The following is a 109025-nucleotide window of genomic DNA, read 5'->3' as shown; positions in this document are numbered from 1 at the left end:
GCCCCAGCATCGCGCGTACCCGGGGATAAACGCGGTCGGGGCGGGATTCCAGCTCGGGATCCGCGTCCCAGCCGAGTTGAAAGTCGATGCGCCACAGATCGTCGGGCTGCTTGTGCAGCAGCACGGATTGGCCGGGGTGGAAGGGCGGGTCGAACCAGAAGCGGCGCTCGGTTGGGAAACCCGCCTGCATGGTGACATCGGCGATCAGGAAGCGGTCCTGGAACACCTGCCCCGTGAAGGGCAGGTTCAGCGCGCGGCGGATGGTGGACCGCGCGCCGTCGCAGGCCAGCAGCCAGTCGGTGTCGAGGCGATAGGTGGCATCGGGCGCCATCACCGTCAGCGTCGCGCCATCCTCACGCGGGACGGTGCCGGCGGCGCGATGCTTCCAGCGCAGATCGACCAGGCCGGTCGCGGCGCAAGCCTCCACCAGCCAGGCCTCGGCGTAGTATTGCTGCAGGTTGATGAAGGCCGGGTGCTCATGGCCTTCTTCGGGCAGCAGGTCGAAGGCGAAGACCTCGCGGTCGTGGAAGAAGACGCGGCCCTGGCGCCAGGTGATGCCCTTGGCCAGCATCTGTTTGCCGAGGCCGAGGCGCGAAAAAATCTCCAGCGTGCGCTTGGCGAAGCAGATGGCGCGCGAACCGACCGAGACGGTGTTGTCGTCGTCCAGCACCACGGATGCGATGCCGCGCCGGGCCAGGTCCAGCGCCATGGTCAGCCCGACCAGCCCGCCGCCGACGATGGTGACGCGCGCGTGGTCGGTGCCATACGGCGCCGGGGGCACGACGTAGCGGGGCGCCGACCAGGCCATTAGCGGCTGATCTCGGCGTCCTTCGTCTCGCCGTGTTCCAGGGCCCGCCACATCTCGATGTCGCGCTCGGCGGTCCAGATGCGGGGATGGTCCAGGCCCTTCGCCTCGTCGAAGGCGCGGGTCACGTTGAACGGCATGCAGTGTTCGAAGATGACCCATTGGCCATAGGCCGGGCGCATCGCATCCATCGTCGCGCGGTAGATGTCGCCCAAGGCCCAGCCCTTGGCGACGCCGGCTTTGACACTGGCGAAAAGGTCGGTGACGAAGGCCTCGGTGCCGGCCAGGGCCGCTTCGCAATCGGCTTCGGTCAGCAGCGCGGCACCACGCCCGGGGACCATCCGGCGGGGCTTCAGCGCGCGCAGCGCGGCGATGGTCGCGGGCCAGTCGGTGAAATGCGCGTCGCCGCAATAGGGGGTGGCACCGAATTCCACCGTGTCGCCGGCGAAGAGCACACGCTCCTGCGGCAGCCAGACGACGGTGTCACCGGCGGTATGGGCGCGGCCGATCTGGATCACCTGCGCCTCACGCTGGCCGAGCCAGAGCGTCATGCGCTTGCCAAACGTCTGGGTCGGCCAGGTCAGGCCGGGGATGCTCTCGCGCCCGCGGAACAGGCGCGGGAAGCGGCCGATCTCACTGTCCATATCCTGCTGGCCGCGTTCCACGATCAAGGCGCGCGTGGCATCCGATGCGATGATGCCGTGCGGCGCATAGCCCGAGGCACCGAGCACCCGCACCGCGTGGTAATGCGTCAGGATCACGTCACGGATCGGCTTGTCGGTCACGGCGGCAGTGCGGCGGATCACGTCGGCCGCCATCAGCGGCGTCGCCTGCGCGTCGATCACATAGGCGCTGTCCGGACCGACCATGATGCCGGAGTTCGGATCGCCCTCGGCCGTATAGGCGTAGAGGCCCTCGGACAAGGTATCGAAGGAGACGTGCTTTTCGGCGAGGTCGTTCTGCGAGGCAAAGCCGCTCATGGCGCTGGTCCGTTTCCTGACGCCGGAAGGGTGGCGCCGGGCGCGGCTTGGGGGAAGGGGGATTGGTGGTCGGCGGGCTGGACCGCGACGATTTCGGCGGAACCTGGGGGCCGTCGACCGGGCGAAGCCGTTGACGCGGCTGTGCTTGGCCGCCGTGGCCCGGGGGCGCTAGGCTGGCGCGGAATTGGAGGATGCCGGGACCATGCTGCGACGCCTTGCCCTTGCCTGCGGATTGAGCCTGGCCCTGGCGGCACCTCTTGGCGCCCAGACCACGCCGGCCCCGCCGGTGCCCGCGACGCCCGCCCCCGCCCCGCAGGTGCAGGCGCCGCCAGGCACGGGCGACCCGTCCTTCAACCTGGTCAACCGGTCGCGGAACGTGATCAACGAGGTCTATGCCTCGCTCTCGACCGAGGATGCCTGGGGGCCGGACCGCCTCGGTGCCAGTACCGTGCCGGCTGGCGGCACCTTCCCGATCCGCCTGCCGCAAGGCGCCTGCGAGTATGACCTGCGCGTGGTCTACCAGGGGCGGCCGGCGGAGGAGCGGCGGCGGGTGAACCTGTGCACCGTGTCGGAAGTCGTCTTCACCGGCCAGGCGCCCACCGCCACGCCGGCGCCGGGTGGCAAGGGCGCCCAGGCCGCGGGGCCGACCGGCAACCCGTCGTTCAACGTGATCAACCGCACCGGGCAGATCATCCGCGAATTGTATGTCTCGGCGTCGTCGCGCACGGATTGGGGGCCGGATATCCTGGGCACCGAAGTGCTGCAGGTCGGTGCCCATTTCGAGGTACGGCTGCCCGAGGGCGAATGCCTCTATGACGTGCGGATCGTGTTCCAGAACGGCGCCAATACCGAACGCCGCAGCGTCAACACCTGCGACATCGCGAACATGATGTTCCCCTGAACAAGCGTCCCGGGACGCGGCGGCGGGGGGCGCGACACCCCCCGCGCCCTTTGGTCAGGCGGCTTTCGCGTCGCTGAGCGCCTTCCAGACGATTTCCGGCGTCGCCGGCATGTCGATGCTGCGGATGCCGTCGCCCGCCAGTGCATCGACCAGGGCGTTGATCACCGCGGGCGGCGATCCGACCGCACCGGCCTCGCCAGCACCCTTCACGCCCAGGGGGTTGGTCTCGCAGGGCACTTCGATCAGGTCGACCTCGATGTTCGGCAGGTCTTCCGCGCGCGGCAGCGCGTAATCCATGAAGGATGCGCTGAGCAACTGCCCCGAGTCCGGGTCATAGGCGGTGCGTTCGAAGAAGGCCTGGCCGATGCCCTGGGCGACGCCGCCATGCACCTGGCCGCGCACGATCAGCGGGTTCAGCGCATGGCCCACGTCATCGACGACGATATAGCGCGGGATGGCGATATGGCCGGTGTCGGGGTCCACCTCGACCTCCGCGACGTGGCAGCCGTTGGGGAAGGTGTGGGACGGGATTTCGGCGACCTCGGCGGCGTCGAGCAGGGTCGCCTCCTGGCCGGCCAGGACCTTTTTGCGCTGAGTGGCGGCCAGGGTCAGGATGTCGATGGTGCGGTCGGTGCCGACCACGCCAAAGCGCCCGCCGCTGAATTCGATGTCGATCACCGCGGCTTCCATCGCCTCGCTGGCCGCCTGGCGGCCCTTTTCGATGACCGTGGCGGTGGTCGCCATGATGGCCGTGCCTTCGGAATAGAGCGACCGCGCACCACCCGTGCCGCCGCCCGAGGGCGAGGCATCGCTATCGCCCTGGATGATGCGGATCTTTTCGTGGGGGATGCCGAGCTCGTGGGAGGTCAGCATGGTGTAGGCCGTTTCATGCCCCTGGCCGGTCGATTGCGTGCCGACGATGACATCGACGAAACCGTCATCGGCGAAACGCACCTCGGCGCGTTCGTTCGGCGCGCCGCCGGTCGCTTCCAGGTAATAGGCGAGGCCGATGCCGCGTTTTTTTCCGCGCCTCGCCGCCTCCGCCTGGCGGGCGGGAAAACCCTTCCAGTCGATGCGCTGGAGTGCTTCTTCCATCACGCGCAAGAATTCGCCGCTGTCGTAGCGCTGGTTCATCGCGGTGGTGAAGGGCATGGCCGTGGGGGGCACGATGTTGCGCCGGCGCAGGTCGATGCGGTCGATCTTCAACTCCCGCGCGGCGGTGTCGATCATGCGTTCGACCAGGTAGTTGCTCTCCGGCCGCCCGGCGCCGCGATAGGCATCCACCGGCACGGTATTGGTCAGAACGCCGATGACATGGGCGTGGATCGCCTTGAACCCATAGACCGAGGCCAGGACCTTGGTCCCCGCGCCGGTCGGGATGAAGGGCGCGAAGGTCGACAGATAGGCGCCCATGTTGGCGTAGTTCTTGGTCCGCAGGGCGAGGAACTTGCCGTCCTTGTCCAGCGCCAATTCGCCGAGGGTGATGTTGTCCCGTCCATGCGTGTCGGACAGGAAGGATTCCGTGCGGTCCGCCGTCCAGCGCACGGCGCGGCCAAGGTCGCGCGCCGCCATGCAGCACAGCGCGTATTCGGCATAGAGATACAGCTTCATGCCGAAGCCGCCGCCGACATCCGGCGTGATGACGCGGAAGCGGTCCGGAGGCAGCTTGAAGACGTCATTGGCCAGCAGGTTCTTCACCAGCCAGGAGCCCTGCGTGCCGACATGCAGGGTGAAGCGATCGTCCTTGTATTCGGCCAGCGCCGCGCGGCCTTCCATGCTGGCGACCACGACGCGGTTGTTCACCACGGTCAGGCGGGTGACATGGGCGGCCTCGGCGAAGGCGGCGTCGGTCGCGGCGCGGTCGCCGGCCTCCCAGTCGAAGCAGGTGTTGTTGGGCGCGGTGGACCAGATCTGGGGGGCGCCCGGCAGATGGGCGGTGGCGAGGTCGGTCGCGGCGGGGAGCTGGTCGTAGTCGACCTCGATCGCCTCGGCCGCGTCGCGCGCGGCTTCGGGGGTTTCGGCGACGATGAAGGCGACCGGGTCGCCGACGTGGCGCACGATGTCCTTTGCCAGCGCGCCGCGCTTGGTTTCGGACCGCGGGGTGCCGTCACGGTTCTTCAGCGGGACGGCGCAGGGGATTTCGCCCAAGCCCTGCGCATCCCAATCGGCCGAGGTATAGATCGCCAGCACGCCCGGCATCGCGCGGGCCGCCGTGGTGTCGATGCTGACGATCCGCGCATGGGCCTGCGGGCTGCGCAGCACATAGCCGACCGCCTGGCCGGGGGCGGCGATATCGGCGGTATAGCGCCCGTGGCCCAGGAGCAGGCGCGGGTCCTCGACGCGGCGGACGGATTGGCTGAGCCCGAACTTGGCCATGGTGGCATTCCCCTTTGGTCTTGTGCCTGGAAGATACGGCGCCGGCGGCGGTTTGGAAGGCCCTGGTTTCAGACGGCGGGCTTTCGCGCGAACCGCCCCTTCACCCATTCACGCGTGCTTTGGAACACCACGTAGAGCATCGGGATCATGAAAATCCCGACCAGCGACGCCCCCAGCATGCCCCCGAAGACCGCCGTCGAGACCGCCCGGCGCGACAGCATCGCCGCCCCGGTCGCCCAGACCAGCGGCACCAATCCCAGGATGAAGGCGATCGAGGTCATCATCACCGCGCGGAACCGCAGCTTGGCGCCCATCACCGCGGCCTCGCGGATCGGCAACCCGGCCTCACGCTGTTCCTTGGCGAATTCGATGATCAGGATGCCGTTCTTGGCGGCCAGCGCCACCAGCACGATCAGCCCGATCTGGGCATAGACATCGAGCGGCATCCCCGCGACCCAAAGGGCGATGAAGGCCCCAAGCCCGCCGACCGCCACCGACAGCAGCACCGGGATCGGGATGGTCCAGGATTCATACAGCGCGACCAGGAACAGGTAGGCGAAGAGCACCGCCAGCGCCAAAATCACGCCGGTCTGGCCCGACGCCAGCTTCTCCTGATACGCGGTGCCGGTCCATTCGAAGCCGTAGCCCTGCGGCAGCACGGTCCGGGACAGTTGCTCCATCGCCAGCAGCGCATCGCCCGAACTGACGCCCGGGCGTGCCGCGCCATTGATCGTGACCGAGCGGTAGTTGTTGTAGCGCGTGATCGTCTGCGGCCCCAGCACCGCGCGCACATCGGCGACCGCCCGCAGCGGCACCATGTCGCCGCGGCTGTTGCGCACATGGATGCGCCAGATGTCGTCCAGATCGTTGCGGTCTTCCGCCTCGGCCTGGATGTTCACCTGCCAGGTGCGGCCGAACAGGTTGAAGTCATTGACGTAGAAGCCACCCAGCGTGGATTGCAGCGCCGTGAAGATGTCGCTGATCCGGACGCCCAGCGCCTGCGCCTTGTCGCGGTCCACATCGAGGTAATAGGACGGCACGTTCGGCGCGAAGGTCGAGAAGACGGCCGCCAGGCGCGGGTCCTGGTTGGCCGGCACGACCAGGCCGAACATGGTCGCGCCCAATTCGATCGGGCTGCGGCCTTCGTAGTCCTGCAGCACGTATTCGAAGCCGCCGCCCGTGCCCAGGCCGATGATCGGCGGCAGGTTGAAGGCGAAGACATTGCCCGTCCGGATGCCCTGTACCGCGCCGAACAAACGCCCGATGCCCGCCTGCACCGTATCGGCGACGCCGGTGCGGTCGGCAAAAGGCTTCATCCGCGCCACGATGAAGGCAGAATTCGGCTGCGCCCCCCCGTCGATCAGGCTGAAGCCGACGATGCCCAGGGTGCCCTGCACGGCGGTATTGCTGCGCAGGATGCCTTCCACCTGCTCCACCACCGCTCGGGTGCGGCTGACGCTGGCGCCCGGGGGCATCTGCACCTGGACGAAGAAGGCGCCCTGGTCTTCCTGCGGCAGGAAGCCGGCGGGCGTGCGCGCGGCGATGGTCCAGATGCCGAAGGCGAAGCCCGCGGTCAGCAGCAGCGACAGCGACGACACGCGGACCAGCCGCGCGACGCCGCCGGCGAAGCGGTCCCGCGTCCAGTCGATGCTGCGCAACACGACGCCGATCGGCCCGCGCCGCGGCCCGTGATGCGGCCGCAGGATCAGCGCGCAAAGCGCGGGTGACAGGGTCAGTGCGTTCAGCGCCGAAATCAGCATCGCCGAGGCGATGGTCACGGCAAATTGGCGGAACAGCTCGCCCGACAGGCCCGGGATGAAGGCGACCGGCACGAAGACCGACAGCAGCACCAGGGTGATGGCGATGATCGGGCCGGTGATTTCGGCCATCGCCTTCTTGGTGGCATCGGCCGGTGAGAGTTCCGGATGTGCTTCCATCACCCGTTCGACGTTCTCGACCACCACGATCGCGTCGTCCACGACGATGCCGATGGACAGCACCATGGCCAGAAGGCTGACGGTATTGGCCGAATAGCCGATGATCAGCAGGATCGCGAAGGTGCCGATCAGGCTGACCGGCACGGCGATGGTCGGGATCACCGTGGCGCGCAGATTGCCCAGGAACAGGAAGACCACGATGACGACGAGGACGAAGGCCTCCAGCAAGGTCTTGGCGACCTCGAAGATGGTCTCGGTCACGAAGTCGGAGGTGTCGTAGAACACCGTGTAGTTGATGCCGGGCGGGAAGCGGCCGCGCAGTTCCTCCATCGCGGCCTTCATCGCGGTGGAGGCATTCACCGCATTCGCACCCGGCGACAGGTAGACGCCGATGGCGATGGCGGGTTGGCCGTTGAAGCGGTTTTCGGTGTCCATGCTGGCGGCACCGAGTTCCACCCGCGCGACGTCCCGTACCCGCAAGGTGCTGCCATCCGGATTGGCGCGGATCAGCACATTGCCGAATTCTTCCGGCGTGACGAGGCGTCCCTGGGTTTCCAGGTTGATCTGGAAGGTCTGGTCCTCGGTCGTCGGCCGCCCGCCCAGGCGCCCGACGGCAGCCTGGATGTTCTGCGCCTGGACCGCCGCGATCACGTCGGATGGCGTCAGGTTCAGCGAGATCAGGCGGTCCACCTCGAACCAGATGCGCATGGAATAATCCTGCGCGCCGAACAGGCTGACCTGGCCGACGCCGGGCACGCGGGCCAGGCGGTCGAGCATGTTGATCGTGACGTAGTTCGACAGGAACAGCGGGGTCTGTTCGCCCGATTCCGAATAGACGAACATGAACATCAGGATGGCCGAGGATTGCTTGCGCACCGTGACGCCGCTGCGCTGCACTTCCGACGGCAGGCGGGCCAATGCCGCCTGCACGCGGTTGTTCACATTGACCGTGGCGATGTCCGGGTTGGTGCCCAGCGCGAAGGAGACCGTCAGCGTGTAGCTGCCGTCATTGCCGCTGTTGGACTTCATGTAGAGCATGCGGTCCACGCCATTGACCGCGCTTTCGATCACCTGGCCGACCGTCTGTTCCACCACCAGCGCCGATGCCCCGGGGTAGCGGGCCGTCACGCTGACCTGCGGCGGCACGATGTCGGGGAACTGGCTGACCGGGATGCGCAGCATCGACAGCGCGCCGGCGATGGTGATGAGCACGGCCAGGACGATGGCCATGCGTGGCCGGTCGACGAAGATCGAGGAGAACATGCGCCCGGTCCTAGCCGCGCGGGCCGGGGGCGGGCGGCGTGGGTGCCGTCACCGGGGCCGCGTTCACCGGCTGTCCGGGGCGCACGCGCTGGATACCCTCGGCGATCACGCGATCGCCTGCCTGCAACCCTTGTTCGACCACCGCATCCTGCGGGGTGGAACGGCCGAGGCGGATGTTGCGGCGCTGGGCCTTGTTCTCCGCATCCACGACGAAGACGTAGCTGCCGCCCTGGTCCTGCAGCACCGCGGCGCGCGGGATCACGATGGCCTGGATCGGCGCCGCCCCTTCGACAAAGACCGCGACGAACTGGCCATCGACCAATTCGCGATCCAGCGCACCCTGTCGGATCGGGTTGGCGACCGAGGCGCGGACCAGGATGGTGTCGGTGTTGCGGTCGATCTGGTTGTCGACGAAATCGATCCGGCCGGTTTGATTGAACACGCGGCCGTTCGCCAGACGGATGCGGACGACCGTGGCGTCGGGCCCGCCGCGACTTTCATAGCGGTCACGCAGTTCCAACGCCTGGCGCTGGCTGACCGGGAAGGCGATCCGCATCGGATCCTGGCTGACGATGGTGGCCAGCGGGTCGCTGGCGGGCCCGACCGTATTGCCCGGAGCATAGGTGCTGCGGCCGATCTTGCCGGCGACGGGGGCGGTGATCTCGGTATAGCCCAGGTTGATTTCGGCCGTGCGCACGGCGGCGCGGGCGGCCAGCACGCCGGCGGCCGCGGCGCGTTCATTGGCCGTGGCGTCGTCCACGCGCGCCTGGGTGCCGGCGGCGGTCCGCAGCAAGGTGGTCGCGCGATCGAGCGAATTGCGGGCATTGACCTGGGTCGCCTCGGCCGAGGCGAGGTTGGCCTGCTGGCGGGCCAGTTCAGCCTCGAAGATCGGGCGTTCCATGCGGAACAGGACCTCGCCTTCGCGGACCTCCTGGCCCTCGGTGAACAGGCGGTGTTCCAGGAAGCCGGTGACGCGGGCGCGCAGGGCGACGCGGTCCACCGCCTCCACACGTCCGACGAATTCGATGCTTTCGGTGACCGGGCGCGGTGCCGCCACCACGACGCCGACGGCGGGCGGACCCTGCGGGCCAAACTGGGCGAAGGCGGGCAGGGGGGCGGCCAGACAGAAGAGCAAGCCGAGGGCTGCGCGCGGCGAGCGATACGGCATGTCGAAAATCCTCAAACGTCAGTTTGGCGGACACTCATCCCGCATGCTGCGCCGCGTCAAGCGGCGTTGTTGCGAGCCTCGTAGGCCTTGATCTGATCCATCAATGTGAGAGTCAGGCCGATTTCATCGACCCCCCGCAATAGACAATCCCGCGCGAAGCCAGGGATTTCGAAGGGAAATTCGGTGCCATCAGGACCGGTCAGTACCGATTTCTCCAGATCGACGGTGGCTGAGGCACCCGGCGGCGATTCCCGCAGGGCGATGACCTGCTCCGCCGGCAGCCGGATCGGCAGCAGCCCGTTCTTCAGGGCGTTCTGGAAGAAGATGTCGCCAAAGCCGTTCGCGACCACGCATCGGATGCCGCCGGCCAGCAGGGCATAGACCGCGGCTTCGCGGGATGAACCGACACCAAAGTTCGCCCCGGCGACCAGGATGGTCGCGAGATCATAGGGGGGCTGGTGCAGCACGAACGCCGGCTTGGTCGTGCCATCGGCGTCGAAGCGCAGATCGTGGAACAGCCAGCGCGGATACTGCTCATCGCGCGGCTTGCGCAGGAAGCGGGCCGGCAGGATCTGGTCGGTATCCACATTGTCGTGCGGAAAGGGCGCGAGGAGGCCGGTGTGGCTGAGGAAGGGTTCCATCAGAGCGTCCCCGCCGAGACCAGGCGGCCGGTGATGGCGGCGGCCGCCGCACTGGCCGGGCTGACCAGATGGGTTCGCGCCCCGCGCCCCTGCCGGCCGGGAAAGTTGCGGTTGGAGGTGCTGGCGCAGCGCTCACCGGAGGCGACCAGCTCACCATTGGTGCCGACGCACATGGAACAACCGCTTTCGCGCCATTCGGCCCCGGCGTCGGTAAAGATGCGGTCCAGCCCCTCGGCCTCGGCGGCGCGCTTGACGGCGCTGCTGCCGGGCGAAATCCGCATCGGCACGGTGACACGTCGGCCGCGCAACACCTCGGCCGCGGCGCGCAGGTCGGACAGGCGGCCATTGGTGCAGGAGCCGAGGAAGACCCGGTCCACACGGATATCGGCCAGCGCCTCACCCCCCACGAGCCCCATGTAGTCCAGGCTGCGTGCCCAGGCCGCGGCATGAGCGGGGTCGGGGGCATCGGTGGCGCGGGGGATGTGGGTGCCGAGGGGGATGGCTTCCTCCGGGCTGGTGCCCCAGGTGACCATGGGGCCGACGGCGTCGGCGTCGATCGTGACCTCCCGATCCCAGGCCGCGTCGGGGTCGGAATACAAGTCGGGCCAGGTCTGGTCGGTGCCGAGGAAGGCCGCGGTGATGGCATCGGGGGCGATGATGCCGCTGCGGGCACCGGCCTCGATCGCCAGGTTGCACAGGGTCAGGCGGCCTTCCATCGGCAGCGCCGATATGGCGGGGCCGGCGAATTCCATGGCATGGCCGAGCGCGCCGCCGGTGCCGATGCGGGCGATCAGGGCGAGGGCCAGGTCCTTGGCCGTCGCGTCGGGCCGCAGGGTGCCGCTGAACCAGACCCGCATCTGTTTGGGTGCGGACTGCCAGATGCATTGCGTCGCCAGCACATGCGCGACTTCCGATGCGCCGATGCCAAAGGCCAGCGCGCCCATCGCACCATGGGTGCTGGTATGGCTGTCGCCGCAGACCACGGTCATCCCGGGCCGGGTCAGCCCCATTTCGGGGGCCGCCACATGCACGATGCCCTGGCCCGGATCGGCCAGGCGAAAGGCGGTCGGGCCATAGGCGGCGGCGTTGGATTCGAAGGTTTCGATGATGCCGCGGACCTCCGGGTCGGCGACGTCGGTGACGCGGCGGCTGTCGGTCGGCGCGTAATGGTCGCCGAAGCCGAAGGTCAGGTCCGGCCGGCGCAGGGGCAAATTGCGCGCGCGCAGGATGTTGAAGGCGTGGAAGGAGCCTTCATGGAAGTAGTGCCGGTCCACGAACATCAGGCGCAGCCCGTCGTCGCGGCCGATGACCGTGTGGTTGTCGAGGATTTTCTGAAAGAGCGTGCGTCCCATGGGGCAACAATCGCGCCGTGGCCGCGCGGGGGCAAGGCTTGCCGGGTGGTTGGCCGCGCGCCAGGGTGCGGGGATGTGGTGGAAAACTCCCCCGCGCGATGTCGCGGTCAGCCTCTTTGCCCGCTTGCCCGCGGCGCTGGCCGCCCCGCGGCGCAGCGCCTGGGCGGATGTGAACCGCGCCGGGATGGAAATCGGCTCCTTCCTGGAGGGGCCGTGTTTCGACGCCGGCGGTGCCTTTTACCTGACCGACATCCCGCATGGCCGGGTGTTCCGGCTGGAGGGGCCGAACCGCTGGCATGTGCTGGCCGAGTACGACGGCTGGCCGAACGGGTTGGCGCTGTCGAACTCGGGCGATCTGCTGGTGGCCGATTACCGCCACGGGCTGCTGCGGCTGGACCCCGCCACGGGCGCCATCGCGCCCTTGCTGGAAACCGCGCTGACCGAGGGTTTTCGCGGGTTGAACGACGTCATCGTCGATGCCCAGGGTGCGGCGCTGTTCACCGATCAGGGGCAGACGGGTTTGACAGACCCGACCGGCCGGGTGTTCCGGCTGCACGCCGATGGGCGGCTGGACCGGCTGATCAACAATGGCCCAAGCCCGAACGGGTTGGTGCTGAACCGCGCGGGGACGCATTTGTACGTCGCCATGACCCGCGCCTGCGAGGTCTGGCGCCTGCCGCTGCGTGCCGATGCCATGGTCGCCAAGGCCAATTGCTTCGCCCGGGTTCCGGCCGGCACCTCGGGGCCGGACGGGATGGCGGTGGATGCGCATGACCGGCTGTTCGTCTGCAATCCGGGGCACGGCGTGGTTTGGGGGTTTAACGCGCAGGGAGTGCCGGTTTTGGCACTCGATTGCACAGAATTCGGGCGCCATCCGACCAATTGCTGCTTCGCGCCGGATGGGACGACGTTGTTGATCACGGAAAGCGGAACGGGATCGGTGCTGGCGGCGACAATTCCGCCGCCGTGACCGGTCCGGTTCAGCCCAGGCGCGTGCCGACAAGGGCGAGCGGGGTGAACTTCGCTTCCTTGTAGTTCTCGAAATAGATGAACTCGAAGGACATGCCTTCGACCAATGCCAATTCTTGCAGCAGGTTTTCCGGGTCGTAGTATTTGATCTGGCGCTGTACCACCGATTCGTCGATGACCAGCGTGCAGCGCGGGTCGAAGGCAGGTTCTTCGGGCGTCAGGCGCGACTTGGTGTACCAGGCGGATGGTGACGTCACGATTTCCATTCGGCTGCGGAGCATGATGGGAATGATGCAGATCTGCCCACCGGGGCGCAGCAACCGCCTTGCTTCGATCAGCGTGGCGAAGTCGGACATGCCTTCGAAATGCTGCCAGGCATTGTGCAAGAAAATGCCATCGAGCGACTGCCGGGGCAGGGGGATCGTGCGCGAGTTCGAACCGATACGGTTCTTCGTTCGGCCGGGCTGATAATTCATATCCTGCTGATAGCAGGACTTCGCACTGCCGCCGCGCACGGAAATATCGGAGAATGGCGAGGATGACGCTGCGGCGTTCAGATAAATGCCGGTGCCATTCACATTCACACTCTGAAGCGACAGAAAGTGCTCCATTTGCTTTGATCGAAGGTTCTTTTTGAATTGCGAGACATAGGAAGCATACCGACCTTCATAGTCAGATTTCTTGCAGAATTTTTCGAATTCCCGCAGGTCGATGGATTTTTCTGCTAGCGGAATCGTTCGCTGGTCGCGAATGACCTTGAGAAGATCTTCGAAGGTGCGACCGGCTTCCTGGTCACGCGCGCCGGCGGCCTTCTCAATGCGCAGCAGTGAGCACGATGAAAGCGCATTGTCGTCGAACTGTTCGATGACTGTTGCGACAGAATATTCGGAGCCGTCAGCGAAGACGGCCTTGACGTCCGCGGCGCTGCCATCGGCGGCAATTTCCGGCGCGGTGGCTGTCAGGAACCAGCCGCAATGGCGGTCGTCCGGGCGCCCGAGCTGCTTTGCCACGTCATCGCGGATCAGGCCGACGTCGGCGAGGATGATACGGCCGGATGGAAGCAGAACCTGTAGTTCCGTGGCCGGCGGCATGCACCAGCCACGCATCACGAGTTGGGATCCATGGGTCCGTATGGATGCTGCGGACACCGAGATGCGAATGTCGTTTGACTCGCTCACCGTTGACTCCTGATCAAATCTTACGTGCGCAGAGGGCAAATTTTCATATTCACGCCGAGGGGCGCTGTCCAGCCAGCATGTGTGATGATTGTCGAACGGAAATATGTATCCAAAGAAACGTGGTAATTTGTGATAATTTATAGAATATATCAATAAAAAGACATGGCGTAATTCTGTGCGGCTTGCCTCTTTTCATGACGGTAGATTATTTCGATGGACGATTGAAAATCGTCCGAAACCCTATCCTTGGTGACCGTACGCAAAACTTATGCCGGATGCGAGGGCGGCTTGACCTCCGCGTATCCGGAATGTCGTTCCACGATAGCGGCGCCGACCGGGGCGGGCCGCGCGTCGTTGGGCGGTGCCCGTTCGGCGTGCCGGAATCCGCATCAAAGTATCTTGATCACAACATGTGATCACACTAGCCTCGTGCGTACGTCCCCGGACGTTGCGGGCCTTGCCCACACCCAATGCCGCGCCGAAGGAACAGGCCATGCCCCAATGTCAGTCATCCCTCCCTCCAGGCCGGCGCGACATGTTGCGCCTTGGCGTCGGGGCAGCTGCCCTCGCGTCCCCCCATGTCTTCGCGCAATCGGCGCAGATGGAGGAGGAATTGGTCTTCGCCGGCGACCCCGGCATCACCCACCAACTGATCGAGCGCGAAATCTTCCCCGAATTCGCCCGCCGCTACGGCGTGAAGAAGCTCACCTACGTGCCGAGCCCGGCATCGGAGAATGTCGCGCGGCTGCGCACCCAGCGGGGACGCCCGACCATCGACGTCATCGCCTTCGCCGGTGCCACCATGTTCCAGGCGATGGGGGAGAACCTGGTCGCGCCACTCGATCTTCAGCGCCTTCCCAACGCCATCGCCATTCCCGAAGCGCGTCGCGCCGATGCACAGATGCTGCCCTATGCACTCAGCACGGTGGGGCTGCTGTACAACACCACGATCTTCCAGCAGCGGAATTTCGCGTCGCCGACCTCCTGGTGGGATCTGTGGGACACGAAATTCCGAGGCCACACCGGGCTGCTGACCATCAACAGCACCAGCACGGTCGCGACACTCGCCTTCCTGTCGCAGCAACTGTCCGGCGACTACATGAATTTCGATGCGGCACTGGCGCGGCTGCGCGGGTTGAAGGCGAATGTCTACGACTTCTTCCCTTCCAGCGGTCCGATGGACACGCTGGTGCAGCAGGGCGAGTTGTGGATGTGGTCGCATATCGGCTCCCGCGGCATCCAGTACATGAACGCGGGTTTCCCTGCGCGCTTCGTCATTCCGAAGGAAGGCCTGCCAGGCTACGAGGCCTGCCTTGGCGTGGTCGAGGGCGCACCGCATCCGCGCGTCGCCTATGCCTGGGTAAACCATCTTCTGTCGCTTGAAGTGCAGGAGATCTTTGCGACCAGGATCGGCATCACGCCGATGCATCCCGGCGTTGTCGTGCCCGAGGCGCTGCGTCCCTATTTGCCCCGCTACGACCAGGTCTGGATCCCGGATTGGCGCCGGCTGAGCGCGGCCTTGCCGACCATCGTCGCGCGCTGGAACCGTGAAGTCGAACGCTGAGCCGGAAACACCATCATGAACCAAGACAAGAAGATGAAGCTGGGCTTCTCCATGCGCGGCCTGGGTTACCACGGTAGCGCCTGGATGGACCCGGACGTGCCCGCGGATGGGCCGATCAGCGTGCCCTACTATGTGGACATGGCGCAGACGGCCGAACGCGGGTTGTTCGACATGATCTTCCTGGCCGACCAGACGGCGATCGACCTGGCCGATGTGCCGAAGGGCGCGTTTGGCCATGTGGCGGAGGGCGGGGAATTCGAACCGCTGACGCTGCTCGCCGCGCTGTCGATGGTGACGAAGCATATCGGGCTGGTGGCGACCGCCTCCACCACCTTTCACCACCCCTATCAATTGGCGCGGCAATTCGCGTCCATCGATCATCTCAGCGGCGGTCGCGCTGGGTGGAATGTTGTCACCTCCTCACGCGACGACGAGGCGCGCAACTTCGGCGACGACAAGATCCTGGAGAAGACAGCTCGTTATGAGCGCGCCCGCGAAGCGGTGGAAATCGCCTTCGGTCTATGGGAAAGCTGGGAAGAGGACGCCTTCCCCCGCGACAAGAAGACCGGCGTGTTCTTCGACCCCGCGAAAATGCACCCGATCAAGCACCGCGGCGAATATTTCAAGGTGCATGGCCCGCTGACAACGCCACGCTCGCCGCAGGGCCGCCCCTTGATCATCCAGGCGGGCGCATCGGATGACGGCATGGGCCTGGCGGCCGCCATCGCCGATGTCGTCTATGCGGCGCAGAACACGTTGGAAGACGCGCAGGCCTTCTATGCCAAGGTGAAGGCAAGAGTCGCCTCGATCGGCCGCGACCCCGACCATGTAAAAATCATGCCGGGCATCCTGCCGATCATCGGCGCCACGATGGAGGAAGCCCAGGCGCGCTATCGCCGGATGCAGGAGGAATTGGATCCGATCACCGGGATGGCCAATCTCAGCCGCTATTTTGGGGACCTCAGCATCCACGACCTCGACGGGCCGGTGCCGGAATTGCGCACGGACAGGCCGGTGATCAGCCGCGGCGCGATGCAATTGGCGATGGCACGGCGCAACAACTGGACCATCCGGCAGATGTACCAGTCCACGGCGATCGGCAATGCGCATCACGTCGTGGTCGGCACGCCGGCACATATCGTCGACGTGATGGAGACCTGGTTCTTCAACGGCGCGGCCGATGGTTTCAACGTGCTGCCGCACAAGTCGCCAGCGGGCATTCGCGAATTCGTCGCCGATATCGTGCCGGAGATGCAGCGGCGCGGCTTGTTCCGCACCGCCTACGAAGGCCGCACCATGCGCGAGAACCTGGGCCTGCCGCCGGTCGTCTCGCCCTGGGCGTCAGCGCACCAGGCGTAGCAGCCCGTCGCGATCCAGCCCCGCGATGCCCATGGCCTGGGCGTCGCGGGGCGTTGCGATGCCGCCGGTCAGCGTCGCCGCCAGGGCGTTGAGCGCGGCCGCCATGGGCGTCGCAACGCCGGCGATGGCGGCAAAGGCGAGGAAGGGCGTCAGCCCATGACCAAAATCCTCGCGATAATAGCGATGTTGCAGTGTGTCCGGCGCCTTGATGCGGCGGTTCGCCTCGCCACCGGCGATGGCCGCGACCAGATCGTCTTCCGGCGCATCGGCGGCGACGGTGCCGAGCTGCTTCATCTCCGCGATCAGATTGGGCAGGTCATGGCCGAAGGCGCGCGCGACGGCGCGGCGTTCCGCATCCAGCGCGCCCATGACGCGCGCGACGCCTGGCGTCATGCCATCGACGTAGAAGGTGAAATCGCCGCCCCGTGCCTCGACCCAGGCCGCGGCCATGATCGCGCCTGGCGGATGCAGGACCATGTTGACGTTGGCGAGGTCGCTGGCCAGCACATCGCCGGTATCGAACACGCCCGGAAACAGCGCACAGGCCAGTGCCAGCGCGTCCGCGCCGCCCGGTAGCGCGGCGGCGCGCAGGCGCCTGGCGCGCGAGGTCACCGTCACCTCATGCGGCGCGTATTTGCGCGCGACATAGGCGAGGGTCGAGAACTCGACGATCGGCGGCGCGCCCGCGCCCCAGGCGGTGCGGAATTCCAGCGCGCCACCGGTATGACCGGGGTTGAGGATGACCGGCCGCGTAGCGCCCCAACCCAACCCCGCCATCTGCCGCGCCACGCCGGCATGGGCGAAGGTGGGCAGGGCGACGATGGCGGCCTCGGCATCGCGCATGGCGATGGCGAGGTCGTTGGTGACCAGGGCAGGGCGCAGGGTGCCGGTGCCGAGGACGCCCGCGTGCCCGATACCCAGCGTGGCGAAGGGCGCGACCGTTTCGGCGGAGCGGCCGTAGAGGGTGACGTCATGGCCAGCGAGATGCAATTCCACCACGACGGCCGCGCCGCCGGCGCCAGCACCGATGACAAGCAGCCGCATGCTCAGCCGCCCAGGGTCTGGCGCAGGGTGCCAAGCGCCGCAGCGGCCTGTTCGACATCGCCGACAGCAAAGCCATCGGCCAGTTCGGGGCTGATCGCGGCCAATGCCTCGCGCGCACGGGGGGCGTAGGTCACGCGGCCATCGCTGATGCCGACGCCGTCCGCGTCCTCGAACGTGCGGTTCCAGGCGATGGCTTCGTCGCGGGCCACGCCCTTCGGCAGGTCGAGCGTGACGCGGCCCTTGTCCACCCAGACGGGGTAGCCGCCAGGCAATCCGGCCGGGCCGGGGACGTGGCACAGGGCAGCACCCTCGCCAGCCAGGGCGCGCAGCACCGGCACCGCGCCGGCGCCTGAGATCAGGTTGAGGTCGCGGTAGGGCAGTTGGATGTCGCGCGTCAGGGCATCGACGTCGGGGATCGGCGCATCGCCCATCCAGGCGCGCACCGGCGTGCCGCCACGCTGCGCGCCCGGCTTGCGCCACTCGACCAGATGCTGGTGATGCGCGAGCACGCGCAGGCGGGCGCGGTCTTCCAACGGCAACCGGCCGGCCACGACGGTGGAGAAGATCGAGATATTGCCGACGCCGCAGGTGATGGGCAGCCCCGCCGCATGCAGCAAGGGGTTCACCCCATCGGGATAGCAGGTGTTGACGAAACTCGCGTCCGGCACAGCCATCCGCACGGCCCGCGCGGCGCGGGAGGCCAGCAGCGCATGGAAGGCGATGGTCACGCCGAAGCCCGCGCGATTGACCAGCAAGGCCCAATCCGAATCGAGATTGTCCACCTTCCACGGCGATTGGATCGAGGCCGATAGGACAACGATGCCAGGCTTCAGCGTCGCCATCGCCGGCGCGAGCGTTTCGGCCGAAGTGCTATCGAGGATCTGCGGCGTGAAACTGACCGCGGTGCCAAAATTTGCCGCGCGCGAATTGCCCGCAGTCGATAGCCAGTCGAGCCGCGCCGCATTGCGTCCGCCCAAGACCACCCGCAGCGGCATGCGCGCGGTGGCGGCTAGGTCGGCGATCATAACCTCGGCAAAATAGCCAGAGCCGATGATGAGGATGTCACACATGACGAAGGCTCCGGTCAGTTGATGCGGATAAGGCAGTCGGTATTGGTGTGATCCGACAGGAGTTCGGCGCCGGTCTCCGTGACGAGAAGCAGGTCCTTGTTCTGCATCCCGAAACCATGGCCGGTGCGGTAGGATAGCGGTTCGAAGCCCATCACCATGTTCGCCTCAAGCAGCGCATCCACGCCCGGGCGACCAAGCAAAGGTGTCTCCCCGATGTACGGGTCCTCGTGCAGATGCAGGCCGATGCCGTGGCCGACGAAGGAGATCGGCGGCAGGTCCATGGTCTTCAGCCGCGTGAGGAAATCGTCGTAGATCGCGCGGCAACTCGCGCCCGGCTTCACCTGGTCGAGGATACGATATTTGCAGTCCACCAGAAGCTGCCAGATCGCCTCCGCCATCGGCGGGGCTTCCTGCACATAGGCGGTGCGGCAGACGCCGGCCTGGTAGCCATTGATCACGGCAAAGATCTCGACCCGGCAGACATCGCCACGTTGCAGCTTGCGGTCGGTCGGGCCGACGTTCGGCAACTGGCTGCGTTCGCCGGTGGCGATGATCATCAGCTTGAAGTTTTCGGCGCCCAATTCGTAGATGCGGCGCGTCAGCACCGCTGCGATGTCGAGTTCCGTATCACCGGCACGGACGGCGGCCAGGCTATCGGCGATGGCCTGGTCCGCCATGCGGGCGAGGCGCCGCAACAGCGCGATCTCCTCCGGCGTCTTGATCTGCCGCAGGCGAGAGAGGGTCTGTTCGGCAGCAACGAACTGGGCCTGCGGCAGCAGCGCCTGAAGCCGTGCGAAATCACCCGCGGGCAAATAGTCCATCTCGATACCAAGCCGCCCCTTGGCCAGGCCAAGTCCGGTCAACTGCGACGCCAGCACCGCCATGGGATCGTCGTGGAATTCCCGCCACACCGCGAGGTCCGTGTCCGGGGCCTGACGGCGGATGGTCGATTCCTCCATGTCCACGCCGAACAGCGCGGCGCTGGTATCCGCCTTCGCGATGACCATCGCATGCCGATGCCGGATCAGCGGCTGGGACGGCGCGATGAAGCCGGCGGCATAACCAAAATTCTCTGGCGAGCAGGCGATGATGGCGTCGAGTCCCAGCCCGGCCATCGCGACGGCCTGGCGCTGCAGGATGTCCTTGCGCATGATGCTTATCCCTGGTCCGTGACGCGGTAGCGCTCGACCTTGGCAAGGTCGATGTCGATGCCCATGCCCGGGCCCGTGGGAACCTGCACGGCGCCATCGACCAGCCGCATCGGCTCCACGATCAGGTCGTCGCGGTAGTAGATGCCGCCGATCTGCCCGGTCTGGAATTCGGCGGGTGTCGACACCGGAATCACGTTGGAGAGCGTCACCGCCGGCGCCGAGGCGGCCAGATGCACATTGGCGAGATTGCCGACGCCAAGCTCCACCGAGCCATTCACGTTGCAGACGATCCCAGCGGCACGGCAGACCGCACTGACCTCCATTGCACGATACAACCCGCCTGGCTTTGTGGTGTAGATCGAGATGATCTGCGCCGCCTGGCGTTCCGCGATCTGGATGGCGTCATGCGCATTCCAGGCGGATTCATCGGCCATCACCGGCACGTCGACGGCGCGCGCGACCTCGGCAATGCGTTCGATGCCCATGACAGGTTGCTCGGCGTAGATAATGTCGTATGCCTGCATCGCGCGGATGGCGCGTATGGCCTCACCGGGGGTGGCGTAGCCCTCGTTGGCATCGACGCAGAGGTTCATGGCGGGGCCAGCGGCCTCACGCACCGCGCGCACGATGGCGACGTCGCGCTTGGCGTCGATGCCGATCTTGATCTTGATCGTCTTGATGCCTTCGGCGGCGACTTGCGCGGCTTCGGTCGCCGCTTCCTCGATCGGCAGCAGGCCGATGGAATGCGTGACGGGCACAGCATCACGCAGCCGGCCGCCCAGCAGGGTGCTGACCGACAGGCCAAAGGCGCGACCGGTCAGGTCATAGAAGGCGAAGTCGATCGCCGCCTTGGCATAGGGATAGCCCTTCACCGCCGCATCCATGCGCTGGTGCAGCACGGCGGCGTTGCCGAGTTCGATGCCCTTGATCGCCGGCGCCAGGTAGCGCGCGATGACCATCTCGACGATCGCGGTGCTCTCGCCGTAGTAGCGGCCGAACTCGCCACCCCAATCCTTCAATGCCGGCGCTTCGCCCCAGCCGCTGCGGCCATCGGTGTCAGTCAGCTTGACGAGCAGGTAACGGCCGATCGGCTCGGTCAAGCCGGTCCACTTGTGGATGCGCCGTGTCGGCAATTGCACCAGAATCGTCTCGACTGAAGCGAGGCACGCCATGAAAATTCTCCGGGGTAGAAGTCAGGACGCCTTGCGGCTGTCACCGATGATCAATCGCAGCACGCCGAAGCAGCGTTCGATCACCAGGACCAGGACGGCGCTGATCATGATCATGATGCCGCTGGCCGCCGCGATGACGGGATCGGCCCCCTGCGAGGCATAGCTGAAGATTTCGGCTGGCAGGGTCATCTGGCCCGGCGTCGCCGTGAACAAGGCGATCGTGACCTCGTCGAACGACAGCAGGAAGGAGAACAGGATTCCCGCGAGGATCCCCCGCGCGCCCAGCGGCACCACAATGCGACGCAAGGTCTGGATGCGCGACGCACCAAGCGACTGGCTGGCGAGTTCCAGCTTGGGATCGAGCCCCGCAAGGCTGTTCATCGTCAGCCGCAAGACATAGGGCAGGGTGGTCAGCACATGGCCGGCAAGAAGCGCATAGGGCGCCGTCGCTACGCGGATCATCCCGAACAGTTGCAGCAACGCGATCGCCAGCACGATATGCGGCAGGGCCAGCGGTAGCGTCGCCAAGCCGACCAGCGCCTGGCGTCCGGGCATCCTGACATCGGTCAGCGCAATCGCCGCGGCGACGCCGAGCAGCCCGGACAGAACGGCGGTCGCCGTCGCGATGCGCAGGCTGAGATACAGCGCATTGACGAAGGACTCATTCGCAAATGCTTCCCTGTACCAGCGCAGGCCGAGGCTTGCCGGCGGGAACTGGATGTAGCCTTCCGCGGTGAAGGACGCCCCCAGCACCACGACCATCGGCGCCAGCATGAAGATGGAAAAGACGATGGCAAAGGCGGCACCCGCCATGCGCCAGGGCTTGCTGCGTCGCATGGTCAGCCCCCCACCCGCGCGACCACGCGCCGCGTCAACAGCGACAGCAGCAGCAGACATCCAGCGGTCACCGCCAAGAGCACCAGCGCCAGCGCGCTACCGGACTGCCAGTCGCCCAACACCAGGTTCTGCTGATAGATCAGGAAAGGCATCGTCTTGTTGCCGGCACCACCCAGCAACACCGGCGTGCTGTAGGCCGTCATCGACAGTGAAAAGACGATGGCGCAGCCGGATACGATGCCCGGCGTGCTCAGGGGCAAGATGATGCGGCGGAAGATCTGGCCGCTAGGTGAACCCAAGGTCGCCGCCGCGCGCAGAAAGCGCGGATCGATCTTGGCCATGGCCGCGTTGATCGACAGCACCATGTACGGCACGTAGATATGCACCAGCCCGGTGACGATGGCGCCCTGTGTCTTCAGCAGTCGGATACGGAAGCCCTCCGGCAAGGCATTGGCGATGATCCCGCCGGGACTGAGCAGCACGATCCAACCATAGGTGCGGACGATCACGCTGATGAACAGCGGCGAGATGATGATGAACAGGAAGACCCGCCGCCACCGACTGTCGGAAAAATACAGGAACAGCGCCGCGGGATACCCGAGCAGCAAGGTGCAGAGCGTCGTCAGCACACCGATCATCACCGTGCGGCCGAGGACTTCCAGATAGAATTCATCGGTCAGCACATCGGCGTATTGCGCCAAGGTCGGGAAGCCTTGCGGCCCCGTCAGGCTGTTCGCCGTGGTGATGCCGAGCGGCAGCAGGAAGAAGAAAGCCAGCACCACCAGCATCGGCAGCAGGATGGCGAAGCGCAGGATTATCTCGGCGGGCTTCATCCGCCGCGGCGCCCATTCAGCCATGGGGCGCCTCCGCCAACAGCGTGCCGGCGGTTTCCGACCAAGAGACGAAGACGGGTGTGCCAGATTCGAGGCGTTCCGCGACTTGGGAGGACACGCTGGCCTCGATCGGCCCGACCGCCGTGTCGATGCTGTAGTGCAGGCCTGGCCCGACCTCCAGCACCGTGCCGACCTGGCCGGGCAGGGTGACGCCGCTGCCTGGGGTGGTGGCGACGGCGACCTCCTCGGGGCGCAGGTACAGGGTGAAGGGCCTGCCCGGCGCTGGTGCGTGCAGCATGGGCAGGAGCGTTTCGCCGATACGCAGGCTACCGGCCTCGCCAATGCCAACCAGGCGCGTGGCGCGGCCGACGAAGCGGGCGACGAAATGCGTGGCGGGCGTGCGGTAGATCGCGCGGGGTGATCCAACCTGTTCGAGCACACCCAGGTTCATGATGCCGACGCGATCGCAGATGCCCAGCGCTTCCTCCTGGTCATGCGTCACGAAGATGGTGGTGACCTGGGCCGCGCGCTGGATGCGTTTCAGTTCGACCTGCATCTCCACGCGCAGCCGCGCATCCAGGTTCGATAGCGGTTCGTCCAGCAACAGCAGTTGCGGCTCCACTGCCAGGGCACGTGCGATGGCCACGCGTTGCTGTTCACCGCCGGACAGTTCGCGGGGATATCGCGCGGCCTTGTCGCCCAGGCGCACCAGCGCCAGAAGATCGGCGACGCGCGTGTCGTAATCGGCCGGCTTGCGCTTCACCGTAAGCCCGTAGCCGACATTCTGCGCGACGGTCATGTGCGGGAACAGCGCGTAGTTCTGGAACACCACGCCGACGCCGCGTTTCTGCGGCGCCAGGCGGGTCACATCCTGCCCAGCCAGCCGCACGGTTCCACCATCGGCATCCAGGAAGCCGGCGATGACGCCCAACGTCGTGGACTTCCCGCAACCTGACGGCCCGATCAGGCCGAAGAACTCACCGGGCTTCACCGCAAGCGACATGTCGCGCAGCACGGCACCACCGCCGTAGGACACAGTGACACCAATCATATCGAGCGAAACGCCACCAGCCATGTCAGCGTTCAACCTCGCGGTTCCAGCGTTGGACGATCTGCGGCAGCATGGCGCTGAGCCGCTGCCAGTCAGGCACAAAGACATCCTCGGCCCGCGGCAGGAATTCGCGGAACTGCTCGGGGATCACCGTGTTCGGATTGATCGGCGAATAGCCCAGTTGCAGCGCGATCTTCTGCTGCACATCGGGCGACAGCAGGTAGTTCACCCAGGCATGTGCGACGCGCGGATGGGGGGCGTCCTTGACGATGCCGACCTGGGCTTCGTAGCCGACGGCGCCTTCCTTCGGGGTCACGAAGCGGGCCGGAAAGCCGGCGTTGTGGTACTGCATGGCGCGGGCGCTGATATGCGACCACATCCACAACTCGCCCTGCTGCACCAGCGTGTCCATCGGGCCGCTGGATGAGAAGAAGTCATACACGTTCGGCTTCAACTGCCGCAGCCGCGCCAGGGCCGCATCGAAGTTCATGGGGTCGCCGGACAATTCCTTCGACAACAGCGCGAGCATCGCGATGGTGCTGGTGCTGTTGATGGTCAGGAAGCCGGTATGGCCACGAAACACCGGGTTCCACATGTCGAACCATGACGTGGGCGGTGTGATGCGGCGCTCCGCCAGGATGCGCTGGTTGTAGAGCAGGCCGACGACGGTCAGGCCGAGCGGCAGGTACAGGCCCTCACCAAAGCGGCCCTCCGGCAGCGTCGCCACATTCGGCACCTGGGCGCGATCGATCTGCGCCAGCAGCCCCTCGGCCGCCGCCTGGTAGGTCGAGGCACCGGCCAGCCAGATCACGTCGATCGACGGGCGGCCGCGCTGGGTGCGTAGCCGCGCCAGATTTTCCGCGACCGGGCTCGGCACATAGGTCAGCCGCCGCACGCCATGGCGGCGCGCGAAATCCGGGAAGATCTCGCGTTCGATCAACCCCTGGGTCACGCCGGGATTGCCAGCAAAAACCAGTTCCTCCTCCATCGCGGGCTGCGCGTGGGCGATGGCGGCGAAGGTCAACATCGAACCGATCGCGCCGCGACGACCCAGATTCATCATCGTCATGTCCAGTCTCCTGTCATTCCGCGTTCGGCAGGCGCATCACCGCGTCCCGGTCCAGCGCCGCCAGGTCGCGCCAGCCGCCGATGGTCATGGCGTTGCGCATTTCCTGTTCAAGGATGTCCAGGATTGCGCGCACGCCGCGTCGGCCAGCAACGGCCAGGCCATAGAGATGCGCGCGCCCGATCAGCACGGCGGTCGCGCCGAGGGCCACCGCCTTCAACACATCCGTGCCGCGCGTGACACCACCGTCAAGGAAGACCGGCACGGACCCGCCCAGTGCCTCCACGATGGCTGGCAGGGCGTCGATGCTGGCCAGGCCGGTATCGAGCTGCCGGCCGCCATGGTTCGACACCTGGATCGCATCGGCGCCACGCTGCACGGCCTCCCGCGCATCATCGGGATGCACCAGGCCCTTCACGATCAGCGGGCCATCCCATTGCGACCGCAGCCAGGAAAGGTCGTCCCAGGTCACCGCGGGGTCCAGCACGCTGGCGATATAGGCGGCCATGTCGGAGATACCGCCCGTGGCACGCCCCTCGAAATTGCGCATCGACATCGGCGGACGGCCCATCATGCGCAGCCACCAGCCGGCATGCAGCGCCGCATCCAGCATCGTGGAAAGGGTCAGCCGCGGATTGATGGTGAAGCCGTTGCGGACATCGCGTTCCCGCATGCCATGCACGGGGCAATCGGTGGTCACGCAGATGGCGCCGTAGCCCGCGGCCTTGGCGCGCTGCAGGAATTCAAGCGTGAGGCCGCGATCCTTGTAGAGGAAGAGTTGCAGCCAGCGCGGCCCCGGCGCCGCCGCCGCGATCTCCTCCATCGACTGGATGGAGCCTGCGCTGACCGACATGACAGTGCCGAATTCCGCCGCCGCGCGTGCCACCTCCGCCTCTCCAGCGGGCCAGAGCAGGCCGGAGGCCCCGGTGGGCGCGATGATCACGGGGATGCGCAGGCGCGTGCCGAAGACCTCGCGCCCCGCCTGCACGTCGGGGGAGGAGCGGAAGGCCCTCTGGCGCAGCCACCAGGTCCCGAAGCCGTCGCTGTTGCGGCGCAGGGTCGTCTCCCCCATCGCGCCGCCGGCGACGAAATCGCTCAGCATGCGCGGCAGGCGGCGCTGTGCCGCCCTGGCATAATCCGCGACGGTGACAAGGCTGGCTGACGCCATCGGCAGGGGGTCTCGTTCATGGCGTCGGGGAGGGGGGCTTGATATGATCACAAAGTGTCATCACACTTTGGATGCGTCAAGTGGCGCAAGCGCCCCGGCCGGCGACCGGGGCTGATTGTGACGCCGCGCTCCGCGATGGTATCGCGTTGCGATGGCGACGTGACAGACACCCCGAGCCCAGAGACGGAACCCGCACCGCATGCCCGCCGCCACCAACGAGACCTCGTCCCGGGACAACGGCTTCTCCACCACGGCGAAGACCGATGGGCGCGTCACCGTGCAGGAAAAGGTCCTGGCCAGCCTGCAATACGGGCTGATGTCCGGGCTGTTCGTGCCGGGGCAGGTGCTCAGCCTGCGCAAACTGGCGGCGAGCCTCGGCACCAGCCCCATGCCGGTGCGCGAATGCCTCAGCCGCCTGGTGGCGGCGCGGGCGCTGGAGGAATTGCCCAACCGATCGGTCGGCGTGCCGCGCCTAGGGGTGAAGGGCCTGCGCGAATTGTTCGAAGTGCGTTGCCACATCGAAGGCATGGCCGCGCGCATCGTCAGCGAGGATGCGAGCGAAGCCTTGCTGACCGAATTATCCGCGATCAACGACCGCCTGCTGGCAGCGCATCGCCGCCAGGACATGGCGCAGGTGCTGGTGGCCAACCAGGCCTTTCACTTCGCCATCTACAATGCCGCGAACTCCGACATCCTGATGCCGCTGATCGAATCGCTGTGGCTGCGCTGCGGCCCGACGATGTATTTCTCGTTCAACGCGCCGAACAACCTCTGGGATACCTCGACGCATCTGGAGATGCTGGAGGCCCTGCGGCTGCATGATGGCCCTCGGGCGCAGGGGGCGATGCAGGCCGATATCCAGAAGACGGCGGATTACCTGATCAAGGAAGCATCGTCGCAGCGCGCGAGCGGGCCCTTCGCCTCGCTGGCGAAGATCACGGGCTAAGCGGCCCTGCTGGAATCCTGCGGTGCCGGCGGGCGTTCCACATGCGCCCGCTCCGCCCGCGCGCCGAGTTTCTCCAGCAGGTAGGCGCGCCAGTATGGCGTGGGCGCCACGATGATCCGTCCCGGCCCGGTAAAAATCCGCAGCGATTTCTCGCCGGAAATCCAGGACCGCAGGATGGAACGCATCGGCCGGCGCACGCGATAGGTGATGCCGGCGCTGCGCGCGATCACCACGCCCTTGGCCTCGGCGGCGAAGGTCTCGCCCTCGGCCAGCACAATCTCCTCGGCGGGGCCGCGCGCCGTCAGGACCACGCGTCCCTGGCCGGAGACACGGGTGCAGTAGTCGATCAACCCGTCGCCGGCGAAGAGCACGTTGAGCATCCGCTCACGATAGGCACCCACCCTGATTTCATCATCCGAGGCCCAGTAGGCGCCGGGTTCCAGGATCCATTCCTCGCCCTGCATTTCGAAGATGTGGAATCCCCCGACCGAGGATTCCAGCACCACCTCCCCAGTCCCGGTCAGGGTGGGGCGGACGGACCTCTCGTCGGACAGGGAGGACTTCACCATCGTCCCGACCGTGGGGATGCTGGCGTTCATGGTGATCCGGCCGCGCCAGGTGGACAGGGCGCCGGCCTCGATCCGGACCGTGTCCGCCTCCAGCCGCACGTGGATGAAGCGGACGCCTTCCTGCTCCATCATCGTGAACTCGGCCATGTGCTGCCTCCTCCCTGCGTCGCCGGTGGCCCGGCGTTGCAGATTGACCGCGCCGTGGCGACCGTCGCAATAGTGGGGCGGAACGACCCGGTGGATGGGGCGGGGGAGGCGAGGTTGGATCATGCCTGATTGGCTGCTCGATCTGCTCGACCATCTGCCGAGCGAGACGGCGGCCCTGTATTTTTCGCTGTTCTTCGTGGCGGTGGCCTGGTTCGGGGTGATCTTCGTCCGGCCGATCTTTCGGCTGTGGCTGCGCCGGCAGCATGGCATCAATGACATCGTCAGCTACGCCAGCGCTGGTTTCTCACTCTTCTATGGGCTGCTGCTTGGGCTTCTGTCGGTCGCGGCCTATAGCAATGCCAAGGAAATCAGTGGGTTCGTCAGCCGGGAAGCCGCCGGGCTCGCCACCATGTACCGCACCGCCGAAGCCTATCCGGAGCCGATCCGCGGTGAGTTGCGCTACCTGCTGCGGGACTACACGCGCTACGTCATCAACCGCGAATGGCCATCCTACCAGGATGGCCGGGTGCCGCTGGGGGGCGACAACCGCCTGCAGGCGATCCGCGCGACCTTGCTGAGTTTCGAGCCGCCGACCGCCACGCAGCAGATCGCCCATGGGAGTGTGCTGCAGGGCTTCAACGACATGGTGAACCTGCGGCAGCAGCGCATCGGCGGGGTCGATCCGTCGATCCCCGGCGTGCTCTGGTACACCGTGGGGATCGGGGCGGCGATCACCATCATCTTCATCCTGCTGCTGGATGTCCGATTCACCTTCCATCTGTTCATCAGCGGGCTGATCACCTTCTTCCTCGGGCTGATGGTGTTCATCATCTATGTGCAGGACCGGCCGCTGCGCAGCGATGTGGCGGCCTCGGCGGCGCCCTTCGTGCAGGCCTATGAAACCGTGATGCGCTGGGATGACGGTGGATGATCCGGCTTGTCGCGATTCTTCTTGGGGTCTTGGCCGCGCTGCCGGCCCTGGCGCAGCCATCCGGCGCCCGCGCGACCGTGGTCACGGTCGGCACCGGCCCGTTCGGTGGCACCTACTATCCGGTCGGCCGGGCCCTGTGCCAGGCGATCGATCGGGAAGCGGCGGCTGGCGGGATGCGATGCTCGGCCGAGCCCACGCCAGGCTCCGTCTACAACCTGCGCATGCTGCGCGAGGGCGAGTTGGATTTCGCGCTGGTCCAGGCCGACACGCAGTTCGCGGCGATACAGGGCGGCGGCGCCGAACCGCCGTTCCGTGGGCTGCGGTCGCTGTTCGCGCTGTACGACGAAGCCTTTGTCGTGATCGCCGCCCCGGGGGCTGGGATCGAACGGATCGAGGATCTGCGCGCACGCCGGGTCAACACCGGCAGCACCGGATCCGGAACGCGCGGGACCTGGGACGCCTTGGCGGCGGTCCTGGGCTGGCAAGGGCCGGACCAGGTGCGCGGCATGGATAGCCGCGACATCGGCGCGGCGCTCTGCGCCCGGGCGATGGATGCGAGCGTCATGGTCGGCTTCCAGCCAGCCGCGGCACTGCGGTCCCAGTTGTCAGCCTGCGAGACGCACCTGGTGCCGGTGACCGGACCCGCGGTGGCGGCGTTGCTGCGTCGGCATCCCTACTATCGCCCCGTCAGCCTGCCGGCCGCGACCTATGGCACGCCCGGCGATATCGAAACCTTCGGCGTGTCATCCGATTTCGTCACGACGGACCGTGCCGATCCGCGGGTGGTCTCGGTCATCGTGCGGGCGGTGGTGGCCAATCTGGAAGACATCGCCGCGCAATCCCCGGCCCTTGCGCGGCTGCGCCTGCGGGGCATGGTCGGCGACGGATTGACCGCGCCGCTGCACCCGGCAGCGGCGGCCATTTATCGCGAACTCGGCCTGATCCGATGACGCCCCGCTGTTACCAGCGGGTGTAGGGCGACCCTGGCGCGACGGCCCCGGGCGGCGGGCCGCCATAGCCGGGGGGCGCTGGGTAAACCACCTGCGGCGGCGGCGCGTAGTAGACCGGGGGCGGCGCATAATACACCGGCGGCGGTGCGTAATAGACCGGCGGTGGGGCGTAATAGACGGGCGGGGGCGCGTAGACCACGGGCGGCGGCGCGTAATAGCGCGGGGCAATCGCGGACCCGATCGCCACGCCGGCGCCCAGCCCCAAGATGCCGCCGACGATCGCGGCACCCCCGCCACCGTAATAGGGCCGGCCATAGCCGCCGCCGTAATAGGGGCGGCCGTTGCGGTAGTAGCCATTCGCCTCGGCCGCCGGGGCGCCCAGGATCAGGCAACCCGCCAGGGCTGGAACGGCAAGGGCAAGGCTTCGGAAAGCGAACATGGGGCGCCGCTCCTTCGATCGGCTATGGCCACATATCGCGCGCCGAGAATGGCGAAACCAGGGCGGAATTGTATCCGCGAGCCTCAGTGGCTAAAGCGCCGCGTCCCGCCATCCACATGGATCACCTGGCCCGTGATGTAGCGCGCCAGCGGGCTTGCCAGGAACGTCACCAGCACGGCCAGGTCCCGGGCGTCGCCGATGTAGCCGACCGGCACTTCCCGGCGCGCCCAGTCCTGGCGGGCTTCCTCGGTCGGCAGGATGCGGCCATCGATCTGTTCGCTGCGGATGCGGCCGGGTGGGATCGAGTTCACCGTCACCCCATCCTTGCCCACGACGCGCGACAGCGCCTTGGCCCAGATATGCACCGCCCCGTTCGGCGCATTGGCGGCGTTGATGCCGAGCGGTTCATCCTGGCCGGTGACGTTCACGATCCGGCCGAATTTCTGGGCCTGCATCCCCGGCACGAAGGCATGCGCGATGCGCCGGCCCGATTCGAAGTTCAGCAGCATCGCCTCGCCCCAGATCGCGTCGGTGCCGAGGTCCGGCTGCGGCCGCGACCCGCCGGCATTGTTCACCAGGATGTCCAGCCGGCCGAAATGCCCGATCACCGCGTCATGGATGCGGCCGGCGGCGCCGTTCTGGGTGATGTCCTCGAGCACCAGGAAGGGTTCGGCCGAAGCGGGCAGGGTGGCCGCCAGTTCCTCCAGCAACGGCCGGCGGCGCGCGAGCAGCGCCAGGCGGCAGCCCTCGGCCGCCAATTCGGTCGCGATGGCGCGGCCGAGGCCGGCGGAGGCGCCGGTAACCAGCGCGACCTTGCCCGCCAGCCCCAGGTCCATCAGGCCCGCCCGTAGGTGTCTTCGAAGCGCACGATGTCGTCTTCGCCGAGGTAGGCGCCGGACTGCACCTCGATCAGGGTCAGCGGGATCATCCCCGGATTCTCCAGCCGGTGGACCGAGCCGAGCGGCAAATAAACGCTCTCGTTCTCGCGCAGCAGGATGCGTTCGGCATCGCGTTCCACGATGGCGGTGCCGTTCACCACGACCCAGTGTTCCGCACGGTGGAAATGCTTCTGGAGCGACAGCTTGCCGCCCGGGCGGACGCCGATCTTCTTCACCTGGAAGCGGTCGCCCTTGATGAGGCCTTCGTAATGGCCCCAGGGGCGATACATGCGGCGGTGCTCGGTCGCTTGCGGCACGCCGCGCGCCTTCAGCCGCTCCACGATCTTCTTCACATCCTGGGCGCGGTCGCGGTGGGCGGCCAGAACCGCATCGTCGGTGACGATCAGGACGACGTCTTCCAACCCGACGATGCCGGCCAGGATGCCCTCGCTACGGATATAGCAACGCTTGCTGTCGACGATCTCGGTCGGCCCGACGGTCGCGTTGCCATTGGCATCCTTCGGCGCGATGTCCCACAGCGCGGCCCAGGAGCCGACGTCGGACCAGCCGAGGCTGGCCGGAACCACGGCGGCCAGCTTGGTCTTTTCCATCACGGCGTAGTCGATCGACACGTTTTCGGTCGCGGCGAAGGCCGCTTCGTCCAACCGCACGAAATCAAGATCGCGGGTCGAACCGGCCACGGCGGCGCGCACGGTTTCCAGCACGGCGGGCGCCAGGCGGCTGAGTTCCGCGAGCAAGGTCTCGGCCGACGCGACGAACATGCCGCTGTTCCACAGGTGCAGCCCGTCGGCGACGAAGCGGGCGGCGGTCGCCGCATCGGGCTTCTCGACGAATCGCGTGATGCCACGCACGCCGGGGGAATCGGCCAGTTCCTCACCGGCCTCGATGTAGCCAAAGCCGGTTTCGGGGGCGGTCGGGGTCATGCCGAAGGTCACGATTCGCCCGGCGCGGGCGGCCACGGCGGCGCGGGCCAGGGCGGCATGCAGGGCCGGGGTGTCCGCGATGGCGGCATCGGCCGCCATCAGCCACAACAGGGCCGTGGGGTCCGCCTCATGCGCGATCAGGGCTGCCGCGGCGATGGCGGGGGCCGAGTTGCGGGCGACCGGCTCGAGCACGATGCGGGCGCCTTCGAACCCGGCGTCGCGCAACTGTTCGGCCACCAGGAAGCGATGGGCCTGGTTGCACACGATCAGGGGGGCAGAAAAGCCTTCCCCACGGGCGCGGCCGGCGGTTTCCTGCAGCATCGTCTGCGCCGAGGTCAGCGGCCAGAACTGCTTCGGATAGGTTTCCCGAGACAATGGCCACAGCCTGGATCCGGTGCCGCCGCACAAGACCACCGGCACGATGTTGCCGACCCAATCCGCCATACGCACATCCTCTCGCCAATTCGGCGGACCATAGGGATTGGGGCCAAAAAGAAAAGCCGCCCCGGACGATGGTCCGGGACGGCTTTCTTGTGGGTGGGCGGCAACCTTACTCGGAAAGGGCCTTGTCCTTGCCCTTCCGGATGTTGGGCAGCAGCATCGCGGCAAGGGCGATGGCGGCGATACCCAACATGGTCGCGCTGATCGGCCGTTCGAAGAAGACGGTCGGGTCGCCGCGCGACAGCAGCATGGCGCGACGCAGGTGTTCTTCCATCATCGGCCCAAGCACGAAGCCGATCAGCAACGGCGCGCCTTCCATCTTCAGCTTGCTGAAGAGGTAGCCGCACAGGCCGAACACAACGGTCAGGTAGACGTCGAAGGTGTTGTTGTTCAGCGAGTACACGCCGATCAGGCAGAAGATCAGGATCGACGGATACAGGAAGCGGTAGGGCACCTGCAGCAGCTTCACCCACATGCCGATCATCGGCAGGTTGATGACCAGCAGCATCAGGTTGCCGACCCACATGGAGGCGATGAGGCCCCAGAACAGGTCAGGCTGTGCTTCCACCATGCGGGGGCCGGGCTGGATGCCCTGGATGATCAGCGCGCCGACCATCAGCGCCATCACGGCGTTGGCCGGGATGCCGAGGGTGAGCAGCGGGATGAACGAGGTCTGCGAGGCAGCGTTGTTGGCCGCTTCCGGACCAGCGACGCCTTCGATGGCGCCCGAGCCGAATTCATGACGATAGCGGCTCATCTTCCGCTCCATCATGTAGGAGGCGAAGGAGGCCAGCGCAGCGCCACCACCCGGCAGGATGCCCAGCAACGAACCGACAACCGTGCCGCGGATGACGGACGGCGTTGCCCGCAACCATTCCTTCTTGGTCAGGAACAGGCTGCCGACCTTGCTGGTCAGAACCGACCGCGATTCCGGCTTTTCCAGGTTGAGGATGATCTCGGCGATGCCGAAGATGCCCATGGCGACCGGCACGAAGCCGATGCCGTCGGACAGTTCCGGCACGCCGAAGGTGAAGCGCTGCTGGCCGGTCTGCACGTCCGTGCCAACCAGGCCGAGGCCGACGCCGAGCACCACCATGCCGACCGACTTGATCACCGAGCCCTGGGCCAGAACGGCGGAGATAACGAGGCCGAGGAACATCAGCGAGAAGTAATCCGCCGGGCCGAAGGACAGCGCCACCGAGGTCAGCAGCGGCCCCGAGGCCGCGACCAGGATCGTCGCCATGGTGCCCGCGAAGAATGACCCGATGGCCGCGATCGCCAGCGCCGCGCCGGCGCGGCCGTTGCGGGCCATCTTGTAGCCTTCGAGCGTGGTGACGACCGAACTGACCTCACCCGGCAGGTTCAGCAGGATGGCCGTCGTCGATCCACCGTACTGCGCGCCGTAGTAGATGCCGGCGAGCATGATGATGGCGGTGGTCGCCGGCTGGCCGAAGGTGATCGGCAGCAGCAGCGAGATGGTGGCAACCGGGCCAATGCCCGGCAACACGCCAATCGCCGTACCGATCAGGGCGCCCAGCAGCGCGAAGAGAAGGTTGTCGAAGGTGAGTGCGACGGCAAAGCCGTGCCCCAGATTCGAAAGCAGCAGTTCCATGAAAGATTTTCCTCTGTTTCTAGAACTGGATGCTCAGAACTGCGGCCAGATCGGCACGCGGATATCGAGTTCCTTGATGAAGACCCACCAGCACAGGGCAATCAGCGCCCCGATCAACCCGACCACGCCGAGCGGCTTGTGTGTTCTATCAGCCAGCGCGGAGACCGCGACGGTGGCGGCGATCGACAGGAACAGCCCACCCTTTTCCAGCAACAGGCCGAACACGATCATCGATGCGAAGACCAGCACCAGCTCGCGGATTGCCCAGCGTTCCAGCCCGTCGGGGCCGCTGAACAACGACAGGCCCAGCACGATGAAGCCGATGCCAAGCAGAATGTAGAAAGTGAGCATGGGCATGTAGCCCGGGCCCATGCGTCGCGCCGTCCCCAGGTTGTGATCCAGGTTCAGCCACAACCCGATGATCGCCAGGCCAATGAAAATGGCCCCCGACAGCAGGTCTTTCATATTGATTTTCATAGATCGCCCTCATTAACCCCACTGGGGGGCAGCCAACCGAACAACACATTGCAGCGTTGCGCCAAAAGCTTGCGCGGATCAACCGTCCGTGAAGCTGCGGCGGCGCTGAAATTGCTCAACATTGCTCTCAGTCCACGGAAGCGCCGGAGGCGCGTACCACCGGCCCCCAGCGGGTGAACTCATCGCGCACCATCGCCGTGTAACCGGCGGCGTCCAGATCGCCCGCATCGCCACCGAATTCGGCGTAGCGGGCGCGTGATTCGGGCGTCGCCAGGACGGCACGAACCTCACGGTTCAGGCGTTCGACCACCGCGGGCGGCGTGCCCGCTGGGCCGGACAGGCCGAACCACGATACGGAAACCAGATCGACACCCTGTTCGCGGAACGTCGGCACGTCCGGAAAGGCCGGGTGCCTGGCCTCACCCGAAACGCCGAGTGCCCGCACCGATCCCTGCCGGATGTGGTTGGCGGAGGAGGGCAGGCTGTCGCTCATCAGCGGCACGGTGCCGGCGATCACATCCGTCATCGCCGGTCCCGCGCCGCGATAGGGGATGTGGTTCAGCGTGATGCCCGTGGCGCCGGCGAACTGCACCAGCAACAGATGGTTCGACGAGCCGGAGCCCGAGGTCGCCATGTCCAGCCCGTTCGGGCGGCGCTTTGCCTCGGCGATCATGGCCTGCAGCCCGGTGGGTTCGAAGCGCGCATTGGCGACGAAGACCGAAGGGTTCTGCGTGATCAGGGCGATGTGGGTGAAATCCCGCACCGGGTCGTAGCCGGTGTTGCGGCCGTAGAGATGCGGGCTGATCGCGTGGCTGGCGATGTTGCTCATCACCAGGGTCAGGCCGTCCGGGGGAGATTGCGCCACCAGGCGGCTGCCCGTGGTGGCGCCGGCGCCGGCCCGGTTTTCGACCACGACCGGCACGCCAAGGCGTTCCTGCAGCCCGGCGGCGACAAGTCGCGCGACCAAGTCCGTCGTGCCGCCAGGGGCAAAGGGCACCACGAGCCGCAGTCCGGGGGCTGGCCATGCGGCGGCCTGCGCGAGCGCGGGCCGTGCAAGGCCCAGCGGGGCGAGGCCCGCCGTGATCGCACCAGCCATAATCTGCCGCCGTGGCAGTTCGATGGACATATCCCCTCCCCGGGTGTTTCAGCTCGGGTTCGGAAATCTTGTCGATCACCTGAACGCGAAGCGCCGTTTTGCATGCGAACGCTGCGCAAACAAGCCACGCCGCTTGTCATGAATACATGTTCACCTATCCTGCAGCGCAACATCGTTTCCTCGAACAAGGCACAGACGCCAATGGTCATCTCCGGAATCAACGATCCTGGGCGCGCGATCGCGGAGGCGACGGCGCGGATCGAACCTGCGCTGATCGCCATCCGTCGCGACATCCACGCCCATCCGGAACTCGCCTTCGAGGAAACGCGCACCGCTGGAATCGTCGCCGCCGAACTGGCCCGCCTGGGTATTCCGCACCGCACCGGCGTCGGGCGCACCGGCGTGCTCGGCACCATCGAGGGCGGGCGCCCCGGCCCGACCCTCGCCATTCGCGCCGACATGGACGCGCTGCCGATCCATGAGGAAACCGGCCAGGATTTTGCCTCCATCCATGCGGGGAAGATGCATGCCTGCGGGCATGACATTCACACATCGACCTTGCTTGGCGTGGCCGCCGTGCTGCGCGACCTGGCGCCGCGGATCGCTGGCCGCATCGTCCTGGTGTTCCAACCGGCCGAGGAAGTGCTGGACGGCGCCGAAGCGATGATCGCCGATGGTGCCGCGGATGGCGTGGACATGGCGCTGGGCTTCCACAACCACCCGGACATGCCCGTCGGCGAATTCGGCTTCGTGCGCGGGGCCTGCCTGGCGGCTTCGGACCGTTTCGACCTGATCATCCAGGGCAAGTCGGGCCATGCGGCGCATCCCTACGACGCGGTCGATCCCATCGTTGCCGCGGCGCATTACATCGCGCAGGCGCAAACGGTGGTCAGCCGAGAAGTGAAGGCGCTGCATCCCGCCGTCGTCACCATCGGCATGATTGCGGGTGGGACGACCTACAACATCATCCCCGAACGCGTCGCGCTGAAGGGCACCGTCCGCACCTTGCATCCCGCCGCGCGCGACCTGGCCGAGGCCGCGCTGCGGCGCCTGGCGGCGGGGCTGGAAACCGCGATGCGCGTGCGCTGCACCATGGACTACGTCCGCAAGGTGCCGCCGCTGCGCAACGACGACCGCGTTCTGGAACCCTCGCTCCGCGCCGTCGCGGACCAACTGGGGGTCGCGCCGAAGGAGGGCGACCCGTCGATGGGGGCCGAGGATTTCTCGGCTTTCGCCGACCGGGTGCCGGCCTTCCAGCTTCGCATCGGCTCCGGCGCCCCAGGCCGCGCCGACCGGCTGCACAATGCTTTCTATCAGCCGGACGAGGCCTGTATCGGCCTCGGCGTCCAGGCACTGTCGCGCGCTGCCCTTGAACTGCTGGCGTAGGGAAGACCAAGCCATGAAGATCTGTGTATTCGGGGCCGGCGCCATCGGCGGGCATGTCGCGGGCCGGCTGGCCAAGGGCGGGGCCGATGTCAGCCTGGTCGCACGCGGCGCGCATCTGGCGGCGATCCAGGGCAAGGGGCTGGAAGTCCGCGCACCAGATGGCACCTTCGTCACCCATCCCCGGGCCAGTGCCGACCCGGCGGCGCTGGGCGTGCAGGATGCGGTGATCGTCACGGTCAAGGCGCCGTCGCTGCCATCGGTCGCCGCCGGCATCGCGCCGCTGCTGGGGCCCGACACGGCGGTCGCCTTCGTGATGAACGGCATTCCCTGGTGGTATTTCGACAAGCATGGCGGGCCGCTGGACGGTCGCCGCTTGCCGCAGGTCGACCCCGGCGGCGCGTTGCGCGATGCGGTCGGCATCGAACGCACGATCGGTGGCGTGGTCTATTCGGCCTGCACCGTGGTGGAACCCGGCGTGGTGAACGTCGCCAGCACCACCAACCGCGTGCTCATCGGCGAAATCGACGGCAGCACGTCGCCCCGCCTGTCGGCGCTGCGCCAGGCCCTGGACGCCGGCGGCATGGCCAGCCCCGACATCGACGACATCCGCACCGAGGTCTGGGCCAAGCTGATGGGCAACCTCGGCGGCGGGCCGCTGTGCCTGCTGACCCGCCGCACCATCGCCGACAGCTACAGAGACCCCGTGGTGCGGGAGGCCGCGATCCTGATGACCGACGAAGCCGCCGCCATCGCCACGGCCTTCGGCCGGCCGCAGAAGCTGAGCGGACGCCAGAGGATCGAACGCAGCCTGACCACGCAGCACAAGCCGTCGATCCTGCAGGACCTGGAACTTGGCCGGCCGATGGAGGTGGAGGCGCTGTTCCGCCTGCCGCTGGAGCTGGCGCGCATGGCCGGGGTGGCGACCCCGACCCTGGACCTGACGGTGGCGCTGGCGACGCAGGCGGCATTGGCGGCGGGGCTTTATGCGCCGCCGGAGTAGGGGGCGCGCCAGATACGGCGTGGCGTGTCGGCGAATTTGACGCGCCGTGTCTCGGATCGTGACGGTAACATTTTAATCGATTGATATATAATAAAAAATCGGCTTGGCATAAAATCTGCTGTTCCCTGCACCAACCCCGCCCAGGACGGCGGATTGTTGTTCAGAGGATGCAAGCATGACCCGCCTGTCGAATGTCACCTTGGCCGCATTCGCCTTCCTGGCCGTCTCGATGGCGGCGCATGCCGGTCCGACGCTGACTTTCGACTTCACCCAGACCCAGGTGGCGCAATTCTCGCAGCCCCTGGGCTCCGTGACGTTGACCCAGAACGGCGCCAATGCGGTCGATGTCTTCGTCGATCTGCCCACCGGGTTCGGCTTCATCAATACCGGCAACAAGACGCCGTTCACCTTCAACCTTGCCGGCGCCCTGACCGTCGCGATCACCACGCCGGTCGGCGGGAATTTCATCGCCCCGAACGGGAGCGCGCTGGTGCTGTCCTACTCCGACGCTGGCGGGTTCCCGTCGACGCCGTATGGCAGCTTCAGCGATGCCATCCTCAAATCCGGTGGCAATGGCAGCAGCCGCGGCTATTTCGGGGACCTGGGCTTCACCGTCACGCGGGCCGGTGGACTGAGCACCCTGGATTTCGTGGCCAATGCGGGCGGCTACTTCTTCGCCGCGGATGTGGCAAATAGCCGGGGCAATACCGGCACTATCGCGACCCTTGGCGCAAACCCCAGCGTGACCCCGATTCCCGAGCCGGCGTCGCTGGCGCTCTTTGGCATGGCCCTGCTGGGCCTGGCGGCGGCGCGGCGGGTTCTCGGCGCCGGCTGACGATCGGATTGTCAGCCAGCTTTACAGACCCTGGGGAGGTCGCGGCGCTGCTTGGCCCAGCACCCAGCCTTCCCAGCGCCTGATCCAGGGGTCGTCCGGGATGCTGTCCGGCCGCACCCCGTCGATCACCCCGATCAACCCGAGCAGTCCGAGCAGGCTGTCGAACCGGTCCTCGCCAGCGGCGTCGGTGCCAAACCCATCGGCGATGGCCGCGGTCAGCGCCGCATCGGGGGCGACCCGCAGCCGCGCCATCGCGGCGTGCAGCGCGTCGCCAGCCGCGCATCGTGGAGCCTGGGCGCGTTTGCTGCCTGCCAAGCGCACGCCGATGTGCCGCATCGCCTCGGCGGGATAAACCTCGGCCAGGGCGGCCTGGCCCGGGGCCAGCAGGGCGTGCAGCCCACCCTCGAACGGCCAGAGCCTGTAGGGCGCCCCTGCACATAGCCCTGGCGCCAGCCAATCGCGCCAGGCCGCGATGGCGGCCTTGCCGGATTGGTTGGCGCCCAGGGTCCAGAACAGCGGGGCGCCGGCGGGGCGTTCCGCCGTCGCCCGGTCGCAGGCGCGCGACAGGCCGGCGGCGTCGGCCAAGCCGAGTGCCTGGGCATGCGACAGCCGCGTCATGCCCTTGATGCCGCGCGCCGGGTAGAAGGGGGCGTCGCGGCTGATCGTGGCCAGGGTCGGGTTCACGTCGAAGAACCCCGGCCGCGTCGCCAGCCCACGCAGGAATGCCGGAAAGTCGGGCTCCGCGCAGCCGCGGGCGAAGCCGCGCGGCAGGCCAAGCGGCAGGTCCAGCCCCAGGGCCACCGGCCCGCCTTCGCCCAAAAAACCCGCGACCAGGGCCGCCGGGTCGCCGACCGGTCGCGCGGCGGTGGCCGTCCACCCCGCCGCGTTCCGCCGCGCGACGGTCACCCAGCGCTTGCGGGGATCGGTGCTCCAATCGGCATGGGCCGCGATCACCCGGCTTCTATTCCCTTTGGCCTACGCGACGTGGTGGTATTTGCAATGACGCAGACACGGAGTCGGATATGCAAGACACCATCACCTTGAACGGCGAACCGGTGCGGGGTTACTCGGCCCCGGCAAAATGGTTCCACTGGATCACCGTGGTCTTGCTCGCCATCGCGCTGACTTTCGGGTTCATCCTGAGTTTCCTGGCCGGCGGCTTCAAGGACGAGTTCGCGCCGACCAAGTTCGCGCTCTATGCCATTCATGAATCGGCCGGGCTGACGCTGTTCTTCGTGGCGGTGTTGCGGTTGGCCTGGCGCCTGTTCAATCCGCCGCCGCCCTTGCCCGACAGCATTCCGCCCGTGTTCCAGAAGGCGGCCGCCGTGGTGCACCACGTGCTGTACACGGCGCTGATCCTGCAACCGATCCTGGGTTTTTTCGCCACCAACGCCTGGGGCTTTCCGATGTCGGGGTCCACCGCCTACCTCGGCTTCATCAATTTGCCGAAGTTCATGGAGGCGAATGTGCCGCTGGCGGAATGGCTTGCCCTTGGCCACACCACCGTCGCCTATGTGATCGTCGTGGCGCTGGTGATGCACATCGGGGGCGTGATCTTCCACCAGGCCATCCGCCGCGACGGGACGCTGCTGCGGATGGTTTGACGCGCTACAGCGGCTTCTGCGCGCGTTCCAGCAGGCGCCCGAAGAACCCGGGCTTCTTTTCCGGCTTCGGCGGCGGCGGGGGGGCGGCGGCGCGGGCTTCGGCGGCGCGGTCGGCTTCCTTGGTCGCGAGCCAGCGATCCAGGGTCAGCCCGGCCTTCTTCGCCCGCTTTTCCTCATAGGCGCGCTGGGCGGCGGTCATCGTCTTGGTGTCGGCCATCACAATCCCCAAGGTGCATGCATCGGTTCGTGGCAGGGATGTCGCAAGACGGGGCTGCCCCGGCAAGGGGGTGCTGGTGGCGGGGCGCCGCTGCTGGCAGGGTCCGGCCATGGAACCGAAAATCAAGGCGGCCCTTTGGGTGCAAATGGCCGTGCGCCTATCCGATATCGCGGGCCGTCCCGCGGCCGTATTGCGCAAGGGCGACCCCGACAGCGGCGGCATCCTGGCGGTGCTGATCGGGCGGGAAGGGCAGGTGGCGCTAAGCCAGGTGCGCGATGCGGAGGGCCGCCCGGCCTGGCTGCGCGCAACCGGCGCCGCCCCGGTCGATGAGCAGACGCTTAACGCCTATGTCGAACGGGCGGTGAAGCGCGACCCCGACCTCTGGGTGGTGGAATTCGAGGCACCCGACCTGATGCCGCCGTTCGAGGCGCGGTTTCTTTAACCCGCCTCGGTCCCGAAACACCGGTCCCCGGCATCGCCCAGGCCGGGCATGATGAAGCCCTGGGCATTCAGCCCACGGTCCAGCGCCGCGGCCCAGATCGGCACATCGGGATGGGCAGCCGCCATGGCCGCGACCCCTTCGGGCGCCGCCACGACCACAAGCATGCGGATCGCGGTGACGCCGGCCGATTTCAGCAATGTGCAGGCGGCCACGGCGCTGCCGCCGGTCGCCAGCATCGGGTCCAGCAGCAAGACGCCCCGCGCCGCGGCGTCGGGCGGCAGGCGGCGCAGGTATTCGGCCGGCTGCAAGGTGTGTTCGTTCCGTGCCAGCCCGATATGTCCGACCGGCGCGTCGGGCAGCACGCGGCGCGCGCCCTCCAGCAGCCCCAGGCCGGCGCGCAGGATCGGCACCAGCGCCGGTTCCGGCCCGGCGAGGACGGGATGCGTCATGGTCTCCATCGGCGTGGCCACGGCGCGCGTCGCCCCCGGCAGGTCGGCGGTGGCGGCGACGGCCAGGATGGTGCCGATTTCCGCCAGCAGGCGGCGGAAGGCTTCGGGCGGAGTCGCGGCATCGCGCAGCGCCGCCATGCGATGCGCCAGCAAGGTGTGGCGCGGCACGGTCAGGGTCATCGGTCGGTCAGCCGAAGTTCGATGCGCCGGTTGCGCGCGCGCGCTTCCGCCGTGTCGGCCCCATCCAGCGGCTGGAATTCGGCGAAGGCGGTGATGGCGACGCGATCCGGCGGCAACCCCTCGCTCATCAGCACATTGGCCACCGAAAGCGCCCGCGCGGAGGACAATTCCCAGTTCGTCGCGAAGCGCCCCGTGCCGCGGATCGGTGCACGGTCGGCGTGGCCGTCGACGCGCAGCAGCCATTGCACCTCGGGCGGGATGCGGGCGGCGATGTCCAGCAGCACGCGGCCGATGTCGCGGATCTGGCGTTCGCCGGCGGGGGACAATTCAGCCGAACCCACCGGAAACAGGACCTCGGACTGGAACACGAAGCGGTCGCCGACGATCCGCACGTCCTGGCGATCGCCCAGCACCTGGCGCAACCGGCCGAAGAAGTCGCTGCGGTAGCGCTGCAATTCCTCGACGCGCGCAGCGAGCGCCGCGTTCAGGCGCTGGCCCAGCAGGGTGATCTGCGCGTCGCGGTCGCGGCCGGCGCGTTCCTCTGCATCCAGGATCGCCGCCATGCGGGCGAGTTCGGCGCGCAGCGCCTCGGCCGCCTGGGTCAGCAGGGCGACCTGGGCGCGGGCGCTTTCGGCCAGGCGGGTCTGTTCGGCGGCGCGGGCCTCGGCCTCGGCCCGTCCGGATGCGGCATCACGCGCGGCGGCGATGGCGGTGGCGGCGACGGCATCGGCGGCGGTGCGGGCGCGGGCGGCCTCGGCGGTGGTGCCCTCGGCCGCGGCGCGGGCGCGGTTGGCTTCGGTCGCGGCGGCCTCGGCCACGGCGCGGCGGCGTTCCTCGTCGCCGGCGCGGGCGAGCGCGGCCTGCGCCTGGCGTTCCAACTGGTCGCGCAACGCGGTCAGCGCGCGGGTCTGTTCGGTCAGGCGCGCGAGGTCGGCCAGGCGTGCCTCGATGGTTTCCTGCCCGACGACGACCTGGCGGTCGAGGTTCGCCGCCTCCTCCCGCAGGCGGGCGATCAGGCGCTGCGCCTCGGTCATCTCCGCACGGGCGGATGCCAGGTCGCGGGCCGCGGCCGTCAGGTCGCGTTCCAGCCTTTCGCGCGTGGTCCGTTCGGCGACGGTCGCGGTTTCGGCCGCCGTGCGTGCGGTGCGCTGGCCCTCGATCTCCTGCCGGGCCTGTTCCAGGGCTGTGCGTTCCGCGGCCAGGGCGCGGCGGGCTTCGGTCAGCGAACGGGCAACCTGCGTCGCGTCGCCGCCGACGGCCTCGGCCCGGGCGAGGGCTTCGGCCAGCCGTTGTTCCAGCGCCTGGATGCGATCGGCGCCGCCGCGGGCAGACAGGTCCAGGTCGGTCAGGCGGGCCGACAGGCGCTGCGATTCCGCGCGTGCCGTGTCGCGGTCGGCGGTGGCGCGGGCGGCGGCGTCGCGCAGGGTGGCGACCTGGCCTTGGGCGCTGTCGCGTGCGGCGGTCGCGGCGCGCAATTCATCCTGGGTGCGGCCCAGGCTGGCGCGCAATTCGCCGACCTGGCCGCGTTCCAGCGCCAGCAATTCGGCCAGTTCCGCCACCTGGCGGTTCAGCCGGTCCAGCGCGCGGTCGCGGGTGGACAGCGTGACGGACAGGAACCCCTGCGCCAGCACGAAGACCAGCAGCACGAAGATGATCACCATCAGCAGCGTGGCGAGCGCATCCACGTAGCCAGGCCAAGGGTTCAGCGCTTCGCGGTCACGCCTGCGGCCGAAGGAGGCCATGGCTCAGCCCGGGCTCATGATCGCGGCTGCTCCTCGGCCAGCGACGCGATGGTGCGGGCCAGGATCTTGATTTCGCTGCGCAGTTCCGACGTCGACTGGGTGCGACCGGCCGCCGTCTCCTCCAGCATGCGCGCCAGGTAGAGTTCCAGGTTCCGCAGATGCCCCCGGCTGCCCTCGTCCAGCACCACGGTGCCGGAGGCTTCGGCCAGACGCGTCAGCGCCGGGGTCAGGGTCTGCGCCAGCGAGGCCTGGGTTTCAGCGACGCGCTGCATCAGCGACTGGCTGGCGCGCATCTGTTCGGTCAGCACGGTCAGGCGTTCGGTCAGGGTCAGCAGGGCGTTGTTACCCTGCATCCGGCTTTCCTCGCCACGCGCCAGCACGGTTTGCAGGCCTTCCATGTTCTCGGCGGTCTGTTCCAGCAGCGCCTGGACATAGGCGGGGATCGAGCCGCCCTCGCTCTCTCCGCCACCGAGCGACCCGGACGACAGGCGGGTCAGGCCGGCAAGCCATTCCTCCAACTCATTGTAGAAGCGGTTCTGCGCCTGGCCCGCGGTGAGGTCGAGGAAGCCCAGCACAAGCGCCCCGGCCAGCCCGAGCATGGAGGAGGAGAAGGCGATCCCCATCCCGGTCAGCGGCTGCGCCAGCCCCGACTTCAACTGGTTGAACAACGCGTTCAGGTCGCCCGAGCCGACCGACATGCCGTTGATGACATCGGCCACCGCGCCGATCGTCATGATCAGCCCCCAGAACGTGCCGAGCAGGCCGAGGAAGATCGAAAGCCCGGTGACGTAGCGCGACAGTTCGCGGCTTTCGTCCAGCCGCGAGCCGATGCCATCCAGCACCGATCGCATCGCCGGGGCCGACAGCGACAGGCGTTCGCTGCGCCGGGCCGCCAGCATCGATGCCATCGGCGCCAGCAACTGCGGCGGCCGGCGTGCCGCCTGGCCGGGGCGCGGGGCGCGAAAGCCCTCAAGCCAGGACACTTCCCGCTCCAACCACACCACCTGGCGGATGTTCCAGGCGATGCCGAGCAACAGCACGCCAAAGATCACCGCGTTCAGCACGGGATTGGCGGCGAAGGCATGCGACAACTCGCCCGACAGCGCCGCGCAGAGGGCCGTGACGGCAGCCAGGAAGCCCAGCATGCGCCAAAGGAAAATCGTCGGACGGGTCATCGCGGGGGCGGGGTCCGTGGTGGCGGTGCGGCGGGCGTGTCGCGTTGAATACCGGGCGGCAGCACGTCCACCAGGCTGCGCGGGGTGGCGGTGCGGCCGAGCGGGCGCATGTCGATCCGGGTCGGGTCAAGTCCGCCGGCCTCCAGCGACCGTTTCACGGCCCGCGCCGCGACCAGCGAGGCGCGGCGGGCGGCGGATCGGTCGTCGGCGGGGCCCGCGACCTCGGCTATCACGGTGACGCGGCCGGTGGTCTGTTCCGCCAGGTGGCTGGCGATTTCCGCCAGGGCCGCGGTCACCGAGGCATCCAGCCGGTCCCGCGCGGCGGCATCGCCACCAAGCCGCCAGCCGCCACCGGGCAAGGCTTCCATGCCGGCGGCCATGACGACCGGCGGGATCGGGCGCGGCGGCGGGGTGTGGGACGGCGCGGCGGTGATGGCGAGTTCCGCGGCCGGCGGCGGTGCAGCGGCGGGTTCCGACGGGATCGGGCGAATCGGCGCGCCCCCCCGCTGCGCGAGTGCGGGGGGAGCCAGCAGGACAAGCAGGAGGAGAAGAAAATGCATGGTGCGCCGCACCCTACCGGGCGGGACGGGGCACGTCCACGCAACGACGACCCCCGTGGCGGCGCTCACGCGGGCGGTTCAGCCGCCGCTGCGCGCGGCGCGGGCGTTGGCGACGGCGGCAATGCCCTCGGCCACCACACCCCGCAGCACCGGCTGCAGATGGGGGTTGCCGGCGACCACATTGCCGTTCGTCCAACAGTCACCGCCATCGGGGTCGCTGACGAAACCACCGGCTTCCTTCACCAGCAGCAAGCCCGCACCGATGTCCCACTTCTGGACGCCGAGTTCCCAGTAGCCGTCGAAACGGCCGGCCGCGACCCAGGCCAGGTCCAGCGCCGCCGCACCGAAGCGCCGCACGCCCGACACCTGCGGCATGATTTTTTGGAGAATGGTGGTGAACTCCGCCTTGCGCGGTACGGCCGCGAAGGGGATGCCCGTGGCAAAGACGGCGTCCAGCATGTTCCGGCGCCCGGAAACCCGCAGGCGCCGGTCGTTGAGGAAGGCGCCATTGCCCTTCTCCGCCCAGAACAACTCGTCGGACGCGGGGTTGTAGATGACCCCGGCCACGACCTCATCCGGCGTCCGGTCATTGCCGCGCTTCTCGACGGCGACCGAAATCGCCCAGTGCGGGATGCCGTGCAAAAAATTCGTGGTGCCGTCGAGCGGATCGACCACCCAGCGGTATTCCCAGTCCTCGTTGCCCGACAGGCCCGATTCTTCCATCAGGAAGCCGAAATTCGGCCGCGCCTTCAGCAGATCGGCACGCAGAGTTTTTTCCGCCTTTAGGTCCGCCTGGCTGACGAAATCGCCGGGACCCTTCATGGAGACCTGGAGGTTCTCGACCTCGCCAAAATCCTTCAGCAGCGCGCGGCCGGCCTTGCGGACGGCGGCCACGACGACGGTCAGCGCGGGCGACAGGCGGGAGGAGGGGCCGCCCGACTCGCGCCGGTTCGGGGCCTCGACGCGCGCCGGCGGCGGGCCTTCGCCACGTTCCAGGCGCGGGCGGCGGGGGCGGGTCGGCGGGGGCGCGTCCGGGCGCACGGGCCCGGCCGGCATCTCCGGCTTCTTGGTGCCCGGACGCGCGCGCAGCGTTCCTGTCGGGGGCGGCGCTGGCACGTCATCGTCCGGGGCCATCGGGGTTAGCCCTTCGCCCGTTCCATGTAGGTGCTGTCCTCGGTGCGGACGACGATCTTCTCGCCGGCGGTCACGAAGGGCGGCACCATGACCTTGATCCCGTTGGTCAGGATGGCGGGCTTGTAGGAGGAGGAGGCGGTCTGCCCCTTCACGACCGGATCGGCCTCCGCAATCTCGCAGGTCACGAGTTCCGGCAATTCCATCGCCACCGGCTCGCCTTCGATCAGGCGGACCTGGACCTTCATGTTTTCCTGAAGATACGGCAGGCGTTCGCCGAGGATATCCTTCGGCACGACGGTCTGTTCGTAGGTTTCCGGGTCCATCAGGACCAGCGTATCGCCCTCGGCGTAGGAATAGGCGAATTCCTTGTCCTCGGTGGTCAGGCGCTCGACGACGTCGGCGGTGCGCCAGCGCTGGTCCTTCTTCGACCCCGTCTTGATGTTGCGCATGTCGACCTGGATGATCGCATTGCCCTTGCCGGGGATCATGATGTTCTGGCGCAGGATCGTGTAGCGGGCGCCTTCGAACTCGATGACCATGCCGGCGCGCATCTGGTTGGCTTGCATCTTTGCCATGGGGGCCTGACGTCTCTGGTTTGGGTGTGAAGCAACAGGCGCGGTCTTGCGACGCGCGGGGTCGGCGGGCGGTTTAGTCGCCGGGCGCCCCGAGGGCAACCTGCGACGGCGCGCAATGCTTGCCGTCAGGCCATGCGGCCGCGCAAAAAGCCCAGGGCGGGCAGCGGGGTCCAGCCCTTGGGCAGTTCCGCCCGCTTCACCGTGGTCACGCTATAGACGGGGACAGGCTGTTCCAGGCTGCGGATGAAGCCGGTGTAGGCCTGCACCTGGGAGGCACGCCACGCCTGGTCGGCCTCCGCTGCCGCCCTGGTGGGGTGGATCGCGGCCACGCGGTGCTTGCGCCCAAAGGAGGCGAAGACCGCCCAGACCTCATCCTCGCGCAGCGACCGGGGCGCCATGGAATCCATCATGGCCGTATTGGAGAGGCCCCGGGGCCGCCACGCAAGCGTGATTTCAGCCCCGCTTGTCGGTCAGCGCGCCGGCGATGACCCAGGACACCACCGAGATCACCACCCCGGCGAAGACCGCCGACCAGAACCCCCCGATCGACAGCCCAGGCAGCATCCAGGCCGCCAGCGCCAGCATCGCCGCGTTCACCACCAGCAGGAACAGCCCAAAGGTCAGGATGGTCAGCGGCAGCGACAGGATGACGAAGACCGGCCGCAAGGTGGCGTTCAGCAGCCCGAGCACCAGGGCCGTCAGCACGATCGTCCCGGTTCCGCGGGCAGAGACGCCCGGCACGATCTCGGTCGCGAGCCAGACGCCCACGGCGGTGATCGCGGCCTGAATGAGGAAGTTGCGCATAGACTGTCCCTTTTGATCCTGTTGTCCCGCATATGGGATCACGCCGCCGGCTTTTCCTCCACATTCATGCGATTGCCGCGCCAGACCACCTGCGCGCCGGTCCAGGCCGCGACCCACATGGCGGGGATGATGATGTCCCGCACCGGCAAGGCGGCGGCCCAGGCCCAGGACATGTGCCAGCCCTTGGCCCGGGCGAGCAACGCCTCGGCCCCGTAGAATACGGCCAGCACCGCGACCGCGGCGCCGGTCACGCTGGTCCCGGCGGCTGCGGCCGCCCCGCAACCCGCAAGGAGCGGCACCGCGGCGCCCGAAAAAACCTCCGGCGCGAAAAAGGCCGGGAAGGTCACGCGGCGCAGCCTGGCCCAACGCAACTGGCGCCCCCAGACCTCCTTCAGCCGGCGGGGGCCGATCGGTTGTTCGAAGGGGCTGTCCACCAGATGCACATGCAGCCCGGCCGCGCGCACGATCTTGGTCGCCGCAGCGTCCTCGGCGATTTCGGCCGCCAAGGCCGCGATGCCGCCGCGTGCATCCAGGATGTCGCGCCGCCACAGCATGCTCTTGCCCTGGGCGAAGCCGAGGCCGACCGCCTCACCAACATATTGCCAACGCGCCTGGAAGGTATTGAGGAAGGCGCATTCCACCTCACCCCAAAACCCCTCCGGCCGGCTGCCGAGCGGGGTCGAGCAGACCAGTCCGGTATTCGGGCGCCAGGCGGCCATCAGGTGCTGGATATAGTCGGGCGGCATCAGCACGTTGGAATCGGCCAGCACCACCCAGGCGTGCCGCGCCGCCGCCCAGCCCTTGATGCAGTTGTTCAGCTTTGGGTTGGCGTTCACCCGTTCATCGCCGACCAGCAGGCGCGCCGAGACACTGGGATGGGCGGCCATCAGGCGCTGCACGACAGGCACGATCGGGTCGTCCTCGCGCTGGACGCAGAACACCAGTTCGTACTCCGGCCAATCCAGCAGGAAGCCGGATGCCAGCGTTTCCGCCACATAAGGCTCGATCCCGCAGACCGGGCGGATGATGCTGACGCCAGGGGCTGATGGCGGCACCGGGAGGCTTCGGCGACGGCGCAGCCGCCACAAGGCGATGCCGATGCTGAGCAGATGCACCGCCAGCAACACCGCGCACAGCCCGCCCAAGGCCCAGGCGAGCCCGGTCATGCGGCGGACACCAGCCGCTTGCCCGCGCCGCCCGGTGCCTCGACCACATAGGTCGGCCAGGCGAGGCCCGTGACCCGCCCGCGCAGGGCGCCGACCAGGGCCAGCCCCTCCTCTGGCGGCACGCGGAACCGTGCGGTGCCGGGCGCGTTGTCGAGCTGATGCAGGTAATAGGGCTTGATCCGCGACCTAAGCATGGCGCGGAACAGATCCTCCAGCGCTGCGGTGCTGTCGTTCACGCCGCGCAGCAGGACAGACTGGCCCAGCAAGGGGATGCCGCCCGCGGTCAGCCGCCGGCAGGCATCGCGGGCGGCGATCGAGAATTCCCGCGCGTGGTTGGCATGGACGCAGATGAAGACGGCTTTTTCGCTGTCCAGCGCCGCCACCAGCGCCTCCGTGACCCGGGCCGGGTCGGCCACCGGCACGCGGGTATGCAGGCGGATGACCTGGACATGCGGGATGGCCGATAGCCGCGCCACGATCCGGGCCAGCCGGCGCGGGGCCAGCATCAGCGGGTCGCCGCCGGTCAGGATGACCTCGGTGATCGCGGTTGTGGCGGCGAACCAATCCAGCGCCGCATCCAGTTCCGCATCGGTCAGCACGCCGCCGCCGGGGCCCACGACCTCTCGGCGGAAGCAGAAGCGGCAATAGACGGGACAGGCCAGCAGGGGCTTGAGCAAGGCCCGGTCCGGGTAGCGATGGACCACGCCCTTGATCGGGGTAAAGGGCGCATCGGCGGTGGGGTCGTCGATTTCCCAGGGGGCGGTCACCAGTTCGGCCGCGTCGGGCACGTACTGGCGCGCGATCGGGTCCGCCGGGTCGGCTCGGTCGATCAGGGCCGCGACGGCCGGGCTGACGGCGATGGCGTAGCGTTTGGCGACGGCGGCGGCGTCAGCCTGCAGCGCCGCAGGTAGCAGGCCGGCGGCCACCAGCCCTGCGGCGGATCGGATCGTGGGTTCCATGCGGCAGCCTCTAGCGCAGGCGGCGGCAGCCTGCCACGCAGCAGTCATGACGCCTGCACCTCCAAAAGCCCCCTGGCACCCGGCCTCACTCGCCGACCGCCTGCCCGCGCTGCGCGCCCGCGCGGCCATGGCCGCCGCCACTCGCGCCTGGTTTTCCGCGCGGGGTTTCATGGAGGTGGAAACGCCAGCCCTGGTCCCGGTGCCCGGCATGGAAGTGCATCTTCACGGTTTTGACACGGAATTCCGCCCGCACCTGGGCCGTGGGGAGGCGACGCGGCTCTGGTTGCGGACCAGCCCGGAACTGGCGTTGAAGCGATTGCTGGTGGCGGGGGCGGGGCCGGTCTTCGAACTGGCGCGCGTCTGGCGCAATGGCGAGGTCTCCCCGCGCCACGCGCCGGAATTCACCATGCTGGAATGGTATGCGCCCGGCGCCTCGCTGGCCGACCTGATGGACCAGACCGAGGCATATGTCCGTGCGATGCTGCCCGCCGTGGCCACGCATGATGGCGTGACGACCGATGTGACGCGGCCGTTTGAGCGCCTGCGCATGCAGGACGCCTTCGCGCGCTGGTGCGGGATCGATCTGCTGGCGACGGTCAGCCCCGATGGGGAGGGCGATGGCCCGGCCCTGTTGGCCGCCGCCGGCGCCGCCGGGCACCCGCTGCCGGACGACCTATCCTGGGAAGACGCCTTCTTCCGCCTGATGCTGGACCATGTGGAACCCCGGATCGGGCGGGACACCGGCACCTTCCTGACCCATTGGCCCACGCCGCAGGCGGCGTTGGCCCGGCGCGACCCCACCGATCCCCGCTGCGCCCTGCGGTTCGAGGTGTTTGTCGCCGGCATCGAACTCGCCAACGCCTTTGACGAGTTGACCGACCCTGGCGAACAGCGCGCCCGCTTCATCCGTGACGTCGCCGACCGGGCGCGGCTGCACCCGGATGCGCCGGGCTGGCCGGTGGATGAGGATTTCCTGGCGGCGCTGGATGCCGGGTTGCCGCCGACCAGCGGTATTGCCCTGGGCTTTGACCGACTTGTGATGCTGGCGGCGGGGGTGCCGCGGGTGGCCGATACGCTGTGGCTGGGCGGCTGGCCCTTTGCCTGAACGCATGCCGAAGACATGGCAATGAGGTCATGCTGCGCGCAGTTTCTTGCGCCGGCCCTTGGCCAGTTGCTTTACGTAGTGTAGCGGCAAATCAGTCGTTCGGGGATTTATGGGTGATGGCGTTTGATTTCCGCGCAATTCTGCGTGCGACGGTGCTTGGCGCGGGCCTGGTCCTGGGTCTGGCGGCACCCGCCTCCGCCGGGGAACGTGCCGAAAGGGCGCGCACCCTCTCCGACGCCCGGCCATGGGCCGCGAGCCTCTACGTCGGCACATCGGTGACCGACGGCTATCTGCGCGAGTTGATCGTCTCACCCCAGAACGGCACCTACGGCGACGATACGGTGGTCGGCGCCGGCCTGAACAGGCAACTCGCCCGGTTCTGGCGCTTCTTCACGGTCAGCGCCGAGGCCGGCGGCTATTACCGCTTCGGCCAGACTGAAGGTGGCGAGTTCTGGGCCAACGTCGGCGTTTCCTACGACGGCTTCCCTTGGACGGATTACGTCTACACCACCATCGGCGTCTTCGTCGGGCCGGACTACGTGACTCGCCTGCCGGCAGCCGAGACGGGCACCGCGGCGATGCCCGAAGAAAATACCAGCAAGTGGCTGAACAACCTGTCGCCGGAAATCACCTTCGCCCTGCCGTCCGCGCCGCAGAACGCCGTCGTGCTGCGCTACGTGCACCGGTCCGGCATCTTCGGGAACATCAACGGGGTCTGGGAAGGCTCCAACACCCTGACCGCCGGCTTCCGCTACCGGTTCTAAAGAATGGGGGGCGGGTCGCCCCCCACCCTGATCATCAGGCCTCGGCGTCCCGTTCCGCCATCATCCGCTTGAACGCCGGCCGCGCGTGGCAGGCGGCGATCCAGGCACGCACCGCTGGTGCCTCGGTGAAGAGTTCCGGCGCGGGCAGGGCGTAGCGCATCACCTCCGCCACGTTGACGTCCGCGACGGTGAAGCGCCCGCCGACCAGGAAACCGGACTGCGCCAGGTGCAGCTCCAGCACAGCCACGGGCCCGCGCAGGGCCGCCACTGACGCATCGGCCAGCGCGGCATCGCGTTCCGCCACCGGCTTGGCGGCGCGGTTGTAGAGCACCTGGATGCTGTGGGGCTCCACATTGGTCGCGGCCCAAAGCGTCCACATCCCCATCTGGCTGTCCTCGACCGCATCGGCCGGGCCAAGGGCGCCGCCGTATTTGCGCGCCAGATGCAGGTTGATGGCGAGGGATTCGTGCAGGACCAGCCCGTCGTCATCCATGCTGGGGATCAGGCCATTGGGATTGATGGCCAGGAAGTCGGCCGAGCGCGTGTTGATCGCTGACGCGGGATCGGCCAGGCGCCCAACCTGAATCACCGGGACGTGGCGGAACTCGCGACCCATTTCATGCAGCAGCCAGACATTGCGTGACGCGCGGGAGCGCAACACGCCGTAGATCGTGATCATGGACCGGATTTCCTGGACGTCAGTGGGGCCGAAAGCCTGAACCGTCAGGCGAAGGTCAGCAACCGGCGCGGCGAATGAACCAGCACCTGGTCGACCTCGGCGGCGGAAAAACCGCGCTCCAGCATAAGCGGCGCGACGTTGCGGAGGATATGGCCATAGCCGTGCCCGCCAAAGGCGCGCAGCCGCGTCAGCCGGCAGATATCCTGCGAAATCAGCATGCGGTCGCCATGCCCCGCATCCGCCAGGGCGCGCAGCATCTGGATGCGCTGGCCATCGTTCGGCATGTCCACCGGGGCGAAGGACCAATAGGCGTGTTCGTAGCCGAACAGGTCCAGTTCCAGCACGCAGCCGGTGTCGGCCAGGCGCAGCAGCCGGTCGGTGTCGAATATCGTGCGGTCCACATGATCGATGATGGTGCGCGACACATCGCCGCCCAGCGCGCGGATAAAGGCGATGATCTCGGCCGGCTGGTCCGGATCCACGCCGGGGTGGATGGTGATGCTGGCGCCGGTTTCCTGCTGGGCCAGCACCGCGGCCGTCATCACGCGCCGTTCCAGCGCGGTCCAGGGCGCGGAACAGCCGATTTCGCCGATGATCCCGGCGCGGATGTCCGTCCCCCAGGCGCCGGTGCGGACTGCGGCGATCATCTCGGCGGCAAAATCCTCGACCGTGCGGTCGTGGTTGGCGGGGGCCTGGAATTCCTCGGTGTAGTGGCCGCAGCCCATGATGATGGCGACACCCGTGGCGCGGGAGATCTCGGCCAGGGCCACGGGGTCAGGGTCCAGCCCTCCGATGGTCAGTTCGACGATCGCCTGGCCGCCATCCTCGGCGAAGGACGCGACCTCGGCGATCGCAAGCTCCTGGTCCAGCAATTGGAATTTGGCCGTGTGCCGCTTGCGGCCGTAGTCGATGTCGAAGCGGCTTTGCATGGTGATGGGGGCGTCGAAGCCGGGCACGCCACGCAGGGAAGGCGGCGTGATGTCGCAGATGATGTGTTCATGCATCAGCGTGCGGCCGAGCGTTTCGGGTGCGATGTCGCCCAGGACTGTTCGGATCATGCAAGCCTCGCCAGCAGCGCCGCCGCGTTTTCGCGCGGCAAGGCGTAGAAGATGAAGACGTAGGGGTCCGATGCCTCGAACACGCTGGGGTCGGGGCTGGCGCGCTGCATCGTCGCGCGGTCCAGCCCCGCCACGGGGAACCAGCGGTCACCGAGTTCGAACATCACGTCGTAGCCAAGCGCGTCCAGATAGGCCGGCACCGCCCAGGTGGAGCCGGCGCGGTGGCGTTCCTCGACCTCGGCGGTGATGACCGGGCGGCAGCGCAGGAGGGTGTCCCGGGCGCCGCGCAGGACTTCGTATTCGGCGCCCTCGGCATCGATCTTGATGTGGGTCAGGTCGCGGAGGCCGAGGGAATCGATGGTGCGGATCGGCACGGTCAGGCGTTCGACCGCGACGCGGCCCCGGTCGTAGCTGGCGTAATCCTTGGCGGTGGAGGCCCATTGTTCCTGCGCGACGCCATCCAGCACGGGGATCGACAGGGTGATGCGCCCGGACTGATCGCCCAGGGCCTCGGCATGCAGGGCGACGTGGGGCGGCACGGCACCGCCATGGGCCGCGGCCATCGCCGCGGCCAGGCGCGAGAACGCCCGGGGCAGGGGTTCGAAGGCGATGACCCTGCTATCCGGCAGGCAGGAGAAGGGGATGGTCAGCAATCCGTCATGCGCGCCGACATCCAGGATGGCACCGGGCTGATGCAGGCGGCTGTGGAAAGTGACTTCGTCCATCGCCTAGCCTTCCTCGGCCCCGGCCATGGCGGCGTTCATCGCCCGGACCCCGGCGGCTGGCCCCTGCGGATGGTTCCACACGGCACCCACCACGGCCAGGAAATCGGCGCCGGCGCGAACCAGCGGGGGGCAGTTTTCGGCGGTGATGCCACCGATGGCGACGCAGGGGACCTCAAAGATCTCCGACCACCATTCCAGCAACTCGGTATCGGCGACGTGCTCCGTCACTTTGGTCTCGGTTGGGAAGAAGGCACCGAAGGCGACGTAGTCGGCGCCGATTTCGCCGGCCTTCATCGCCAGGTCCCGGCTGGCGTGGCAGGTGATGCCAAGCATCCTGTCCGGCCCCAATAGCCCGCGGGCGGCGGCATGGTCGCCGTCGGATTGGCCCAGGTGCACGCCATCGCAACCGGTCGCGACCGCCAGGGCCGCGTTGTCGTTCAGCAGCACCGCGACGTTGCGGGCCTGGGCGACGGGCAGCAGCGCTTCCACGGCGCGCTTCACGGCGTCGTCGGGCGCGTCTTTCAGGCGGATTTGCAGGGCGGCCACATCACCCGCGTCCAGCGCCGCGCCCAGCAGGTCGCGAAAGGCCAGGGGGTCGAAGACCGGCGGGGTGATCAGGTAGAGGCGGCAGGGGTCGCGGGGTTCGTCATCCATGCGATGCATGTGACGCCAGCGACGCGCCAGGGGAAGGGGGCGGCGCGCGATGCGCCGCCCCCGCCCGACTTACAGCTTGGTCTTGTAGACCTCGATGATGCTGGCCAGCAGCGCCAGGGCATCGGCCTTGCTGCGCTGGAAGGCGTTGCGGCCGACGATGCTGCCGTTGCCGCCGCCGGCATGGATCGCGCGGACGTCGTCCAGCAGGCTCTCGTTGCTGCGGGCCTCACCGCCCGAGAACACCACCAGGCGCCGGCCGTTGAAGCAGGCCTGCACGATATGGGCGATGCGCTTGGCCGGGTCGTTCTCGACCGGGAACTTTTCGTAGGTCTTCTTCGCGGCATCAAGCGAGATGGCTGCCGTCGGCGGCTTCACCTTGATGATATGGGCGCCCGACAGGGCGGCGATGTGGGCGGCATAGGCCGCGATGTCCAAGGCCGTCTCACCGGTCTTGTCCAGCATCGGGCCGCGCGGATAGGACCAGACGACGACGGCGAGGCCGGCGGCCTTGGCTTCCTCGGCCAGTTCGCGCAGTTCTTCCATCATTTCGAACTGGTATTCGCTGCCGGGGTAGATCGTGAAGCCGATCGCCGAGCAGCCAAGCCGCAGCGCGTCACCGACGGTGCCGGTCACGGCCTGGTCCTTGGTCGTGGACAGGCTGTTGCTGCTGTTGACCTTCAGGATGGTCGGGATCGCGCCGGCATAGGTGGCGGCACCGGCCTCGATCATGCCGAGCGGGGCGGCATAGGCGTTCAGCCCGGCCTCGATCGCCAGTTCGAACAAATAATGCGGGTCATAGGCCGCGGGGTTCGGGCCGAACGACCGTGCGGGGCCGTGCTCGAAACCCTGGTCCACCGGCAGGATGACCATGCGGCCCGTGCCGCCCAACTTCCCTTCCATCAGGATGCGGGCGAGGTTCGCCTTGGTCCCGGGGTTGTCGCTCTCGTACCAGGACAGGATTTCCTTGACGCGGCGCGTGAGCTTCATGGGCCTGAGACCTTTCCGAATGGGGCGGGCCGGCCATAGCCGAACCCCCGCGCGCTGTCACGCGCCGGATCGGGGCCAGGCGGCGATCAATGCCCGCAATCGGGCCAGCGCGGCGGGCCGACCCAGGTCCAGACCGGCCAGGTTCAGTGCCTTTGGCCGTTCAGGCAGAAGGGCGGCACCGGCCTCGGCCGCCGCGGCCGCGACGGCGGGAAAACCCGGGTGGCGTCCGTCCAGCACCAGGCACGGCAGGCCCGCGCGCAGCCCGGCCAGCGCATGGCCGGGGGCGGCGGCGCAATCCAGCGCGTGCCGGTGCGCGACGCCGGGCACCCGCGCCGCGGCCTCGGCGATCAACGCGGCCCAGCCGTGCGGACCCAGCCATGCGGCGGCCCCCGGGGGGGATAGCAGCAAGGGCACCAAAGCCCCGGCGGTGGCCAGCACCGCCGCTGCTTCGGCCGTATCCCGCACCTCCACCGCGACCGCGCTGTTCACTCCTGGTTGACCCTGCCTATCCGCCATGCGTAAAGCCAAGGCATCGCCAAGGCCGCCTGTCGAGGGCCTGGGCGTGGAGCAAACGAGGCCACGACGATTCTACCCGTGCCGACATCTGCTGACCCGAGGCTGCCGTGAGCGCCGAGGACACGACACCCGAGGATCTGGCCTGGGCGCGGCTTGACGCGGCGCTGGACCTGCTGGCCGCCCGCGCCGATGCCGCCCGCGCCAGGCTGGATGCCGCCGCGCGCGGCGAATCCGCCCCGCAGGACGGCGCCAGCCGCATCGAATTCGCCGCCCTGGCCGACCGGCTGGACGCGACCCTGGCCCGGTTGCGCGCCGCCGCCGAGCCGCCAGCACCCAATTTGCCAGCGTCGGGGCCGCAAAACAGCGCCCCGGCCGAGGAATAAGCCAAGATGGCCCAGGTCACGGTCCGCGTCGGCGGCTATTCGCACCCGGTTTCCTGCGAGGACGGGCAGGAAGCGCATCTGGTGGCACTGGCCGCCGAACTCGACCGCCGCGTCGCCTCGATCCGCGCCATGGGCGGCCAGTATGGCGAATCGCGCCTGCTGCTGCTGGCCGGGCTGCTGCTGGCGGATGAGTTGCACGACATGCGGGTGGACCTGTCGGCCGCCCGTGGCGGGGCGCCGCTGCCGGCGGCCGAAGCCTCATCGGCCAGCGATCCGCGCCTGGCCGAACGCATCGCGCGGCTGGCCGAACGTATTGAAGGCATTGCCGCGACCCTCGACCGGCCCTAAGTGCAGCGGGCGGAGCTGCCCGGTTAGTTGAGGCAAGCACATCCCCGGGGCCAATGAGCAACCTCCGGGAGCTGGCTCTGCCCGGATCGTGGTCCGGGTACCTGGCGCCCACCTGCACCAGCAGGTCCATGGAGGATGACACGCCGACGGCCATGGCGGCTCCGCACTTATTTTTTGGATCAGGTGACATATTGATGGAATCGGCCGTGGCCGGCGACACGCCCGATGATCCGACCTTGCGCGCCGCCAAGGTCGTGATGCGCCGACAGGCCGTCGCGGCCCGCATCGGGCGGGATCCCTTGCTGGGCGTACAGATGGCCGACCACATCCTGGCCCAGGCCCGCCCGCCTGCGGGCGCCGTGGTCGCGGGCTACGCCCCCTTCGGAACCGAGATCGACCCCCGCCCCTTGCTCGCGGCCCTGGAACGCCGCGGCCACACGCTGGTCTTGCCGGTGACATCGCCGCGTGGGCAGCCGCTGCGGTTCCGCCGCTGGCGCTTCGGCGCACCGCTGGCCAGCGGGCCGATGGGCACGCGCCACCCGGCCGAGGGCGATTGGATCGACCCGGACTGGCTGCTGGTTCCGCTTCTGGCCTTCGACCGTGCCGGGCGCCGCCTGGGCTATGGCGGTGGCTATTACGACCGCACCCTCGCGCGCCTCCCTGACGCCACGGCGGTCGGCGCCGCCTATGCCGCGCAGGAAATGCCGGAGGTTCCGGCCGGGCCGCATGACGCCCTGCTGCCCCTGATCGCCACTGAAACCGGCCTGATCGCCACTGGAGCCTGACTGCGTGCGAATTCTTTTCTTGGGCGACGTTGTCGGGCGTTCCGGACGTGATGCGATCGTGGCCCACCTGCCCGGGCTGCGCGCCCGGCTGGCCGCCGACCTGGTGGTGCTGAATGGGGAAAATGCCTCCCACGGGTTCGGCCTGGCGCCGGATATGGCGCGGTCCTTCCTGGTCGCGGGGGCCGATGTGGTCACGCTCGGCAACCACGCCTGGGACCGCAAGGAGATCATTCCCTTCCTTGAAACCGAACCCCGCGTCATCCGCCCGCTGAATTTTCCGCCGGGCACACCGGGGCGAGGGCATTACGAAGTTGTCCTGGCCGATGGCCGCCGGGCGCTGGTGGTGCAGGCAATGGGTCGGTTGTTCATGGAGGCGCTGGACGACCCTTTCCGCGGCACCCAGGCGCTGCTGGCGCCGTACCGGCTTGGGGCGGGGGGTGTGTCGGCCATCGTGGTCGATTTCCATGCCGAGGCGTCGAGCGAGAAACTCTCCTTCGCGCATTCCTTCGACGGGCGGGTGTCGCTGGTGGTGGGCACGCATACCCACACGCCCTCGGCCGACCACCAGGTGCTGGTGGGGGGCACGGCCTACATGACCGATGCCGGCATGTGCGGTGACTACGACAGCGTGATCGGCATGCTGAAGGGGCCGGCCGCGCTGCGGTTCTGGCGCAAGGTGCCGGGCGAAAAACTGGCCCCGGCGGAGGGGGAGGCGACCCTGTGCGGCTGCTTTGTCGAAACCGATGACGCGACGGGGCTGGCGAAGCGGATCGAACCGGTCAGGCTGGGGGGGCGGTTGAGCCAGGTGGTGCCGGCTTCCTGATCGGAAATTGAACCGCCCTTCGCGGGCAGGGTATTGTCGGCGACGTATCGCCTTGGTTCTGCTTCAACCTCCGATGGTCCAGGAGCGCGCATGCCCAACCCCTATACCGGCCGGCCCGACTTCAGCTTCTGGAAGCGCAGCGTCGCCATCGATGCCGCCGATGTGGATCCCGTCGTTTCCGCCAAGATCACCATCGCGCAACAGGACCGCGTGGCGACCGCCGGCAGTTGCTTTGCCCAGCATATCTCCCGGACGCTGATCCGCCAGGGCTTCAACTACCTGGTGACGGAAACCGGGCCGGAGGCCCGCGGCTACGGGGTCTTCCCCGCACGCTTCGGCAATATCTATTCGGTGCGGCAATTGCTGCAATTGTTCCGCCGCGCCTACGCCATCTTCGAACCGCGGGACGAGGCCTGGACCCGGCCCGATGGGGCCTTGGTCGATCCCTTTCGCCCGCAGGTCGAACCGGATGGCTTTGCCACCATCGATGCGCTGCGCGCGGATCGCGAGACCCATCTGGCCGCCGTGCGCCTCATGTTCGAAACCTGCGACGTCTTCATCTTCACGCTGGGGCTGACCGAGGCATGGCGATCGACCGCTGACGGCGCGGTCTTCCCGCTCGCCCCGGGTGTCGTGGCGGAGGCTGGCCACGCGGATGTCGCATTCCACAATTTCGACGTGGCCGAGATGACCGCCGACCTGCGCGCCTTCATCGCCGACCTGCGCATCGTCAATCCGGCGGTGGGCATCATCCTGACCGTGTCCCCCGTGCCGCTGATCGCGACCTATGAGGACCGGCACGTCCTGGTTTCCACCGCCTATAGCAAGGCCGCCTTGCGCGTGGTGGCGGAGGAGGTGAGCCGCCAGGATCCGGGTGTCGCCTATTTCCCATCCTATGAAATCATCACGGGCGCCCACGCGGGCAACAGCTTCTATGAGCCAGGCCTGCGGGAGGTGACGCCGCTGGGCGTGGAGACCGTCATGGCGCTGTTCTCCCGCCATTGCCTGGCGAGTGAAGCCCGGCCGGCGCGCGTGCTGGCCCCGAGCGTCGCCTCGGCCGCCCGCACGGCGTCGGATGAGCGGGACCTGGTGGCGCTCCAGGCCATCGTCTGCGACGAAGAAGCCATCGTGCGATGAAGATCGGTGTCGTCGGCAACTGCCAGATGGGGGGCTTCGTCGACTGCCTGCGCGTGCTGGCGCCTGGGCATGATCTTCTCGTCGTCCGGCTCGATGTGGACGAGCCTGACCGCGATCTGGCGGGGCTCTCGGATGCGCTGGTGGCTTGCGATGCGCTGTTCTCCCAGGTCGTTCCTTCCGGTCCTTGTGGCCCGCTTGCGACGGATGCGCTGCTGCCGCGCGCGCCTGGCACCATCATCCTGCCCAGCCTGGCCTTTGGCGGGTTCCATCCCGATTGCACCTACGCCTGGCACGGCGACGGCGCCCCTGTGATAGGCCCGATGGGGCCCTACAACTCCGCACTCGCCCTGGCCTGCCATCATGAAGGGCTGCCGCTGGATCGGGCCGTGCGACTGTTCAACGCCTTCACCTTCGCGGCACTGGGGTACTTCGACAAATTCGACAACGATACGCGCGTCCTGCGGCGGCAGATCGACGCGCTTGGCTTCGACTTCGGCGCACTGACGGCCGAGGCACCGGCGGTCTTCATGCATGTCGTCAATCATCCGACGATCGAGGTGCTCTTCGCGCTGGCGCGGGCCGCACTGCGTCGCGTCGGGATCGTGCCGGCCGATGCGGCCATCCCGGCGGACCGGCTGGCGCAAAAGGAGGTATGGCCGCTGTTTCCCGAAATCGCCGCGCGCATCGGTCGCAAAGGCGCATTTCGGATCCAGGACATTGTGTTCAAGAACGAGGCCCGGCGCTTCGACCTGCGCGCGATGATCGAGGCCTCCTACCGCGCCTATGCCGCTTGCGCGCCCTTCACGATGCCGCCGGCGGCGGAGCGCGCCCGCGCCTTCATCCGCGGCGAGGCCCCGTCGCGGGCGGTGCAGCGGCCGGTGGGAGTTTCGGTTGAGGACGTCAAGACGGCCTATCGACTGATCCTCGGGCGGGAATGTGAAAGCGACGAGATGGCACAGCGCCAGGCGCAGATCCGTCGCGATTTGGCGCAATTGCGCAGGGCCTTGATCCTGTCCCCCGAGTTCACCGCGCAACTGGCCGAGATGGGATTGCACGCCGACCCGACCTGACAGGCTGCTGCAACAACGGCGTTCGCGATCTGAAAGAGGCTGCGCCACCGCCCCGTCTTACCAAAACCGGCTAACCCCGCTCGTCGCTCACCACCCGCCCATCGACCAGATGGACGCGCCGCGTCGCGCGCCTGGCCAGTTCCACGTCATGCGTGACCGTCACCACCGCACGCCCCTGGTCGCGTGCCAGGCGTTCGAAGATGTCGAAGACCGCGGCGGCATTCTTGGTGTCGAGGTTGCCCGTCGGCTCATCCGCCAGGATCAGGGTCGGATCATTGGCCAGGGCGCGCGCGATCGCCGCCCGCTGTCGCATCCCGCCCGAGAGTTGTTCCGGCAGCTTGTGGCCCTGGCCGGCCAGCCCCAAGGCGTCCAGCAACGCATTCGCCCGCGCCCGGGCATCGCGCCCGCGGAGCCTGTCCAGCCGCCGGATCGGGATCAGCACATTGTCCAGCGCATCGAATTCCGGCAGCAGGAAATGGAACTGGAAGACAAAACCGATGCGCGACAGGCGCAGGGCCGCCAGGTCGGCCGGTGCCAGCCCGGCGGTGTCCGCCCCGTCCAGCAGGATGCGCCCCTCGCTCGGCCGGTCCAGCAAGCCCAGCAGATACAGCAGCGAGGATTTGCCGGACCCCGATGGCCCGATGACGGCGACGAATTCCCCGGCCTCGATCACAAGGTCGATGTCCTGCACCAGGGTGACGCCGCCGGGCAGGCGCTTGCCCATGCCGATCGCGGCCAGCAGGCTCATCCGGCCCCCCGGATGACCTGCACCGGGTCCAGCCGCGCGGCCCGCCTTGCCGGCATCAGCGCAGCGACGGCGGCCGAGACCAGCGCGAAGACGCAGCCGATCGCATAAAGCCGCCAATCGCGCGCCAGCAGGAAGCGGTCATTGCCCGCCGGCGTGCCGATGCCGAAGCGGACCTGGGCCAGGCCCTCGATCATCGCGGCCCCCAGGGCGCAGCCGAGGATGGCGCCGATGAACCCCGCGGCGATGCCCTGGATCAGGAACAGCCGCTGGATGTCGCCTTCCGTGAAACCCAGGGACTTCATGATGGCGATGTCGCGCGTCTTCTCGAAGACCACGGTCGAGACGATGTTGAAGATGCCAAAGGCCGCGACCAGCAGGATCGCCCCCGTCACGCTGTACATGATCGCGTTCTGGATCACGAAGACGATCAGGATGTTGCGGTTGGATTCCTCCCAGGATTCCGTGCGGTTGGCGAAGCGGCCTTCGATCAGCCGGGCCATCGGCTCGGCCTGGGTGACATCGGCCAGCCGCATCTCGATCCGGTTCACCACGTTCGGGCGGTTCTGCAGGACCTGGTTGACCGTCAGCAGCGTGTAGCCGGCCGATTGGTCCAGCGACTGGATGCCGGTGCGGAACAGCCCCACGACCTTCATCGACAGGGTGACCCCGGCCGGGGAGATCGCGGAAAAGCTGTCGCCCATCGACAGGCCGAGCCGCATCGCCAGGCCGTCGCCGATCACGATGCCATTGGCCGCCGTGCGCAGATCCTCGATCCGCCCGGCGATCATGTCCTTGCTGATGTTGGACACCCGCGCCTGACGCACCGGGTCGATCCCGGAGATCGAGGCCGAGACGTCGCGCGCCCCATAGCGCAGCAGCGCCTGGCCGGTCAGCACCGGGGCGGCGGCCAGGCCCGGCATCGCCTCCAGCATCGCCAGCGTATCGCCCGAGGCGCGGATGCCGCGCACGCGGTCGCGCGGCTTGATGCCGTTCACCGACACCGCCGCATCCGGGAAAGCCAGGAAGGCCGGCTGCGCCGGCGGGGTGCGGGTTTCGTCCTTCATCGTGATGTGCGGGGCGACATCGATGGTCTGGTTGATGAAATAGGTCTGGAAGCCGCGCATCACCGAACCGATCGCGATGAAGAAGGCGACGCCCAGCGCCACCCCAAGCACCGACACCAGCGTCTGCCGGCGCCGGCGGCCGAGCATCCCGAAGGCGATGTCCCAGAGCAGTTTCACGACCGGATCCGCACGCGCTGGCCGGCGGCCAACCCGGACACGGGCTCCACCACGACCATTGTGCCGGCGGACAGGCCCTCGCGGATTTCGATCGACCGGGGCGCTTGCACGCCGACCCGGACCGGAATCCGACGCAGTACGCCATCCTCGACCACAAAAACATGCCCGTCGCGCAGCGCGTCTGGCGACACCAGCACCGCATCCGGCGTTTCGCGCAGCACGATGTTCGCCTCCACCGTCATGCCGATCAGCAGCGGTGTATCAAGCGGCAGCGCCAGGCGCACGCGATAGGCTTTTCGCGTCGTGTCGCCGCGCGGGGTGATGGTCGCGACCGTGCCGGTCAGCACCCGCCCCGGGAAGGCATCGGCGCGCAAAACCACCTTCTGACCGGGGGAGACACGGGCGATGTCTTCCTCATCCACCTCGGCCGAAACCCGCAGGGGGGAGGGTTCGCCGATCCAGAACAGGGTCGCGGGGGTGTCGACGATCTCCCCGACCTCCACGTCGCGGCGCAGGACCACGCCGGCGGCGGGGGCGCGGACGACGAAATCATCCAGGCGCCGCAGGATGGCATCGGCCACGGCGCGGGCGGCGCGGGCCTCGGATTCGGCGCGGTCGAGCGTGGCGCGGGCGGCGATGTCGCGGCTGACCAGTGTGCGCACCCGGGCGACGTCCTCGGCGGCGTAGCGGGCACGGGCCTCGGCTTCCTCGACGCGGGCGCGGGTTTCGCGATTGTCCAACTGGGCCATGGGCTGGCCTTCGGTGACGCGCTGGCCTTCCTCCACCAGCACGGCGGTCACGCGGGCGCGGGTCGCGGGGCCGACGCGGGCGATGGTCACGGGTTCGACGCTGCCGGTCGCGTAGACGGCCTCGACCGCCAGCCCCGTCGTCGCGGGGGCGAGCGTCACGGGCAGGGGGAGGGATTGCCAGCCATACCAGCCGCCGGCGCCGACGGCGGCCAGCAGGGCCAGGATCAGGAGTTTTCGCACCATTCCGCGCCCTTGTGGCACGTCCTGCGTGCCCGCGCGACGAAGCGTAACGGTCAGTAGAGGCTGGCGGCCACCCGTTCCGGCATATCGGCGTCATAGGCCGCGGCATCGACCATGCCGCCGGTATGCGCCGCCAGCATTATCCCCGCCGTCGGCACCGCCGGGCGCGCCCTGTCCCCCCAAAGCCCGGAGCGGATGACGGCGCGCTGGCACTGCATGAAGACCTGGGCGGCCGTTACCAGCAGCACCGTCACGGGGGCCTTCCCGGCAACGGCGAAGCGGGCCAGCAGGGCCGGATCGGTGCTGATGGTGGCGGTGCCGGTGATGCGCAGGCCCTCGCCAGCGCCAGGCACCAGGAACAGCAAGGCCACGCGCGGGTCGTCGATGATGTCGCGCAGCGCGTCGATGCGGTTGTTGCCGCGCCGGTCGGGCAGGGCGAGCCTGCCGTCGTCCAGCAGGGTGACGAAGCCCGGCGCATCGCCCCGCGGCGTCGCATGCAGCCCGCGCGCGCCGCTGGTCGCCAGGATGCAGAAGGGCGAGGCCGCGATGAAGGCCGCCGCCGTCGCTTCGATCCGGTCCGTCACCTTGGCCAGCACGATGTCGCGCGGGGTGTCGTAGAGGGCCGCCAGGGCCTCCTGCGTGGTGACGTCCTGGCTCATCGCAGCACCGCCCCGGTGGATTTGGCCACGGCGGCCACGATCTTCTGGGCCACCGCTTCGATCTCGGCCTCGGTCAGCGTCTTTTCGCGCGGCTGGAGGGTGACTTCGATCGCCAGGCTGACCTTGCCCTCCGGCAGGCGGTCGCCGGCGTAGCGGTCGAACAGCGCGACCTCGGCGATCAGCGCCCGTTCCGCGCCGCGTGCCGCACGCAGCACGGCATCGGCGGCGACGGTCGCATCGACCAGGAAGGCAAAATCACGCCGCACCGGTTGCAGGTCGGACAGGTCCGGCGCCCCGCGCTTGCGGCGCTTGGGGTCGGGGATGGCGTCGAGGAAGACCTCGCAGGCCACGACCGGCCCGGCGATGTCCAGCGCGGCCAGGACCCGCGGATGCAGCGCGCCAAAATGCGCCAGCACGGTTTTGGGCCCCTGGCGCACCACGCCGGAGCGGCCGGGGTGGTAGAAGCCCGGCGCATCGGCGGTGACCGACAGGGCGGCCGCCGGCACGCCCAGGGCGGCCAGCACCGCCAGCGCATCGCCCTTGGCATCCAGCCAATCCAGCGCTCGGGCGGGCGCGTCCCAATGGCGCGGTGTCTCGCCGGTGCGGACGCAGGCGGCGATGGTCAATTGCCCATCGGGCAAAGGCGACCGCCAGCCGCCCCCGACCTCGGACAAGGCGACGGCCGGGATGCCCCGCGCTGCGTTGCGCCCGGCCGCCAGAACCAGGGTCGCGACCGGGGTCGGGCGCATCTGGTCGAGGTCGGAAGCGATGGGGTTCAGCAGCCGCAGGCTGTCCGGCACATCGCCGAACAGTGCCGCCTGGTCGCGCGCCATGAAGCCGAAGGTCACGCTGTCCAGCGCCCCCCGTGCCCCAAACACCCGCCGCGCCAGGGCGGACCGCGCCTGGCGCTGCGTGATGGCGGGCGGCGGCACGGCGGAGGGGGCGGGCAGCGACACCGCCGGCACCACGTCCAGCCCGCCGAGGCGCAGCACTTCCTCCAGCAGGTCGCATTCGCTTTCGATGTCGAAGACGCCGATCGCGGCCTTTTCGGCATCTAGTCCCGGCGCCGGGTCCAGCGCCTGGGCCATGACGCGATAGTCGGAGGCGTCGGAGGCCACGTCGTTGCGCCAGGACGGCACCGCGACGGTGACCTTCTGCGCGTCGAGGTGTTCGACGGCAAAACCCAGCGCCTCCAGCCGTGCGCAGGCGAGTTCCGCCGGCACGTCCAGCCCGCCCAAGCCGGCCAGGCGTTCGAAGCGCAGGGTCGCACTGCGGCGCCAGTGCGGGCGCGCGCCGGCGGCGACGACCTCCGATGCCTCACCACCGCAGAGGTCGAGGATCATACGCGTCGCGGCCTCGACCGCATCGCCCAGCAGTTCCGGATCCAGGCCACGTTCGAAGCGCGACCGGGCGTCAGTCGCAATGCCATGCCGCCGGCCCGTCTGTGCGACGCGCACGGGATCGAACAAGGCGCATTCGATGAAGGCTTCGGTGGTGTGTTCGTCGCAGCCGGAATTCTGGCCGCCGATGACACCGCCCAGGGATTCCGGCCCGTGGTCGTCGGCGATCACGAGGTCGTCGGGGGTGACCGTGACCTCCTTGCCGTTCAGGGCAAGGAAGCTTTCGCCCTCCCGGCCCATGCGCATGGTCAGCACGCCGCCATGCACCTTCTTCACGTCAAAGACGTGCAGCGGGCGGCCGAGGTCGAAGGTGAAGAAATTCGTGACATCGACCAGCTTGCTGATCGGACGAAGGCCGATCGCGGTCAGCCGGTCCTGCAGCCACTGCGGGCTGGGGCCATTGTGCAGGCCCCGCAGGGCACGCCCCAGGACCTGATGGCAGGCCTGCGGGGCGGCGATGGACCATTGCAGCGGGCTGGCGAAACTGGCGGCCACGGGGGCCGCCGACCATGGCTTCAGCGCGCCCAGGCCAGCGGCGGCGAGGTCGCGCGCGACGCCGCGGATCGACAGCGCGTCGCCACGGTTGGGGGTCACGCTGATTTCGATCACCGGGTCCGACAGCCCGGCCCAGACGGGGTAGGAGGCGCCGACGGGCGCGTCCTCCGGCAGGTCCACGATGCCGGCGTGGTCGTCGCCGAGGCCCATTTCGCGCGACGACAACATCATCGCCTCGGATTTCACGCCGCGGATCTCGCCGATCTTCAGGGTGACGCCGGTGCCGGGAATGAAGGCGCCGGGCAGGGCGACGACCGCCAGCATTCCGGTCCGCGCATTCGGCGCGCCGCAGACGACCGAGCGAATAATGCCATCGCCGATATCGACGCGGCAGGCGCGCAACCGGTCGGCGTTCGGGTGCTGCACGGCTTCCAGCACGCGCCCGATGCGGAATTCGGCAAGGGCGGCGCCGCGGTCCTCGATGCCTTCGACCTCAAGCCCGATGGTGTTCAGGCTGGCCGCGATCGCGGCGGCATCGGCGTCGGTGTCGAGATGCTCGCGCAGCCAGGAGACGGAGAACTTCATGTCACACGCCCTCCGACAACGAGGCCGGTGACAGCACGGGGGCCGAGGTGGCGCGCAGCCAGCGCACGTCGCTTTCGTAGAAGGGGCGCAAATCAGGCAGTCCGTGCTTCAGCATCGTGATGCGTTCGATCCCCATGCCGAAGGCAAAGCCCTGCCATTCGCGCGGGTCCAGCCCGCAATTGGCCAGCACCTTGGGGTGAACCATGCCGCTGCCCAGGATCTCCAGCCAATCGCCGCCGCCGCCCAATTCGCCGGTCTTGCGGTTCCAGCCGATGTCGACCTCCATCGAGGGCTCGGTGAAGGGGAAGTAGGAAGAGCGGAACCGCACCGGCAGGTCGCCGATGCCGAAGAAGCCGCGCAGCGCGTCGATCAGGCAGCCCTTGAGATGGCCGAGCGTGATGTCGCGACCGATGACCAGGCCCTCGACCTGATGGAACATCGGCGAATGGGTCGCGTCATGGTCGGCGCGCCAGGTCCGGCCGGGGGCGATGATGCGGATCGGTGGGTTGCCGGCCAGCATGGTGCGGACCTGCAATGGGCTGGTCTGGGTGCGCAGCACGGTCTGGAAGCCGTCGCCATGGGCGGGGGGCAGGTAGAAGGTGTCCTGGTCCTGCCGTGCCGGATGGTGGCCGGGGATGTTGAGCGCCGAGAAATTATACCAGTCGGCCTCGATATCCGGCCCTTCGGCGACCGCGAAACCCATGGCGCCGAAGAGGGCTGTCAGTTCCTCGATCGTGCGGGTGATCGGGTGGATCGCGCCCTGGTCGGGACCGGCGGGGGGGAAGGGGCGGGCGGGCAGGGTGACGTCGACGCGTTCCGCCGCGAGGCGCGCATCCAGGGCCACCGCGTCCAGCGCCACGCGGCGGATGTCCAGCGCCGCCTCCAGCGCCGCCTTGACCGCATTCACCGCGGCACCCCGTTCGCGCCGCTGGTCGGCCGGTACACCGCCGAGCGCCTTGAGCAAGGCGGTCACGGCGCCGCTCTTGCCCAGGGCGGCCACCCGCACCGCATCCAGCGCGCGCGGATCGGACGCGGCGTCGATGGCCCCCAAATACTCGGCCTGCAGGCTGGTCAGATCGTCGGACATCATCATTCCAGACATGGAAAGGGCCGCCCGTGCCCTACGACACGGGCGGCCCCGGTTCCGCGAAAAAATCTCCCGGCAGCGCCGGGAGGGTGATCAGACTGCCGGGGCCGGAGCCGCCGCGATGGCGTTCTTCGCGGCTTCGACCAGCGCGGCCAGGCCGGGCGCGTCGTCCATGGCGATAGCGGCCATGGCCTTCCGGTCCAGCTCGATCCCCGCGGCCTTCACACCGGCGATGAACACCGAATAGGTCATGCCGTGTTCGCGGACGGCCGCATTGATGCGCTGGATCCACAGGGCGCGGAATTCACGCTTCTTGTTGCGACGGTCGCGGTAGGCATACTGGAGCGCCTTCTCAACCCGCTCAAGAGCGGGGCGGTAGGCGGTGCTTGACCGGCCCACATACCCCTTGGCGAGGTTGAGGATTTTCTTGTGGCGGGCGTGCTTGGTTACGCCGCGTTTGACACGTGCCATATCGCGCTCTCCTTACCGGTCCAGGCCATAGGGCAGCCATTGCATCACCGTGACGCCATCCTGGTGCCGCAGCACCTGGCTACCGGTGTTCTGGCGCTTCACCTTTGACGAACGGGCGGTCAGGTTGTGGCGCTTCTTGCCAGGGCCGGCCATGACTTTGCCGGTGGCGGTGATCTTGAAGCGCTTCTTAGCGCTGCTCTTGGTCTTACGCTTGGGCATTTGGTCCTCCATGTTCGGCCGGCATGGCCGAGGGGGACGCACCACGCCGCCAGGATGGCGGGGGCGCGCAACGCCACGGCCGGGCATGCCCCAACGGGCCCGGACGCGTGGCGAGGGCGGGCCTATAACCGGCCAAGGGAGCGAGGGCAAGGGCATCCCGGCGTGTTCGATACACCTGGCCCTTGGAGCAGAGGCTTAGCCGGGGCATATGCGCCTTGTCATGATACCTTTCCGCAAGATGCACGGCCTTGGCAACGACTTCGTCGTGCTGGACGCCCGCGCCGCCGCCCTGCCCATCGGCCCCGATGCCGCCGCCGCCATTGGTGACCGCCACCGCGGCGTCGGGTGTGACCAGATCATCGTCATGGAACCCCCCGGCGACGACGCCGACGTGTTCATGCGCATCCGCAACCCCGATGGGTCGGAGGCCGGGGCCTGCGGCAATGCCACGCGCTGCGTCGCGAGCCTGGTCGCGGCGGAGCTGGGGCGGCCCGAGATCATGGTTCGCACGATTTCGGGTGACCTGGCCTGCACCGTGCATGCGGATGGCAGCGTCACCGCGCTGATGGGCGTGCCGAAGACGGAATGGCATGATGTGCCGTTGGCACATGTGCACGACACGCTGCACCTGCCGCTGCAACGCGGCCCGCTGGCCGATCCGGCGGCCGTGAGCATGGGCAACCCGCACGCGACCTTCTTCGTGGCCGATGTGGACCGCATCCCGTTGGGCGATCTGGGTCCGGGCCTGGAACACGACCCGATCTTCCCGCAGCGCGCCAATATCGGCGTCGTGCAGGTGGTCGCGCGCGACCACATCCGGCTGCGGGTCTGGGAACGCGGGGCGGGGCTGACCCTGGCCTGCGGGTCCGGTGCCTGTGCGGCGCTGGTCAATGCGGCGCGGCGCGGGCTGACCGATCGGCGGGCGGCGGTGGACCTGCCCGGCGGCCGGCTGATGATCGAATGGCGGGACGATGGCCAGGTGGCCATGACCGGGCCCGTCGCGACCGCGTTTCGCGGGATGCTCGACCTGAACGCGCTGAGGGGATGACGGGTCCGCGCACGCTGTCCTTCGGCTGCCGGCTGAACGGCGCCGAAACCGCCGCAATGGCGCGGCTGGCGGGGATGGGCGGCGCCGGGGCAGAAACCCTGCTGGTCAATACCTGCGCGGTGACGGGGGAAGCCGAGGCCCAGGCCCGCCAGGCCATCCGCCGCGCCCACCGCGACGACCCGGCCCTGCGCATCACCGTCACCGGCTGCGCCGCGACCATCGACCGCACCCCCTGGGCGGCGCTGCCGGGGGTCGCGCGGGTGGTGCCGAATGCCGAGAAACTGGCCCCTGCCACCTGGGGCGCGTCGGGCGAGGAAGCCCCGCTGGCCGAAACCGGTGGCCGCACCCGGGCGATGGTCCAGGTGCAGCAGGGCTGCGACCACCACTGCACCTTCTGCGTCATCCCGCAGGGGCGGGGTGCGGCGCGATCGGTCCCGGCCGGGCGCGTGGTCGCGACCATCGCGGCCCTGGCGGCCGGTGGCGTCGCGGAGGTCGTGCTGACCGGCGTGGATATTGCCTCCTGGGGCCTGGACCTGCCGGGCGCGCCACGGTTGGGCGACCTGGTCGGCGCGGTGTTGGATGCGGTGCCGGGCCTGCCGCGCCTGCGCCTGTCCACCCTGGACCCGGCGGCGATGGACGAGACGCTGTGGCGGCATTTTGCCGAGGCGCCCCGGCTACTGCCGCATCTGCACCTGTCGGCGCAGCACGGGCATGACCTGATCCTGAAGCGAATGCGGCGCCGCCATGCGCGCGCCGATCTGCTGGCACTGGCGGCGCGGGCACGACGGCTGCGGCCGGATGTGGCGCTGGGGGCCGACCTGATCGCGGGTTTCCCGACTGAGGATGACGCCGCCTTCGACGCGCTGCTGGCGCTGGTGGGGGAGGCTGGGCTGTCCTTCCTGCATGTGTTTCCCTACTCGCCCCGGCCGGGCACGCCGGCGGCGCGGATGCCGCAGGTGCCGCATGCGGTGGTGCGCGCGCGTGCAGCGGCGTTGCGGGCGGCGGGGCGCGATGCCGCCGAACGCTTTTTCGCGGCCAGGGTCGGTGCGACCGAAAGCGTGCTGCTGGAGGCCGACGACCGCGGCCACAGCGCGCATTTCGCCCCCGTCCGGCTGGCCCGGCCGCTGCCGGGCGGGCGCGGGCAGATGATCGCGGCCCAGGTGACGCGCGCGACGGAGGATGGTTTATGGGCGGAACCTTTGGGGCGGGCAGCATGACATGGCGCTGAAGGATGTCTGGGGCCGCCTGACCGGGCGGCGCGAGGAGCCGGCCACCCCGCCGCCGCCGGCCGCCCCGCCGCCGCCGGCCGCAGAGGTCCTGCCGCCACCGCCGCCCGAACCGGTCGCGGCCGAACCAGACCCCGAACCCGCGCCCCAGCCCGGCGGCTTCTTCTCACGCCTACGCGCCGGGCTGTCGCGCAGCACGGCGCGCCTGACGCAAAGCATCGCCGCCACCTTCACCAAGCGCCGCCTGGACGACGCGGCCCTGGAGGAGTTGGAGGAGACGCTGATCGCGGCCGACCTCGGCCTGCCAGCCGCCCAGCGCATCGTCGCGGGTTTCCGCAAGACGCGCTTCGGCCGCGAGGTGACGGATGAGGAAGTCCGCACCGCCCTGGCCGAGGAAATCGCCGCCATCCTGGCCCCGGTCGCGCGGCCCCTGGTCCCCGACACCACGCTGGCCCCGCATGTCGTGCTGGTGGTGGGCGTGAACGGCACCGGCAAGACCACGACCATCGCCAAGCTGGCGCAGCTTTGGCGGGAAGAAGGCCACGCCGTCTGGATGGCCGCCGGCGACACCTTCCGGGCCGCGGCGGTCGAACAATTGCAGGTCTGGGGCGAACGCACCGGCTGCCCCGTGGTCGCGCCGCAAAAGCATGGCGCGGATGCCGCCGGCCTGGCGCATGACGCGCTTTCCCAGGCGCGCGCGGCGGGGGCGGGGATCCTGCTGATCGACACCGCCGGCCGGCTGCACAACAAGGCCGCGTTGATGGAGGAACTGCGCAAGGTCGTGCGGGTCCTGCGCAAACTCGACCCCGAGGTGCCACATTCGGTGCTGCTGGTGTTGGATGCGACCACCGGTCAGAACGCGGTCAACCAGGTGCGCGTGTTCCGCGAGATGGTGGATGTGACCGGGCTGGTGGTGACCAAGCTGGACGGCAGCGCCAAGGGCGGCGTCGTGGTGGCGCTGGCGCAGGAATTTGGCCTGCCGGTGCATGCGGTCGGCGTGGGGGAGAAGGCCGCCGACCTGCGGCCGTTTGACGCGCGGGAGTTTGCGCGCGGGTTGATGGGGCTGGACTGACGGCCCCGTTTCAGAACGCCGGCCCGATGGGGCAGGCGGCCGGCACTTCCTTCGCGCGCAAATCCTCGGGCGCTTCGTCCCGCTCGTGAAGCCCGTAGTCGCGCATCACCGCCGCGACCCGCAGCCGGTAGCCGGCAAAAACCCCGGCCCGCCCGGCGTCCTGCGCGGGTCCATGGGCCGGATGGCGGCGCCAGGCGACCACCGCCGCTTCGTCGCGCCAGAACGACAGCGACAGCAGCTTGTCCGGATTGACCAGGCTGCGGAAGCGCTCGACGGAGATGAACCCGTCCATCCCCTCCAGCACCGGGCGCAGGTCGGCTGCGAATTTTAGGTAGTCCGCCTCCCGGCCCGGGGCGGGAAGGACTTCGAAGATGATGGCGATCATGTTGTCGGCGGGCGCCGCCGTGGTGCCTGGACCGGGGTCGACGGCGTCGGGGGGATGGCCGTTTGCGCATGCGCGCCATTCGCCAGCGGCGGCTGGGTCGACCATTCGAAGCCGGCGCGCGCGCGTTGCAGTCCGTTCTCGAACAGCTCGCGCATATACTCCGTCTCGAAGGGTTCCTTGATTTCACGCGTGAACTCGGGGCCGATGTAGCCCAGGCGGTAGTTCACATGATCCGCGCGCGCGGTGTTGTAGATACGCACGACGTCATTGTAGCCGGCGGCGAAAATCATCGTGGAGATCGCGCGCCCGGCGATGCCCATGGTGCGGCGCTCGATCGAGGCCCATTGGGAATCGAGCCGCGCGTTGCGGATGACATAGGCGTTGATATCCCGCACCGGCTGGCGGGCCGCGATGCGTTCGCGCCGCAAACGGGTCAGCGCCGGCGGGTAGAGGAAGACCTGCGCGATGGCGCCGCCATCGACATGCATTTCCTGCTTCGCCACGCCATCCACGGTCACGTCGATCATGACCGGCGAGAAAGCGCCGGGGATCGCGGCCGAGGCGAGCATGATCTTCCGCACCAGGTCGGCGCTGCCCGGATGGCCGCTGGCCGCGATCGCGCCGATGTTCCAGATCACCGGCGTCTGCGCGTCGAGGTTGGTGGTGCCGATCAGCAGTAGGCGCCCGTTGCGATAGGCGGTGGCGATCGCGGCCAGCGACCGCGGCGTGATGTAGCGGGTGATGGTGTTGTACAGGGGCGTGTTGTCGGCCAGCCCATCGGCGAAGATCGCCGTCGGCAACCAGCGCGCGCGCAGCACATCGGCCGCGGTCGTGTTCGTATAGACCTCACGCAAGGCGCTGTCGTATTCCGAACCGAGGAAGGCGAAGGGCGCCGTCAGTGCGCCGGTGGAAACGCCGGTCACCAGGTCGAAGACCGGGCGGGTGCCGGCTTCGGACCAGCCGGCCAGCACACCGGCGCCAAAGGCTCCATCTTCGCCACCGCCCGATACTGCCAGCAGGTTCAACGGCCGCATCGGGCCGCTGATCGTATCGCCGCGGGATAGGGTCGAGATCACCTCCGCTTCCAGGGGGCCGGCGCCCTCACCAAAAAGCTGGAAGCGTTCGTTGGGCAGGCCAAGCACGCTGGCCGCCAGCGTACGGTCGCGCGGCACGGCGGACAGGCGTTCGGGGGATGCGCAGGCGGAGAGGGCAGCCGCGCCGCCGAGTGCGAAAAGGCCGCGCCGAGAAGCGCCAGGCGGCCGGGTCGTCTGATCCGTCATATGCGAGGGTGTCCCGTTGTTCGGCCGCCGTCCCGTGCAGGCGCCATGCCATCACATGCCTTACCTGGGCGGCTTTGTGCAACCGCGACCCGGTGTCATCGACCAACCGGCCGTGTCACGGCAGCAGCGGTCGTGCCGATGCGCGCAGTGACTGCACCGCGGCATCCAACTGGTCCGGGCTGACCAGCCAAGGTTCACCGGGCTCGGTGGTCGTGGGCAGCAGGTCCGCCAGGGCGGCGAGGGCGGCGGCGGTGGCGCGCACGGCGGCCGCATCCCAGCCGGGGCTGGTGGCGAAGGCATCGCGCGCCAGGGCATCGGCCCGGGCCAGGGCACCATGGCTGCGCGCGGCCAGCACTGCGTTCACCACGTCGCCGCAGCCCATCGCCGCGCGCCAGGCGTGGGCTGACCAATCCAGCAGCGCCATGGCCCGCGCCAGGCGGGCTTGCGGTGCGTCGGGTGGGATTTCATCGGCCAGCATCGCCGCGGCGATGATGCGTGCGAGCACGTCCCGCGCGGTGCCGAGCGCCAGCACGGCGCCGAGGGTGGGGTCATCCACGCCACCTATCTGGACGAGCAGGACTTCCACGCGCCCCGTCGCCGTGGCCATGACGATGCGTGCGAAACCGTCCTGGCCCGCTTCATCCAGCGCGCGTGCCGCCTCGGCATCGGCCAGCAGGGAATCCAGCAGGGCGACACGTCGGCTTGCAGGGTCGGATGTCGCGGCACCCAGCTCTGGCGGGTGGTTGGATGGCGGGTGGCAAGCGGCCTGCGCCGCCATGGCGCCGCAGGAGACCGCCAGAAGGGCCGCCGCCGCGCACCAGGCCCGAAGGGGCATGGCCCGGCGGGGTGGCAAATGCGGGATGGCCATGGCGGGGGCGTCCTCGGGGTGCGTGGATGACAGCATCCGACCAAGCCCACGACTTCCGCAAGCGGTGGAACGTGTTGCCCGCAACATGCCCTGGCTTGGCCGCGCGGAAAAACCCGTCAATTCGTGAACGGCAACCGCAACCTGGCGCCCGCGGCCGGTTGTTGGAATTGCCGGTCGTCGCGGAACTGCGGGTGGCCGGGACCCAGCGCCGCGCTGGGGTCCGGCCCGGTCCCCGGCCGCATCAGCGTGGGCGAAAAGGACGGATCGGACGACGGCAGGCTGAATGGCGGGTCCAGCCCGCGGTTCGGCATCGGCGCTGGTTCGCGTGGCTGGATGGCCGTCGCGGCGCTGCTCCAGACATCGGCTGCCAGCGGGGTGAGCACCAGGCCCGGCGGCGTGGCGCCGGTGCCGCGCAACGATGCCGGCACCACCGCGGGGGCCGCGTCGCCGAATGGCCTCGGTGCGGGGGCGACGACGTCGGGCGCTGCCGTCAGCGTCGCGGTCCGCAGCGGCGGGTCCGGCGGGGCGTCGGCGTCCTCCGGCGGGGTCTGGGCCGCGCTGACCAAGGCTTCGTCCTCACCCGGGGCGCCCGCGATGGGCTGGGTGCAAGCGGCGAGCAAAGCCAGCACGAACAGGGGCGCGATCCGGGCCATCATGCGGGGTTCCCCACGGGCAGCGGTGCCGTGCCACGGTGATCGGAGGCCGGGTTGGTCGCCGGCGTCCCCAAGGGGCTATCGCGCCCCGCCCGCCAGGCGCGCAAGGCCCAGTGGACGGAGGGGAAGGCCAGGTCGTCCCAGGGCACGTCCTCCCATTCGAAACGACGGACTTCCAGGCTTTCAGGGCCGGGCTCGAACCCCGGCTCGGCCAGGCGGGCGCGGAACATCACCTGCACCTGGCCGAGGCGCGCGATGGAGTAGACCGCCAAAATGCCGTCCAGGGTCAGGCGCGCCCGGGCTTCCTCCCAGGCTTCGCGTCGCGCACCTTCCTCGACCGTCTCGTGCATCTCCATGTAGCCGGCGGGCAGCGTCCAGAAGCCGCGTCGCGGCTCGATCGCGCGGCGGCAGAGCAGCACCCCGCCATCCAGGTCCACGACGCTGCCGACGACGATTTTCGGGTTCTCGTAAGCGACATGGCCGCAATCGGGGCAGAGCAGCCGTTCCCGATCGTCACCCTCGGGGACGCGGCGGATGAATTTCGGGGTTGGGCTGGCGGCCATTCATCGGAATCTGGCCGTCCGGGGCGGGACTTGCAAGCCATGGGCGTTGATGAACCGGGCGCACCCCGACCCATTGTGACGCCGAAAGCGGGCGGTCAGACCCGCAGGTCGAGCAGCGACCCGCGCGGCAAGGGCTGGCTGGGCGGTGGGGGCAGCGAGTCCAGGCTGCGCTGCTGGCCCGTCCCGCCGGCGCCCGGCCCGATGGGCGAGATCGCGCCGACCCGGCCGGATGGCACATCCGGCCCGCGCACCGGCTGCACGCCGGGGCCGACGCCGCCGCTGCGGGAAACCTGTTGCGTGAAGGCCGCGAGGGAATTGTTGCTGATCATGCCGATGATGGTGGCGGACAAATGTAAATCGGCGATGAACGGCGAGCGCCGTTTTGCGGTGTCACGAGAACGATGGCTGGCGGCGACCGGGGGAATGCGCATGAGCGGAGCATGCATTCATTCTCTGTTAACCTTCAACCGATCTGCGGTTGTGCCCCGATGTGCGTTCGGGCGAGGACGCCATCAGCTCAGGGCAAACCCCGCATAGCCCCGCGCCGCCACGTCGTCGCAAAGCCTGCGATAATGCGCGAGGCCCCCGGCATAGGGCATGAAGACCCTCGGCTTGCCCGGCACATTGGCGCCCAGGTACCAGGAGCTTGAGGCCTGCGGCAGCAGGGTGGCCGCGGCCGCGCGGTTCACCTCCTTCACCCAGTCGTCGGCGGCGGGGTCGGTCGGTTCGATGCGGGCGATGCCCTGCGCGCGCAGATACGCGATGCAATCGGTGATCCAGTCCACATGCTGTTCGATCGCGACCGGCATATTGGTCAGCACCGAGGGGCTGCCTGGCCCCGTGATGGTGAACAGGTTCGGGAAGCCGGTCATCGTCAGCCCCAGGTAGCTGCGCGGCCCCGCGGCCCAGGCATCGCGCAGCGCCAGCCCGTCGCGACCCTCTATGTCGATGCGCAGCAACGGCCCGGTCATCGCATCGAAGCCGGTGGCGAAGACGATGATGTCGAGCGGGTATTCTGCCTGGCTGGTCTGGATGCCGGTGGGCGTGATCCGTTCGATCGGCGCGCCGCGCAAGTCGACGAGGGACACGTTGTCGCGGTTGAAGGCTTCGAAATATTGGCTGTCGATGGGGGGGCGCTTGGCGGCGTAGGGGTGGTCGATGTCGGCCAGCACGGCCGCGGTGGCCGGATCCTTCACGATCGCGTGGATCTTGGCCTTGATGAAGGCGGCCGCGGTTTCATTCGCGGCGGGGTCCAGCAGCAGGTCGCGGAAGGTCGCGCGGAATTGCAGCCCGCCCTTGGCCCAGGCGGCTTCGTAGGCGGCCTGGCGTTCCTCCGGCGTGACGTCGAAGGCCGCGTGTTCGGAGATTCGGAAGGGGTGGCCGTTCGTCGTCTCCCGCATCACCTGGCGGATCTTGGCAAAATTCTGCTTCACGTGGCGGCGGAATTCCGGCGTCAGCGGGGCGTTCTGCGCGGGCACGCTGTAGTTCGCGGTGCGCTGGAACACCGTCAGGTGCTTGGCCGTCGCGGCGATGACCGGGGTTGCCTGGATGCCGGTCGAGCCTGTGCCGACCAGCCCCACCCGCTTGCCCGTGAAATCGACGCCGCCATGCGGCCATTGCCCGGTGTGGAACCAATCGCCGGCGAAGCGGTCCAAGCCCTCGATCCGGGGCACGTTCGCGGTCGAAAGGCAGCCGACCGCGGTGATGAGGTAGCGTGCCGACAGCACCTGCCCGGCCTCGGTCCGCACCCGCCACAGGTTGGCGGCTTCGTCATACCGCGCGGCGGCGACGCGGGTATCCAGGCGGATGCTGCGGCGCAGGTCGAACCGGTCGGCGACGTGGTTCAGGTAGCGCATGATCTCCGGCTGCTCGGGATAGCGCTCGGACCATTCCCATTCCTGCAGCAGCGCGTCGGAGAAGGTGTAGCAATAGGAGTGGCTTTCTGAATCGCAGCGCGCGCCCGGGTAGCGGTTCCAGTACCAGGTGCCGCCGACGCCGCTGCCGGCTTCCAGCACCTCCGCGGCCAGGCCAAGGCGGTCGCGCAGCATGTGCAACTGGTACAGGCCGGCAAAGCCCGCCCCGATGATCAGCGCATCGAGCGCGGGGGGAGGGGCGGCGTTGGTGTCGGGCATCGTTTCCAGACCCTTGTCTTTGGAGGGAGTGGACGACCAAAGGGCGGGGCTGGGCAAGGGCGGCGGTGTGTCAGGTGCGATGCCTGGGCGATCGCGGCACCGCCACCAGCCGGTCCGGCCGGTCCGCCACCCGGCCGCCCAGGAATTCGGCCAGGCTGTTGAAACCACCGGCGACCGGCCGCGCTGTGGCCAGCAGCCCGGCCAGCCGCAAGGCAAAGGCGTCCTCCACCGCCGCCCGCCTGGCGGGGCGCAGGTCGCCCGCCGCGATGCCCAGGGTCACGGCCTCGGTCGCCAGGCGGGCCAGATCCCCGGCGTTCCAGCGCCCGGCCAGGATCGCGGCGCGCAGCCCCGCATCCCCGGCGCAGGCGATGCGGGCCAGGGCGACCACCTGGCTGTCGTGCAGGCGCAGCCGGGTCTTTCGGGCCGGCGCCGCCGGCGGCGATGCGACCGGGGCGGCGAAACCAAAGCAGTTGGACATGGTGATCTCCCTGGCCGTGACGAACGCCAGGAAGACTGGAACAGGGCTGCGTCAGGATCGGACGGATGCCGAATCAATCCGAGTCGCATGGCCTTTCACCAGGGCTTGCCCCATCCGCGCCATGCGGTCGCGCAGGGCGGGCGGGGCCAGGACCTCCACCTTGCCGTCCCATTGCGCGAGGTGGGCGGCCATCTCCTCGATCCCGCCGGCGGAAAACCGCAGGATCAGGCTGCCGTCGGGCTGGGGTTCGGCCTGCTGGCTGCCGTGGAAGCGCCAGGTCAGGGCGTCCTCGACCGCCGGCGCGGTGAAGTGCAGCACCACGTCCATCGGGGATTCCCGCCAGACGCCAAAGCTGTCCTTCATCAGGGTCGCGATGTCGAAGCCCGGGCGGGGCACGAAGGCCTCCTCAGTCTCGGTCACCGATCGCACCCGGTCCAGCCGCCAGACCGCCACATCCGGCTTGCCCGGCTTGGCCGCGAGCAGGTAGGGCCGGGCGCCATACAGCAGCCCATAGGGTTCCAGCAGGTGCTCGCGCGCGGCGCCGTTGGCGGTCAGATAACTGATCCGGACGAGATGCGTCGCCAGCAGCGCGTGGCGCAGGGTTTCGATCACGCCGGGCGGCACGGCGACGCGGGGGCCGGGGCGGGCGGCCAGGCCCTCGGCGGCGAGCAGCGCCTCCACATCGGGCTCGGCCCGGCGCCGGGCGCCCTCGTCCATGCTGGCGCGGAGCTTGTTGGCGGCGGAGCGCAGGGTCGCGGCGCGGGCGGGCAGGGCCTCGTCCACCAGGCGGCGGGCGGCGGCCTCGATCTCGGCGATTTCCTCAGGCGTCATGCGGACGGTGGCGACCAGGCGGCTGGGCCGCATGCGCCAGCGCTTTTCCGGTAGATCGGTCGCGACCTCCTCGACATCCGCGCAGGCCTGGCGGATGGCGGCCAGCAGGCGTTCGACCGTGCGCCGGCCGCAGCCGAGGTCCGCCTGCATCTGGGCCATGGTCAGCCCCGCGCGGGTCGCGGACAGGGCGGTGATGAGGCCGAGCGCCTGGGAAAGCTTTTCGTGGCGTTCGGGCATTGCGCATCCTGGCCGTGGTGGGTGGCGCAGGATGCGATGGAAGCGAAATGGATGGTAGCGGCGGCGTGGCGCCGCCGGTGGTTCAGACCGCCGCGATCAGCAGCCCGATCCCGGCGATGGAGGCGAGGCTGCCCGCGGAGCGCGCGACCAAGGCACCGTGCCTGGCGTTCATCCGGCCGATCGACAGACCGATGCCGATGCCCAAGGTGTGCAACACCGCGGTCGTGACCATGAACCCCGCCGCATAGGCGGCCGCATCGGCACCCAGCGGCATCTCCGCGCCATGCGCATAGCCATGGAAGATCGCGAACAGGCCGACCAGGCCCATCGCCGCCGGCAGCGGTGCCTTGACCACGAGTGCCACGATGGCGCCGAGAATGACGACGGACATCGCGATCCCGACCTCAAGGAACGGCATCTGGACCCCCGCGACACCGAGCGCGCCCCCGAGCGCCAGGGCGGCCAGGAACGACACGGGGACAAGCCAAACCGCACGGCCGCCGATCTGTGCCGCGAAGACGCCGACCAGGACCATGGCAAGGATATGATCCAGCCCGGATATCGGGTGCTGGAAGCCGTGCAGCATCCCCATCAAGTGGCCGGTGCCGGTATGGGCCTGGGCCACGCCCGGCAGCACGGCCGCGGCCAGTGCCAGGAACAATGGGCGGGAAAACTTGACCAACATCAGCGCCGTCCTTCGAAAAATGATCCAGGCATCCAGGGTGAAATTCTTTCACAGGTGCCGGGCGGATGATAGGGCTGGTGAGGCGCAGGATGACGAGCGCGCGGCGCCCCAGGACGCTTGCGGCGATTGCGATCCGGTCGCGCGATCACGGAGGATGATGGTAGCGGCGTGCGGACTTGAACCGCCGGCCCGGCATTGTCAGTACCGAGGCCATGAACGCCGACGCCGCCTGATCACCTCCGGCGCCGCCCCGATATCGGGGAACACGGAGCACAGGCTCCGCTCATGACGGAGGGGAACCAGGAAGGCAGGGTCGCCTAAGGTACGAATGCGACCTCGTCCGCATTCTGGATCTGGGCAAAACGCCGCATGCAGGCGATCGCGTTGTGATGCTCCTCATCGGAGATCCCGGCGCAGCAATCCTCGACGACGACGCACGCGTAATCGCGGTCATGGCCCTCTCGGACCCCGGTATGAACGACGCCGTTCGTCGACACGCCCGTCATATAGATCTGTGTCGTACCAAGAGCACGCAGGGTCGGTTCGAGTGACGTGCCGTAGAAGGGGCTGACACGGTGCTTCACGATGTCCAGGTCGTGTGATTGCGGCTCCAGCGCCGCATGCACCTCGGTGCCCCAGGTGCCGAGCTTGAACAGGCCGCGCTTGGGGGCGGCCGAGAAGACCGGGGAATTCGGCGGGCATTGCGCGTAGTCGGCCGAAAACCCGACCCGCACGAAGCCGACCCGCACGCCGGCGGCACGCGCCTTGGCGATCACCTTGCGCGTGTTCTCGATGACGGCGCGGCGGGCGATGATGGGGGCGTAGGTGGTGCCGTTCGGCCCGTCCGGGTGGATCAGGTCGTTCATCATATCCATGACCAACAAAACGGACTGGCTCATGCCAAAGGCTCCCTGCCTGGTCTGTGGGTAAGCGGGTCTACTCGGACGATCCGGCTGCGCCGTTCTGCCGCACGTCATTGACCGTCGCCCAGCCCGCCTCGATGTGGCGGCGCAGTGCGAGCATCGTGCCGGTGATGTCGCCCTCGACCATCGGCCGCAGAAGCTCCTCATGCTCCTCGACCGCACGAAGGGCGCGTCCATCGACGCGATTGATGACGTCGAAGGGATAGCGGGCCCAAAGGACCTGCACGAAATGCAGGGTCTGCGGCATCGACGCGACGCTGTAGATGCGTTTGTGGAAGCGGTAGTTCGCCGCTCTCGCCGCGCCGCTGTCGTTCTTCCTGACGGCACTGGCGAATTCGTCGGCGAGCGCGCGGATTTCCTGCAGATCCTGCGTGGTTGCCTTCTCCACCGCATAGCGGATGAGCTGGCCCTCCAGCATGATGCGAAGGTTCAGCGTCTCCACGGAGGCAGAGAGATCGAGCGGCGCGACGGTGGCGCCCCGATAGGCGCCGCGGCCGATGTAGCCCTCAGCCTCGAGCATCCTCAGGGCTTCGCGCACCGGGGTGATGCTGATGCGAAGCGTCTTCGCCACCTCGGCCTGTTTCAACTGCGTCCCGCGCGGGAAACGGCCAGCGAGGATGGCCTCCCGAAGGTAGTCGGCGACCTGCTCCTCTTTCGTGCGGTATTCCACGAACGGCGTCTTTCCTTGCGGTTTATGCGGCGGGTGATGATACCAATGCCGCATATACAATATGTTGTCGAACTTTGGCGCGGACCGAACCGCCTGGCCGCTCCGCATGGGCGCCGTCAGTCGGCCTTGATCTGCGCGGCCTGGATCACGTCGCGCCACTTCGCGATATCGGTGCCAAGGAAGCTCCTGAACGCGGCGGGCGGCATGCCGACCGGCACCAGGCCGAGCTCATTCAGCCGCGGCCGCAGGGTCTCATCGGTCAGCGCGGCGCGCAGGGCGCCGTAGATGGCGTCCACGATCCTCGGCGGCAGGCCGGCGGGGCCGAACAGGCCGTGCCAGGCGGCCACATCGAAGTCGGCGATGCCCGCCTCCTCGACGGTCGGGACGTCCGGTGTCCATTCCAGCCGCGTGTTCGATGTGGTGGCGAGCGCGCGCAGGCTGCCGTCGCGCACGAAGGGCAGCACCGCGGTTACCTGATAGACCAGCATGGGCACCTGGCCGGCGATGACATCCGTCACGGCCTGCGCCCCGCTGCGATACGGCACGTGCTCGATCGGCGCCCCCGTCCGCAGCTTGAGCAGCTCGCCGGCCAGGTGGCTCGACGTGCCATTCCCGGCCGAGGCGTAGGTGACCCCATTGGGCTGCCGCTTGGCCCAGTCGAGGAACTCGCGGAGCGACCTGGCGGGCACCTGCGGGTTCACCACGAGCAAGTTCGGCGCATTGGTCACGAGGGATATCTGCGTGAAATCCCGCAGCGGATCATAGGGCAGCCGCGGCATCAGGGATGGCAGCACCGCATGGGACGCGACCGCGCCCATGAGCAGGGTATAGCCGTCGGGCGCCGATCGCGCGACCGCTTCGCTGCCGACGGCGCCGCTCGCGCCGGGCCGATTCTCCACCACGATCGGCTGCCCGAGGGTGCGGGCCATGTGGGGGGCGACGACGCGCGTCATGATGTCGGTGCTGGTGCCTGCGCCGTAGGGTACCACCATGCGGATCGGCCGGCTGGGGTAGGCGGGGTCCGTGCCTTGGGCGTTGGCCGGCCGGCTTACGCCGGCAAGAATGCCGCCCGCCGCTGACAGCAGGATACCGCGTCGGCCGTGGCCGGCTGACGCAGGCTGAAATCGGCTCATCCTGGACTCTCCCCATTTTTGCAGCCTGGCTTTCGATGAGAGAGCCGATCTGTTTGCGCTAAGAATGCATTCTACATCGTGATTGGCAAGGGGTGGGCGACGCCGATCACCGAATGTCTCGACCCGTTGCGCCAGGAAAGCTGCGTTTTGGCTGATCCGTAGGTTAACACCGGTGGGAGCGCGGGTCGCAGAAGCGCTATTGCCATCCCGATCAAGAATGCATTATGCATTCCTCAACAGGAGGAAACAGCATGCTGAGAGGATCGCCATCGCGCGGACTCCAGGGGCGCGCACATCGCCTCGATCACCCAGGCACCGGGCGGCCCTTGCCCAGGCGCTGACGCCCCGCCGCAGACATCTTCATCGCCCGGGCCCGCCGCAGCACGCGCCGATCGCGGGCGAATCCCTCGTTTCCACATCATGCCGCTTGGAGAAGGCCCATGACCGTCACACTCCGCACGTCTCTGTTTCAGGTGACCCCACGATGAACAGCATCAGCCGCCAGATCACGGCCTCACCGATCGCAGGCGCCCTTGGCGCGGAGATCCATGGTGTCGGCCCGCTCGCGCAAGCCTCGGATGAAACCATCGCCCGGATCAGGGAGCTCTGGCTTCAGCACTCGGTGGTCTTCTTCCGCGACCAACCTCTCCCGCCCAAGGACTTCGTCGCCTTCGCGCGCCGCTTCGGCGATGTGGTGCACTATCCTTTCCTCAAGGGCCTGGATGAGGCGCCGGAGGTGATCACCGTCGCCAAGATGGAAGACGAGCGGGTCAATTTCGGTGGGCTTTGGCACACCGACACGGCCTATCTGGAGCAGCCCCCGATGGCGACGATCCTGGTCGGCCGTGAAGTCCCGCCCTATGGCGGCGACACGTTGTTCGCCAGCGGCTATGCCGCCTACGACGCGCTGTCCGATGGCATGAAGCGGCTGCTGGAGCCGCTCAAGGCCATCAACAGCTCCGCCAAGGCCGAGAAGACCCGCACGCGGGAGGATCGCAAGCCTGGCGAGGAGCGAAAGGTGCTGGAAGCCGAGCATCCCGTCGTCCGGACCCATCCCGAAACCGGCCGCAAGGCGCTCTACGTCAACGGCGGCCATACGCTGCGCCTGGTGGGTATGACGGAGGACGAGAGCGCCGGCCTGCTGGCTTACCTCTTCGAGCATCAGACCCGGCCGGAATTCACCTGTCGCTTCCGCTGGCAGCCGGGCTCCATCGCCTTCTGGGACAACCGCTGTGCGCTGCACAATCCGGTCAATGATTATCACGGCCATCGGCGGATCATGCATCGCGTGACCCTGTCCGGAGACCGGCCGCAGTGACGCCCACCACGGGCGCCTTGTCGCGACGTCATGTGCTGGCGGGGCTATGCGCCCTGCCGGCCGTCGCCCGGGCCCAGGCGCCCTGGATGGCACCGCGCGCGATTTCGATGATCGTGCCCTTTGCCGCGGGCGGGACCACGGATGTGATGGCCCGTCTGCTGGCCGAACCGATGGGCCAGCGGCTCGGCCAGACTATCGTCGTGGAGAATGTCACGGGCGCCGGCGGCAACATCGGTGCCGAACGGGTGGCGCGCGCCGCCGCCGACGGGCTCACGGCCCTGTTCGCGCATGTCGGCGTGTTTTCGGTGAACAAGCACCTGTATCGCACGCCGGGCTTCGACAGCATGCGTGATTTCGCGCCTGTCGGGGTGGTCTGCACCAATCCGATGGTCCTGCTTGTCTCGGAAAAATCCGGCATCACCACCCTGGAGCAGCTCGCTGATCGGGCACGCCAGGGCAATCTGCGGATTGCCACATCCGGCGCGGGCTCCACGATGCATCTGGCGGCGTTGCAATTCCTGGACGCGACGCATGGTCGTGCCGACCTGATCCCCTATCGTGGCGGCGCCCCCGCGGTGAACGACCTGCTGGCGGGGCACGTGGATATGCTGATCGAGCAGGCGTTCAGCGCCATCCCGAACACCCGCTCGGGCCTGGCCCGGGCGATGCTGGTCACCGGATCGGCGCGGCTGCCCGCGATGCCCACGGTCCCGACCGCCGCCGAAGCCGGGCTGCCCGGTATCGACATCGAAATCTGGAACGCCCTCGTCCTGCCCGCCGCGACACCGGCGCCGATACGTGCCGCCTGGGAGGCCGCGCTGGCAACGGGTCTCGCGGATCCGACCGTGCGGCGGCGGTATGAGCAGTTCATGGGACGCATCCCTGTCGGCGAAGAGGCCAGTGCCGCCCATCTGGGCGCCCTGATCGCCGAGGACACACGCCGCTGGGGCGCGCTCCTCAGCCAAAGCAACGCAGCCCGGCTGGATTGAGCGTCATGCAAATATTGGTTCTTCCCGGTGACGGTATCGGGCCGGAGATCACCGACGCGACCCTGGTCGCGCTGGACGCGGTGCGGGAGCAGTTCTCGCTGCCCCTCGATCTGCGGCATGATGTCGTCGGCTACGCAAGCCAAACGCGGCATGGCACGACGGTTCGATCCTCCCTGCTCGATGACGCAAGGCAGGCCGATGGCGTGATCCTCGGCCCGACCGATAGCCTCGAATTTCGCGATGAGGCGCGCGGCGAGATCAACCCGTCCAAATTCTTCCGCAAGGGGATGGACCTCTTCGCCAATATCCGGCCGTCACGCACCTATGACGGATTGCCGAGCAAGGTCGGTGCCTTCGACCTCGTGGTCGTGCGGGAGAATACCGAAGGCTTCTACGCCGATCGCAACATGGAGGCCGGGAACGGCGAAATCCTGGTTACGCCGGATGTCGCCATATCGCTGCGTCGCATCACCCGGGCCTGTTCGCTGCGCATCGCGCGCGCAGCCTGCGATCTTGCCATGCTGCGTGGCCGGCGCGTGACCGTCGTGCACAAGGCCAATGTGCTGAAGGTCTGTGACGGGCTGTTCCTGAATGCCTGCCGCGAGGTGGCGGCCGAATACCCGGAGATCGCGCTCGACGCCGTGCTGGTCGATTCCATGATGGCGCATGTGGTGCGCGATCCGCGACGCTTCGACGTCATCGTCACCACCAACATGTTCGGCGATATCTTGTCCGACCTGACTGCCGAATTGTCGGGCAGCCTGGGCCTGGGCGGTTCGCTCAACGCGGGTACGGATCATGCCATGGCGCAGGCGGCGCATGGCTCCGCGCCGGATATCGCCGGGCAGGATGTCGCCAATCCCTCCTCGCTGATCCTGTCCACGGCGCTGATGCTCGGCTGGTACGGGCGCCGCGGCGGCCACGGCGATTTCGTGGCGGCGGGGGCGGCGCTGGAGGCCGCCATCGGGGAGGCGATCGCCGCGGGCGAGGCCACGCGCGATGTCGGTGGTCGGCTTGGCACGAAGGCGATGGCCGAAGCGCTGTCGGCGCGTCTTCGCGCAGCGTGACGTCGTCGCGTCATCTATAAATGCATGATGCATTCTTGCTTGACGCAGCACGGCGGAGCCTCGATCCTCCGCCAGAATGACAACCCGGCTGTCCCTTCGCGCCCACGGGCGCTGGACGGCGGCCGGAGCGCGATAAAGTCCAGGGGAAGCCAAGAAAATGAAGAACATCACCCGATCGCAGTTCCTCGCCACGGTCGCGGCCGGCGCCATCGCCCCGCTGGCCAGGCCCGCCCTGGCGCAAAGGGCGAGCCCGGGCATCGATGCCACGGCAAAGACCGTCACGGTCGGCGCCTTCACCCCCGTGACGGGCCCGGTCCCCTTCTATGCCATCCTGACGCGCGCCGCGGATGCATTCTTCCGCCATATCAATGAGAATGGCGGCATCCGCGGCTGGCAGGTGCGCTACGCCACCATGGACGATGGCTATGAACCGTCGCGCAGCGTCGCCGTGACCCGGCGCCTAGTCGAGGAACAGGGCATTTTTGCCCTGGTCGCGGCGGTCGGCACCGCGACCAACGTCGCCGTCATCCCCTATGCCCGCGAACAGGGCCTGCCGATCATCGGCCCGATTGGTGGGGCGTCGGCCTTCTTCACCGAGCGTCACGTTTTTCCGTTGCTACCCGACTACGGCTGGTCGGCCGCGTCGAATGCCGAACACGCGCTGGACGGGCTGAACCTGCGCCGCGTGGCTTTGCTGTGGGAGAATGACGAACTCGGCCGTTCGGCCAAGCGCGGCTTCGACAAGTACATGGCATCGCGCGGCATCGAGCCGGCGGAATCCCAGCCCTTCGACGTGCGGGCCACCGACTTCACCCCGCAGATCCGCCGCCTGATCAATGCGCAGGCGGATGGCGTGGTCATGTTCGGATCGAATGCGAACCTCGCCGCCGCCCTGCGCTCCGCCAATCGCAGCGGCTACAGCGCCACCTGGTTCGCGCCCTTCTTCACCGCCGATCCCTCCACCTATCGCCTCGCGTCGAACCTGCTGGATGGCACCTACTTCTCGTCCTGGCTGCTGCCCGTGGGCGGTACCGAGCCTGCGGTGACCGACTACCGCTCGGCGGCGGCGCGCTTCGCGCCGAATGATCCGGTCGGCGTCTTCGGCTTGAATGGCTGGAGCAACGCGGCCCTTTTTGCCGTGGGCTTTGAGAAGCTGCTCGACAGTGGCCTGCCGCTGACCCGGCCCAACCTGATCGATGCCATGGAGCAAGTGACGGATGCTTCCGTCGGCGGTGCGCGCAACGTCAGCTTCAAGGCAGGCGATCATCGCGGCACGCGGCGGGAGGGCATCATCCAGGCCAAGGACGGGCAGTTCAGCCTGGTGCGCGAATTCCGACCCTATCCGGCCGCGGCCTTCGACATGCCGGGCTGAGACTCATCGGCCGGATTTTGAACCGACACGACCACAGGCAGCGAAAGCGATATGACAAGCATTCCGATCAGTTCCAACGCCCGGCTCGATGGCCTGGTGGCCATCGTGACGGGCGGTACCGGCGGCATTGGCCGGGCCGTCTGCACGACCCTCGCCGCCGCGGGGGCGAAGGTGGTGGCGGCCGACCTGCATGAAGGCACCGCCGCGATGGCGCCGGGTGTCGAGTTCCTGCACTGCGACGTCACCTCCCGCACCGCGACCGAAGCCGCCATCGACCAGGTGATGGCGCAGCATGGCCGTATCGATGTGCTGGTACTCTGCGCCGGTGCGATCGCAAAGACCCATTTGCAGGACAGTGAGGATGCCGAGTGGCAGGCCATGCTGGACGTCAACCTGATGGGGGTCGTGAATCCGCTGCGGAAGATCTACCCGATCATGGTCCAGGCGGGCGGCGGCAAGGTCGTCGCCCTCGGCTCCATCGCCGCGAAGATTGGCGGCGTCGCCTCGGGGCCGGCCTATGTGGCGGCGAAATCGGCGGTGCATGGGTTGATGAAATGGGTGGCGAAATCTGGTGCGCAGCACGGCGTCTTCGCGAATACCATCGCGCCGGGACCCGTCGAAACCCCGATGTGGCAGACGGTGACGGGCCGCGCCCCGCCTTCGGCCAATGACAGCGTGCCGCTGCGGCGCTTCGGCCAGCCGGAGGATATCGCCCAGGCCATCCTGTTTCTCTGCTCGCCGGCGTCGAATTGGATCACGGGTACGGTCCTCGACGTCAACGGCGGCATGTTGATGGATTGAAAGACGGATATGACAGCAGCAGACAAGGTCGGGTTCATCGGGCTCGGCGTCATGGGCGGGCCGATGTGCCGCAACATGGCCACCCGCAATGGCGCCGAGGTGCGTGCCTTCGACCTGAACCCGGCGGCGCGCGACGAGTTGCGCGACAGCCGCGCCGTGCTGGTGGACAGCGTCGCCGACGCGGTGCGCGATGCGGATATCGTCTTCCTCTCCCTTCCCGGCGCGGCGCAGGTCGAGGCGCTGTGCTGCGGGGAGGGGGGTCTGACCAGCCTCGGCCGGCGCGGGCTGCTGGTGGTCGATCTCAGCACCACCACGGTCGCCTCGGCCCGCGCCGTCGCCGAGCGCCTTGCCGCGGCAGGCATGGGTTTCGCCGATGCGCCAGTGGCGCGCACGCGTGAAGCGGCGATGCGCGGCGAACTCAGCATCATGGTCGGTGGCGACGACGCCACCTTCGCACGGCTTCGCCCGCTGCTCGGGATGATCGCGACGGATGTGACCCATTGCGGCCCGACCGGCACCGGGCAGGCGGTGAAACTGATCAACAATGCCCTGGTCTTCGAACATGTCGCGGCCCTGGCCGAGATGATGGCCATCGGCGAACGCGCCGGCGTGGCGCCGGCCGTCCTGCTGGACGCCGTCTCACGCGGATCGGGCGACAGTTTCGTGCTGCGCAACCACGGGATGAAGGCGATGCTGCCGCGCGTCTATCCGGAAAAATCCTTTTCGGCGAGCTACGTGCTGAAGGATTTGGCCGGCGCGCTTGAACTGGCGGCCCAGACCGGCGTTTCGGCCCGGGTGACGGAAACGGCGCGCGACTACTACGCCGAACTGGTCAAGGCCGGTTCGGGCAGCCGGTATTTCCCGATGCTGCTGGAACTGGTGTCCGGCCGGCTCGCGCCCGGCGATTCGACAAAGCCATGAGCGAGACACTGCACGACCTGCTGGCGCTGGTCTGGACCGGGATGATCACCGGGTGCCTCTATGCGATCGGTGCGCTGGGCCTGGTCATGGTCTTCAAGGCCACCCGGGTCGTCAATTTCGCACATGGCAATTTGGCGGCCCTGGCGGGCTTTGTCGTCTATGCTTTGACGACGACCGGTGGCGGCTTCGGCTGGATCGCCGCCGTCGTCGTGGCGCTGGCCATCGTCGTCGTGCTTGCCGTCATCTCCTACGGGCTGATCGCCCGCGTGTCGGAACGGTCGGACCTGCGCGGCACGATTGCGACGCTGGGCATCAGCCTGGTGCTCCAGGGCGCGGTGCAGGTGCTGTTCGGCGCCGATATCGTCAACCTCGACCTGCCGGTCCCGGTCTGGAGTGCGGAGGTCGCCGGGTTGCGCATCACCTCCTATGACATCACCGTCCTGGTGGTCGCCTTCCTGGTGGTCGCGACGCTGTTCCTGGTGATCGAGCGGACACGCATCGGCATCGCCTTCCGTGCCGTATCGACCAGCCCCTTCGCCAGCCGGGTCTGCGGCCTGAATCTCTACGCCGTGCAGGGGCTGGCCTGGGGGGCCGCGGCGACGCTGGGCGTCATCGCGTCGCTGCTGATCATCCCCAGCACCTTCCTCAGTTCGACGACGGTCGCGGCCTTCATGCTGCAATCCTTCGCCGCCGCCGTGCTCGGCGGTTTCTCCAGCCTGCCGGGCAGCATCATCGGGGGCCTGATCGTGGGCGTTGCCATGAACCTCTTCAGCTACTTCGTCACCTCGGAACTCAGCAGCACCTTCCTGCTGGTGCTGATGCTGGTCGCGCTGAACGTCTTCCCCGGCGGGATCATGCCGCAGCGTGGAGGCGGGTCGCGTGCCTGAGGTCCTTGGCGTGATCGCCTCGCCGGCCGCCAGCGCGCCCCGCCTGCGGCTGCAGCACTGGCCGGCGGTGCTGCTCTTCGCCGGGCTGGCGCTGCTGCCTGGGATCTTGGGCGGGTTCTGGACCTATAGCGTCGGCGTCTGCATGGCCAATGCGGTCGCAGTGCTGTCGGTCGGCTTCCTGCTGCGCTTTGGTGGCGAGGTCTCCATCGGCCACAGTTTCTTCCTCGCCCTCGGCGCCTATTGCGCGGCGATCATGGAGCGTGAACTGGGCCTGTCGCTTCTCGTCAGCCTGCCGGTCGCGGCGGTGGCGGGTGCTGTGCTCGGGCTGGCCTTCGCCTGGCCGTCGCGGGCGCTGTCGGGCATCTACCTGGCGATCGCCACCATGGCGCTGGCCTTGTCCGTGCCGGAGATGATCCTGCAACTCGGCCCCATCGCGGGTGGGTATGAAGGTCTGTATGTGTCCCGCCCGGTCATCCCTGGCCTGGGCATCGACCTGCAACGCTACTACCTGCCCTTGCTGGCGTTGGGGCTGGTGGTCGTGCTGCTCGCGCGCTTTCGCCGTTCGCGGCAGGGGCTGGTCCTGCTGACCGCAAGGGATCATCCGCGGGCGGCCGAGGCCTTTGGCTTCTCGCGTGGCTATGCACGGCTCGCGGCCTTTGCCATCAGTGCTTCGGTCGCTGCCATCGCGGGGGCGTTGCTGGCATTTGCTGCCTCCACCGTCTCGCCGAACAGTTTCACGCTGTCCACGTCGATCTATCTGCTCGTCGGCACCGTGGTCAGTTTCGGCTCGCTGGGCCTGGGCGGGGCGCTGGTGGGCGGTGCCTTCATCACCCTCATCCCCCAGGTTTTCGCCGCCTGGGGCGACTGGGTGCCGATCGTCTATGGCACGGCGCTGCTGGTCGTCGTCACCCTGGGTCATCGTCCGGCGGAGGCGCTGGCCGCCCTCAGGAGCCGGTTTGCGGGAGTGTCGCGCGATGCTTGATACAGCGGCGCTTGTCGTCGATGACATCTCGCTGGCCTTCGGCGGGCATCGTGTGCTGAACGAGGTCAGCCTGGATTTCCACCCAGGGCAGGTCACCGGCCTGATCGGGCCGAATGGGGCGGGCAAGACCAGCCTGTTCAACTGCCTGACCGGCCTCTACCAGCCGCAAAGCGGCACGATCGCCCTGGGCGACATGCGGCTGGACCACATGCCCCCGGCGACGCGGGCGCGCACCGGCCTGTCGCGCAGCTTCCAGCACGTCGCCCTGTGTTCCGAACTGACCGTGACGGAGAACGTCATGTTCGGCCGGGCGCGGCTCGGGCGGTCGGGCTGGGCGGATGCCTTCCTCCCCCTCCCCGCCGGCCGCACCGAGGCCGCGGAAGCGCGCAAGGCGGCGCTGGAGGTGCTGCGGCGCCTCGACCTCGGCGGCATCGCGGACGTCACCCCCGGCAGCCTGCCCCCCGGCATCCAGCGCCTGGTCGAGATCGCCCGCGCCATCGCGGCGGAACCGCGCGTCCTGCTGCTGGACGAACCCGCCGCCGGGCTGAACCCATCGGAGACGCGCCAACTCATGGCGGTCCTGCGCGGCCTCGCCTCGCCCGAATTGATCATCGTCGTCGTCGAGCACGACATGGACCTCATCATGCAGCTTTGCGATCGCATCCACGTGCTCAATTTCGGTCGGCGCATCGCCACTGGTACGCCTGCGGAAATCCGCGCCGATCCGGAAGTGGTGCGCGTGTATCTGGGTGATTCCGATGACTGACCTGCTCACCGTCGAGAATTTGGAGGTCCGCTACGGCAGCGCCGTGGCGGTGCAGCGCGTGGCCCTCGTCGTGCCACAGCGCGGGACCGTCGGGCTGCTCGGCGCGAATGGCGCCGGCAAGTCCACGGTGCTGAAGGCGATCGCGGGGCTGGTGCCGAAGTCGGCGGGGCGCGTGCTGCTGGAAGGGCGCGATGTATCTGCCCAGGACGCGCGCCAACTCGTGCGCGCCGGCATCGTCTATGTGCCGGAGGGGCGGGAGATCGTGCCGAACCTGTCGGTGGATGAGAACCTGGTGCTCGGCGGTTTCCACCTGGATGGGCCGACACGGCGGCGCCGGCGCGACATGGTGCTCGGCATCTTCACGGAAATCGCCGATCGTGCCGGCAGCCCGGCCTGGCGGCTGAGCGGCGGCGAACAGCAGATGCTGGCCATCGGCCGCGCCCTGATGGCGGGGCCGCGGCTTTTGCTGCTGGACGAACCATCGCTCGGCCTGGCGCCGTTGCTGGTCCGCCGGGTGTTCGAGAAACTGGCCGTCGTCCGGGGCGAAACCGGCCTGGCGATGATCCTGGTCGAGCAAAATTTCCGCCTGACGGTGCGGGTGGCAGACACCGTCCATTTCATGCGCGGCGGCCGGATGCTGGGGCGGCGGGACGCGGCGGACCTGCGCCATCCCGCGGCGATGGAGGAAGCCATCGCCGCCTACCTCGGCGCCGGCGAAGCGGTCACCTGAACGGAGATGACGATGGAATTGATCGGGCGGGAAGTGGCACGGGGCCTGCGCTTCCCCGAGGGGCCTGTCTGGCTGCCGGATGGCAGCCTGCTGGTGGTGGAAATCGCGGCCGGCACGCTGACGCGGATCACCCCATCCGGCGCACGGGAGGTCGTGGCGACCTTGGGCGGCGGCCCGAACGGTGCGGCGATCGGCCCTGACGGGGCCTGCTATGTCTGCAACAACGGCGGCTTCCGCTGGCTGGAGCAGCCGGACGGCTACCTCCGCCCAATCGGCATCGCCGAGGATTACGTCACCGGCCGGATCGAGCGTGTGGATCTCGCATCCGGGCGCGTCGATACCCTCTACACATCCTGCGACGGCAAGCCGCTGAACGGCCCGAACGACATCGTCTTCGATGAGCATGGCGGATTCTGGTTCACCGACCTGGGCAAGGTGCGGCCCCGCAGCATGGATCGTGGCGCGGTGTATTACGCGCGCTGCGACGGCAGCATGATCCGCGAGGCGATTTTTCCGTCCATGACGCCGAACGGCGTCGGCCTCTCACCGGATGGCAAGACCCTCTATGTCGCGGAGACGGAGACGAGCCGCCTCTGGGCCTATGACATCACCGCACCTGGCGAGGTGCGGATGGAGCCTTGGCCATCGCCCAATGGCGGCCGCCTGGTGCTTGGGCGCGAGGGCTACCAGCGCTTCGACTCCCTGGCCGTGGAAGCCTGCGGCAATATCTGCGTGGCGACGCTGGTGCGGGGCGGTATCTCCGTGATTTCGCCGGCCGGCGAATTGCTGGAATTCCATCCCGCGCCCGACGCCTTCTGCACCAATATCTGCTTCGGTGGCGAGGGCCTTCGCACCGCCTTCATCACCCTGTCCGGGACGGGCAGGCTGATCGCGGTGGACTGGCCCAGGGCGGGCCTTGCCCTGCACGTCAGTTGATGCGGCCCAGCAGGCCCCGCGCGATGACCTGCGCCTGGATCTCCGCCGCCCCTTCGAAGATCGACAGGATGCGGGCGTCGCAGAGCACCCGGCTGATCGGATATTCCAGCGCATAGCCATTGCCGCCATGGATCTGCAGCGCGCAATCGGCGTTGCTGAAGGCGATGCGCGCGGCCAGCAGCTTGGCCATCCCCGCCTCGATATCGCAGCGGCGGCCGGCGTCCTTCTGGCGTGCGGCGTGGTAGGACAATTGCCGCGCCATCATGGTTTCCGTCGCCATGAAGGCGAGCTTCGCATGTACCCGCGGGAAGGCGATGATCTGCTTGCCGAACTGGCCCCGATCCTTCGCGTAGGACAGGCCCAGTTCCAGCGCGTTCTGCGCGACACCCAGGGCGCGGGCCGCGGTCTGGATGCGCGCGCTCTCAAACGTCTCCATCAACTGCTTGAAGCCCTGGCCTTCCACGCCGCCGAGCAGGGCGGTGACCGGAACCTCGAAGCCATCGAAAGCAATTTCGTATTCCTTCATGCCGCGATAGCCGAGGACGTGAATCTCAGCACCACTCATGCCCGGGGCCGGGAAAGGATTCTCGACCGTGCCGCGCGGCTTTTCCGCCAGCAGCATCGACAGGCCGCGATACCCCGCCGCATCCGGATCGGTCCGCACCAGCAGGGTCATCAGATCGGAGCGCGCGCCATGGGTGATCCAGGTTTTTGCGCCATAGATCTTGAAGACATCGCCCTCCCTGACCGCGCGCGTGCGCAGGCTGCCGAGGTCGGAGCCGGTATTGGGTTCGGTAAACACCGCCGTCGGCAGCACCTCGCCGCTGGCGATCGGGGCGAGCCAGCGGGTTTTTTGGTCCTCGGTGCCGCCCAGCCGGATCAGTTCGGCCGCGATCTCCGACCGCGTGCCCAGCGAGCCGACGCCGAGGTAGGCGCCGCTCAACGCCTCCGACACCAGGCACATCGCGACCTTGCCCAAACCCAGCCCGCCGAATTCCTCCGGCACGGTCAGGCCGAAGACGCCCATCTCGGCCAGTTTACCCACCAGTTCGATGGGGATGAGTTGGTCCTTCGCATGCCATTCCGGGGCGAAAGGCGCGACCTCGGCGGCGGCGAAGCGCAGGAACTGCTCGCGCGTCGCGTCCAGCATCTCGTCATCCAGGCCGAGCGCGCCAAAACGCCCCTCGGCCAGTTCCCCCACCAGGGCGAGGCGCGCCGCCTCAAGCGCGGCGCGGTCGGATAGGGCGGCGAGCGCGGGGGTGGCGGCGTAGTGCGCCAGGGCCTCGGCCGGCACGCCCATCTCGGCGGGGCGGATCATTTCCGACTGGCTCATCGGAATGCCGCCGGCCAGTTGCTGCCCGTATTCGGCAAAGCCCAGCCGCAGCATCGCCGTCTCCGCCACGCCCAGCCCGCCATCGGCCTGCAGTTTGCGCGCCCAGGCCAGGGTCTGGCGCAAGGCCTCGACATAGGTCGCCTGCCAGGACAGGCCATGGGCGACGAATTGATGCGCCTCGATCAAGGCTGCATTCGGCTTGCCGTCGCGGGTCATCAGCGCCGCCAGCGCCAGGCGGGTGGTGTCGTGCAGCCGCTCCGCGGCAGCGAGTAACCCCGCGCAGGACGCAATGGTATCGGACATGGCTCAGTGGCTCCTGCTGCTTTGGCGCCGGGGCAGCGTGGCGTCGCCCCCGGCCTTGCGCGCTGTTCGGTTCATCAGCCCGGGCCGGCGATCGTGCCGGAATCGTGCAGCCGGCCGATCTGTGCCGAGGACATGCCCAGGACCTCCGCCAGCACGGCATCGGTGTCCTGGCCCATCGCCGGGGCCGGCACCGGCGGCAGGCGGTCGCCATCGGTAAATCCCAGCGGCGACCCGGCCGCCAGCACGCGGCCAACGCCTGACTGGTCAATCATGCCAAAGATCGGATTTTTGGTGGAACAGCGCGGATCCTCCGCGACCAACTGGCCAAAATCTTGATACGGCCCCCACAGCACCCCGGCCGCCGAGAGCAGCGCCCCCGCTTCCGCCAGCGTGTGCCGGCCGACCCACATCTCCAGCAACGCAAAAATCGCGCCGCGTGCATCGAAGCGACCGACCTCGGTATCCAGGTCAACGCCCATCATCGGGCCGATCATCGCCAGCCGCTCGGTCAGGCCGGTCGCCTTGCCGATCGCCCGCCATTGCCGGTTGGAGATGGCGACGATCATCAACCGCCGCCCATCGCTGGTGGCGAAGTCGCGGCCCAGCGCGCCATACAGGTCGTTGCCCAGCGGCGGCCGCACATTCCGGTTCACCTGGACATCGGCGATGTAGCCAAGATTGCCGACCGTCGCGAGCATCACATCCGACAGCGCCAGCGTGACCTCGCGCCCCTGGCCATCGCGCCGGCGCTGGCGTTCGGCGGCCAGCAGCCCCGTCGTGAGGTACAGCCCGGCCGCGACATCCCAGGCCGGCAGCACGTGGTTCACCGGCGCCTCGTCACGCCCCGTCGCGGTGGGGAAGCCGGAGGCGCAGTTCACGGTGTAATCCACCGCCCCCGACCCATCGTGGTTGCCGGTCAGCCGCAGCATGATCAGGTCGGCCCGATGCCGCGACAGCGCCGCATGGCTCATCCAGCCGCTGGCCGGCAGGTTGGTCAGCAGGATGCCCGCCTCCTCACCCGGGCCGGTGATCAGCGCGCGCGCGATCTCCTGCCCCTCGGGCGTGTTCAGGGCCAGCGTGACCGACCGCTTGCCCTTGTTGAGGCTGGTCCAATACAGGCTCGCCCCGGTGGGTGAGAGCGGCATGCGGCGATAGTCGATATTGCCGCCGATCGGATCGATGCGGATGACCTCCGCGCCCAGTTGCGCCAGCGTCATGCCGCCCAGCGGCGCCGCGATGAAGGCGGAGACTTCGGTGACCCGCAGGCCCTTCAGGATCGTGCTCATTGGGCGGCCTCGGCTGCGGCCCGGGGCAGGGCGGCGAACGCGCGTTCGACGATGGCACGCTGGTCGGTGTCATGGTCGCCATGAAAACTGCCCGCGGGCGATGGGGATTCAGGCCGGCCGGCATAGTCGGCGCGCGGTGCGGCCATGCGGCATTCCATCGCCAGGGTCTCCAATTGGCGGTCGATCCAGCGCCAGGCGCCCATGTTCTCCGGTTCCTCCTGCACCCAGACCAGCCGCGCGTTGGGCCAGCGGCGCAGCAGCGCGCGCAGTTCATCGGCAGGCAGCGGATATAACCGTTCCAGCCGCAGGATGGCGACCGTCCGGGCGTCGCGTGCCTGGCGTTGCTCCTCCAGCTCATAGGCGATCTTGCCGCTGCACAGCAGGACAAGTTCGACAGGTCCTTCAGGCACTGTCGCCACGACCGGTGTGAAGCCCGTGCCCGGCAGAAAATCGCGCAAAGGCGACAGTGCGGCGGGCAGGCGCAGCAGTTTCTTCGCGCCCATGATCACCAGCGGCTTGTCGCACAAGCCAAGCCCCTGTTCGCGCAGCAGGTGGAAGTAGTTCGCCGGCGTGGACGGATTGACCACGCGCATATTGTCCAGCGCCGCCAGTTGCAGATAGCGTTCAAGGCGGGCCGAGGAATGTTCGGGCCCCTGACCCTCCAGCCCATGCGGCAGCAGCATCACCAACCGCGAGGGGTCGCACCATTTCTCTTCACCCGAGGTGATGAACTGGTCGATCATGATCTGCGCGCCATTGGCGAAATCGCCGAACTGCGCTTCCCACAGCACCAGCGCCTCGGGCCGTTCCAGGCTGTAGCCATATTCGAAGCCCAGCACGGCATATTCCGACAGTGGGCTGTTGAAGGCCTGGAACCGCGCCTGCGCTGGATCCAGCCCATCCAGCCCGACATGCTTTTGGCCGGTCATCCGGTCCGTCAGGCTGAAATGCCGGTGCGAGAAAGCGCCGCGCACCACATCCTGGCCCGACAGCCGCACCGGCACGCCATCCAGCACCAGGCTGCCGAAGGCCATGGCCTCGGCCGAGGGCCAGGGGATGCCGGCCTCCTCGATCGCGCGCTGGCGCAGCACGCGGCCCATGCGCGGGTGCAGCACGGCGCCATCGGGCGGGTTGGCCAGCGCCGTGGCGATGCGCGCCAGGACGGGCTCGGCGACGCCGGTGTCCTGTCCGCGCGCGGCGGGGCGGGCGGGGAAGCCGCTTTCGTTGACACGGTGGGCCGGGGCTTCGTCGTAGCCGGCCTGCAACCTGGCGCGACAGGCTTCGGCCAGCGCGGCGACGGCATCCTCGGTCGTGATGCCGGCGGCGATCAGGCTGGCGGCGAAGCGGCGCGTGACCGGCGGTTTCCCAGCGATCCGGGCATAGAGCAGCGGCTGGGTAAAGCCTGGCTCGTCGATCTCATTGTGTCCGTTGCGGCGGTAGCAGACCAGGTCGATCACCGCGTCGCAATGCTGCGCCTGCCGCCAGGCCACGGCGATATCGGCGGCACGGCAGACCGCCGCCGGATCGTCGCCGTTCACATGCAGGATGGCGCTGTCCACAGCCTTCCAAGGGCCGGTGCAGTGGCGGGAGGTGCGGGCCTCCTGCACCTCGGTCGTGAAGCCGATCTGGTTGTTGACGACCAAGTGCACCGTGCCGCCGACGGTATAGCCGGCGGGCCCCGCGAGTTGGATGCATTCGGCGACCAGCCCCTGGCCGACCACCGCGGCATCCGTGTGCAGGATGATCGGCAGCACCTTGTCCACGCCGCCTTCGCCGATCGCGTCCTGCGCGGCGCGGGCGCGGCCCAACACCAGCGGATCGACCGCTTCCAGATGCGATGGGTTCGACAGCAGGGTGACGCGGATCGGGTGGCCGTCCAGGATCAGGTCGGCCTCCAGCCCCAGATGATAGGGCACGTCGCCGGCGCGCGGGGCATCGGCCGGGAAGGGATGCGCCCCCTTCACCTCACCAATCATCCGCGCCAGGCTGCGGCCCAGCACATTGGCGACGATCGACAGCCTGCCCCGATGCATGGTGCCAATGACGGCCCGGGTGACCCCCTGGGCGGCGGCATTGGCCAGCACGCGGCGCAGCAGCGGGATCAGGGCTTCCGCGCCCTCGGCACCGAAACGCTTCTTGGTGGGGAATTTTCGGCCCAGGAAGTTTTCGAATTCTTCGGCCTCGATCAACTCGGCCAGCACTGCCATGGGGGCCGCGGGCGCGGGCAGGCCGGCGTCCTGCTCCACCGCGGCGCGCAGCCAGGCGCTGCGCGCGGCATCGTCGATATGGGCCGATTCCACCGCCAGCGTGCCGGTATAGAGCGCCTGGATCGGGTCGGCCGGGGGCGTGGCGCCCGGCGCCAGCGGGTCCAGTGACGCGGTCAGATGGCCGCGGTCGCGCCATTCGGCGCCAGTGTCCGCCGGGCGCCTGGCGTCCATCTCCGCCAAAACCTGGAAGATGACGCGCCATCCCGGCTCCACCGATCCTGGGTCACGGTCGAAGGCCGCCTGCATGGCGTCGAGATATTGCAGGCTGATGCCCGATAGCGGCGAAGAGGCCATCAACACGCGTCCCCCAGTGTGGCGATCCTTGAGCGTCGCCGAAAATCATTCGCCCAGGATAGCGATCCGCTCTGGAACGACCATGTGTCCCGGCGGATAAGAGCTATAACCATATGGTAATATCATGGACCTGCTGGAAATCCGCTACTTCCTGGCCACCGCCGCCGCCGGCAGCCTGTCGCGCGCCGCGGTACGGCTTGGCGTCAGCCAGCCGGCGCTGAGCCGGCAGATCGCCGGGCTCGAGGCCTCGCTGGGCCGGGAACTCTTCTACCGCCATGGCCGCGGCGTGACCCTGACCGACGCAGGGCAGCGCTTCCAGGCGGTGGCGCAGGGTGTGATGCAGCAATTGGCCGATGTGCGGGAGGAGTTGTCGACCGGCGTGCTGGATGAGTCAGGCAGCGTGACGCTGGGTATCCCGCCCTCGCTCTCCGCCAGCATGGGGGCCGATCTGGCGCTGCGCTTCGCCGCCGCCTTCCCGCGCGCCCGGCTGCGTATCCGCGAGGCCTTCAGCGCCGTCCTGCTGGAATGGACCGAGGCGGCGCGGGTGGACCTTGCCGTGCTCTACGACGCCCGCAGCAGTGCCAGCCTGATCGCGACGCCGCTGTTGCTGGAGGATCTGTTCCTGATCGAGCCGCCAGCGCCGGACGGCACCCCGTCCCGCGCCGAACCGGTGAGCCTGGACGAATTGGCGCAGCGCGACTGCGTGCTGCCGGGCCCGGAGAATGGGTTGCGGCGCGTCGTCGATGCGGCCTGTGCCGCCGAGGGCGTCCGCCCCCGCGTGCTGACCGAGGTCGATTGCGTCGCGGCACTGAAGCAATTGGTCGAACGCGGGGTCGGCCCGACCGTGCTGCCTTTCGGCGCCGTGCATCGGGAGGTGCGCGACGGAAGGCTCCAGGTGCGACCTTTCCGCGCCGCGTCGATGCGCGCGCTGCTGGTCATCGCGACGCCCGCGAACAAGCCGGTAACCCCGCTGGTCCGGGCGGCCGTGGCCATGGTGCAGGAGGAGGTCGAGCGCCTGGTGCCGCTGGACGTCTTGCGGGGCATCACCCGCAACCCCGACGGCTCCCGCCTGCGGCATCGCGCGATGGCGAGCCCCAGCACCGAAGAGGTTGGGCCGCCCTGAAAGGACGCCGGCTTTGTGGCGTTCGAGTAGGGTTCTCATCCCGATCGAAGGTCCAGAAGCAGCGCCCGATTTTCGGCCGTGAGATGGAGCCGGGGCCGGAGAAATTGGTCAGGGGGCAGGGAGTCACCGTGACATCGTCGCCGGTGACCCGGAGATGGTGGGGGCGTTTTGCGACGCCGGACGCGCGACGGGGCGGCTGGGCGGAGCGGGATGCTGCAACGCAAAAGAATCGACACACATATATTGCGACTTAGTCGCAGTTGCCTTAAAGCGCTTCACATTCGTGCCTGACGACCCGACGGGCCGGCCCGCCCGCACGCGGGTCGGTCGTGTCGCTTCGCCCGGCTCGACAGGCGCCCACCGCGGCTCGTCGGAACAGGCCGGGGCCTGGGCCGTCAGGCACTCTCACGCCGGGAAGCACATGATGCGTTTCGCCCTGCCGTCCTTTCTTTGCCGCCGCCCGGGCATCCTGCTCGCGGCACTGGTTCTCGCGACAGCGGCCCTGCCTGCAGCGGCGCAGCAGGCACCGGCCATCGGGCTGGAACTGAACCGGTTGGAGCCGCAGCAGAACGGCTGCCGTGCCTGGCTGATGCTACGCAACCCGGGGGAGACGGCGCTCGAGACATTGCGCCTCGACCTCGTGCTCTTCGGGCGCGATGGCGTGGTCAACCGCCGCCTGGCGGTGGAGGCCGGTCCGCTGCCCGCCGCCAAGACCATGGCCCGCGTCTTCGACGTGCCGGGCCTGGCCTGCGACGGCATCGGTGCGCTGCTGCTGAACGACCTGTTGGCCTGCGGATCCGACCCGGCGATGCGCGCCGGCTGCGTCGAACGGATCGCCACCACCTCGCGCGTCGCCGACGTGACGTTCAACAAGTGAGCCAGGGGACAGCGGCATGACCAATGGCGAGATGACGCACGACCTGTCCATGATGGGGCTGTTCCTGCAGGCCGATCCGATCGTGAAGGCGGTGATGGCGCTGCTGGTGCTGGCCTCCATCGCGTGCTGGGCGGTGGTGATCGACAAGGCGCTGTTGTACCGCCGGCTGGGGCAGGAGGTGCGCAGCCTCACCGTCGCCGATCCGGCGGCCCTGTCCGGCGCGCGCGATGCCCGGGATGAGGGCCTCGCCGCGCGTGTATTGCGCGCCGGCGGCCGCGAATGGGCCGAAGGCCGCGACGAGGCCGAGAGCCGGGGCGAATTCCGCGACCGCATGGAGCGCGCCATGCGCGCTGCCTTCACCGGCGGGCTGCGGGGGGCGGACAACGGGCTGCAACTCCTGGCCACCGTCGGCGCCGTCGGGCCCTTCGTCGGCCTGTTCGGCACGGTCTGGGGCATCATGAACAGCTTCTCCAGCATCGCGCAGAGCCAGGACACCTCGCTCGCGGTGGTGGCGCCGGGCATTGCGGAGGCGCTGCTGGCGACCGCGATCGGCCTGGTCGCGGCGATCCCGGCGGTCATGGCGTACAACCGCCTGGCGCTGCGCCTGGGGCGGCTGCGCGCGGATGGCATCGCGGCGATCGGCGGCATCGGCGCGACGCTGGCCCGGCGCGGCGGCCCGCAGATCGCCCACCAGCGTTCGGCAGCGTAACGCCGATGGCCATGGGCGCGATGCAGGCCGGCGGCGGCGAGGATGACGAGGTGCTGCCGATGGCGGACATGAACGTCACGCCGCTGGTCGACGTCATGCTGGTGCTGCTGATCATCTTCATGGTCGCCGCCCCGATGATGATGACCGGCGTGCCGGTGGAACTGCCGCGCAGCGGCGCACCGCGCGCCGCCTCCAGCCGGCCGCCCGTGGTGCTGACGGTCGTGCGCGACGGGGGCGTCTTCATCGGCCGCGACGCGGTGCCGATGGACGACCTGCCCGCCCGGCTGCGGGAACTCGCGGCGGCGGATGCCGAGGCACCGGTCTATGTGCGCGGCGACCGCAACGCCCCCTATGGCGACGTGCTGCGGGTGATGGGGCGGGTCACGCAGGCCGGAATCACGCGCGTGTCGCTGATCGCGGAGGCTGATCCCGCCGCCCGCGCGCAACAGGCACGTTGACGCGACGATGGGACGCGACGATGGCCGCTGACCGCCGCCTGATCGCCTGGGGGGGCTCCGTGCTGCTGCACGCCGGCCTGGCCGTGCCGCTGGTGTTCGGTTTGCCGGACAGCCGGGCCGAGGCACCGCCGCTGCCCACGACGATCATGACCGTCGCCGAGCCCACGGAGCAGGTAAGCGAGGCCCCCGCCAGCGAACCCATGGAGGAAGTGGCGGCCGCAGCCGCCCCCGAGCAGACGTCCGAGACCCGCCCGCCGGAGGAGGTTCAGCTCGCCGAGGCGCCACCTGAGCCCGCATTGCAGCCCGAACCCATCCTGGCCGAGCCGCCGCCGCCCGATGCGGTGCAGAGCGCCGAGCCGCCGCCGGTCGAGATCGTCGAGGCCCCGGCCATCGAGGCGCCGCCGCCACCCGAAGCGGTCGCGGAGCTTGCCCCGGCGCCCGCCCCGATCATCGCGCAGGAGCCGCCGCCCCCGCCGCCGGAGATCGCCCAAGCGGCGCGGCCGCCGGCGCGCCCCCGGCGGGTACGCCCCGATTCGCGCCCGGTCGACACTGCGGCCCTGGCCGCGCCTCCGCCGGTCGCCAACGCGTCGCCGACGGCTGCCCCGGCCGCCGCGGCGTCCCGCCCGCCGCCGGGCTATGTGCAGATGCTGGCCGCGGCGCTGGAACGGCATAAGCACTACCCCTCGGCCGCCCGGAGACGGCGCGCCGAGGGCATCGCGATGCTGCGCTTCTCCATCCGCCGCGACGGCCATGTGGCCCGTTGGCAGGTGGAGCGCAGCTCTGGCGACGAGGACCTGGACGCGGCGGTGGAGGCGATGATTCGCACCGCATCCCCGCTGCCGCCGATGCCCGAGAGCATGACGGGGGACGTGTTGGAGATCGTTGTGCCAATCCGCTTCGCGGTGCGCTGACGTCGCGGCGATGGAGGACGCGATCGCCAACGACCAAGGATATGCCGGGTGCTGATGAAACCTGTCTCGCGCAGCCTTGTCGCCCTGATGTTGCTGGGCGGCATGGCCGGCTGCGCCCCACCGGGCGCGCAGAATGCCGAAGCCGTCTCGAGCCTGGCGCCGGAGGCGAGCCTGGATGCGCGCAGCCTTGGCCGTGGCGTTGCCGCGGCGCGACCTGCTTCGGTGCAGGTGCAGGACGATCCATCGAACCCCACGATCGTCTACGCGGTCTCGCCGCGGCTACAGACCGGATCATTGGGCAGCCTGCCGATGATCGTGACCAGTTTCGGCGCGGAGCGGCAGAGGTCAGACGCATCGACCGCCTATCGCGCCCTGGTCGTGATCAGCAACGCGCGCGCCTATGCCAACTTCGCGCGCGCCACGACCCGGCAGGGCGACAGCATCCCGGTGCAGGCCCTGTCGCGGGATACCCAATGCGGCGGCGTTGGCGGCTGCCTTTTTGTCGAGACCTTGCTGCTGACCTTCACCGCCGATGCCATGCGCCAGGCGGCCGAGGCTGGAACGCCTTTGCGCGTTCGCCTGACCGGCAGCGCGGCCTTTGTCGAGGTTGGCATTCCGCCTGGCCATGTCCGCGTGCTGCTGGCGGCGACACAGCCATGATCGGTGCAGCGGCGCGCGTCGTCGTCCCAGGGGCGCGTTGCTTCGACATTTCGGGCGGCAATGGCGGTGTCTACCGCATCATGATCGCCGTGCCGGAAAGCCCGCCGCCCGTGGCGGGATTTCCGGTGCTGTATCACCTCGACGGCAATGCCGTCTTCGCCAGCATGGTCGAGGCGATGCGCATCCAGGGCGCACGCGGCAGCGCGACCGGGGTCGCGCCCGGGATCATCGTCGGCATAGGCTATGCCGTCGATGGTCCCTTCGACCGGCTGCGACGGACGCTGGACTACACGCCGCCCGCCGATCCCGCCACGCTCGGGGAACGCCCCGATGGCGGGGAATGGACGCCGACGGGCGGGGCCGACGCCTTTCTGGACATGCTCGAGTCCCAGGTGAAGCCGCTGGTTGCCGGACTCGCGGCGGTCGATCCGGCGCGCCAGGCCCTCTTCGGCCATTCCCTGGGCGGGCTGTGCGCGCTGCACATGCTGTTGGCGCGGCCGCACGCCTTCGCGCGGATCGTCGCCGTCAGCCCGTCGCTGTGGTGGAACGGTGGGGCGGTGCTGCGCGCGCTCGACGCGCGCGGCACCTCGCTGCCCGCCGAACGCGCGCGCGTGATGATCGCGGTGGGCGGGGAGGAGGAACCGCCCGAAACCCCCGGCGAGGATGCCCACGCCGCCCGCCGCCGCGCCCATGGCCTGATCACCAATGCCCGCGCCTTTGCCGACCGGCTGCCGGCGGATGTGTTCCGGATTTTCCCTGGCGAGAACCACGGCTCGGCCGTCCACGCCGCCCTTGGTCCGGCGCTGCGCTTCGCGCTGCCGGCGGCCCCGTGACATGGACATCGGCATGATCGCCTGGTCCGCGGACATGGCCCCCTGGACCTGGCGCGTCCGCGCGCAGGGCAGGGAACGTGCCGCCATCATCTTGCTATCCGCTATTGGAAACGAGGCATGACCGAGACTGAACGCCACGACCGGCACGACAATGATCGCGATGCCGCGCGGGGGATGCCTTGATGCTGAAGCGCCGCGCCCTGCTGCTCGCGCCGCTCGCGACACCCGTCCTCGCGCAGGCGCAGGGTGCGGTCGCGGTGACTGACCTGATGGGCCGCGCGGTCCGGCTGCCGCGCCCCGCGCGTCGCATCGTGCTGACCCAGGGCCGCCACCTGCCCGTGCTCGCGCTGATCCACCCCGACCCGCTGAGCCTGATCGTCGGCTGGTCGTCGGACCTGCGTCAGGCCAATGCGCCGGAATACGCGCAGTTGCGCGCGCAGACGCCGTCGGTGGACCAGATCCCCGTGATCGGGCGCGGCCCGGTGGATACCATCTCCTTCGAGAGCATCCTGACCTTGCAGCCCGACTTGGTGCTGCTCAGCCGTTTCACCGCGGGCGGTCCCGATGGCGGGCTGGCGCGGCGGCTGGATGCGGCGGGTATCCCCAGCGCCGTGATCGACTTTTTCGCCGACCCGCTGGGCGAGTCCGAACGCAGCCTGACCGTGCTGGGTGCGCTGATCGGGCGCGAGGCGCAGGCGTCCGCCTTCAACGCCTATTACCGCCGCAGGATGGATGACGTCGCCACGCGCATGGCCGGTGCGGAGCCGAAGCCGCCCATCCTGGTGCAGGCGCATGCCGGCGGCACCGCCTGCTGCTTCTCGGCCGGGACTGGCATCTTCAACGGCATGATCATCGCGGCGGGCGGGCGCAATATCGCGACCGACATCCTGTCGGCGCAGATGGGCCAGCTCAGCCTGGAATTCGTGCTCTCGACCGACCCCTATGTGTATGTCGCAACGGGCGGGCCCTTCGGCGGCGCGCGCGGCGGCGTCACCCTGGGCACCGGTGCGACCGCGCAGGAGGCGCGGGAGAGCCTGGCCCGGGTGGTGCAGTCGCAGGGGCTGGCCGGGCTGTCGGCGGTGCGTGCGGGCCGCGCCCATGGGCTGTGGCATGGCTTTAACGATACGCCGGCGCATTACCTGGCCATCGAGGCCCTGGCCCGCTGGCTGCACCCCGACCGGATGCGCGGGATCGCGCCGGATGCATCGCTGGCCGAACTCAACGACCGCTTCCTCTCCATCAAGATGCAGGGCACCTACTGGGTCGATCTGCGGTGAGCGCGGTCCTCTCCGCCGGTTCCGCATCGGCGATCACCGCCTATCGCGCCAGCCTGCGCCGGCGACGCCTGCTGCTGGGCTTGCTCGGCGTCGTCGCCGTCGCGGCCTTCCTCGTCGATATCGCGGTCGGCCCGTCGCTGCTGCCGGCGTCGGAGGCGCTGCGCGCGCTGTTCGACCCGTCCTCGGCCAGCCCCCTGGCCCGGACCGTGGTCTGGCAGGCGCGGCTGCCGCCATCGGTGATGGCGGTGCTGGTGGGCATGGCGCTGGCCGCGGCGGGGGCGGAGATGCAGACCATCCTGAACAACCCGCTGGCCAGCCCCTTCACCCTCGGCATCTCCTCGGCCGCGGCTTGCGGTGCGGCGCTGGCCATCGTGCTTGGCCTGTCCATCCCGGGCCTGCCGGCGCGCTGGGCGGTGTCGGGCAACGCGTTTCTCTTCGCCTTCGCCTCGGTCGCGCTGCTGCAACTGGTGATCCGCTGGCGCGGCGCGGGGGTGGAGACACTGGTGCTGCTCGGCATCGCGCTGGTCTTCACCTTCAACGCCATCGTGGCGCTGATCCAATTCGTCGCCAGCCAGGATGCGTTGCAGCAACTGGTGTTCTGGACGCTCGGCAGCCTGGGCCGCACGCAATGGGACGGCATCGCGCTGGTCGCGCTGGTGCTGGTGGTGGTGCTGCCGTTCTCCTGGCGCGCTGCCTGGCGGATGACGGTGCTGCGGCTGGGCGAGGAACGCGCGCGCGGCCTTGGCGTCGATGTCGGGGCGCTGCGCTTCGCGTCCTTGCTCCGCATCAGCCTGCTGGCGGCGGCCGCCGTCGCCATGGTCGGCGTGATCGGCTTCATCGGCCTGGTCGCGCCGCATGTCGCGCGGCTGCTGCTGGGGGAGGACCACCGCTTCCTGCTGCCGGGCAGCCTGCTCTGCGGGGCCGCGATCATGTCGCTCGCCGCGACCGCGAGCGAGATGCTGGTGCGCGGCGCGGTGCTGCCGCTTGGCATCGTCACGGCGCTGGTCGGGCTGCCGGTCTTCATGATGCTCATCCTCGGCGGGCGGAGGCGCGGATGAGCGACCTGCTGCTGTCGGGCGTGACAGCCGGCTATGCCGGGCGTCCGGTCCTGCGCGGCCTGTCCTGCGGCCCCATTCCGCAAGGCTGTGTCACCGCCCTGGTTGGGCCGAATGCCGCGGGCAAGTCCACCTTGCTGCGCGCCATCGCCGGGTTGTTGCGCGCGAAGGGCTCCATCCGTTTCGGCGATCGCGAGTTGATCGGCATGCCGGCGCGGGAGCGCGCGCATCACCTGGCCTTCATGCCCCAGGCCCTGCCGCAGGACACCGGGCTGTCGGTGATCGAGGCATTGCTCGGCGCCTGGCGCGCGCTGCCGGATGGCGCGAGCTGGGGCAGCGAGGCCGCGCTGCTCGACCGGGTGGGGCAGGTGCTGGACCGGTTAGGCCTTGGCGATCTCGGCATGGTGTCGTTGCAGTCGCTGTCGGGCGGCCAGCGCCAGATGGTGGCGCTGGCCCAGGCGATCATCCGCGATCCGCCACTGCTGCTGCTGGACGAGCCGACCAGTGCCCTGGACCTGCGCCGCCAGTTGGAGGTCATGGGCCTGCTGAGCGAGTTGGCGCGGGAGGGACGGACGGTCATCGTCGTGCTGCATGACCTCGCGCTGGCGGCGCGCTGGGCGGATTGCCTGCTGGTGATGAACCACGGGCAGGCGCAGGGCTTCGGCCCATCCGAGACCGTGCTGACGCCAGACATGCTCGACGAGGTCTATGGCGTGGAGGCGCGGATCGAACCCTGTTCCCAGGGCCGCCGCACCCTGCTGATCGATCGGATCAGCGACAGGCCGCGCCCGCTGTAGGTCACATCTTGCACCACATGCGCATGAGGTTGTGGTAGCACGAGGTCAGTCCCAGCACGCTGACATGATCGTCGGGCAGCACCATGCGCGCCTGGATGATGGCCATGTCCATCTCGAACAACAGCCGGCGCTGGCGGTCGTCGTCGATCATCGACTGGGTCCAGAAGAAGGACCCCCAGCGGCTGCCGCGCGTGACCGGGTTGACGCGGTGCAGGCTGGTCGAGGGATAGACGATCATGTCGCCGGCCGGCAGCTTCACCGCCTGGGCGCCGTAGGTGTCCTCGATCACCAGCTCGCCGCCATCATATTCCTCGGGCGCGCTGAGGAAGAGTGTCGATGACACGTCGGTTCGCATGCGCGTGCCGGAGACGCTGCGGATGGCATTGTCCACATGCGTGTTGAAGGTCATGCCGACGTCGTAGCGGTTGAACATCGGCGGATAGACGCGCAGCGGCAGCGTCGCCGAGGAGAATAGCGGGCTACGCGCCAGCCCGCGCAGGACCATGTCGCCAAGTTCGCGCGCCGTCGGCGAATCCTCCGGCACCTGGAGGTTGTGCTTCACCTTGGCCGACTGGTCGCCGGCCGTGGCACGCCCGTCCACCCATTCCGCCGCGTCCAGTTTCTGGCGGCACAGGGCGACGTCCTCCGCGGTCAGGACGTTGGGGATGTGTATCAGCAAGGCAGTTCTCCTTCGGCTGCGTCGTCATGGACTGGCCGCAAGCCAGGCGGCAACGAAAAAGGGGCCGTTCGGACAGCGCTGTCCGAACGGCCCCTGCGGCCCCTTCACGGGGCCATGCGGGCAGGACGCGTCAGAAGCTGGTCGCGAGTGTCATCGTGACCGCACGCCCCGCGCCCATCACGGCGCGGTTGTTGAAGACCGAGGTGTAGTTGCGATTGTCGGTCAGGTTGTAGCCGTTCATCCGAACCTGAAGGTTGTCGTTGATGTTGTGCGAGATGAACCCGTCGAGCGAGAAGGTATAGGGCACTTCCTGCGTATTCGAAGCGTTCGTGTAGATCGAGCTGCTGGCGACAACGCCGCCGCCGACCTGCAGGTTCCACGGCTGGCCCTGGTTGAAGTCGTAGCTGGTCCAGAGGGAGACAGCATTGTCGGGCACCAGTGCCACCCGCTGGCCAACGTTGGCCGGGGTCAGCGAACTTGTGGTTTCGCTGTCCATGTAGCTGTAGCGCGCATTCATCAGCCAGGCCGGAGTGATCCGGCCGGTCACGCCGAGGTCGATGCCGCGGATCCGCTGCACGTCGCCCGAGGAGAAGGTCGTGCCCGTGACAGGATCAGTCTCCGTCGCGTTGTTCTTCTCGATCTGGTAGACGGACGCGCTCAGGCCGAGGCGCCCTTCAAGGATGTTTGCCCGCCCACCGACTTCGAAGATCTGGTTCTGCTCGGGTTCCAGCTGCGTGCT

General features: G+C 68.6%; 112 protein-coding genes, 1 tRNA gene and 1 other RNA gene (2 of these 114 cut by a window edge). 45 read left to right on the top strand and 69 right to left on the bottom strand.

Annotation, left to right across the window (positions count from 1 at the left end):
- Together ACQW02_RS15795 and ACQW02_RS15790 are read right to left on the bottom strand one after the other, a co-directional pair.
- Positions 1-808, bottom strand: the 5' portion of a protein-coding gene (locus ACQW02_RS15795) for an FAD-dependent oxidoreductase (RefSeq protein ID WP_431280871.1). Its footprint begins 782 nt before the window's first position; the window shows 808 of its 1590 coding nt (coding positions 1-808); the start codon lies at positions 806-808; its stop codon lies beyond the left edge, outside the window.
- Positions 808-1785 (bottom strand): MBL fold metallo-hydrolase, encoded by a 978-nt coding sequence (locus ACQW02_RS15790; protein ID WP_431280870.1) that lies wholly within the window; start codon positions 1783-1785, stop codon positions 808-810. Before ACQW02_RS15790 ends, ACQW02_RS15795 begins: the two co-directional genes overlap by 1 nt.
- 202 nt (positions 1786-1987) lie before the next feature.
- On the opposite strand from ACQW02_RS15790, the gene ACQW02_RS15785 reads away from it, so the two are divergent.
- Positions 1988-2686, top strand: a complete 699-nt coding sequence (locus ACQW02_RS15785) for a hypothetical protein (RefSeq protein WP_431280869.1) — start codon at positions 1988-1990, stop codon at positions 2684-2686.
- A gap of 54 nt (positions 2687-2740) precedes the next feature.
- On the opposite strand, the gene ACQW02_RS15780 is transcribed toward ACQW02_RS15785, so the two are convergent.
- From ACQW02_RS15780 to ACQW02_RS15760, 5 genes are all read right to left on the bottom strand, one after another.
- The gene (locus ACQW02_RS15780; RefSeq protein WP_431280868.1) at positions 2741-5062 is read right to left on the bottom strand and encodes a xanthine dehydrogenase family protein molybdopterin-binding subunit; all 2322 of its coding nucleotides are present in this window, start codon (positions 5060-5062) and stop codon (positions 2741-2743) included.
- Positions 5063-5130: 68 nt separating this feature from the next.
- Positions 5131-8262, bottom strand: a complete 3132-nt coding sequence (locus ACQW02_RS15775; RefSeq protein WP_431280867.1) for an efflux RND transporter permease subunit — start codon at positions 8260-8262, stop codon at positions 5131-5133.
- Positions 8263-8272: 10 nt separating this feature from the next.
- Positions 8273-9430, bottom strand: a complete 1158-nt coding sequence (locus tag ACQW02_RS15770) for an efflux RND transporter periplasmic adaptor subunit (RefSeq protein ID WP_431280866.1) — start codon at positions 9428-9430, stop codon at positions 8273-8275.
- A 56-nt stretch (positions 9431-9486) separates the two neighbouring features.
- Positions 9487-10071 carry a 3-isopropylmalate dehydratase small subunit gene (leuD, locus tag ACQW02_RS15765; protein ID WP_431280865.1) on the bottom strand — a complete coding sequence of 195 codons (585 nt, stop codon included), beginning with the start codon at positions 10069-10071 and terminating at the stop codon, positions 9487-9489.
- Positions 10071-11423: a 3-isopropylmalate dehydratase large subunit gene (locus ACQW02_RS15760; RefSeq protein WP_431280864.1), complete on the bottom strand. Its 1353-nt coding sequence runs from the start codon at positions 11421-11423 to the stop codon at positions 10071-10073. The genes leuD and ACQW02_RS15760 overlap by 1 nt, the downstream gene beginning before the upstream one ends.
- Between ACQW02_RS15760 and ACQW02_RS15755 the strand changes: the two genes are divergently transcribed.
- Positions 11422-12393, top strand: coding sequence for an SMP-30/gluconolactonase/LRE family protein (locus ACQW02_RS15755; protein ID WP_431280863.1), 972 nt, complete (start codon positions 11422-11424; stop codon positions 12391-12393). The genes ACQW02_RS15760 and ACQW02_RS15755 overlap by 2 nt on opposite strands.
- A 10-nt stretch (positions 12394-12403) precedes the next feature.
- Here the strand turns inward: ACQW02_RS15755 and ACQW02_RS15750 are convergent, their stop codons facing one another.
- Positions 12404-13570, bottom strand: coding sequence for a methyltransferase domain-containing protein (locus ACQW02_RS15750; protein ID WP_431280862.1), 1167 nt, complete (start codon positions 13568-13570; stop codon positions 12404-12406).
- Positions 13571-14105: 535 nt separating this feature from the next.
- Between ACQW02_RS15750 and ACQW02_RS15745 the strand changes: the two genes are divergently transcribed.
- The gene (locus tag ACQW02_RS15745) at positions 14106-15134 is read left to right on the top strand and encodes an extracellular solute-binding protein (protein WP_431280861.1); all 1029 of its coding nucleotides are present in this window, start codon (positions 14106-14108) and stop codon (positions 15132-15134) included.
- 15 nt (positions 15135-15149) lie between these two features.
- Positions 15150-16493: an LLM class flavin-dependent oxidoreductase gene (locus tag ACQW02_RS15740; RefSeq protein WP_431280860.1), complete on the top strand. Its 1344-nt coding sequence runs from the start codon at positions 15150-15152 to the stop codon at positions 16491-16493.
- On the opposite strand, the gene ACQW02_RS15735 is transcribed toward ACQW02_RS15740, so the two are convergent.
- Genes ACQW02_RS15735 through ACQW02_RS15695 form a run of 9 tightly spaced genes read right to left on the bottom strand, consistent with a single transcriptional unit; the run spans position 16476 to position 25885 of the window.
- Entirely contained in the window at positions 16476-17537 is a 1062-nt protein-coding gene (locus ACQW02_RS15735) for an NAD/NADP octopine/nopaline dehydrogenase family protein (RefSeq protein WP_431280859.1), read from the bottom strand. The genes ACQW02_RS15740 and ACQW02_RS15735 overlap by 18 nt on opposite strands.
- Before the next feature lie 2 nt (positions 17538-17539).
- A complete protein-coding gene (locus ACQW02_RS15730) occupies positions 17540-18607 on the bottom strand; it encodes a hypothetical protein (RefSeq protein ID WP_431280858.1) in 1068 nt (355 codons plus the stop codon).
- A 14-nt stretch (positions 18608-18621) separates the two neighbouring features.
- On the bottom strand, positions 18622-19758 hold the full coding sequence (locus ACQW02_RS15725) for a M24 family metallopeptidase (RefSeq protein WP_431280857.1): 1137 nt from the start codon (positions 19756-19758) through the stop codon (positions 18622-18624).
- 5 nt (positions 19759-19763) lie between these two features.
- Positions 19764-20930, bottom strand: a complete 1167-nt coding sequence (locus ACQW02_RS15720; protein WP_431280856.1) for a mandelate racemase/muconate lactonizing enzyme family protein — start codon at positions 20928-20930, stop codon at positions 19764-19766.
- A 21-nt stretch (positions 20931-20951) separates the two neighbouring features.
- Positions 20952-21767 (bottom strand): ABC transporter permease, encoded by an 816-nt coding sequence (locus ACQW02_RS15715; RefSeq protein WP_431280855.1) that lies wholly within the window; start codon positions 21765-21767, stop codon positions 20952-20954.
- 2 nt (positions 21768-21769) lie between these two features.
- Complete coding sequence (locus tag ACQW02_RS15710; RefSeq protein WP_431280854.1) at positions 21770-22624, bottom strand: ABC transporter permease; 855 nt, start codon at positions 22622-22624, stop codon at positions 21770-21772.
- Positions 22617-23687: an ABC transporter ATP-binding protein gene (locus ACQW02_RS15705; RefSeq protein WP_431280853.1), complete on the bottom strand. Its 1071-nt coding sequence runs from the start codon at positions 23685-23687 to the stop codon at positions 22617-22619. The genes ACQW02_RS15710 and ACQW02_RS15705 overlap by 8 nt, the downstream gene beginning before the upstream one ends.
- Positions 23677-24720 carry an extracellular solute-binding protein gene (locus tag ACQW02_RS15700; RefSeq protein ID WP_431280852.1) on the bottom strand — a complete coding sequence of 348 codons (1044 nt, stop codon included), beginning with the start codon at positions 24718-24720 and terminating at the stop codon, positions 23677-23679. The genes ACQW02_RS15705 and ACQW02_RS15700 overlap by 11 nt, the downstream gene beginning before the upstream one ends.
- A 13-nt stretch (positions 24721-24733) precedes the next feature.
- Entirely contained in the window at positions 24734-25885 is a 1152-nt protein-coding gene (locus ACQW02_RS15695; protein ID WP_431280851.1) for an alpha-hydroxy acid oxidase, read from the bottom strand.
- A gap of 199 nt (positions 25886-26084) precedes the next feature.
- Between ACQW02_RS15695 and ACQW02_RS15690 the strand changes: the two genes are divergently transcribed.
- On the top strand, positions 26085-26831 hold the full coding sequence (locus tag ACQW02_RS15690; RefSeq protein ID WP_431280850.1) for a GntR family transcriptional regulator: 747 nt from the start codon (positions 26085-26087) through the stop codon (positions 26829-26831).
- On the opposite strand, the gene ACQW02_RS15685 is transcribed toward ACQW02_RS15690, so the two are convergent.
- The gene (locus ACQW02_RS15685) at positions 26828-27547 is read right to left on the bottom strand and encodes an AIM24 family protein (RefSeq protein ID WP_431280849.1); all 720 of its coding nucleotides are present in this window, start codon (positions 27545-27547) and stop codon (positions 26828-26830) included. The two genes, ACQW02_RS15690 and ACQW02_RS15685, sit on opposite strands and share 4 nt — an antisense overlap.
- 121 nt (positions 27548-27668) lie before the next feature.
- On the opposite strand from ACQW02_RS15685, the gene ACQW02_RS15680 reads away from it, so the two are divergent.
- Together ACQW02_RS15680 and ACQW02_RS15675 are read left to right on the top strand one after the other, a co-directional pair.
- Positions 27669-28478 (top strand): hypothetical protein, encoded by an 810-nt coding sequence (locus tag ACQW02_RS15680; RefSeq protein WP_431280848.1) that lies wholly within the window; start codon positions 27669-27671, stop codon positions 28476-28478.
- Positions 28475-29428, top strand: coding sequence for a TAXI family TRAP transporter solute-binding subunit (locus tag ACQW02_RS15675; RefSeq protein ID WP_431280847.1), 954 nt, complete (start codon positions 28475-28477; stop codon positions 29426-29428). Before ACQW02_RS15680 ends, ACQW02_RS15675 begins: the two co-directional genes overlap by 4 nt.
- A gap of 10 nt (positions 29429-29438) precedes the next feature.
- Here the strand turns inward: ACQW02_RS15675 and ACQW02_RS15670 are convergent, their stop codons facing one another.
- The 6 genes from ACQW02_RS15670 to ACQW02_RS15645 form a co-directional block, all read right to left on the bottom strand.
- A complete protein-coding gene (locus ACQW02_RS15670; protein ID WP_431280846.1) occupies positions 29439-29867 on the bottom strand; it encodes a hypothetical protein in 429 nt (142 codons plus the stop codon).
- An 83-nt stretch (positions 29868-29950) separates the two neighbouring features.
- Positions 29951-30703, bottom strand: coding sequence for an SDR family oxidoreductase (locus tag ACQW02_RS15665; protein WP_431280845.1), 753 nt, complete (start codon positions 30701-30703; stop codon positions 29951-29953).
- A complete protein-coding gene (locus tag ACQW02_RS15660) occupies positions 30703-32133 on the bottom strand; it encodes a mannose-1-phosphate guanylyltransferase/mannose-6-phosphate isomerase (RefSeq protein ID WP_431280844.1) in 1431 nt (476 codons plus the stop codon). The genes ACQW02_RS15665 and ACQW02_RS15660 overlap by 1 nt, the downstream gene beginning before the upstream one ends.
- 106 nt (positions 32134-32239) lie before the next feature.
- On the bottom strand, positions 32240-33742 hold the full coding sequence (locus tag ACQW02_RS15655) for a tripartite tricarboxylate transporter permease (RefSeq protein ID WP_431280843.1): 1503 nt from the start codon (positions 33740-33742) through the stop codon (positions 32240-32242).
- A 33-nt stretch (positions 33743-33775) separates the two neighbouring features.
- A complete protein-coding gene (locus tag ACQW02_RS15650; RefSeq protein WP_431280842.1) occupies positions 33776-34219 on the bottom strand; it encodes a tripartite tricarboxylate transporter TctB family protein in 444 nt (147 codons plus the stop codon).
- Positions 34220-34346: 127 nt separating this feature from the next.
- Positions 34347-35345 (bottom strand): Bug family tripartite tricarboxylate transporter substrate binding protein, encoded by a 999-nt coding sequence (locus ACQW02_RS15645; RefSeq protein ID WP_431280841.1) that lies wholly within the window; start codon positions 35343-35345, stop codon positions 34347-34349.
- 171 nt (positions 35346-35516) lie between these two features.
- Here ACQW02_RS15645 and ACQW02_RS15640 point away from each other — a divergent pair, with 171 nt between their 5' ends.
- From ACQW02_RS15640 to ACQW02_RS15630, 3 genes are all read left to right on the top strand, one after another.
- Positions 35517-36701, top strand: a complete 1185-nt coding sequence (locus ACQW02_RS15640) for a M20 metallopeptidase family protein (RefSeq protein ID WP_431280840.1) — start codon at positions 35517-35519, stop codon at positions 36699-36701.
- A 13-nt stretch (positions 36702-36714) separates the two neighbouring features.
- Positions 36715-37701, top strand: a complete 987-nt coding sequence (locus ACQW02_RS15635; protein ID WP_431280839.1) for a ketopantoate reductase family protein — start codon at positions 36715-36717, stop codon at positions 37699-37701.
- A gap of 175 nt (positions 37702-37876) precedes the next feature.
- Positions 37877-38536 carry a PEP-CTERM sorting domain-containing protein gene (locus ACQW02_RS15630; protein WP_431280838.1) on the top strand — a complete coding sequence of 220 codons (660 nt, stop codon included), beginning with the start codon at positions 37877-37879 and terminating at the stop codon, positions 38534-38536.
- Positions 38537-38557: 21 nt separating this feature from the next.
- On the opposite strand, the gene ACQW02_RS15625 is transcribed toward ACQW02_RS15630, so the two are convergent.
- A complete protein-coding gene (locus tag ACQW02_RS15625; protein WP_431280837.1) occupies positions 38558-39490 on the bottom strand; it encodes a hypothetical protein in 933 nt (310 codons plus the stop codon).
- 68 nt (positions 39491-39558) lie between these two features.
- On the opposite strand from ACQW02_RS15625, the gene ACQW02_RS15620 reads away from it, so the two are divergent.
- Positions 39559-40140, top strand: a complete 582-nt coding sequence (locus ACQW02_RS15620) for a cytochrome b (RefSeq protein WP_431280836.1) — start codon at positions 39559-39561, stop codon at positions 40138-40140.
- 4 nt (positions 40141-40144) lie between these two features.
- On the opposite strand, the gene ACQW02_RS15615 is transcribed toward ACQW02_RS15620, so the two are convergent.
- Positions 40145-40357, bottom strand: a complete 213-nt coding sequence (locus ACQW02_RS15615) for a hypothetical protein (RefSeq protein WP_431280835.1) — start codon at positions 40355-40357, stop codon at positions 40145-40147.
- Positions 40358-40466: 109 nt separating this feature from the next.
- On the opposite strand from ACQW02_RS15615, the gene ACQW02_RS15610 reads away from it, so the two are divergent.
- Positions 40467-40799 (top strand): DUF1491 family protein, encoded by a 333-nt coding sequence (locus ACQW02_RS15610; RefSeq protein WP_431280834.1) that lies wholly within the window; start codon positions 40467-40469, stop codon positions 40797-40799.
- Here the strand turns inward: ACQW02_RS15610 and upp are convergent.
- The 10 genes from upp to ACQW02_RS15560 form a co-directional block, all read right to left on the bottom strand.
- Positions 40796-41428, bottom strand: coding sequence for a uracil phosphoribosyltransferase (gene upp / locus ACQW02_RS15605; protein WP_431280833.1), 633 nt, complete (start codon positions 41426-41428; stop codon positions 40796-40798). The two genes, ACQW02_RS15610 and upp, sit on opposite strands and share 4 nt — an antisense overlap.
- Positions 41425-43170, bottom strand: coding sequence for a peptidoglycan -binding protein (locus ACQW02_RS15600; RefSeq protein WP_431280832.1), 1746 nt, complete (start codon positions 43168-43170; stop codon positions 41425-41427). Before ACQW02_RS15600 ends, upp begins: the two co-directional genes overlap by 4 nt.
- A 14-nt stretch (positions 43171-43184) precedes the next feature.
- Positions 43185-44345, bottom strand: coding sequence for a flagellar motor protein MotA (locus ACQW02_RS15595; protein WP_431280831.1), 1161 nt, complete (start codon positions 44343-44345; stop codon positions 43185-43187).
- Complete coding sequence (locus ACQW02_RS15590) at positions 44342-44905, bottom strand: hypothetical protein (protein WP_431280830.1); 564 nt, start codon at positions 44903-44905, stop codon at positions 44342-44344. Before ACQW02_RS15590 ends, ACQW02_RS15595 begins: the two co-directional genes overlap by 4 nt.
- A 78-nt stretch (positions 44906-44983) precedes the next feature.
- Positions 44984-45811 carry an inositol monophosphatase family protein gene (locus tag ACQW02_RS15585; RefSeq protein ID WP_431285911.1) on the bottom strand — a complete coding sequence of 276 codons (828 nt, stop codon included), beginning with the start codon at positions 45809-45811 and terminating at the stop codon, positions 44984-44986.
- A 233-nt stretch (positions 45812-46044) separates the two neighbouring features.
- Positions 46045-46614, bottom strand: coding sequence for an elongation factor P (gene efp / locus ACQW02_RS15580; RefSeq protein WP_431280829.1), 570 nt, complete (start codon positions 46612-46614; stop codon positions 46045-46047).
- 125 nt (positions 46615-46739) lie between these two features.
- Complete coding sequence (locus tag ACQW02_RS15575; RefSeq protein WP_431280828.1) at positions 46740-47012, bottom strand: hypothetical protein; 273 nt, start codon at positions 47010-47012, stop codon at positions 46740-46742.
- A gap of 55 nt (positions 47013-47067) precedes the next feature.
- Complete coding sequence (locus ACQW02_RS15570; RefSeq protein WP_431280827.1) at positions 47068-47418, bottom strand: phage holin family protein; 351 nt, start codon at positions 47416-47418, stop codon at positions 47068-47070.
- A 38-nt stretch (positions 47419-47456) separates the two neighbouring features.
- A complete protein-coding gene (locus ACQW02_RS15565; RefSeq protein ID WP_431280826.1) occupies positions 47457-48584 on the bottom strand; it encodes a ceramide glucosyltransferase in 1128 nt (375 codons plus the stop codon).
- Positions 48581-49543 (bottom strand): lysine-2,3-aminomutase-like protein, encoded by a 963-nt coding sequence (locus tag ACQW02_RS15560; RefSeq protein WP_431280825.1) that lies wholly within the window; start codon positions 49541-49543, stop codon positions 48581-48583. Before ACQW02_RS15560 ends, ACQW02_RS15565 begins: the two co-directional genes overlap by 4 nt.
- A 46-nt stretch (positions 49544-49589) precedes the next feature.
- Here ACQW02_RS15560 and epmA point away from each other — a divergent pair, with 46 nt between their 5' ends.
- Positions 49590-50648 carry an EF-P lysine aminoacylase EpmA gene (epmA, locus tag ACQW02_RS15555; RefSeq protein WP_431280824.1) on the top strand — a complete coding sequence of 353 codons (1059 nt, stop codon included), beginning with the start codon at positions 49590-49592 and terminating at the stop codon, positions 50646-50648.
- 116 nt (positions 50649-50764) lie between these two features.
- On the top strand, positions 50765-51412 hold the full coding sequence (locus ACQW02_RS15550) for a hypothetical protein (RefSeq protein ID WP_431280823.1): 648 nt from the start codon (positions 50765-50767) through the stop codon (positions 51410-51412).
- A gap of 34 nt (positions 51413-51446) precedes the next feature.
- Here the strand turns inward: ACQW02_RS15550 and ACQW02_RS15545 are convergent, their stop codons facing one another.
- The 6 genes from ACQW02_RS15545 to ACQW02_RS15520 form a co-directional block, all read right to left on the bottom strand.
- Positions 51447-52091: a glutathione S-transferase family protein gene (locus ACQW02_RS15545; RefSeq protein WP_431280822.1), complete on the bottom strand. Its 645-nt coding sequence runs from the start codon at positions 52089-52091 to the stop codon at positions 51447-51449.
- A 44-nt stretch (positions 52092-52135) separates the two neighbouring features.
- Positions 52136-53149: a phosphotriesterase family protein gene (locus ACQW02_RS15540; RefSeq protein ID WP_431280821.1), complete on the bottom strand. Its 1014-nt coding sequence runs from the start codon at positions 53147-53149 to the stop codon at positions 52136-52138.
- Complete coding sequence (locus ACQW02_RS15535; RefSeq protein ID WP_431280820.1) at positions 53146-53874, bottom strand: FkbM family methyltransferase; 729 nt, start codon at positions 53872-53874, stop codon at positions 53146-53148. Before ACQW02_RS15535 ends, ACQW02_RS15540 begins: the two co-directional genes overlap by 4 nt.
- A gap of 3 nt (positions 53875-53877) precedes the next feature.
- The gene (thiE, locus tag ACQW02_RS15530) at positions 53878-54528 is read right to left on the bottom strand and encodes a thiamine phosphate synthase (protein ID WP_431280819.1); all 651 of its coding nucleotides are present in this window, start codon (positions 54526-54528) and stop codon (positions 53878-53880) included.
- A gap of 69 nt (positions 54529-54597) precedes the next feature.
- Positions 54598-55515: a class I fructose-bisphosphate aldolase gene (locus ACQW02_RS15525; protein WP_431280818.1), complete on the bottom strand. Its 918-nt coding sequence runs from the start codon at positions 55513-55515 to the stop codon at positions 54598-54600.
- 57 nt (positions 55516-55572) lie between these two features.
- Complete coding sequence (locus ACQW02_RS15520) at positions 55573-56004, bottom strand: hypothetical protein (RefSeq protein WP_431280817.1); 432 nt, start codon at positions 56002-56004, stop codon at positions 55573-55575.
- A gap of 134 nt (positions 56005-56138) precedes the next feature.
- Here ACQW02_RS15520 and ACQW02_RS15515 point away from each other — a divergent pair, with 134 nt between their 5' ends.
- From ACQW02_RS15515 to ACQW02_RS15485, 7 genes are all read left to right on the top strand, one after another.
- Entirely contained in the window at positions 56139-56414 is a 276-nt protein-coding gene (locus ACQW02_RS15515) for a hypothetical protein (protein ID WP_431280816.1), read from the top strand.
- A 6-nt stretch (positions 56415-56420) separates the two neighbouring features.
- Complete coding sequence (locus tag ACQW02_RS15510; RefSeq protein ID WP_431280815.1) at positions 56421-56762, top strand: cell division protein ZapA; 342 nt, start codon at positions 56421-56423, stop codon at positions 56760-56762.
- A 9-nt stretch (positions 56763-56771) separates the two neighbouring features.
- Positions 56772-56928: non-coding RNA, 6S RNA (ssrS, locus tag ACQW02_RS15505), on the top strand.
- Between the two features lie 28 nt (positions 56929-56956).
- The gene (locus ACQW02_RS15500) at positions 56957-57547 is read left to right on the top strand and encodes a 5-formyltetrahydrofolate cyclo-ligase (RefSeq protein ID WP_431280814.1); all 591 of its coding nucleotides are present in this window, start codon (positions 56957-56959) and stop codon (positions 57545-57547) included.
- A gap of 4 nt (positions 57548-57551) precedes the next feature.
- Positions 57552-58370, top strand: coding sequence for a TIGR00282 family metallophosphoesterase (locus tag ACQW02_RS15495; RefSeq protein ID WP_431280813.1), 819 nt, complete (start codon positions 57552-57554; stop codon positions 58368-58370).
- Between the two features lie 90 nt (positions 58371-58460).
- Positions 58461-59507: a GSCFA domain-containing protein gene (locus tag ACQW02_RS15490; RefSeq protein WP_431280812.1), complete on the top strand. Its 1047-nt coding sequence runs from the start codon at positions 58461-58463 to the stop codon at positions 59505-59507.
- Positions 59504-60577, top strand: coding sequence for a WcbI family polysaccharide biosynthesis putative acetyltransferase (locus ACQW02_RS15485; protein ID WP_431280811.1), 1074 nt, complete (start codon positions 59504-59506; stop codon positions 60575-60577). The genes ACQW02_RS15490 and ACQW02_RS15485 overlap by 4 nt, the downstream gene beginning before the upstream one ends.
- Before the next feature lie 70 nt (positions 60578-60647).
- Here the strand turns inward: ACQW02_RS15485 and ACQW02_RS15480 are convergent, their stop codons facing one another.
- From ACQW02_RS15480 to rpmI, 8 genes are all read right to left on the bottom strand, one after another.
- Positions 60648-61325 carry an ABC transporter ATP-binding protein gene (locus ACQW02_RS15480; protein ID WP_431280810.1) on the bottom strand — a complete coding sequence of 226 codons (678 nt, stop codon included), beginning with the start codon at positions 61323-61325 and terminating at the stop codon, positions 60648-60650.
- Complete coding sequence (locus ACQW02_RS15475) at positions 61322-62566, bottom strand: ABC transporter permease (protein ID WP_431280809.1); 1245 nt, start codon at positions 62564-62566, stop codon at positions 61322-61324. Before ACQW02_RS15475 ends, ACQW02_RS15480 begins: the two co-directional genes overlap by 4 nt.
- Positions 62563-63558: an efflux RND transporter periplasmic adaptor subunit gene (locus ACQW02_RS15470; RefSeq protein ID WP_431280808.1), complete on the bottom strand. Its 996-nt coding sequence runs from the start codon at positions 63556-63558 to the stop codon at positions 62563-62565. The genes ACQW02_RS15475 and ACQW02_RS15470 overlap by 4 nt, the downstream gene beginning before the upstream one ends.
- Before the next feature lie 50 nt (positions 63559-63608).
- A complete protein-coding gene (locus ACQW02_RS15465) occupies positions 63609-64214 on the bottom strand; it encodes an MSMEG_1061 family FMN-dependent PPOX-type flavoprotein (RefSeq protein ID WP_431280807.1) in 606 nt (201 codons plus the stop codon).
- Complete coding sequence (pheT, locus tag ACQW02_RS15460) at positions 64211-66694, bottom strand: phenylalanine--tRNA ligase subunit beta (RefSeq protein ID WP_431280806.1); 2484 nt, start codon at positions 66692-66694, stop codon at positions 64211-64213. Before pheT ends, ACQW02_RS15465 begins: the two co-directional genes overlap by 4 nt.
- Position 66695: 1 nt before the next feature.
- Positions 66696-67781 carry a phenylalanine--tRNA ligase subunit alpha gene (gene pheS / locus ACQW02_RS15455; RefSeq protein ID WP_431280805.1) on the bottom strand — a complete coding sequence of 362 codons (1086 nt, stop codon included), beginning with the start codon at positions 67779-67781 and terminating at the stop codon, positions 66696-66698.
- A 93-nt stretch (positions 67782-67874) separates the two neighbouring features.
- Positions 67875-68252, bottom strand: a complete 378-nt coding sequence (gene rplT / locus ACQW02_RS15450) for a 50S ribosomal protein L20 (protein WP_431280804.1) — start codon at positions 68250-68252, stop codon at positions 67875-67877.
- A gap of 12 nt (positions 68253-68264) precedes the next feature.
- Positions 68265-68471 (bottom strand): 50S ribosomal protein L35, encoded by a 207-nt coding sequence (gene rpmI, locus ACQW02_RS15445; RefSeq protein WP_431280803.1) that lies wholly within the window; start codon positions 68469-68471, stop codon positions 68265-68267.
- Positions 68472-68709: 238 nt separating this feature from the next.
- On the opposite strand from rpmI, the gene dapF reads away from it, so the two are divergent.
- From dapF to ftsY, 3 genes are read left to right on the top strand one after another with little or no spacing between them, the layout of a single operon-like run.
- Entirely contained in the window at positions 68710-69519 is an 810-nt protein-coding gene (gene dapF / locus ACQW02_RS15440; RefSeq protein ID WP_431280802.1) for a diaminopimelate epimerase, read from the top strand.
- On the top strand, positions 69516-70736 hold the full coding sequence (locus ACQW02_RS15435; RefSeq protein WP_431280801.1) for a MiaB/RimO family radical SAM methylthiotransferase: 1221 nt from the start codon (positions 69516-69518) through the stop codon (positions 70734-70736). The genes dapF and ACQW02_RS15435 overlap by 4 nt, the downstream gene beginning before the upstream one ends.
- 1 nt (position 70737) lies before the next feature.
- On the top strand, positions 70738-71817 hold the full coding sequence (gene ftsY, locus ACQW02_RS15430; RefSeq protein WP_431280800.1) for a signal recognition particle-docking protein FtsY: 1080 nt from the start codon (positions 70738-70740) through the stop codon (positions 71815-71817).
- A 10-nt stretch (positions 71818-71827) separates the two neighbouring features.
- Here ftsY and ACQW02_RS15425 read toward each other — a convergent pair whose 3' ends face one another.
- The 14 genes from ACQW02_RS15425 to ACQW02_RS15360 all read right to left on the bottom strand — a co-directional run bounded on the left by ACQW02_RS15425 (position 71828) and on the right by ACQW02_RS15360 (position 82655).
- Positions 71828-72202, bottom strand: coding sequence for an antibiotic biosynthesis monooxygenase family protein (locus tag ACQW02_RS15425; RefSeq protein ID WP_431280799.1), 375 nt, complete (start codon positions 72200-72202; stop codon positions 71828-71830).
- Positions 72199-73482 (bottom strand): patatin-like phospholipase family protein, encoded by a 1284-nt coding sequence (locus ACQW02_RS15420; protein WP_431280798.1) that lies wholly within the window; start codon positions 73480-73482, stop codon positions 72199-72201. Before ACQW02_RS15420 ends, ACQW02_RS15425 begins: the two co-directional genes overlap by 4 nt.
- Positions 73483-73597: 115 nt before the next feature.
- Positions 73598-74386 (bottom strand): hypothetical protein, encoded by a 789-nt coding sequence (locus ACQW02_RS15415; RefSeq protein WP_431280797.1) that lies wholly within the window; start codon positions 74384-74386, stop codon positions 73598-73600.
- A gap of 80 nt (positions 74387-74466) precedes the next feature.
- Positions 74467-75006 (bottom strand): hypothetical protein, encoded by a 540-nt coding sequence (locus ACQW02_RS15410; protein WP_431280796.1) that lies wholly within the window; start codon positions 75004-75006, stop codon positions 74467-74469.
- A complete protein-coding gene (locus ACQW02_RS15405) occupies positions 75003-75566 on the bottom strand; it encodes an NUDIX domain-containing protein (RefSeq protein ID WP_431280795.1) in 564 nt (187 codons plus the stop codon). Before ACQW02_RS15405 ends, ACQW02_RS15410 begins: the two co-directional genes overlap by 4 nt.
- Before the next feature lie 95 nt (positions 75567-75661).
- Positions 75662-75916, bottom strand: coding sequence for a hypothetical protein (locus ACQW02_RS15400; RefSeq protein ID WP_431280794.1), 255 nt, complete (start codon positions 75914-75916; stop codon positions 75662-75664).
- Positions 75917-76078: 162 nt separating this feature from the next.
- Positions 76079-77698, bottom strand: coding sequence for a flavin-containing monooxygenase (locus ACQW02_RS15395; RefSeq protein ID WP_431280793.1), 1620 nt, complete (start codon positions 77696-77698; stop codon positions 76079-76081).
- 70 nt (positions 77699-77768) lie between these two features.
- Positions 77769-78176 (bottom strand): hypothetical protein, encoded by a 408-nt coding sequence (locus tag ACQW02_RS15390; protein WP_431280792.1) that lies wholly within the window; start codon positions 78174-78176, stop codon positions 77769-77771.
- 51 nt (positions 78177-78227) lie between these two features.
- Positions 78228-79244 carry a helix-turn-helix transcriptional regulator gene (locus tag ACQW02_RS15385; protein WP_431280791.1) on the bottom strand — a complete coding sequence of 339 codons (1017 nt, stop codon included), beginning with the start codon at positions 79242-79244 and terminating at the stop codon, positions 78228-78230.
- Positions 79245-79326: 82 nt separating this feature from the next.
- Entirely contained in the window at positions 79327-79929 is a 603-nt protein-coding gene (locus ACQW02_RS15380; protein WP_431280790.1) for a HupE/UreJ family protein, read from the bottom strand.
- A 158-nt stretch (positions 79930-80087) separates the two neighbouring features.
- Positions 80088-80159, bottom strand: a tRNA-Val gene (locus ACQW02_RS15375).
- 87 nt (positions 80160-80246) lie between these two features.
- Positions 80247-80828 carry a cysteine hydrolase family protein gene (locus tag ACQW02_RS15370; RefSeq protein ID WP_431280789.1) on the bottom strand — a complete coding sequence of 194 codons (582 nt, stop codon included), beginning with the start codon at positions 80826-80828 and terminating at the stop codon, positions 80247-80249.
- 37 nt (positions 80829-80865) lie between these two features.
- Positions 80866-81522, bottom strand: coding sequence for a GntR family transcriptional regulator (locus ACQW02_RS15365; protein WP_431280788.1), 657 nt, complete (start codon positions 81520-81522; stop codon positions 80866-80868).
- A 116-nt stretch (positions 81523-81638) separates the two neighbouring features.
- Positions 81639-82655 (bottom strand): Bug family tripartite tricarboxylate transporter substrate binding protein, encoded by a 1017-nt coding sequence (locus ACQW02_RS15360; RefSeq protein WP_431280787.1) that lies wholly within the window; start codon positions 82653-82655, stop codon positions 81639-81641.
- Positions 82656-83139: 484 nt separating this feature from the next.
- On the opposite strand from ACQW02_RS15360, the gene ACQW02_RS15355 reads away from it, so the two are divergent.
- The 11 genes from ACQW02_RS15355 (at position 83140) to ACQW02_RS15305 (ending at position 93424) form a co-directional block, all read left to right on the top strand.
- Complete coding sequence (locus ACQW02_RS15355) at positions 83140-83973, top strand: TauD/TfdA dioxygenase family protein (RefSeq protein WP_431280786.1); 834 nt, start codon at positions 83140-83142, stop codon at positions 83971-83973.
- A complete protein-coding gene (locus tag ACQW02_RS15350) occupies positions 83970-84962 on the top strand; it encodes a Bug family tripartite tricarboxylate transporter substrate binding protein (RefSeq protein ID WP_431280785.1) in 993 nt (330 codons plus the stop codon). Before ACQW02_RS15355 ends, ACQW02_RS15350 begins: the two co-directional genes overlap by 4 nt.
- Positions 84963-84967: 5 nt before the next feature.
- Entirely contained in the window at positions 84968-86029 is a 1062-nt protein-coding gene (locus tag ACQW02_RS15345; protein ID WP_431280784.1) for an isocitrate/isopropylmalate dehydrogenase family protein, read from the top strand.
- A 157-nt stretch (positions 86030-86186) separates the two neighbouring features.
- The gene (locus ACQW02_RS15340) at positions 86187-87401 is read left to right on the top strand and encodes an ABC transporter substrate-binding protein (protein ID WP_431280783.1); all 1215 of its coding nucleotides are present in this window, start codon (positions 86187-86189) and stop codon (positions 87399-87401) included.
- 51 nt (positions 87402-87452) lie between these two features.
- Positions 87453-88202, top strand: coding sequence for an SDR family NAD(P)-dependent oxidoreductase (locus ACQW02_RS15335; protein ID WP_431280782.1), 750 nt, complete (start codon positions 87453-87455; stop codon positions 88200-88202).
- A gap of 9 nt (positions 88203-88211) precedes the next feature.
- A complete protein-coding gene (locus tag ACQW02_RS15330; RefSeq protein ID WP_431280781.1) occupies positions 88212-89123 on the top strand; it encodes an NAD(P)-dependent oxidoreductase in 912 nt (303 codons plus the stop codon).
- Positions 89120-90010: a branched-chain amino acid ABC transporter permease gene (locus ACQW02_RS15325; protein ID WP_431280780.1), complete on the top strand. Its 891-nt coding sequence runs from the start codon at positions 89120-89122 to the stop codon at positions 90008-90010. The genes ACQW02_RS15330 and ACQW02_RS15325 overlap by 4 nt, the downstream gene beginning before the upstream one ends.
- On the top strand, positions 90003-90992 hold the full coding sequence (locus ACQW02_RS15320; protein ID WP_431280779.1) for a branched-chain amino acid ABC transporter permease: 990 nt from the start codon (positions 90003-90005) through the stop codon (positions 90990-90992). The genes ACQW02_RS15325 and ACQW02_RS15320 overlap by 8 nt, the downstream gene beginning before the upstream one ends.
- Positions 90985-91758 carry an ABC transporter ATP-binding protein gene (locus ACQW02_RS15315; RefSeq protein WP_431280778.1) on the top strand — a complete coding sequence of 258 codons (774 nt, stop codon included), beginning with the start codon at positions 90985-90987 and terminating at the stop codon, positions 91756-91758. The genes ACQW02_RS15320 and ACQW02_RS15315 overlap by 8 nt, the downstream gene beginning before the upstream one ends.
- The gene (locus ACQW02_RS15310) at positions 91751-92488 is read left to right on the top strand and encodes an ABC transporter ATP-binding protein (protein ID WP_431280777.1); all 738 of its coding nucleotides are present in this window, start codon (positions 91751-91753) and stop codon (positions 92486-92488) included. Before ACQW02_RS15315 ends, ACQW02_RS15310 begins: the two co-directional genes overlap by 8 nt.
- Positions 92489-92500: 12 nt before the next feature.
- The gene (locus ACQW02_RS15305; protein ID WP_431280776.1) at positions 92501-93424 is read left to right on the top strand and encodes an SMP-30/gluconolactonase/LRE family protein; all 924 of its coding nucleotides are present in this window, start codon (positions 92501-92503) and stop codon (positions 93422-93424) included.
- Here ACQW02_RS15305 and ACQW02_RS15300 read toward each other — a convergent pair.
- The 3 genes from ACQW02_RS15300 to ACQW02_RS15290 all read right to left on the bottom strand — a co-directional run bounded on the left by ACQW02_RS15300 (position 93417) and on the right by ACQW02_RS15290 (position 98907).
- Positions 93417-95060: an acyl-CoA dehydrogenase family protein gene (locus ACQW02_RS15300; RefSeq protein WP_431280775.1), complete on the bottom strand. Its 1644-nt coding sequence runs from the start codon at positions 95058-95060 to the stop codon at positions 93417-93419. The two genes, ACQW02_RS15305 and ACQW02_RS15300, sit on opposite strands and share 8 nt — an antisense overlap.
- A 74-nt stretch (positions 95061-95134) precedes the next feature.
- On the bottom strand, positions 95135-96346 hold the full coding sequence (locus ACQW02_RS15295) for a CoA transferase (RefSeq protein WP_431280774.1): 1212 nt from the start codon (positions 96344-96346) through the stop codon (positions 95135-95137).
- Positions 96343-98907 carry a 2-oxoglutarate dehydrogenase E1 component gene (locus ACQW02_RS15290; protein ID WP_431280773.1) on the bottom strand — a complete coding sequence of 855 codons (2565 nt, stop codon included), beginning with the start codon at positions 98905-98907 and terminating at the stop codon, positions 96343-96345. The genes ACQW02_RS15295 and ACQW02_RS15290 overlap by 4 nt, the downstream gene beginning before the upstream one ends.
- A gap of 124 nt (positions 98908-99031) precedes the next feature.
- Here ACQW02_RS15290 and ACQW02_RS15285 point away from each other — a divergent pair, with 124 nt between their 5' ends.
- From ACQW02_RS15285 to ACQW02_RS15240, 10 genes are all read left to right on the top strand, one after another.
- Complete coding sequence (locus ACQW02_RS15285) at positions 99032-100030, top strand: LysR family transcriptional regulator (RefSeq protein ID WP_431280772.1); 999 nt, start codon at positions 99032-99034, stop codon at positions 100028-100030.
- A gap of 421 nt (positions 100031-100451) precedes the next feature.
- Positions 100452-100907: a Tat pathway signal protein gene (locus ACQW02_RS15280; RefSeq protein ID WP_431280771.1), complete on the top strand. Its 456-nt coding sequence runs from the start codon at positions 100452-100454 to the stop codon at positions 100905-100907.
- Between the two features lie 16 nt (positions 100908-100923).
- Positions 100924-101616: a MotA/TolQ/ExbB proton channel family protein gene (locus ACQW02_RS15275; protein ID WP_431280770.1), complete on the top strand. Its 693-nt coding sequence runs from the start codon at positions 100924-100926 to the stop codon at positions 101614-101616.
- Between the two features lie 5 nt (positions 101617-101621).
- Entirely contained in the window at positions 101622-102074 is a 453-nt protein-coding gene (locus ACQW02_RS15270; RefSeq protein WP_431280769.1) for an ExbD/TolR family protein, read from the top strand.
- A gap of 20 nt (positions 102075-102094) precedes the next feature.
- The gene (locus tag ACQW02_RS15265; RefSeq protein WP_431280768.1) at positions 102095-102985 is read left to right on the top strand and encodes an energy transducer TonB; all 891 of its coding nucleotides are present in this window, start codon (positions 102095-102097) and stop codon (positions 102983-102985) included.
- A 48-nt stretch (positions 102986-103033) separates the two neighbouring features.
- Complete coding sequence (locus ACQW02_RS15260) at positions 103034-103645, top strand: hypothetical protein (RefSeq protein ID WP_431280767.1); 612 nt, start codon at positions 103034-103036, stop codon at positions 103643-103645.
- Positions 103642-104478, top strand: a complete 837-nt coding sequence (locus ACQW02_RS15255; protein WP_431280766.1) for an alpha/beta hydrolase — start codon at positions 103642-103644, stop codon at positions 104476-104478. The genes ACQW02_RS15260 and ACQW02_RS15255 overlap by 4 nt, the downstream gene beginning before the upstream one ends.
- A 182-nt stretch (positions 104479-104660) precedes the next feature.
- Positions 104661-105755 (top strand): ABC transporter substrate-binding protein, encoded by a 1095-nt coding sequence (locus ACQW02_RS15250; RefSeq protein WP_431280765.1) that lies wholly within the window; start codon positions 104661-104663, stop codon positions 105753-105755.
- Positions 105752-106813, top strand: a complete 1062-nt coding sequence (locus tag ACQW02_RS15245) for a FecCD family ABC transporter permease (RefSeq protein WP_431280764.1) — start codon at positions 105752-105754, stop codon at positions 106811-106813. The genes ACQW02_RS15250 and ACQW02_RS15245 overlap by 4 nt, the downstream gene beginning before the upstream one ends.
- Positions 106810-107607 carry an ABC transporter ATP-binding protein gene (locus ACQW02_RS15240; protein WP_431280763.1) on the top strand — a complete coding sequence of 266 codons (798 nt, stop codon included), beginning with the start codon at positions 106810-106812 and terminating at the stop codon, positions 107605-107607. The genes ACQW02_RS15245 and ACQW02_RS15240 overlap by 4 nt, the downstream gene beginning before the upstream one ends.
- 1 nt (position 107608) lies before the next feature.
- Here the strand turns inward: ACQW02_RS15240 and ACQW02_RS15235 are convergent, their stop codons facing one another.
- On the bottom strand, positions 107609-108286 hold the full coding sequence (locus ACQW02_RS15235; RefSeq protein WP_431280762.1) for a Fe2+-dependent dioxygenase: 678 nt from the start codon (positions 108284-108286) through the stop codon (positions 107609-107611).
- Between the two features lie 130 nt (positions 108287-108416).
- Positions 108417-109025: the 3' portion of a TonB-dependent receptor gene (locus ACQW02_RS15230; RefSeq protein ID WP_431280761.1), read on the bottom strand. 1494 nt of this gene lie beyond the right edge of the window; only the last 609 of its 2103 coding nucleotides appear in the window; its start codon lies beyond the right edge, outside the window; the stop codon is at positions 108417-108419.

It is taken from the genome of Humitalea sp. 24SJ18S-53 (genome assembly GCF_050632385.1).
Classification (GTDB): Bacteria; Pseudomonadota; Alphaproteobacteria; order Acetobacterales; family Acetobacteraceae; genus Humitalea.
This window is presented reverse-complemented; position numbering and strand designations above follow the sequence as displayed.

What these genes read in the sequence shown, in the direction of transcription:
- ACQW02_RS15790 (WP_431280870.1), bottom strand. Translation starts at nt 1,785, where the DNA reads ATGAGCGGCTTTGCCTCGCAGAACGACCTCGCCGAAAAGCACGTCTCC.
- ACQW02_RS15785 (WP_431280869.1), top strand. Translation starts at nt 1,988, where the DNA reads ATGCTGCGACGCCTTGCCCTTGCCTGCGGATTGAGCCTGGCCCTGGCG.
- ACQW02_RS15780 (WP_431280868.1), bottom strand. Translation starts at nt 5,062, where the DNA reads ATGGCCAAGTTCGGGCTCAGCCAATCCGTCCGCCGCGTCGAGGACCCG.
- ACQW02_RS15775 (WP_431280867.1), bottom strand. Translation starts at nt 8,262, where the DNA reads ATGTTCTCCTCGATCTTCGTCGACCGGCCACGCATGGCCATCGTCCTG.
- ACQW02_RS15770 (WP_431280866.1), bottom strand. Translation starts at nt 9,430, where the DNA reads ATGCCGTATCGCTCGCCGCGCGCAGCCCTCGGCTTGCTCTTCTGTCTG.
- leuD (WP_431280865.1), bottom strand. Translation starts at nt 10,071, where the DNA reads ATGGAACCCTTCCTCAGCCACACCGGCCTCCTCGCGCCCTTTCCGCAC.
- ACQW02_RS15755 (WP_431280863.1), top strand. Translation starts at nt 11,422, where the DNA reads ATGGGGCAACAATCGCGCCGTGGCCGCGCGGGGGCAAGGCTTGCCGGG.
- ACQW02_RS15760 (WP_431280864.1), bottom strand. Translation starts at nt 11,423, where the DNA reads ATGGGACGCACGCTCTTTCAGAAAATCCTCGACAACCACACGGTCATC.
- ACQW02_RS15745 (WP_431280861.1), top strand. Translation starts at nt 14,106, where the DNA reads ATGTTGCGCCTTGGCGTCGGGGCAGCTGCCCTCGCGTCCCCCCATGTC.
- ACQW02_RS15740 (WP_431280860.1), top strand. Translation starts at nt 15,150, where the DNA reads ATGAACCAAGACAAGAAGATGAAGCTGGGCTTCTCCATGCGCGGCCTG.
- ACQW02_RS15735 (WP_431280859.1), bottom strand. Translation starts at nt 17,537, where the DNA reads ATGCGGCTGCTTGTCATCGGTGCTGGCGCCGGCGGCGCGGCCGTCGTG.
- ACQW02_RS15730 (WP_431280858.1), bottom strand. Translation starts at nt 18,607, where the DNA reads ATGTGTGACATCCTCATCATCGGCTCTGGCTATTTTGCCGAGGTTATG.
- ACQW02_RS15725 (WP_431280857.1), bottom strand. Translation starts at nt 19,758, where the DNA reads ATGCGCAAGGACATCCTGCAGCGCCAGGCCGTCGCGATGGCCGGGCTG.
- ACQW02_RS15720 (WP_431280856.1), bottom strand. Translation starts at nt 20,930, where the DNA reads ATGGCGTGCCTCGCTTCAGTCGAGACGATTCTGGTGCAATTGCCGACA.
- ACQW02_RS15715 (WP_431280855.1), bottom strand. Translation starts at nt 21,767, where the DNA reads ATGCGACGCAGCAAGCCCTGGCGCATGGCGGGTGCCGCCTTTGCCATC.
- ACQW02_RS15710 (WP_431280854.1), bottom strand. Translation starts at nt 22,624, where the DNA reads ATGGCTGAATGGGCGCCGCGGCGGATGAAGCCCGCCGAGATAATCCTG.
- ACQW02_RS15700 (WP_431280852.1), bottom strand. Translation starts at nt 24,720, where the DNA reads ATGACGATGATGAATCTGGGTCGTCGCGGCGCGATCGGTTCGATGTTG.
- ACQW02_RS15695 (WP_431280851.1), bottom strand. Translation starts at nt 25,885, where the DNA reads ATGGCGTCAGCCAGCCTTGTCACCGTCGCGGATTATGCCAGGGCGGCA.
- ACQW02_RS15690 (WP_431280850.1), top strand. Translation starts at nt 26,085, where the DNA reads ATGCCCGCCGCCACCAACGAGACCTCGTCCCGGGACAACGGCTTCTCC.
- ACQW02_RS15685 (WP_431280849.1), bottom strand. Translation starts at nt 27,547, where the DNA reads ATGGCCGAGTTCACGATGATGGAGCAGGAAGGCGTCCGCTTCATCCAC.
- ACQW02_RS15680 (WP_431280848.1), top strand. Translation starts at nt 27,669, where the DNA reads ATGCCTGATTGGCTGCTCGATCTGCTCGACCATCTGCCGAGCGAGACG.
- ACQW02_RS15675 (WP_431280847.1), top strand. Translation starts at nt 28,475, where the DNA reads ATGATCCGGCTTGTCGCGATTCTTCTTGGGGTCTTGGCCGCGCTGCCG.
- ACQW02_RS15670 (WP_431280846.1), bottom strand. Translation starts at nt 29,867, where the DNA reads ATGTTCGCTTTCCGAAGCCTTGCCCTTGCCGTTCCAGCCCTGGCGGGT.
- ACQW02_RS15665 (WP_431280845.1), bottom strand. Translation starts at nt 30,703, where the DNA reads ATGGACCTGGGGCTGGCGGGCAAGGTCGCGCTGGTTACCGGCGCCTCC.
- ACQW02_RS15660 (WP_431280844.1), bottom strand. Translation starts at nt 32,133, where the DNA reads ATGGCGGATTGGGTCGGCAACATCGTGCCGGTGGTCTTGTGCGGCGGC.
- ACQW02_RS15655 (WP_431280843.1), bottom strand. Translation starts at nt 33,742, where the DNA reads ATGGAACTGCTGCTTTCGAATCTGGGGCACGGCTTTGCCGTCGCACTC.
- ACQW02_RS15650 (WP_431280842.1), bottom strand. Translation starts at nt 34,219, where the DNA reads ATGAAAATCAATATGAAAGACCTGCTGTCGGGGGCCATTTTCATTGGC.
- ACQW02_RS15645 (WP_431280841.1), bottom strand. Translation starts at nt 35,345, where the DNA reads ATGTCCATCGAACTGCCACGGCGGCAGATTATGGCTGGTGCGATCACG.
- ACQW02_RS15640 (WP_431280840.1), top strand. Translation starts at nt 35,517, where the DNA reads ATGGTCATCTCCGGAATCAACGATCCTGGGCGCGCGATCGCGGAGGCG.
- ACQW02_RS15635 (WP_431280839.1), top strand. Translation starts at nt 36,715, where the DNA reads ATGAAGATCTGTGTATTCGGGGCCGGCGCCATCGGCGGGCATGTCGCG.
- ACQW02_RS15630 (WP_431280838.1), top strand. Translation starts at nt 37,877, where the DNA reads ATGACCCGCCTGTCGAATGTCACCTTGGCCGCATTCGCCTTCCTGGCC.
- ACQW02_RS15620 (WP_431280836.1), top strand. Translation starts at nt 39,559, where the DNA reads ATGCAAGACACCATCACCTTGAACGGCGAACCGGTGCGGGGTTACTCG.
- ACQW02_RS15615 (WP_431280835.1), bottom strand. Translation starts at nt 40,357, where the DNA reads ATGGCCGACACCAAGACGATGACCGCCGCCCAGCGCGCCTATGAGGAA.
- ACQW02_RS15610 (WP_431280834.1), top strand. Translation starts at nt 40,467, where the DNA reads ATGGAACCGAAAATCAAGGCGGCCCTTTGGGTGCAAATGGCCGTGCGC.
- upp (WP_431280833.1), bottom strand. Translation starts at nt 41,428, where the DNA reads ATGACCCTGACCGTGCCGCGCCACACCTTGCTGGCGCATCGCATGGCG.
- ACQW02_RS15600 (WP_431280832.1), bottom strand. Translation starts at nt 43,170, where the DNA reads ATGGCCTCCTTCGGCCGCAGGCGTGACCGCGAAGCGCTGAACCCTTGG.
- ACQW02_RS15595 (WP_431280831.1), bottom strand. Translation starts at nt 44,345, where the DNA reads ATGACCCGTCCGACGATTTTCCTTTGGCGCATGCTGGGCTTCCTGGCT.
- ACQW02_RS15590 (WP_431280830.1), bottom strand. Translation starts at nt 44,905, where the DNA reads ATGCATTTTCTTCTCCTCCTGCTTGTCCTGCTGGCTCCCCCCGCACTC.
- efp (WP_431280829.1), bottom strand. Translation starts at nt 46,614, where the DNA reads ATGGCAAAGATGCAAGCCAACCAGATGCGCGCCGGCATGGTCATCGAG.
- ACQW02_RS15575 (WP_431280828.1), bottom strand. Translation starts at nt 47,012, where the DNA reads ATGGCGCCCCGGTCGCTGCGCGAGGATGAGGTCTGGGCGGTCTTCGCC.
- ACQW02_RS15570 (WP_431280827.1), bottom strand. Translation starts at nt 47,418, where the DNA reads ATGCGCAACTTCCTCATTCAGGCCGCGATCACCGCCGTGGGCGTCTGG.
- ACQW02_RS15565 (WP_431280826.1), bottom strand. Translation starts at nt 48,584, where the DNA reads ATGACCGGGCTCGCCTGGGCCTTGGGCGGGCTGTGCGCGGTGTTGCTG.
- ACQW02_RS15560 (WP_431280825.1), bottom strand. Translation starts at nt 49,543, where the DNA reads ATGGAACCCACGATCCGATCCGCCGCAGGGCTGGTGGCCGCCGGCCTG.
- epmA (WP_431280824.1), top strand. Translation starts at nt 49,590, where the DNA reads ATGACGCCTGCACCTCCAAAAGCCCCCTGGCACCCGGCCTCACTCGCC.
- ACQW02_RS15550 (WP_431280823.1), top strand. Translation starts at nt 50,765, where the DNA reads ATGGCGTTTGATTTCCGCGCAATTCTGCGTGCGACGGTGCTTGGCGCG.
- ACQW02_RS15545 (WP_431280822.1), bottom strand. Translation starts at nt 52,091, where the DNA reads ATGATCACGATCTACGGCGTGTTGCGCTCCCGCGCGTCACGCAATGTC.
- ACQW02_RS15540 (WP_431280821.1), bottom strand. Translation starts at nt 53,149, where the DNA reads ATGATCCGAACAGTCCTGGGCGACATCGCACCCGAAACGCTCGGCCGC.
- ACQW02_RS15535 (WP_431280820.1), bottom strand. Translation starts at nt 53,874, where the DNA reads ATGGACGAAGTCACTTTCCACAGCCGCCTGCATCAGCCCGGTGCCATC.
- thiE (WP_431280819.1), bottom strand. Translation starts at nt 54,528, where the DNA reads ATGGATGACGAACCCCGCGACCCCTGCCGCCTCTACCTGATCACCCCG.
- ACQW02_RS15525 (WP_431280818.1), bottom strand. Translation starts at nt 55,515, where the DNA reads ATGAAGCTCACGCGCCGCGTCAAGGAAATCCTGTCCTGGTACGAGAGC.
- ACQW02_RS15510 (WP_431280815.1), top strand. Translation starts at nt 56,421, where the DNA reads ATGGCCCAGGTCACGGTCCGCGTCGGCGGCTATTCGCACCCGGTTTCC.
- ACQW02_RS15500 (WP_431280814.1), top strand. Translation starts at nt 56,957, where the DNA reads ATGGAATCGGCCGTGGCCGGCGACACGCCCGATGATCCGACCTTGCGC.
- ACQW02_RS15490 (WP_431280812.1), top strand. Translation starts at nt 58,461, where the DNA reads ATGCCCAACCCCTATACCGGCCGGCCCGACTTCAGCTTCTGGAAGCGC.
- ACQW02_RS15485 (WP_431280811.1), top strand. Translation starts at nt 59,504, where the DNA reads ATGAAGATCGGTGTCGTCGGCAACTGCCAGATGGGGGGCTTCGTCGAC.
- ACQW02_RS15480 (WP_431280810.1), bottom strand. Translation starts at nt 61,325, where the DNA reads ATGAGCCTGCTGGCCGCGATCGGCATGGGCAAGCGCCTGCCCGGCGGC.
- ACQW02_RS15470 (WP_431280808.1), bottom strand. Translation starts at nt 63,558, where the DNA reads ATGGTGCGAAAACTCCTGATCCTGGCCCTGCTGGCCGCCGTCGGCGCC.
- ACQW02_RS15465 (WP_431280807.1), bottom strand. Translation starts at nt 64,214, where the DNA reads ATGAGCCAGGACGTCACCACGCAGGAGGCCCTGGCGGCCCTCTACGAC.
- pheT (WP_431280806.1), bottom strand. Translation starts at nt 66,694, where the DNA reads ATGAAGTTCTCCGTCTCCTGGCTGCGCGAGCATCTCGACACCGACGCC.
- pheS (WP_431280805.1), bottom strand. Translation starts at nt 67,781, where the DNA reads ATGTCCGACGATCTGACCAGCCTGCAGGCCGAGTATTTGGGGGCCATC.
- rplT (WP_431280804.1), bottom strand. Translation starts at nt 68,252, where the DNA reads ATGGCACGTGTCAAACGCGGCGTAACCAAGCACGCCCGCCACAAGAAA.
- rpmI (WP_431280803.1), bottom strand. Translation starts at nt 68,471, where the DNA reads ATGCCCAAGCGTAAGACCAAGAGCAGCGCTAAGAAGCGCTTCAAGATC.
- dapF (WP_431280802.1), top strand. Translation starts at nt 68,710, where the DNA reads ATGCACGGCCTTGGCAACGACTTCGTCGTGCTGGACGCCCGCGCCGCC.
- ACQW02_RS15435 (WP_431280801.1), top strand. Translation starts at nt 69,516, where the DNA reads ATGACGGGTCCGCGCACGCTGTCCTTCGGCTGCCGGCTGAACGGCGCC.
- ftsY (WP_431280800.1), top strand. Translation starts at nt 70,738, where the DNA reads ATGGCGCTGAAGGATGTCTGGGGCCGCCTGACCGGGCGGCGCGAGGAG.
- ACQW02_RS15425 (WP_431280799.1), bottom strand. Translation starts at nt 72,202, where the DNA reads ATGATCGCCATCATCTTCGAAGTCCTTCCCGCCCCGGGCCGGGAGGCG.
- ACQW02_RS15420 (WP_431280798.1), bottom strand. Translation starts at nt 73,482, where the DNA reads ATGACGGATCAGACGACCCGGCCGCCTGGCGCTTCTCGGCGCGGCCTT.
- ACQW02_RS15415 (WP_431280797.1), bottom strand. Translation starts at nt 74,386, where the DNA reads ATGCTGTCATCCACGCACCCCGAGGACGCCCCCGCCATGGCCATCCCG.
- ACQW02_RS15410 (WP_431280796.1), bottom strand. Translation starts at nt 75,006, where the DNA reads ATGATGGCCCGGATCGCGCCCCTGTTCGTGCTGGCTTTGCTCGCCGCT.
- ACQW02_RS15405 (WP_431280795.1), bottom strand. Translation starts at nt 75,566, where the DNA reads ATGGCCGCCAGCCCAACCCCGAAATTCATCCGCCGCGTCCCCGAGGGT.
- ACQW02_RS15395 (WP_431280793.1), bottom strand. Translation starts at nt 77,698, where the DNA reads ATGCCCGACACCAACGCCGCCCCTCCCCCCGCGCTCGATGCGCTGATC.
- ACQW02_RS15390 (WP_431280792.1), bottom strand. Translation starts at nt 78,176, where the DNA reads ATGTCCAACTGCTTTGGTTTCGCCGCCCCGGTCGCATCGCCGCCGGCG.
- ACQW02_RS15385 (WP_431280791.1), bottom strand. Translation starts at nt 79,244, where the DNA reads ATGCCCGAACGCCACGAAAAGCTTTCCCAGGCGCTCGGCCTCATCACC.
- ACQW02_RS15380 (WP_431280790.1), bottom strand. Translation starts at nt 79,929, where the DNA reads ATGTTGGTCAAGTTTTCCCGCCCATTGTTCCTGGCACTGGCCGCGGCC.
- ACQW02_RS15370 (WP_431280789.1), bottom strand. Translation starts at nt 80,828, where the DNA reads ATGAGCCAGTCCGTTTTGTTGGTCATGGATATGATGAACGACCTGATC.
- ACQW02_RS15360 (WP_431280787.1), bottom strand. Translation starts at nt 82,655, where the DNA reads ATGAGCCGATTTCAGCCTGCGTCAGCCGGCCACGGCCGACGCGGTATC.
- ACQW02_RS15355 (WP_431280786.1), top strand. Translation starts at nt 83,140, where the DNA reads ATGAACAGCATCAGCCGCCAGATCACGGCCTCACCGATCGCAGGCGCC.
- ACQW02_RS15345 (WP_431280784.1), top strand. Translation starts at nt 84,968, where the DNA reads ATGCAAATATTGGTTCTTCCCGGTGACGGTATCGGGCCGGAGATCACC.
- ACQW02_RS15340 (WP_431280783.1), top strand. Translation starts at nt 86,187, where the DNA reads ATGAAGAACATCACCCGATCGCAGTTCCTCGCCACGGTCGCGGCCGGC.
- ACQW02_RS15335 (WP_431280782.1), top strand. Translation starts at nt 87,453, where the DNA reads ATGACAAGCATTCCGATCAGTTCCAACGCCCGGCTCGATGGCCTGGTG.
- ACQW02_RS15330 (WP_431280781.1), top strand. Translation starts at nt 88,212, where the DNA reads ATGACAGCAGCAGACAAGGTCGGGTTCATCGGGCTCGGCGTCATGGGC.
- ACQW02_RS15325 (WP_431280780.1), top strand. Translation starts at nt 89,120, where the DNA reads ATGAGCGAGACACTGCACGACCTGCTGGCGCTGGTCTGGACCGGGATG.
- ACQW02_RS15315 (WP_431280778.1), top strand. Translation starts at nt 90,985, where the DNA reads ATGCTTGATACAGCGGCGCTTGTCGTCGATGACATCTCGCTGGCCTTC.
- ACQW02_RS15310 (WP_431280777.1), top strand. Translation starts at nt 91,751, where the DNA reads ATGACTGACCTGCTCACCGTCGAGAATTTGGAGGTCCGCTACGGCAGC.
- ACQW02_RS15305 (WP_431280776.1), top strand. Translation starts at nt 92,501, where the DNA reads ATGGAATTGATCGGGCGGGAAGTGGCACGGGGCCTGCGCTTCCCCGAG.
- ACQW02_RS15300 (WP_431280775.1), bottom strand. Translation starts at nt 95,060, where the DNA reads ATGTCCGATACCATTGCGTCCTGCGCGGGGTTACTCGCTGCCGCGGAG.
- ACQW02_RS15295 (WP_431280774.1), bottom strand. Translation starts at nt 96,346, where the DNA reads ATGAGCACGATCCTGAAGGGCCTGCGGGTCACCGAAGTCTCCGCCTTC.
- ACQW02_RS15290 (WP_431280773.1), bottom strand. Translation starts at nt 98,907, where the DNA reads ATGGCCTCTTCGCCGCTATCGGGCATCAGCCTGCAATATCTCGACGCC.
- ACQW02_RS15285 (WP_431280772.1), top strand. Translation starts at nt 99,032, where the DNA reads ATGGACCTGCTGGAAATCCGCTACTTCCTGGCCACCGCCGCCGCCGGC.
- ACQW02_RS15280 (WP_431280771.1), top strand. Translation starts at nt 100,452, where the DNA reads ATGATGCGTTTCGCCCTGCCGTCCTTTCTTTGCCGCCGCCCGGGCATC.
- ACQW02_RS15275 (WP_431280770.1), top strand. Translation starts at nt 100,924, where the DNA reads ATGACCAATGGCGAGATGACGCACGACCTGTCCATGATGGGGCTGTTC.
- ACQW02_RS15270 (WP_431280769.1), top strand. Translation starts at nt 101,622, where the DNA reads ATGGCCATGGGCGCGATGCAGGCCGGCGGCGGCGAGGATGACGAGGTG.
- ACQW02_RS15265 (WP_431280768.1), top strand. Translation starts at nt 102,095, where the DNA reads ATGGCCGCTGACCGCCGCCTGATCGCCTGGGGGGGCTCCGTGCTGCTG.
- ACQW02_RS15255 (WP_431280766.1), top strand. Translation starts at nt 103,642, where the DNA reads ATGATCGGTGCAGCGGCGCGCGTCGTCGTCCCAGGGGCGCGTTGCTTC.
- ACQW02_RS15250 (WP_431280765.1), top strand. Translation starts at nt 104,661, where the DNA reads ATGCTGAAGCGCCGCGCCCTGCTGCTCGCGCCGCTCGCGACACCCGTC.
- ACQW02_RS15240 (WP_431280763.1), top strand. Translation starts at nt 106,810, where the DNA reads ATGAGCGACCTGCTGCTGTCGGGCGTGACAGCCGGCTATGCCGGGCGT.